The organism is Enterobacter sp. 296B2 (assembly GCF_034106185.1).
Classification (GTDB): domain Bacteria; phylum Pseudomonadota; class Gammaproteobacteria; order Enterobacterales; family Enterobacteriaceae; genus Enterobacter; species Enterobacter cloacae_N.
This window is the reverse complement of the sequence record NZ_JAWNCA010000013.1, coordinates 1-115,343: the sequence shown is the minus strand read 5'-3', so window position 1 is coordinate 115,343 and position 115,343 is coordinate 1. Positions and strand designations below refer to the sequence as shown.

The following is a 115,343-nucleotide window of genomic DNA, read 5'->3' as shown; positions in this document are numbered from 1 at the left end:
ACCAGCGCCAGCAGCTCGTCTGATAATACACGGGCTGGGGCCGGGTTAAGTACGACAGTGGTATGATTTTCATGCGCAATTTTCGCCGCAGCCAGCACGCTTTCAACCGGTGATTCCAGCTGCATCAGCAGGGCTTCCGCTCCAGCGATGATTCCGCGTTGCACTTCAACGCGTTCTGTCGTTAACGCAGCATTAGCCCCCGCATGAATACCGATGACATTCTCACCTTCCGCATTGACGAAAATCAGCGCCACGCCGGTAGATTCCCCTTCGACTACGCTCACTGGCGAAATATCAATGTTGTCGCTCGCCAGCTGTTTGCGTACGCGCTCACCGGTGTCGTCATCCCCCGTACAGGCGATAAATGCGATATTCGCCCCACTTCGTCCGGCGGCGACGGCCTGGTTTGCGCCTTTACCACCAAAGGCCACCTGGTACTGGTTACCCGTGACGGTTTCGCCCGGCGTGGGGAAGGTTTCAAGGTTAAGAATGTGATCGGCATTGATACTGCCAAGGACGACGAGGTTGCCTGCGGTTTTCATGGTTGAGCTGTCCATCTGAGAGCGCCACCGGTGTTACCCGGTGGCGTATGCCACACTTTTCTTTTATTTGGTGTCCCTCAGGCAGCCAGCGACTGCCTGAATCGCCTTTTACTGCTTAATGACCAGCTTCAGGTCAACCGGATATTTGGCCTGAACTTTTTCGCCCTTCAGCACTTTATCGGCAGTTTGCACGCCAGTGGCGCCAATCTGCTCAGGCAGCTGAGCGATGGTCGCAGCCAGTTTGCCATCATTTACTGCTTTTTCACCATCCGGCGTGCCGTCAAATCCGACAACCATCACATCAGATTTACCTGCAGTCTGCAGGGCACGCAGCGCGCCCAGCGCCATTTCGTCGTTCTGGGCGAACACAGCCTGCACATCAGGATGCGCAGTCAGCAGGTTCTGCATGACGTTCAGACCTTTAGTACGGTCGAAGTCTGCCGGCTGGCTAGCCAGCACGTTGAATTTATGTGCTGCTACAGCCTGCTGGAAGCCTTCACCACGCTCGCGGGCAGCGGACGTACCGGCAATGCCCTGCAGTTCGATAACTTTCGCGCCTTCACCGGCTTTCTTCGCAATGTAGTCACCGGCGATTTTACCGCCCAGCACGTTATCAGAAGCAATGTGGCTGACCACGTCGCCTTTCGTCGCCTGACGGTCCAGGGTAATGACCGGGATTTTTGCCTGGTTTGCCATCTTCACGGCGTTACCTACGGCGTCAGAATCGGTTGGGTTGATCAGCAGAATTTTGGTACCACGAACGGTTAAGTCCTGAACGTTAGCCAGCTCTTTCGCCGGGTTGTTCTGAGAATCCAGCACCACCAGGTTGTAGCCCAGCTTGTCCGCTTCTTTCTGCGCGCCGTCCTTCAGGGAGACGAAGAACGGGTTGTTCAGCGTGGAGATAACCAGCGCGATGGTGTCTTTAGCCATGGCGTTAGCACTTACGGTTGCGCTCAGCGCGACAGCGGAAACCAGGGTAGCCAGTTTTTTCATGTTCATATCTAAGATGTCCTGTAGTGTCGTCAGTTACTGTTTTTTGTTGTCTACCAGTACCGCCAGCAAAATCACCACTGCCTTAACGATCATCTGGTAATAGGAGGAAACACCTAACAAATTCAAACCATTATTCAGGAAACCAAGAATCAGTGCGCCGATCAATGTCCCAACAATGCGACCTTTACCGCCCGCAAGACTCGTACCGCCCAAAACCACTGCTGCAATGGCGTCCAGCTCATAACCCGTACCCGCCGTCGGCTGCGCGGAGGAGAGGCGCGCCACTTCGATGATGCCCGCCAGGGAGGCCAGCAGGCCACACAGGGAGTAAACGATAATTTTGACTTTATTAACGCTGATACCGGAAAGGCGCGTTGCCGCTTCGTTACCACCCAGCGCATAGATATAACGGCCCAGACGGGTGTGATGCAGCATGTACCACGCCGCCAGGAAGACGATAGCCATGATCCAGACCGGCGTTGGAATGCCCAGCGGGCGGCCAATACCGAACCAGCCAAACAGATCCGCGTTATCGGTAAAGCCGGTATTGACCGGGCTACCGTTGGTGTAAACCATGGTTACACCGCGCAGCAGCAGCATCATCACCAGCGTAGCGATAAACGCCTGAACGCGGCCCTTTGCCACAATCACGCCGGTTACAGCGCCTATCGCCGCGCCAGCTGCCAGGGCCGCAGCAACAGCCACCAGCGCGTTAACTTCAATACCAACAATCGAAGCGGCGATCGCACCGGTGAGCGCCAGCAGGGAACCGACGGACAGATCGATACCCGAGGTCAAAATCACCAGCGTCATGCCGACCGCCATAATAGCGTTCACCGACGTCTGCTGCAGAATGTTGAACAGGTTATTCACGGTGAAGAAATTCGGGCTCATGGTCGACACAATCGCGATCAGCACCAGCAGGGCAATCAGCGATTTTTGTTCCATCAGCCATGCCTTTGTGAAATAGCGGCGACCAGAAACAGCCTGGGTAGTCATCTTCTTACTCCTGATTCACGCGATTAAGCTTGCCCACAGCGGCAGCCATCAGAACTTCCTGGGTGGCCTGCTCGCGAGTGAATTCACCGCCGAGATGCCCTTCATGCATGACGATAATGCGATCGCTCATGCCTAATACCTCTGGCATCTCGGAAGAGACCAGAATGATGCTCAGACCGTCGGCCTTAAACTGGTTAATCAGCTGATAGATCTCTTTCTTCGCGCCCACGTCCACGCCGCGGGTTGGCTCGTCGAGGATCAATACTTTCGGGCGCGTCATCAGCCCGCGGGCAATCGCCACTTTCTGCTGATTCCCGCCGGACAACAGGCCAATCGCCTGCTCCATCGACGGGGTTTTGACGTTGAAGAGACGGATAAAATCGCTGACCGCCTGCTGCTCGTCTTTATGCTTCAGGCTCCCACCGCTATGGCTGAAATAGCGCAGCGCGGTAAGCGACATGTTCTCTTTTACCGACATCCCCAGCACCAGGCCGTCGCGCTTACGGTCTTCGGATATATAGACGATACCGTTCGCCAGGCCATCCTGCGGAGAGCGAGTGACCACTTCATGACCGTCGAGGGTGACATAACCGCTGGTGCGCGGCAGTGCGCCGTAGAGCACTTTCATCAGCTCGGTACGGCCTGCGCCCATCAGGCCCGCCACGCCCAGGATCTCCCCCTGACGCAGGGTAAAGGTCACGTCGTTCACACCCGGACCGCAGAGGTTGTCCACCTTCAGGCGGATCTCACCTGGCGCTTTGTCCAGACGCGGATACTGATCTTCAAGCTTGCGTCCCACCATCATTTCGATGAGCGTATCTTCGGTCAGCGTCGCCACTTCGCGCTCGGCAATAAACTGCCCGTCGCGGAAGACGGTGACGTCGTCGCAGATTTCGAAGATCTCTTTCATGCGGTGAGAAATATAGACAATCCCACGTCCCTGCGACTTCAGCTCGCGGATAACGCGGAACAGGGATTCGGTTTCGGTATCGGTCAGGGCGTCGGTCGGTTCATCCATAATGATGACCTTCGACTCAAAGCTCAGCACCTTCGCGATTTCCACCATCTGCTGATCGCCGATGGAGAGATCGCCCACCAGGCGGTCGCTTTTAAAGCGCAGGTTCAGCTTCGCCAGGAGTTTATCCGCTTCGGCGTACATGGTTTTCCAGTCGATTTTGCCGAACCTGTTCACAAACTCGCGGCCGAGGAAGATATTCTCTGCAATAGTGAGCTGCGGGATAAGGTTCAGCTCCTGGTGAATAATGCCGATGCCCGCTTCCTGTGAAGATTTCGGGCCGTTAAAGGTGGTCTCTTTGCCCAGCCATAGCAACGAACCGGCATCGCGCTGGTAGATCCCGGTCAGCACTTTCATCATGGTGGATTTGCCGGCGCCGTTTTCCCCCACCAGCGCCATCACGCGCCCGGGGTAGACGTTCAGCGCCGCGCCGGAGAGGGCTTTTACGCCCGGGAACGACTTATCGATCCCTTTAAGTTGCAGTAATGCGTCCATGATGGCCTCAGAAGGTGACGCCAGCACAGAGAATGATATTCGCATACGGGGAACACTCCCCGCTGCGAATCACCGCCTGACTGTCTGCGGTTTGTTGTTTGAACTGCTCGTGCGTTGTGTAACGAATTTCTATGGTGTTTCCCTGGTGTTGTTGCAGTTGCTCAATGTGGCTGAGCAACGTTTCGTGAAGTTGCGGATTATGTTGTTTGATTTCCGCCGCGAGAATGACCGCCTCAACCTGCATCTCCGTCGTCACGACTTCCAGTACCTGCATAAACGAGGGAACACCCTGCGTTAACGCCATATCAATACGGGTTGTGCTGCGCGGAACCGGTAAGCCTGCGTCGCAAACCACCAGCGTATCGGTATGCCCAAGACGGGAAATAACCGATGAGATTTCTGAGTTGAGAACCGTGCCTTTCTTCATTTTCTTGCTCCACTAGCGAAACGTTTCGCTAAAAAGAGTGTAGACGCAAGAGTGTTCAGAAAACCACCATGACGTAACGGAATTGTGATCAACGTCGAAACGTTTCGCTAAGTGAAATGTAGTGGAGGTAAATGCAAAACGGTAACCCCAGGGTTACCGTTTTTTATGTTTGCGCCCTCTTCCTCAAAGGAGAGGGGGTCGTCCATGCAAATATTATTTTGTGGGGATCCCTCAGCCCTGTGGGAGAGGTCGGGCTGAGGGCATCAGGCCGCACAAAGACTTAAATCTCGACCTGCGTTCCCAGCTCAATCACGCGGTTAGGCGGGATCTCAAACTGGTCAGGCGCACGCAGGGCGTTACGCTGCAGGATGAGGTACAGCTTGCCGCGCAGGCGCAGATACCACGGGCGCTTGCCGATAATCAGCGACTCGTGCGACATAAAGAACGACGTTTCCATCATCCGACAGCTCAACCCTTCCAGACCGCAGCGGTGGAACACCTCTTCCACGTTAGGCGTTTCGCGCCAGCCGTAGCTTGCCACCACGCGCCAGAAGGTCGGGGACAGCTGCTCAATCTGAACGCGACGCACGTTGTGAACGTACGGCGCATCTTCTGTACGTAGCGTCAGCAGGATCACGCGCTCGTGCAGAACCTTGTTGTGCTTGAGGTTATGCATTAGCGCGAACGGGATTACATTCAGGGCACGAGACATATAAACCGCGGTGCCCGGCACGCGAACCGGCGGTGATTTCTCCAGCGATGCGATCATCGCCTCAAGAGAATTGCCGTGCTCGTGCATGCGACGCAGCAGACGGAAGCGCTCGCTCTTCCACGTGGTCATGACAATGAACATCACCAGGCCCAGCGTCAGCGGCAGCCAGCCGCCGGAAACAATCTTGTCGAGGTTGGCAGAGAACAGCGGCACGTCGATACACAGGAAGCCCACCAGAATCATTGCTACAAGGAATTTATTCCAGTGCCAGTTTCGGTACGCCACCGTGGTGGAGAGAAGCGACGTCAGCACCATAGTACCTGTGACCGCAATACCGTAGGCCGCGGCCAGGTTACTGGAGTGCTCGAAGCTGACAATCACAATCACAACAGCAAAATAGAGCAGCCAGTTAACGAACGGGATGTAGATCTGGCCCGACTCCATTTCTGAAGTATGGATGATGCGCATTGGCGAGAGATAGCCCAGACGAACGGCCTGACGGGTCAAAGAGAACACCCCGGAAATCACCGCCTGAGAGGCAATAACGGTCGCCAGCGTGGCCAGAATGAGCATCGGCACCAGCGCCCAGTCAGGCGCCAGCAGGAAGAACGGGTTCTTAATCGCTTCCGGGTTCTTAAGCAGCAGCGCGCCCTGACCGAAGTAGTTCAGCACCAGCGAAGGGAGCACCACAATAAACCATGCCACGCGGATCGGCAGTTTTCCGAAGTGCCCCATGTCAGCATACAGCGCTTCCACACCGGTGATGGAGAGCACGACCGCCCCCAGCGCCACGAAGGAAACCACTTTGTATTCCAGGAAGAAATGCACCGCCCAGTAAGGGTTTAGCGCATGCAGCACGTCCGGATTCGCGATAATGCTGCGTAAGCCGAGCGCCGCCAGGATCACGAACCAGGCCAGCATAATCGGCGCAAACAGTTTGCCCACCAGCCCGGTACCGTGTTTCTGGATCATGAACAGCAGCGTCAGGACAATTATGGCCAGCGGAACCACCCATGAATCGAGCTGTGGCGCGATAATTTCCAGCCCCTCTATCGCCGAGAGCACTGAGATAGCCGGTGTTATCACCACTTCCCCATAGAAGAAGCTACCGCCAATCAGGCCGATAATCACCAGCACGGACGTCATTCTGGCCGAGGTATTGCGACCGGCAAGAGACATCAGGGTCAGGATCCCGCCTTCGCCCGCGTTATCTGCACGCATAACGAAGGAGAGATATTTAACGGAAACGACCAGGATCAGCAGCCAGAAGATGAGGGACAGGAAGCCAAACACGGCATCGCGCTCAACACCAAAGCCAAACTGGCCGGACAAACATTCACGAAGCGTATAAAGCGGGCTGGTGCCAATATCACCGTAGACAACCCCGATCGCCGCAAGCGTAATTGCGGGTAATGATTGCTTATTATCAGTGCTCATAGACTAGTCTTTTCGTTTAAATAACAAATGTGTTCCTGTCCCTTGGTCCACAAAAAGCGCACAGTATGCACGATTCATTGCAAAATCGTACCCCTAAATGCAACCGCATTAATGTAGCGCAAAGAAAATTGCGCCGCACTTCAGCCTATTACCAGCCCTGACTGAAACGTCTATACTCGCTTCAATTGGCCGCCACAACGGCGAAAGGATGCAAAACTATTATGGCTCACTCACATTTATTAGCAGAAAGAATTTCCCGCCTCAGCAGCGCGCTGGAGAAAGGCCTTTACGAGCGTAGCCACGCCATTCGCCTTTGCCTGCTGGCGGCGCTGAGCGGTGAAAGCGTGTTTCTGCTGGGTCCGCCGGGCATTGCTAAAAGTTTGATTGCACGCCGCCTGAAGTTCGCTTTTCAGAACGCCCGTGCATTTGAATATTTGATGACGCGCTTCTCCACCCCCGAAGAAGTTTTCGGCCCGCTTTCTATTCAGGCACTGAAGGACGAGGGGCGCTATGAGCGTCTGACGGCGGGCTATCTTCCGGAAGCGGAAATCGTCTTTCTCGATGAGATCTGGAAAGCCGGCCCGGCCATTCTGAACACCCTGCTGACGGCAATTAACGAACGTCGTTTCCGCAACGGGGCCAGTGAAGAGAAAATCCCCATGCGCCTGCTGGTGGCCGCGTCAAACGAACTTCCCGAAGCAGACAGCAGCCTGGAAGCGCTGTATGACCGTATGCTGATCCGCCTGTGGCTGGATAAAGTACAGGATAAATCAAACTTCCGCTCCATGCTGGTGAGCCAGCAGGATGAGAACGAAAACCCGGTGGCTGCGTCACTGCAGGTGACGGACGAGGAGTACCATCAGTGGCAGGAAGAGATCGGCAAAATAAAACTGCCCGATGCCGTTTTTGAGCTGATCTTCATGCTGCGCCAGCAGCTTGATTTACTGCCTTCCGCCCCGTATGTCTCTGACCGTCGCTGGAAAAAAGCGATCCGTCTCCTCCAGGCCAGCGCGCTGTTCAGTGGTCGCGACGCGGTCGCCCCTATCGATCTGATCCTGCTAAAAGACTGCCTCTGGCACGACGCAGAAGGCATGAACCTGATGCAGCAGCAGCTGGACGTTTTGATGACCGGACACGCCTGGGGGCAGCAGGCGATGCTCAACCAACTGGGGGCGATTGCCCAACGGCGCTTACAGCTCCAGCAGCAGCAAAGCGATAAAACCGCGCTTAAAGTGAATCGCCTGGGGGGCATGTTCGCCCGCAAACCGCATTACGAGCTACCCGCCGATCTGACCGGCACGACGCTGACATTGCTGCTCCAGCAGCCGCTCAAGCTGCATGATATGCAGGTAGTGCACATTACGATTGAGCGCGAGCCGCTGGCGCAGTGGCTGGATAAGGGCGGAGAGATCCGCGGTAAGCTCAACGGCATCGGTTTCGCGCAGCCGCTGAATATGGAAGTGGACAGCAGTCAGCACCTGGTGATCCGCGACGTGAGCCTTCAGGGATCGCGTCTTGCGCTTCCCGGCACCGCCTCTGACAGCGTGCCGGAAGAGATCAAACAGCAGCTGGAAGCGCTGGATACCGAATGGCACCAGCAGCACACCCGCTTCAGCGAGCAGCAAAAATGCCTCTTTATTCATAGCGACTGGTTAGGCCGCATTGAAGCCAGCCTGCAGGACGTCAGCGCGCAGATCAAACAGGCACGGCAATGCTAACGCTGGACACGCTCAACGTCATGCTGGCGGTCAGCGAGGAAGGGTTAATTGAGGAGGTGGTGATAACACTTCTGGCGTCCCCACAGCTGGCGGCGTTTTTTGAAAAATTCCCGAAGCTCAAAAAAGCAATGACGGACGATCTCCCGCGCTGGCGCGATAACCTGCGTCAGCGGTTTAAGGAGACGGAAGTCCCGCCAGAACTGACGGAGGAAGTCGCAGCCTATCAGCAGTGCCAGCGGCTATCGACGCCGCAGTTTATCGTCCAGATCCCGCAAACCCTGGCGCTGCTCGATAAAGTCCATTCTCCGTTTGCCAGCCAGGCCAGAACGCTGGTCACGGAAAACGCCACCATTACCCCGGCGCTGCACACGCTATTTTTACAGCGCTGGCGCCTGAGCCTGGTCGTCCAGGCCACCTCGCTGAACCAACAGCTGCTGGATGAAGAGCGCGAGCAGCTGCTCAGTGAAGTCCAGGAACGTATGACCCTGAGCGGTCAGCTCGAAGAGGTGCTGGTAGAAAATGAAAACGCCGCCGGTCGCCTCTGGGACATGAGCGCCGGGCAGCTGCGGCGCGGGGATTATCAGCTGATCGTGAAGTACGGCGACTTTTTAACCCAGCAGCCGGAGCTGATGAAACTCGCGGAACAGCTGGGTCGGTCCAGGGAGGCAAAGTCTGTCCCAAAGAAGGATGCCCCGATGGAAACCTTCCGCACCCTGGTACGCGAACCGGCCACCGTGCCGGAACAGGTCGACGGACTTCAGCAAAGCGACGACATCCTGCGCCTGCTGCCCACGGAGCTAAGCACGCTGGGAATGACCGAACTGGAGTATGAGTTTTACCGTCGGCTGGTGGAAAAACAGCTTCTCACCTATCGACTGCACGGCGAAGCCTGGCGCGAGAAGCTAAGCCAGCGCCCTGTCGTTCATCAGGATTTTGATGAACAGCCGCGCGGGCCGTTTATTGTTTGCGTGGATACGTCCGGCTCAATGGGCGGTTTTAACGAGCAGTGTGCGAAGGCGTTCTGTCTGGCGCTGATGCGCGTGGCGCTCGCCGATCGCCGTCGCTGCTTTATCATGCTCTTCTCCAGCGAAGTCGTGGGCTATGAGCTGACGAACCAGCAGGGCATCGAGCAGGCCATCCGCTTTTTAAGCCAGCGTTTTCGCGGCGGCACCGATCTGGCCAGCTGTTTTCGAAGCATTGTGGAGCGTATGCAGGGCGGCGACTGGTACGACGCTGACGCAGTAGTGATTTCAGATTTTATTGCCCAGCGGCTGCCGGATGATGTGGTAAATAAAGTGAAGGAGCTGCAGCGGGTGCATCAGCACCGTTTTCATGCGGTGGCGATGTCCGCCCATGGAAAGCCCGGCATCATGCGCATCTTCGATCATATCTGGCGCTTTGATACCGGGTTGCGGAGCCGCCTGCTCAGACGCTGGCGACGTTAATTAAAGAAGAGAACCGACGCTTTCACGAACCTGCTGCGGCCAGACTCCACACTGCACCTGACCGATATGGGACAGCTGCAGCAGCAGCATGGTCAGACGGGACTGGCCGATACCGCCACCAATCGTCTGAGGCATTTCGCCGCGCAGCAGCGCCTGGTGCCACTCGAGTTTGAGACGATCTTCATCACCGGTCACCGCCAGCTGGCGCTTCAGCGCGTCAGCATCCACGCGGATCCCCATAGAAGAGAGCTCAAACGCATCTTCCAGAACCGGGTTCCAGACCAGAATATCGCCGTTCAGACCGGCATATTCGCTTTCGGCCACGGTGCTCCAGTCATCATAATCCGGCGCACGAACGTCGTGACGCTTGCCATCAGACAGTTTACCGCCGATGCCAATCAGAAATACCGCGCCCAGCTCTTTGGCGATCGCCCGCTCGCGGCCTTTGGCATCCAGATCCGGAAAACGGCTCAGCAGTTCCTGGCTGTGGACAAAGTGGATCGTTTCCGGCAGGAACGGTGCCAGACCAAACTCTTTGCTCACGGCCGCTTCGGTCGCTTTGATCCCGGCGTAGATCGCCTCAACGGTCGATTTCAGCGTGCCGACGTGGCGTTCACCATCTCCCATTACGCGCTCCCAGTCCCACTGGTCAACGTAGACAGAGTGAATCGGGGAGAGACGGTCTTCATCGGGGCGAAGAGCTTTCATGTGCGTGTAAAGCCCTTCGCCCGCGCTGAAGTCGTGTTGTCCCAGGGTTTGACGCTTCCACTTCGCCAGTGAATGAACCACTTCGAACTGTGCGTCAGGCAATGTTTTCACTTTCACCTGTACCGCTTTTTCGCATCCAGACAGGTTATCCTGCGTCCCGTCACCCACGCGGCTCAGAATTGGCGCCTGAACTTCAATAAGACCAAGCTTCTCTTCCAGCTGGCGGGAAAAATGGGATTTTACGAAACTGATCTGGCGTTGTTTTGCGATGTAAGCGGTTTTCATTATTTATACTCCTGCGTCCTGTTGGTAATGATTAAGCAACAGAACCGGTACTTAATTCAATAACTCATCAACAAAAAGCCGCCTTCACTTTTGATTCGTTAAAATATGACGCTAGAATAGAGGTATTCATTAATCTTCATAAGAAAAAGCTATGGAAAATTATCAGATCGACAATCTGGACCGCGGCATTCTGGAGGCCTTAATGGCCAATGCCCGTACAGCCTACGCCGAACTGGCAAAACAGTTTGGCGTCAGCCCGGGAACCATTCACGTTCGCGTAGAGAAAATGAAGCAGGCAGGGATCATTACCGGCGCGCGCATTGACGTCAGCCCGAAGCAGCTGGGTTACGACGTCTGCTGCTTCATCGGCATTATTCTTAAAAGCGCAAAAGACTACCCCTCCGCGCTGGCGAAGCTTAACGCGCTCGATGAAGTCACCGAGGCGTACTACACCACCGGGCACTACAGCATCTTTATAAAGGTGATGTGCCGATCCATCGATGCTCTCCAGCAGGTACTTATCAACAAGATCCAAACAATCGATGAAATTCAGTCCACCGAGACACTGATCTCCCTGCAAAACCCGATCATGCGTACCATCCGCCCGTGATCGGGCAAATTCATTCCCACATTTTCCACAGGTAGATCCCAGCTCGTTCACAGCGTACAATGATCCCCTCTTTATCTGAGCGAGCGATCAATGGCGGACATTACCCTTATCAGCGGCAGCACCCTTGGCGGTGCGGAATATGTAGCGGAACACCTGGCTGAGAAGCTGGAAGATGCGGGCTTTTCCACGGAAACCCTGCATGGGCCGCTGCTTGAAGATCTCCCGAATGACGGGGTCTGGCTGCTGATCACCTCCACGCACGGCGCGGGCGATCTGCCGGATAACCTGCAACCTTTATATGACGAACTGCTTGAACAGCAGCCCGACCTGTCAAACGTCCGTTTTGGCGCGGTGGGGATCGGCAGTCGTGAATATGACACCTTCTGCGGGGCAATAGAGAAAGTCGAAGCCGCTGTTACCTCTTGTGGGGCAAAACAGCTGGGTGAAACGCTCAAGATCAACATCCTCGATCATGACATTCCGGAGGATCCGGCCGAGATCTGGCTCGCGGAATGGAAAAATTTACTCAAAAACGATTAAAGATCGCGCGAACAGATGTGGATAACTCTGGTTAAAAGCTCGTATTAACCCGTAGTTATCCAAATAACAACCGTGGCTTAGTTTTTAGCCTGTGTATAAACTCGCGATCTGATCCCAGCTTATACGGTCCAGGATCACCGATCATTCACAGCAAACGATCCTTCCTAACTGCATGATCTTATTTGCGGGATCGGACTTATCCACATGGGTCCGCGATCCTAATAAGAGATCACAATAGAACAGATCTCTAAATAAAAAGATCTTCTTTTTAATAGCCCAGGATCCCAATGCTTTCTCGAAAGACTAAAGTTGAGTAGAATCCACGGCCCGGGCTTCAATCCATTTTCATACCGCTTTACGCGAGGCAGACCACCATGTTTTATCAGGATCCTTTTGACGTCATCATCATTGGCGGGGGTCACGCAGGCACTGAGGCCGCAATGGCCGCAGCGCGTATGGGTCAGCAGACCCTGCTTTTGACACACAATATCGACACGCTGGGACAGATGTCCTGTAATCCGGCGATTGGCGGCATTGGGAAAGGACACCTGGTAAAAGAAGTGGATGCACTTGGCGGCCTGATGGCGAAAGCGATCGATCGGGCTGGCATCCAGTTTAGGATACTAAACGCAAGTAAAGGCCCCGCTGTTCGTGCCACCCGTGCACAGGCAGACCGCGTGCTTTACCGTCAGGCCGTACGCACCGCACTGGAGAACCAGCCGAACCTGATGATCTTCCAGCAGGCGGTAGAAGATCTTATCGTTGAAAACGATCGCGTTGTGGGCGCCGTGACCCAGATGGGCCTCAAGTTCCGTGCTAAAGCCGTAGTGCTGACAGTCGGGACATTCCTGGACGGCAAAATTCATATCGGTCTGGATAACTACAGCGGTGGCCGTGCCGGCGATCCGCCGTCTATTCCACTGTCTCGTCGTCTGCGTGAGCTGCCGCTGCGCGTTAGCCGCCTGAAAACCGGTACGCCGCCGCGTATTGATGCGCGGACCATTGATTTCAGCGTGCTGGCGCAACAGCACGGTGATAACCCGATGCCGGTCTTCTCGTTCATGGGCAACGCGGCGCAGCATCCGCAGCAGGTACCGTGCTACATCACGCATACCAACGAGAAAACCCACGACGTGATCCGCAATAACCTCGATCGCAGCCCCATGTACGCTGGCGTGATCGAAGGGATAGGCCCACGCTACTGCCCGTCGATCGAAGACAAAGTGATGCGCTTTGCCGATCGTAACCAGCACCAGATCTTCCTGGAGCCGGAAGGGCTGACCTCAAACGAAATTTACCCGAACGGCATCTCCACCAGCCTGCCGTTCGACGTGCAGATGCAGATTGTTCGCTCAATGCAGGGGATGGAGAATGCGAAAATCGTTCGCCCTGGCTACGCTATTGAGTACGATTTCTTCGACCCGCGTGACCTGAAGCCGACGCTGGAGAGCAAATTCATCCACGGTCTGTTCTTCGCGGGCCAGATTAACGGCACCACCGGCTACGAAGAAGCCGCAGCGCAGGGTTTGCTGGCCGGTCTGAATGCCGCTCGCTTCTCTGCCGAGAAAGAGGGATGGGCGCCGGCGCGTTCTCAGGCCTATCTGGGCGTGCTGGTTGACGATCTCTGCACCCTGGGCACCAAAGAACCGTACCGTATGTTTACCTCTCGCGCGGAATATCGTCTGATGCTGCGCGAGGACAACGCCGACCTGCGTCTGACCGAGATGGGCCGCGAGCTGGGTCTGGTGGATGACGAACGCTGGGCGCGCTTCAACGAGAAGCTGGAGCGCATTGAACAGGAACGCCAGCGCCTGAAAACCACGTGGGTAAATCCGCAGGCGGAAACTGCTGCCGAAGTGAACGCTCACTTAACTGCGCCACTCTCGCGGGAAGCCAGCGGCGAAGATCTGCTGCGTCGTCCGGAAGTGACCTATGAGAATCTGGTGAAACTCACCGCGTTCGCCCCGGGTCTTGAAGACGCGGAAGCCGCTGAACAGGTCGAAATACAGGTGAAGTACGAAGGTTACATCGCGCGTCAGCAGGATGAGATCGAAAAACAGCAGCGCAACGAAAACACGCTGCTTCCGGAAATGCTGGACTACCGTCAGGTGACGGGCCTGTCCAACGAAGTGATCGCTAAGCTGAACGATCACAAACCGGTATCGATTGGCCAGGCTTCACGGATCTCCGGCGTCACGCCTGCCGCGATTTCGATTCTGCTGGTGTGGCTGAAAAAGCAGGGTATGTTGCGCCGCAGCGCGTAATTGCAGTCGTTTTGGCGGGTGGCGCTTTGCTTACCCGCCCAACATCGTTCGTAGGCCCGGTAAGCGTTAGCGCCACCGGGCAAATTGTTTCTAAACAGGTATTCACCGTGCTCAATAAACTCTCTCGTCTGCTGGATCAGGCAGGTATTTCGCTCACCGATCACCAGAAAAACCAGCTGGTGGCGTATGTCGATACGCTGAACAAATGGAATAAAGCGTACAACCTGACGTCTGTTCGCGACCCCAACGAGATGCTGGTACGCCATATTCTCGACAGCATCGTGGTCGCGCCGTATCTGAAAGGTGAGCGTTTTATCGACGTGGGGACGGGGCCTGGTTTACCGGGCGTTCCGCTGTCGATTGTCCGACCTGAGAGCCATTTCACGCTGCTGGACAGCCTGGGCAAGCGCGTGCGCTTTTTACGTCAGGTCCAGCATGAACTTAAGCTGGATAACATCACGCCCGTACAGAGCAGGGTAGAGGAGTTCCCGGCGGAGCCGCCGTTTGACGGTGTTATCAGCCGCGCGTTTGCTTCGCTCAATGACATGGTGAGCTGGTGTAAGCATCTGCCGGCAGTCGATGGCCGTTTTTATGCGCTTAAAGGACAGCTGCCCGGTGATGAAATTGAACAGCTTCCGGACGGTTTTAGCGTTGAAACCATCGAGAAATTAAACGTTCCTCAGCTCGATGGTGAACGTCATCTGGTGATAATTAAGCCAAACAATTTTTAAAAAATTAATAAAAAATGTGGAATTTGTGCTGTTCTGAGCATGTTAAAAAACAGCACAACTACCCGGGATTTATCAGAGAGCGTTTAACCACTTTTTTACTATGGGTTTTCTTGCAGTTAACCTCGCGCTGATTATTCATCGTGAAGATAGTCAACTATGAAAATATCAGCCTGCTAAAAGTGGAAGACTGTAACCAGAACACAATGTTAAATATTTATTAAGAATGTCAATAAAAGGTTTTTATTGTGTACGGGGCTGTTTTGAAAATAGTTGCGATATTTTATCTTTAATTTCAGAAAGATAATTCTGGGCGAATTACGGCTTTGATAAATACAACCTTATCGCAAATGTGTGTTTTGTGATCTCGTGCACGCTTTGTAGTCAACGTTTTCGCGCTGTTTGCAGTTTTGCTCGAAGGTCGATGCTTTCTACGAAAGTTAAAAAATAGCGGTGGGGAAAAATATTTAAACATTTATTCACCTTTTCGCTACTTAATGTTTGAAATCACGGGTACGCACCGTATAATTTGTCCGCTTTTTGATGCTTGACTCTGAGCCTTAAAGGACGTTTTATACGACACGCGGCATACCTCGAAGGGAGCAGGAGTAAAAACGTGATGTCTGTGTCGCTCTTGAGTAGAAACGTTGCTCGTAAGCTTCTGTTCATTCAGTTTCTGGCTGTGATAGCAAGTGGACTGCTGTTTAGCCTCAAAGACCCCTTCTGGGGCATCTCCGCCGTGTGCGGGGGTTTGGCGGTCGTGCTGCCAAACGTGTTGTTTATGATTTTTGCCTGGCGTCATCAGGCGCATACACCCGCCAAAGGCCGCGTGGCCTGGTCCTTCGCCCTCGGCGAAGTGTGTAAGGTGTTGCTGACCTTTGCTCTACTGGTGATGGCGCTGGCGGTTTTGAAAGTGGTATTCATGCCGCTGATAGCAACGTGGGTTTTGGTGCTGGTGGTACAAGTTCTGGCTCCAGCTGTAATCAATAACAAAGGGTAAAAGGCATCATGGCTTCAGAAAATATGACGCCGCAGGATTACATAGGTCACCATCTGAATAACCTTCAGCTGGACCTGCGTACATTCTCGCTGGTGGATCCACATAACCCCCCGGCCACCTTCTGGACGATCAACATCGACTCCATGTTCTTCTCGGTGGTTTTGGGTCTTCTGTTCCTGGCCATGTTCCGCAGCGTTGCTAAAAAAGCGACCAGCGGTGTTCCAGGGAAATTCCAGACGTTCGTTGAGATGATCATCGGCTTCGTCCATGGCAGCGTGAAAGATATGTACCATGGTAAGAGCAAGCTGATTGCTCCGCTGGCCCTGACCGTGTTCGTTTGGGTCTTCCTGATGAACCTGATGGACCTGCTGCCAATTGACCTGCTGCCGTTCATCGGCGAGCACATCTTCGGCCTGCCTGCGCTGCGTGTGGTACCGTCCGCGGACGTGAACATCACCCTGTCGATGGCGCTGGGCGTGTTTATCCTGATTCTTTTCTACAGCATCAAAATGAAAGGCGTAAGCGGCTTTGTGAAAGAGCTTACCTTGCAGCCGTTCAACCACTGGGCGTTTATTCCGGTCAACCTGATCCTGGAAGGCGTTAGCCTGCTGTCCAAACCTGTTTCACTGGGTCTGCGACTGTTCGGCAACATGTATGCGGGTGAGCTGATTTTCATTCTGATCGCGGGTCTTCTGCCGTGGTGGTCACAGTGGATTCTTAATGTGCCGTGGGCCATTTTCCACATCCTGATCATTACGCTGCAAGCCTTTATCTTCATGGTTCTGACGATCGTCTATCTGTCGATGGCGTCTGAAGAGCACTGATTTTTTACCAACACTACTACGTTTTAATTGAAACAAACTGGAGACTGTCATGGAAAACCTGAATATGGATCTGCTGTACATGGCTGCCGCTGTGATGATGGGTCTGGCGGCTATCGGTGCTGCGATCGGTATCGGCATCCTCGGAGGTAAATTCCTGGAAGGCGCAGCGCGTCAACCTGATCTGATTCCTCTGCTGCGTACTCAGTTCTTTATCGTTATGGGTCTGGTGGATGCAATCCCAATGATCGCTGTAGGTCTGGGTCTGTACGTGATGTTTGCTGTCGCGTAGTAGTTGTTTTAAAACCCCAAGCCACAGAAATTTAAGAGGTATTGTGCTGTGAACATGAACGCAACAATCCTCGGCCAGGCCATCGCGTTTATTCTCTTTGTCTGGTTCTGCATGAAGTATGTATGGCCGCCTTTAATGGCTGCCATCGAAAAACGTCAGAAAGAAATTGCTGACGGTCTGGCTTCCGCAGAACGCGCTAAGAAAGATTTGGACCTTGCACAGGCCAACGCGACAGACCAGCTGAAAAAAGCGAAAGCTGAAGCTCAGGTAATCATTGAACAGGCTAACAAACGCCGTTCTCAGATCCTGGACGAAGCCAAAGCTGAAGCAGAACAGGAACGTACTAAGATCGTGACACAGGCTCAGGCTGAAATTGAAGCTGAGCGTAAACGTGCTCGTGAAGAACTGCGTAAGCAGGTTGCGATTCTGGCTGTTGCTGGCGCCGAGAAGATCATCGAACGTTCCGTGGATGAAGCTGCTAACAGCGACATCGTGGACAAACTTGTCGCTGAACTGTAAGGAGGGAGGGGCTGATGTCTGAATTTGTTACGGTAGCTCGCCCCTACGCCAAAGCAGCTTTTGACTTTGCTGTCGAACACCAAAATGTCGATCGCTGGCAGAATATGCTGGCGTTTGCCGCTGAGGTGACGAAAAACGAACAAATGGCCGAGTTGCTTTCCGGTGCGTTAGCACCTGAAACCCTCGCCGCGTCGTTTATCGCCGTGTGCGGAGAGCAACTGGATGCCAACGGCCAGAACCTGATTAAGGTGATGGCAGAAAATGGTCGTCTCCGTGTGCTCCCGGATGTTCTCGAGCAGTTTGAGCACTTACGTGCCCTTAGTGAAGCTACTGCAGAAGTCGAAGTGACTTCCGCGACTGAACTGAGTGACGAACAGCTTGCGAAAATTACCGCCGCGATGGAAAAACGTCTGTCACGCAAAGTTAAGCTGAATTGCAAAATCGATAAGTCTGTAATGGCAGGCGTAATCATCCGCTCGGGTGATATGGTCATTGATGGCAGCGTACGCGGCCGTCTTGAGCGCCTTGCAGACGTCTTGCAGTCTTAAGGGGACTGGAGCATGCAACTGAATTCCACCGAAATCAGCGAACTGATCAAGCAGCGCATTGCTCAGTTCAGTGTTGTGAGTGAAGCTCACAACGAAGGTACTATTGTTTCTGTAAGTGACGGTGTTATCCGCATCCACGGCCTGGCCGATTGTATGCAGGGTGAGATGATTTCCCTGCCGGGTAACCGTTACGCTATCGCACTGAACCTGGAGCGCGACTCCGTAGGTGCAGTTGTGATGGGTCCATACGCTGACCTCGCCGAAGGCATGAAGGTTAAGTGTACTGGCCGTATTCTGGAAGTGCCGGTTGGCCGTGGCCTGCTGGGTCGCGTTGTTAACACCCTGGGTGCGCCAATCGACGGTAAAGGTCCGGTTGAGCACGATGGCTTCTCCCCAATCGAAGTTATCGCACCGGGCGTTATCGACCGTCAGTCCGTTGATCAGCCAGTGCAGACTGGTTATAAGTCCGTTGACGCCATGATCCCAATCGGTCGTGGTCAGCGTGAACTGATCATCGGTGACCGTCAGACCGGTAAAACCGCGATGGCAATCGACGCCATTATCAACCAGCGTGACTCCGGCATCAAATGTGTGTACGTGGCTATCGGCCAGAAAGCGTCCACCATTTCTAACGTGGTTCGTAAACTGGAAGAGCACGGCGCGCTGTCTAACACCATCGTTGTTGTGGCTACCGCTTCTGAATCTGCTGCACTGCAATACCTGGCGCCATACGCTGGTTGCGCAATGGGCGAATACTTCCGTGACCGCGGTGAAGATGCGCTGATCGTATACGATGACCTGTCTAAACAGGCTGTTGCTTATCGTCAGGTTTCCCTGCTGCTCCGTCGTCCACCAGGACGTGAAGCATTCCCGGGCGACGTATTCTACCTCCACTCTCGTCTGCTGGAGCGTGCTTCCCGCGTTAACGCGGAATACGTCGAGAACTTCACCAAAGGTGAAGTGAAGGGTAAAACAGGTTCTCTGACCGCTCTGCCGATCATTGAAACCCAGGCGGGTGACGTTTCTGCGTTCGTTCCGACCAACGTAATCTCCATTACCGATGGTCAGATCTTCCTGGAAACCAACCTGTTTAACTCCGGTATTCGTCCGGCGGTTAACCCGGGTATCTCCGTATCCCGTGTGGGTGGTGCTGCTCAGACCAAGATCATCAAGAAACTGTCCGGTGGTATCCGTACCGCGCTGGCACAGTATCGTGAACTGGCTGCGTTCTCTCAGTTCGCATCCGATCTGGACGAAGCAACCCGTAAACAGCTGAGCCACGGTCAGAAAGTGACCGAGCTGCTGAAGCAGAAACAGTACGCTCCAATGTCTGTTGCTCAGCAGGGCTTGGTACTGTTCGCGGCTGAACGCGGTTACCTCGAAGATGTGGAACTGGCGAAAATCGGTAGCTTCGAAGCCGCTCTGCTGGCTTACGTCGACCGTGATCACGCTCCGCTGATGCAAGAGATCAACCAGACCGGTGGCTATAACGACGAAATCGAAGGCAAGCTGAAAGCTATCCTCGATTCCTTCAAAGCAACCCAATCCTGGTAATCGTCCGGCGGCTTGTCTCAGGGCAAGCCGCCTGGCATTGAGGAGAAGCTCATGGCCGGCGCAAAAGAGATACGTAGTAAGATCGCAAGCGTCCAGAACACGCAAAAGATCACTAAAGCGATGGAGATGGTCGCCGCTTCCAAAATGCGTAAATCGCAGGATCGCATGGCGGCCAGCCGTCCTTATGCAGAGACCATGCGCAAAGTGATTGGTCACCTTGCAAACGGTAATCTGGAATATAAGCACCCTTACCTGGAAGAACGCGACGTTAAGCGCGTGGGCTACCTGGTGGTGTCGACTGACCGTGGTCTGTGTGGCGGCTTGAACATTAACCTGTTCAAAAAACTGCTGGCGGATATGAAAGGCTGGTCTGATAAAGGCGTTCAGTGCGATCTGGCACTGATTGGCTCTAAAGGCGTCTCTTTCTTTAACTCCGTTGGTGGCAACATTGTCGCTCAGGTGACCGGTATGGGTGATAACCCGTCCCTGTCTGAACTGATCGGCCCGGTTAAAGTGATGTTGCAGGCCTACGATGAAGGCCGCCTGGACAGACTGTACGTTGTCAGCAACAAATTCATTAACACCATGTCTCAGGTTCCAACGCTCACTCAGATGCTGCCGTTACCGGCATCAGAAGATGACGAGCTGAAGCAGAAAGCCTGGGATTACCTGTATGAACCCGATCCGAAACCGCTGCTGGATACCCTGCTGCGTCGTTACGTTGAATCTCAGGTTTATCAGGGCGTTGTAGAAAACCTGGCCAGCGAGCAGGCCGCACGAATGGTGGCGATGAAAGCCGCGACCGATAATGGCGGCAGCCTGATTAAAGAGCTGCAGTTGGTTTACAACAAAGCTCGTCAGGCCAGCATTACTCAGGAACTCACCGAGATCGTCTCGGGGGCCGCCGCGGTTTAACCAGGTTTACGAATTACGTAGAGGATTCAAGATGGCTACTGGAAAGATTGTCCAGGTAATCGGCGCCGTGGTGGACGTCGAGTTCCCTCAGGACGCCGTACCACGCGTGTACGACGCGCTTGAGGTACAGAATGGTAACGAGAGCCTGGTGCTGGAAGTTCAGCAGCAGCTCGGCGGCGGTATCGTGCGTACCATCGCGATGGGTTCTTCCGACGGTCTGCGTCGTGGTCTGGAAGTTAAAGACCTTGAGCACCCGATCGAAGTCCCGGTAGGTAAAGCAACACTGGGTCGTATCATGAACGTATTGGGTCAGCCAATCGACATGAAGGGCGACATCGGTGAAGAAGAGCGTTGGGCTATCCACCGCGCGGCACCTTCCTACGAAGAGCTGTCCAGCTCTCAGGAACTGCTGGAAACCGGTATCAAAGTTATCGACCTGATGTGTCCGTTTGCGAAGGGCGGTAAAGTTGGTCTGTTCGGTGGTGCGGGTGTAGGTAAAACCGTAAACATGATGGAGCTGATCCGTAACATCGCGATCGAGCACTCCGGTTACTCCGTGTTTGCGGGTGTAGGTGAACGTACTCGTGAGGGTAACGACTTCTACCACGAAATGACCGACTCCAACGTTCTGGACAAAGTATCCCTGGTTTACGGCCAGATGAACGAGCCACCAGGAAACCGTCTGCGCGTTGCGCTGACTGGCCTGACGATGGCTGAGAAATTCCGTGACGAAGGCCGTGACGTTCTGCTGTTCGTTGATAACATCTATCGTTACACCCTGGCCGGTACGGAAGTATCTGCACTGCTGGGTCGTATGCCTTCAGCGGTAGGCTACCAGCCGACCCTGGCGGAAGAGATGGGTGTTCTTCAGGAACGTATCACCTCTACCAAAACCGGTTCTATCACCTCCGTTCAGGCGGTATACGTACCTGCGGATGACTTGACTGACCCATCTCCAGCAACCACCTTTGCGCACTTAGACGCAACCGTGGTACTGAGCCGTCAGATCGCGTCTCTGGGTATCTACCCGGCCGTTGACCCGCTGGACTCCACCAGCCGTCAGCTGGATCCACTGGTTGTTGGTCAGGAACACTACGACACCGCGCGTGGCGTACAGTCCCTGCTGCAGCGTTACCAGGAACTGAAAGACATCATCGCCATCCTGGGTATGGATGAACTGTCTGAAGAAGACAAACTGGTGGTAGCACGTGCGCGTAAGATCCAGCGCTTCCTGTCCCAGCCGTTCTTCGTTGCGGAAGTATTCACCGGTTCTCCGGGTAAATACGTTTCCCTGAAAGACACCATCCGTGGCTTTAAAGGCATCATGGAAGGCGAATACGATCACCTGCCAGAGCAGGCGTTCTACATGGTTGGTTCCATCGAAGAAGCCGTGGAAAAAGCCAAAAAACTTTAACGCCTTAATCGGAGGGTGATATGGCAATGACTTACCACCTGGACGTCGTCAGCGCAGAGCAACAAATGTTCTCTGGTCTGGTCGAGAAAATCCAGGTAACGGGTAGTGAAGGTGAACTGGGTATTTTCCCGGGTCACGCACCGCTGCTCACCGCCATTAAGCCTGGTATGATCCGCATCGTTAAACAGTTCGGTCACGAAGAGTTTATCTATCTGTCCGGCGGCATTCTTGAAGTGCAGCCTGGCAGTGTGACCGTTCTGGCCGATACCGCTATTCGTGGCCAGGATCTCGACGAAGCGCGAGCCCTGGAATCGAAGCGTAAGGCTGAAGAGCACATTAGCAGCTCTCATGGTGACGTGGATTACGCTCAGGCGTCTGCGGAGCTGGCCAAAGCGATCGCGAAACTGCGCGTTATCGAGTTGACCAAAAAAGCGATGTAACACCGGCTTGAAAAGCACAAAAGCCAGTCTGGATACCAGGCTGGCTTTTTTTTTGATCCTTAATTCATGATGTAAAAGATGTAGAATTTTAGGCATCAAACGTTTTTACTTCTCTCTCAAACTACCGTCAGGATGCGTATGTCAAACAGTGCGATGAGCGTGGTGATCCTTGCCGCAGGCAAAGGTACCCGCATGTATTCCGATCTGCCTAAGGTGCTCCACACGCTGGCAGGAAAGCCAATGGTGAAGCATGTCATTGATGCAGCGAATGAACTGGGCGCCCGTCAGGTCCACCTTGTCTACGGCCACGGTGGCGATCTGCTTAAAAAGACGCTGGGCGATGACAAGCTCAACTGGGTGCTTCAGGCCGAACAGCTGGGCACAGGCCATGCGATGCAGCAGGCCGCCCCTTTCTTTGCGGATGACGAAGACATCCTGATGCTCTACGGCGATGTTCCGCTGATCTCCGTTGAAACGCTGACTCGCCTGCGTGCTGCCAAACCACAGGGCGGCATTGGTTTGTTGACCGTCGTGCTGGACGATCCAAGCGGTTATGGCCGTATCACCCGTGAAAACGGCAACGTCACGGGTATTGTTGAGCATAAAGATGCCAGCGACGAACAGCGTCAGATTCAGGAGATCAACACCGGTATCCTGATTGCCAATGGCGCGGACATGAAGCGCTGGCTATCGCAGCTCAACAACAACAACGCGCAGGGTGAGTACTACATCACCGACATCATTGCGATGGCGTACCAGGAAGGACGTGAGATTGCGGCGGTTCATCCGGCGCGTATTAGCGAAACCGAAGGGGTGAATAACCGTCTTCAGCTTTCCCGCCTGGAGCGCGTGTATCAGTCAGAACAGGCCGAAAAACTGCTGCTGGCGGGCGTGATGCTGCGCGATCCGGCGCGTTTCGATCTGCGCGGCACCGTGTCTCACGGGCGCGACGTTGAGATCGATACTAACGTTATCCTTGAAGGCAACGTTACGCTGGGTAACCGCGTCAAAATTGGCGCCGGCTGCGTGATTAAAAACAGCGTCATCGGTGACGACTGCGAAATCAGCCCGTACAGCGTGGTGGAAGATGCCCGTCTGGATGCCGCCTGTACCATCGGCCCGTTTGCGCGTCTGCGCCCGGGTGCTGAGCTGCTGGAAGGCGCGCACGTGGGCAACTTCGTGGAAATGAAAAAAGCGCGTCTGGGTAAAGGCTCGAAAGCCGGTCATCTGACCTATCTGGGCGATGCGGAAATTGGCGACAACGTGAACATTGGCGCAGGCACCATTACCTGCAACTATGACGGTGCCAACAAGTTTAAAACCATCATCGGTGATGATGTGTTTGTCGGTTCCGATACACAGCTGGTGGCACCGGTTACCGTGGGTAACGGGGTAACGATTGCAGCCGGAACAACCGTTACGCGCGATATCGCCGATAACGAGCTGGTATTAAGCCGTGTGCCGCAGGTACACAAGCAGGGCTGGAAACGCCCGGTGAAGAAGAAGTAACAACAATATACGCCCCTCACCCTGACCCTCTCCCCATAGGGGAGAGGGGAATTGAACGGTGCGGTGTTTTTCTCCCTCGCCCCTTTGGGGAGAGGGCCGGGGTGAGGGGATAACATAATCCTCCCCCCACAGGTAGTACCCATAAAAATAACCCCACTCTCTACAAGGCTCGGGGCGCCCGGAAGGGAAAATACAGGTCAGCGACAACGCAGGCATAATGCCTAAATTCGGAATCTAAAATATGTGTGGAATTGTTGGCGCAGTTGCGCAGCGTGATATTGCTGAAATCCTTCTCGAAGGTTTACGTCGTCTGGAATACCGTGGTTACGACTCTGCCGGTCTGGCTGTCGTGGATGCAGAAGGGCACATGACCCGCCTGCGTCGCCTCGGTAAAGTGCAGATGCTGGCTCAGGCCGCGGAAGAACATCCGCTGCACGGTGGTACCGGTATCGCGCACACCCGTTGGGCGACGCACGGCGAACCGTCTGAAGGTAACGCGCACCCGCATGTGTCTGAACACATTGTGGTGGTGCACAACGGCATTATCGAAAACCACGAACCGCTGCGCGAAGAACTGAAAGCGCGCGGCTATACCTTCGTCTCTGAAACTGACACCGAAGTGATTGCTCACCTGGTGCACTGGGAGCTGGCACAGGGCGGTACGCTGCGTGATGCGGTGCTGCGCGCTATCCCTCAGCTGCGCGGTGCGTACGGTACGGTGATCATGGACTCACGCGATCCATCCACGCTGCTGGCAGCGCGTTCCGGTAGCCCGATGGTTATCGGTCTGGGCATGGGTGAAAACTTTATCGCCTCCGATCAGCTGGCACTCCTGCCGGTCACCCGTCGCTTTATCTTCCTGGAAGAGGGGGATATCGCGGAAGTGACTCGCCGCAGCGTGACCGTCTTCGACACCAAAGGCGAGCAGGTGAAGCGCCAGGAGATCGAATCGAATCTGCAGTACGACGCGGGCGACAAAGGCGCTTACCGTCACTACATGCAGAAAGAGATCTACGAGCAGCCAAACGCCATCAAAAACACCCTGACCGGGCGCATCAGCCACGGTGAAGTTGATCTGAGCGAGCTGGGGGCAAACGCGAACGAACTGCTCGGCAAGGTCGAGCATATTCAGATCGTGGCCTGCGGCACCTCCTACAACTCCGGTATGGTCTCTCGCTACTGGTTTGAATCCCTGGCGGGCGTGCCGTGCGACGTGGAAATCGCGTCTGAGTTCCGCTATCGCAAGTCTGCGGTGCGTCGCAACAGCCTGATGATCACACTTTCTCAGTCCGGCGAAACGGCGGATACGCTGGCGGCGCTGCGTCTGTCTAAAGAACTGGGTTACCTGGGCTCGCTGGCCATCTGTAACGTCCCAGGCTCATCCCTGGTGCGTGAATCCGATCTGGCGCTGATGACGAAAGCGGGCACCGAAATCGGCGTAGCTTCCACCAAAGCGTTTACCACTCAGCTGACCGTTCTGCTGATGCTGGTGGCGAAGCTGGCGCGTCTGAAAGGCGAAGATGCTTCCGTTGAGCATGACATTGTTCACGGCCTGCAGGCGCTGCCGAGCCGTATTGAGCAGATGCTGTCTCAGGACAAACGCATTGAAGCGCTGGCGGAAGATTTCTCTGACAAACATCACGCTCTGTTCCTGGGGCGTGGCGATCAGTATCCAATTGCGCTGGAAGGCGCGCTGAAGCTGAAAGAGATCTCCTACATCCACGCAGAAGCCTACGCGGCAGGCGAGCTGAAACACGGCCCGCTGGCGCTGATTGACGCAGATATGCCGGTCATCGTTGTGGCACCGAACAACGAACTGCTGGAAAAACTGAAGTCTAACATCGAAGAAGTTCGCGCCCGCGGCGGCGTTCTGTACGTCTTCGCCGACAAAGATGCCGGTTTTGTCAGCAACGACAACATGCACATCATTGAGATGCCGCACGTGGAAGAGGTGATTGCACCGATCTTCTACACCGTTCCGCTGCAGCTGCTGGCCTATCACGTGGCGCTGATCAAAGGCACCGACGTTGACCAGCCGCGTAACCTGGCGAAATCCGTTACCGTAGAATAATCCTTCCAGGCTCCACCATCAGGTGGAGCCTTTTTTAATGACAATCTGTCATTTTCAGCTATTTTTTCAGTGTCACATAAAGAAAATATTACTGAAACCCTGCTGTCATGTTTCAACTTAAATCATTGATAAATATATATAGTTTTCTTTTTCTTTAAGTGAAATTTTCATTGTCATAAAACTGTCATAATTCGTACATTTATCTGTCACCTGTTTGTCCTATTTTGCTCATCGTAGCCACTTAAACAATGATTTACGAAATCCTTGCAGGAGACATTATGAAAGTTATGCGTACCACTGTCGCAACTGTTGTCGCCGCGACCTTATCTCTGAGCGCTTTCTCTGCTTTTGCAGCGGCAAGCCTGACTGGCGCTGGTGCAACCTTCCCTGCGCCGGTGTATGCCAAATGGGCGGATACCTACCAGAAGGAAACCGGTAATAAGGTTAACTATCAGGGTATCGGCTCCTCCGGTGGCGTAAAACAAATTACCGCGAATACCGTTGATTTCGGCGCATCAGACGCTCCGCTGTCTGACGAGAAACTGAATCAGGAAGGCCTGTTCCAGTTCCCAACCGTGATCGGTGGTGTTGTGCTGGCCGTTAACATCCCTGGCCTGAAATCAGGCGAGCTGGTGCTGGACGGCAAAACCCTGGGCGATATCTACCTGGGTAAAATTAAAAAATGGGATGACGAAGCGATCGTTAAACTCAACCCAGGCCTGAAGCTGCCTTCGCAGAATATCGCCGTGGTTCGCCGCGCGGATGGTTCCGGTACCTCTTTCGTCTTCACAAGCTACCTGGCGAAAGTGAACGAAGAGTGGAAATCTAAAGTCGGTTCCGGCTCTACCGTTAACTGGCCAACCGGTCTGGGCGGAAAAGGTAACGACGGTATCGCCGCGTTCGTACAGCGTCTGCCTGGCTCTATCGGCTACGTAGAGTACGCCTACGCTAAGCAGAACAACCTGGCTTACACCAAACTGGTTTCTGCTGACGGCAAACCGGTAAGCCCGACCGAAGAGAACTTCGCTAACGCCGCGAAAGGCGCTGACTGGAGCAAATCCTTTGCGCAGGATCTGACTAACCAGAAAGGCGAAGGCGCGTGGCCAATCACCTCCACGACCTTCATCCTGGTTCACAAAGAGCAGAAGAAACCTGAGCAGGGCGCTGAGGTGCTGAAGTTCTTCGACTGGGCATACAAAAACGGCGGCAAGCAGGCTAACGATCTGGATTACGCCAGCCTGCCGGACAGCGTGGTTGAGCAGGTCCGTGCTGCATGGAAAACCAACGTGAAAGACAGCAGCGGTAAAGCGCTGTACTAACAAGATATTTTTGACGAAGATGGCGGGTGGCGCTCACGCTTACCCGCCCTACGGTTCATCCTGTAGGCCCGGTAAGCGCCAGCGCCACCGGGCATATTCGTAAGACGTTTCATAAAGAAGAGTAATTTATGGCTGCAACCAAGCCTGCATTTAACCCTCCGGGTAAAAAAGGTGACATGATTTTCGGCGCGCTGGTCAAACTGGCTGCGCTGATTGTGCTATTGCTGCTGGGCGGCATTATCGTGTCTCTGATTTTCTCCTCCTGGCCGAGCATTCAGAAATTCGGTTTCTCCTTCCTGTGGACCAAAGAGTGGGACGCGCCGAACGACATCTACGGTGCGCTGGTGCCGATTTACGGTACGCTGGTGACCTCGTTCATCGCCCTGCTGATTGCGGTTCCGGTAAGCTTCGGTATTGCGCTGTTCCTGACGGAACTGGCGCCGGGCTGGCTGCGTCGCCCGCTGGGTATTGCCATTGAACTGCTGGCAGCCATCCCAAGTATCGTATACGGCATGTGGGGTCTGTTTATCTTTGCGCCGCTGTTTGCCACGTACTTCCAGGAACCGGTGGGTAATGTTCTCTCAGCCGTTCCGTTTGTGGGAGCCCTGTTCTCTGGCCCGGCATTCGGTATCGGTATTCTGGCGGCAGGGGTGATCCTCGCCATTATGATTATTCCGTACATTGCGGCGGTGATGCGCGATGTTTTCGAACAAACCCCGGTGATGATGAAAGAGTCGGCCTACGGCATCGGCTGTACTACCTGGGAAGTTATCTGGCGCATTGTCCTTCCGTTCACCAAAAATGGGGTGATCGGTGGCGTGATGCTGGGCTTAGGTCGTGCGCTGGGTGAAACCATGGCAGTCACCTTTATCATCGGTAACACCTACCAGCTCGACAGCGCCTCACTCTATATGCCGGGTAACAGCATTACTTCCGCGCTGGCGAACGAGTTTGCCGAAGCGGAATCCGGGCTGCACGTCGCAGCGCTGATGGAACTGGGCCTGATTCTGTTCGTTATCACCTTCATTGTTCTGGCGATTTCCAAGCTGATGATCCTGCGTCTCGCGAAAAATGAGGGGGCACGCTGATGGCAACTCTCGAAATGCAAAGCACCGCTCAGCTTGCGGAATCCCGCCGCAAAATGCAGGCGAAGCGTCGTTTCAAAAACCGCATTGCGCTGACGCTCTCCATGGCAACGATGGCATTCGGCCTGTTCTGGCTGATCTGGATCCTGATGTCCACCATCACCCGTGGTATTGATGGCATGTCTCTGGCGCTGTTCACCGAGATGACGCCGCCGCCAAATACGGCGGGTGGTGGTCTGGCAAACGCCCTGGCGGGCAGTGGCCTGCTGATTCTGTGGGCGACCGTCTTCGGTACGCCGCTGGGCATTATGGCCGGTATCTATCTGGCGGAGTACGGGCGTAAATCCTGGCTGGCAGAGGTGATTCGCTTCATTAACGACATCCTGCTTTCCGCTCCGTCGATTGTCGTGGGCCTGTTTGTTTACACCATCGTGGTTGCGCAAATGGAACACTTCTCCGGCTGGGCAGGCGTGATTGCGCTGGCGCTGCTGCAGGTGCCTATCGTCATTCGTACCACCGAAAACATGCTGAAACTGGTGCCGGACAGCCTGCGTGAAGCGGCTTACGCGCTGGGTACGCCGAAATGGAAAATGATTTCTGCGATTACGCTGAAAGCGTCGGTCTCCGGGATCATGACAGGTATTCTGCTGGCTATCGCCCGTATCGCCGGTGAAACGGCACCGCTGCTGTTTACTGCCCTCTCCAACCAGTTCTGGAGTACGGACATGATGCAGCCGATCGCCAACCTGCCGGTGACGATCTTTAAATTTGCGATGAGTCCATTCGCGGAATGGCAGCAGCTGGCCTGGGCCGGGGTGCTGATCATCACCCTTTGCGTACTGTTGCTGAACATTCTGGCGCGCGTCATTTTCGCGAAGAAGAAACACGGTTAATTTTTTACGGCGCGGCAGATCGCGGCGCCGAATGAGGAAATGAGTCAATGAGTATGGTTGATACTGCCCCGGGTAAGATTCAGGTTCGTGATTTGAACTTCTACTACGGCAAATTCCATGCCCTGAAGAATATCAACCTGGATATTGCGAAGAACCAGGTCACGGCATTCATCGGTCCGTCCGGCTGCGGTAAATCCACGCTGCTGCGTACCTTTAACAAAATGTATTCGCTCTATCCGGAGCAGCGCGCTGAAGGTGAAATTATCCTGGATGGCGAAAACATTCTGACCCAGGCCCAGGATATCGCCCTGCTGCGCGCCAAAGTGGGGATGGTGTTCCAGAAACCAACGCCGTTCCCGATGTCCATCTATGACAACATCGCGTTTGGCGTTCGCCTGTTTGAGAAGCTCTCCCGTGCCGATATGGACGAGCGCGTGCAGTGGGCATTGACCAAGGCCGCATTATGGAACGAAACCAAAGATAAGTTGCACCAGAGCGGGTACTCTCTCTCCGGTGGTCAGCAGCAGCGTCTGTGTATTGCGCGTGGTATCGCCATTCGTCCGGAAGTATTGCTGCTGGATGAGCCGTGCTCGGCGCTGGACCCGATCTCAACCGGTCGTATTGAAGAGCTGATCACCGAGCTGAAGCAGGATTACACCGTGGTTATCGTGACCCATAACATGCAGCAGGCTGCACGTTGTTCCGATCACACGGCGTTTATGTACCTGGGCGAGCTGATTGAGTTCAGCGATACGGATGCGCTGTTCACCCGGCCCGCGAAGAAACAAACCGAAGATTATATTACTGGCCGCTACGGTTGATTTGCCTTAGTGCATGTGGAGAAACCATGGACAACCTCAATCTTAATAAACACATTTCCGGCCAGTTCAACGCAGAGCTGGAAAGCATCCGCACGCAGGTAATGACCATGGGTGGCATGGTCGAGCAGCAGCTTTCTGATGCGATTACGGCGATGCACAACCAGGATAGCGAGCTGGCGAAGCGCGTCATTGAAGGCGACAAAAACGTCAACATGATGGAAGTTGCTATCGACGAGGCCTGCGTGCGCATTATCGCGAAACGTCAGCCGACGGCGAGCGACCTGCGTCTGGTGATGGCGATCATCAAAACCATCGCCGAGCTGGAGCGTATTGGTGACGTGGCGGATAAAATCTGCCGCACCGCGCTGGAGAAATTCTCTCAGCAGCACCAGCCGCTGCTGGTGAGTCTGGAATCGCTCGGTCGTCACACCGTGCAGATGCTGCACGACGTGCTGGATGCATTCGCGCGCATGGATCTGGACGAAGCAGTTCGTATCTACCGTGAAGACAAAAAGGTCGACCAGGAGTATGAGGGCATCGTCCGTCAGCTGATGACCTACATGATGGAAGATTCACGTACGATCCCAAGCGTGCTAACTGCCCTGTTCTGCGCGCGCTCTATCGAGCGTATCGGCGACCGCTGCCAGAACATTTGCGAATACATTTTCTACTTCGTCAAAGGCCAGGACTTCCGCCATGTGGGCGGCGACGAACTGGACAAGCTGCTGGCGGGTAAAGATCCGAAAGAGTGATTTTTCCCCTCACCCTAACCCTCTCCCTGTGGGAGAGGGCCGGGGTGAGGGGAAAACTCAGCGAGTAATATCCCACCCGCGCGCCTTCCACAGTTCCGGCAACTGCGCCAGCTCGGTAAAGGTCGTTACTTTTGGATGATCGATCGGCCTGTTGTGCGGATCGGCACAGAAGTAAAACACCTCCATCCCCGCATCAATCCCCGACTGCGCGCCCGCAGACGAGTCATCCACCAGAATGCAGTTCTTCACGTTGACGTTCATCGCGTTTGCCGCATGGAACATCAGCGCCGGATCTGGCTTCCAGCGCTGGATATCGTAGCCGCTGAACAGCTTTTCCGGGAAATGGTGCAGCATCTCAAGCTTGCCGAGCGAGTGCTGCATTTTGCTGACCGGGCCGTTGGAGACCACACAGATCGGCACCGTCATTGCATCCAGCAGCGCGTTTGCACCGGCAATGACCTCCAGCTCAGAATCGAACAGGCGTGCGACCTCGGCGCGGTACACCGGTTCCAGATCCGCTTTTGCCAGACTGACACCGTGTTCTTTGTTAATGATGTCGATAATCTCATAGAGCTTTACGCCCTTAAAGCGTTTGAACACCTCTTCGAGTTCCAGCGTAATGCCAAATTCCTGGAACATGGTGACGTACGCGCGGGAACAAATGATCTCACTGTCGACCAGCGTACCGTCGCAGTCGAAAAATACCGCTTCAATTCCGGACATGCCTTTCCCTTTTAACAAGTTTAACGTTTTCGTACGGCAGTTCGCCGGGACGCAATCGTTGCCGTATAAGCAAAATCAATGAAAAAAGTATCACGTAACCGCCACTATTGTCGCATTTTGGTATAGGATAGCGACGAATTTTCCCTCCTTGTTCGGAAATTGATGATGAGTCAACAACACACTACCCAGACATCTGGTCAGGGTCTGCTTGAGCGCGTGTTTAAACTGCGCGAGCACGGCACAACGGCACGCACCGAAGTGATCGCAGGTTTCACCACCTTCCTGACGATGGTCTATATCGTTTTTGTGAACCCGCAAATTTTGGGCGTCGCTGGCATGGACACCAGCGCCGTCTTTGTAACCACCTGTCTGATTGCGGCGCTTGGCAGCATCCTGATGGGCGTGTTCGCTAACCTGCCGGTTGCGCTGGCACCGGCAATGGGCCTGAATGCGTTCTTCGCCTTCGTGGTGGTTCAGGCGATGGGTCTGCCGTGGCAGGTTGGCATGGGTGCCATCTTCTGGGGCGCTATTGGCCTGCTGCTGCTGACCATTTTCCGCGTGCGTTACTGGATGATTGCGAACATTCCGGTGAGCCTGCGCGTGGGTATCACCAGCGGTATCGGTCTGTTCATCGGCATGATGGGGCTGAAAAACGCCGGTGTGATCGTGGCGAACCCTGAAACGCTGGTAAGCATTGGCAATCTGACCTCTCATAACGTGCTGCTGGGCGTGCTGGGCTTCTTTATCATCGCGATCCTGGCCTCCCGCAACATTCATGCGGCGGTGCTGGTGTCCATCGTGGTGACCACCCTGCTGGGCTGGATGCTGGGCGACGTTCACTATAACGGTATCGTCTCTGCGCCTCCGAGCGTCTCTACCGTGATTGGCCATGTTGATCTGGCGGGCTCCCTGAACCTGGGCCTGGCGGGTGTGATCTTCTCCTTCATGCTGGTCAACCTGTTTGACTCCTCCGGTACGCTGATTGGCGTGACCGACAAAGCGGGTCTGGCGGACGAGAAAGGCAAATTCCCGCGCATGAAGCAGGCGCTGTATGTGGATAGTATCTCTTCCGTGGCGGGTTCTTTCATTGGCACCTCGTCTGTTACCGCTTACATTGAATCCTCTTCCGGCGTCTCCGTGGGCGGCCGTACCGGCCTGACGGCGGTGGTGGTAGGTATCCTGTTCCTGCTGGTGATTTTCCTCTCTCCGCTGGCGGGTATGGTTCCACCGTATGCGGCAGCCGGCGCACTGATTTACGTGGGTGTGCTGATGACGTCGAGTCTGGCGCGCGTGAAGTGGGAAGATTTAACCGAAGCGGTGCCGGCCTTTATTACCGCCGTGATGATGCCGTTCAGCTTCTCTATCACCGAAGGTATCGCGCTGGGCTTTATCTCTTACTGCGTAATGAAGATCGGTACCGGCCGCTTCCGCGACCTCAGCCCATGCGTGATTGTCGTGGCGCTGCTGTTTGTGCTGAAGATTGTGTTTATCGACGCCAAATAAACAGCAAGCCCTTTTCTTCGAAAAGGGCTTTAGTGTTTGTTCCCTCTCCCACAGGGAGAGGGCCAGGGTGAGGGCATCAAGCCGCAGTGATCTTACGCCTTCACCCGCTTGATATAATCCCCAAACGCCGTGAGCTGTCCAGAGAGATGATCACGTGTGCTCTGATCCACCACTTCACCCGTTTGCGGGTCGACCTTGTTCTGAATCACACCGCCCATAAATTCCGGTTTGTTCATCACCATCGCATCGAGGAACACCAGGATCTGGCGCAGATGGTACTGGCAGCGCGCGCCGCCAATCGCGCCCATTGAGCTGGTCTGGATCAGCACCGGTTTGCCGGACAGCGGCTGCTCCGGTAAACGAGACAGCCAGTCGATGGCGTTCTTCAGGCCACCCGGAACCGAGTAGTTATACTCTGGCGTGACAATGACCACGCCGTCGGCCTGGCGAATTTGCTCTGCCAGCGCCTCAACGCTCTGCGGGAACCCTTCTTCCTGCTGGACATCTGCATCATAAAGCGGGATATCACCAATAGATGGCAGGGCGCTAATTTCCATACCTGCCGGGGACAGCTGCGGCAGCGTGCGGGCAACCATTCCGTTAAATGAACCTTTGCGCAGGCTTCCCAGTAACGTAACTACTTTCAACGTATCAGACATGATTACTCCTGTTTCATCATGATGACCCTGATTGGATCAGCTATGGGTAAATGCTTTTTCTGCCGGTAAACTGGTTAAACGCATCAGGCGTGCGGCGGGCTCGTTGGCGCGCTCGGGCACATCCGGAAGGCTACTCCATCCCTCTTTGCTGTCAAATTCCCAAATTTTTAGCCGTTCGATGGCAGGGCTGACCGCAACAGACCATATCAACACATCTTCTGCATCGCTGAGCGCCTCTACAAGCGTGGCTTTAGCGGCACGCAGGCGTCCGGAGCCCGGCAACAATTGCAACAGGCTGGCATCGTCTGAAGCGCATCCGCAGAGCTTGCGAATGCTCTGGCGCAGGGTGATGAGCTGGGCACGGGCTTCAACAGGATCGTTCTGGTTGCGTACCCACAGCTTTTCATTGCTGGAAAGCGGGTAGTCATCGTGCGGGCTTGCGCCATGAAACCCCCGCGTCGCACGCTGAAGTTCCATATCCAGCCCGCAATCGCCTTCGGTGGTCAGCGCCACGCCAATGATATTCCCCGTATAGGCAATAGAAAAACGGGGGAGTTCCGGGTCGGCAAAGACCGGGCGACCTTCTGGTTGCGTGACGATCTCGGGCAGTTCGCTGGTGCCGTACAGCATAAACAGCAGTTCTGCGAGAAGCGCTCTGGAGGCTAAAAACCGCGTCCTGCGGTGTTCGGGGAGTTTGAGTGCCTCACTGTGACAGGCTGAAGAGAGTCTTGCCGATACGAGACGTCCTTCTGTAAGTATCCCTCTTGCAAAGTGCGTTGCCATTTTTCGCTCCTTGATAATGGTCGTAATCGGTTAAACGGTTACATGATTATCGCTTAACTTGACTCCTGTTTTAATCAGTAAATAGGAGTAAAAGAAGCCTGAGGGCCGAACTTTACATTTTCTTAGGCAAAAATTGGATCGCTGCCACCGTACAACGCCTTGATGGTCTCCCGCAGCCAGAGAATTTTCGGATTATGGCTGTTCCGTTTATGCCAGATTAGCGTGAAGGGAACGGTCAGCTTTTCAGCCTGCGCTTCGTCAATGGGAATAGGAAGCGCGATCAGCTTCCGCTGGTGGAGTTCATTGTAGTGGCGACAGTAGTGGGGAGCCGTGGCGATATAGTTATGGCCGGGCTGTGCCGCCATAAACATCGACTGCTCAAAGCCCGGCAAACACATGGCAATGTTTCTCTCCCGCCCCATCTCTTTTAGCACCTCATCCAGCGCCCAGGTGTCGCTCCGTTCCCAGAAGATACTGATATGGGGATAGCGCAGGAAGGTCTCCAGATTCCACTCCTCCTGCAGAGCGGGATGGTCCTCGCGTAAATAGACGCAAGGGCGGTCGCTAAACAGGATTTCGTAGTCGATAAACCACGGCATCAGCTTCAGCAGTTCACGCGAGCGCGGGTGCGTTTCACGACCGGTGAAGCCAACGTCCACTTCCCCGCGCGTAATGGCGTCCAGTGAGTCGTAATCCCAGTGACGCACCTTCACCGTCGCCTGCGGATAACGCTGATTGACCTGCTCCAGCAGGGTGTTAAAGCGGATGAGCATCAGCGGCGTTTCGGCGGCCAGCACGAACGTTAGCCCGCCTGGCGAATCATGGTGGAATTTGTCGAGGATCTGGTTGCCGATTTGCATCCAGTCGGCCAGATCCTGCTCCAGGCTGACCGTCAGCGGGGTGGGCAGCAGCCCTAACGGCGTTTTGACAAACAGCGGGTCGTCAAACCAGTCGCGCAGCTTGGCCAGCGATTTGCTCACCGCCGATGGCGTCACGTTCATCCGCTTCGCAGCTTTGGTGACGCTGCGCTCCTGCAGCAAAAGCTGCAGGCAAAGCAACAGGTTAAGATCGAGACTGCTGATGGGCTTCTTCATAGTGTGCCGCGGGCCGGATGACCATAAGTAAGGTGATGCAGACCATGCTACAGGCAATCAGAATCCCGATCAGCATATTGAGCGCGTTAAGTCCGATGACTGCCGCCAGCCATATCCACAGAGACGAGCCGCAGACCTGTGCGATCCCCAGCACCGAGCTTGCCACGCCTGCCCGCAGCGAGAACGGGCCGAGCGCCTGGCTCATCGCCACGCCAAAGCCAACCGAGAACCCGGCACAGATGAGGGTAATGCCCACCAGCATCACCGCATGTGAGCTGGTGGTCGCCAGGATCGCGCCTGCGGCGAGGAATAAAACCTGTGAGGTCAGCATCAATGTACGCTGGCTGAAAATATTTAGCGCAAACGGCGTCGAAAACGAAACGGCCATACTAACCATCGCGGTTAATGCCATCACCGTTGAATACTCACCGCGATCGAAACCCATGGTCTCCATCAGCAACACCGGGGAAACGTTTACATACGTCAGGATCACCGCCACGCTTAAGGTCGTCACAGCCAGACGGCTGAGGAAAAAGCGGTTGAGAAGCTTCTCTGCCGGATGAATGGTCGCGGTATGGCTGGAATTCTGCGAGCCCGGGTGGGTCTCTTTCAGCACGGCGATCGACAGGATAAACACCAGCGTGCCCATGGCCGCCATGGTCCAGAACAGGCTCTGCCACGGGAATTTCAGCATGATCAGATAGCCCACGACCGGAGCCAGCACCGGGATGATGCAGGTAATGCCGTTCAGCATCGAAAGCACTTTAGCGCGGCGCTGGGCGCTTAAGGTGTCGCGCAAAATCGCAAACGCCACCACGTAGCAGCCACCGGCACCAATGCCCTGAATGAACCGTCCTGCCAGGAACACGGTGCTGTTCTGCGCCTGTGAGCAGAGAAGAGAGGCCAGGGCAAAGATGATGGCACCGGTAATCGCGACGGGCTGACGGCCTGCCTTATCCGCAATTTTCCCGGCAAAGACCATCGACGACGCCATCCCCGCGAGGTAGGCCGAAAACGCGATGTGCAGCTGCGCTTCGCTGGCACCCAGATCGCGTGCGATGTGCGGTAATCCCACCAGATACATATCAATGCCTGACGGATAAAGAAGAACTAATGCGAAACTACAAAACAGAAAACGCGCCATAACCCCCCCATAGATGCAGGCATGCAGGATAGGGGGTGAAAAGGGATTAGGCGAGTTGCCATTTGGACAATGGTGATTTCCTGAGAGGAAATCACCATTGATTAGCGGGAACTATTTACCAATACAGAAGCTTGAGAAAATCCTTCCCAGCAGATCGTCCGACGTAAACTCCCCGGTGATCTCGCTCAGATTCTGCTGCGCCAGACGCAGCTCTTCCGCCAGCAGCTCGCCCGCCCACGCGCCGATCAGCTGCGCTTTCCCCTGAACAAGGTGGTTCGCCGCCTCTTCCAGCGCCTGCAGGTGACGACGACGCGCCAGGAAGCCGCCTTCCATACTGGTATCAAAGCCCATGCTCTGCTTGAGATGGTTACGCAGGTCGTCCACGCCTTCACCCGTACGCGCCGACAGGCGAATCAGTGAGTGACCATTCACATCGCTGATGCCCAGCGTTTCGCCGGTAACATCTGCTTTGTTACGCACCACGGTGATCGGCAGTTTGGCCGGCAGACGGGCGATAAAGTCCGGCCAGATCTCCGCCGGGTCAACGGCGTCGGTCGTGGTGCCGTCGACCATAAACAGTACGCGGTCGGCCTGCTCGATCTCCTGCCAGGCGCGTTCGATACCGATGCGTTCCACTTCATCGCTGGCATCGCGCAGGCCCGCGGTATCAATGATATGCAGCGGCATCCCGTCGATGTGGATATGCTCGCGCAGCACGTCGCGGGTGGTGCCGGCAATGTCGGTGACGATCGCCGCTTCACGGCCTGCCAGAGCGTTCAGCAGGCTCGATTTCCCGGCGTTAGGGCGACCAGCAATGACCACCTTCATCCCTTCACGCAGCAGGCTGCCCTGGCGCGCTTCGGCACGCACGGCGTCGAGATCGTTCATCACCTGGTTGAGCTGGGCTTCGATTTTACCGTCAGAGAGGAAGTCGATTTCCTCGTCCGGGAAATCGATAGCCGCCTCCACGTAGATCCTGAGGTGAGTAAGTGCTTCCACAAGATGATTTACGCGTGCGGAGAATGCCCCCTGCAGCGAGTTAAGCGCGGAGCGTGCCGCCTGTTCGGAACTGGCATCGATCAGGTCTGCAATCGCTTCTGCTTGCGCCAGGTCGAGCTTGTCGTTGAGGAAAGCACGTTCGGAGAACTCGCCCGGCTTCGCAATGCGCAGGCCTGGCAGGGTCAGAATACGTTTTAACAGCAGGTCGAGGATAACCGGGCCACCGTGGCCCTGCAGCTCCAGCACGTCTTCGCCGGTGAAGGAGTTCGGGCCGGGGAACCACAGCGCAATGCCCTGGTCCAGCGGCGTGCCGTCCGCATCTTTAAACGGCAGGTAATCAGCGTAGCGCGGCTTTGGCAGTTTACCCAGCACCGCTTCGGCCACCTCTCGCGCCTTCAGGCCGGAGATACGCAGAATGCCTACACCACCGCGTCCCGGTGGGGTTGCCTGGGCGACGATAGTGTCGTTATGGCTCATGGTTGTTCTCGTTCAATACAAATAAAAAAGGCGGTCAATCGACCGCCCTTATTTTAGCGTTAACTTACCGAATCAGGACTTTTTCTTTTCGCGGCTATGCAGGCCACGTTTTTCCAAACCACGGTAAATCAGCTGCTGCTGGATGATGGTCACCAGGTTGCTGACGATATAGTACAGCACCAGACCTGACGGGAACCACAGGAAGAACACGGTGAAGATGACCGGCATAAAGGTCATGATCTTCTGCTGCATCGGGTCGGTCACGGTGGTCGGCGACATCTTCTGGATGAAGAACATCGTCACGCCCATCAGGATCGGCAGGATGTAGTACGGGTCCTGTGCGGACAGGTCATGGATCCACAGGGCGAACGGCGCGTGGCGCAGCTCAACGGAACCCATCAGCATGTAGTACAGCGCAAGGAAGATTGGCATCTGAATCAGCAGCGGGAAGCAACCACCCAACGGGTTCACTTTCTCTGCTTTATACAGGGCCATCATTTCCTGGCTCTGACGCTGTTTGTCATCGCCCAGACGCTCACGCATCGCCTGAATCTTCGGCTGCAGCATGCGCATCTTCGCCATGGAGGTGTACTGCGCTTTGGTCAGCGGGTACATGATGCCACGAACGATAAAGGTGATAACGATGATGGAGAAGCCCCAGTTACCCAGGAAGCTGTGGATGAACTTCAGCAGCTTAAACAGCGGCTGAGAGATGAACCACAACCAGCCGTAATCCACGGTCAGATCCAGGTGCGGCGCGACGGCTGCCATTTTTTCCTGGATTTCCGGGCCGACCCACAGGGTGCTTGCCAGCTTACCGGTTTGACCCGGCTGAACCAGAACCGGCTGTGATTTATAGCCGATGGCTGCAATACCGTTGCCCAGGTTCGCGGTGTAGAAGTTATTGGTACCGTCGTTATTTGGGATCCATGCCGTTGCGAAATACTGTTGCAGCATTGCTACCCAACCGCCTTTGGAGCTGACGTTCAGGTTTTCGTTATCGGCAATGGTGTCGAATTTGTATTTCTCGTACTTCGCGTCAGGCGTGGAATACGCCGCGCCACGGAAGGTATGCAGCGCAAAGTTGCTGCTTCCGGTGTCACGGTGAGAAGGCAGATTGATGGACTGCTTCAGCTGACCGAAGGTAGACAGTTCCAGCGGTTTCGCACCGGCGTTCTGTACGCTGTAGCCCACGTTCACCGCATACTCACCGCGTTTCAGAGTGAAGGTTTTGGTGAAGGTGTTGCCTGCCGCGTCGGTGTAGGTCATCGGGATAACGAGTTCGTTCTGGCCGTCAGCCAGCACAAAGGTGTCGTTGTCGACGTTATACAGTGGACGCGCGCCGTTAGCCGGGTTATCCGGGCCATCACGACCGGTCAGGCCGCTCTGCGCCTGATACAGGAACTCCGGTGTGGTTTCCAGTAACTGGAACGGTTCGTTAGACTTCAGCTCTTTCGGGTAGGTCAACAGCAGCGCCTGCTCAACATCACCACCACGGGTGTTGATAGTCAGCTCAAGCACATCGGTCTTAACCGTAATCTGTTTCCCCTGGCCACTGGCCGGTACGCCCTGGTCGGCGGCGCTACCCGCTGCGGTGGTCGTAGTCTGCGTGGTCTGCTGCTGGGGTTGAGGATTTTTATCCTGCTCCCATGCCTGCCAGATCATGAAAGACACGAACAACAAAGCGATGATAAGAAGATTGCGTTGCGAATCCATCGTTAGTGTTCTCTGGTATCAAAAGGTCCTGGGGGGACGGGGTCGTCTCCACCGGGGTGTAAAGGGTGGCATTTTAATACGCGTTTCACCGTCAACCAACTGCCTTTTATCACTCCAAACCTGCGCAATGCCTCAATTCCATAGCTTGAGCATGTTGGTGTGAAACGGCAGTGCGGCCCGAGTAGCGGACTAATCAGGCGTTGATAGACCCGAATGAGGGCTATCAGGACCCGTGAGCCAGGCGACAGTGGCGGCGCCATAATTTTTCCAACGCTTCCGAGAGAGCACGGTTATCGAGGTCGGCAACCCCCTTTTTAGCCACCACCACGAAATCCATAGAAGGCAATTCGTGCTGACGTAAACGGAAGCTTTCACGCGTCAGACGTTTAATCCGGTTGCGTTCATGCGCACGCTTAACGTTTTTCTTAGCGACTGTGAGACCGATGCGGGGATGCCCCAGCGAATTTTGGCGGCCGAGGATGGTGATTTGCGGCGTGCCAGCCCGTTGTGGCTGCTGGAAGACGAAAGTGAAATGAGTGGGAGTTAACAAACGTAACTCCCTGGGAAATGCTAGCTTAACCACTCAGGGGTTAGCTTTATTACTTGGAAACGGTCAGACGAGCGCGGCCTTTAGCACGACGACGTGCCAGAACCTGACGACCATTTTTAGTAGCCATACGAGCACGGAAGCCGTGAGAACGGTTGCGCTTCAGTACAGACGGTTGAAAAGTGCGTTTCATGGCGATTTCTACCTAAACTTGAAAAAATTCATGACTTTTGCGGATGCCCGACCGAGTTTCGAATGACGGACGCCGAAGCCGTGGGTGATTAAAGAGGCCGGATTGTAATAATTGTACACTCCGGAGTCAATTCTCTTTCCTTATTTCCCGCGTATTTCCGCACGATTTCGCGTGGAAAATGAGCAACGGACGACGCAGGAAGATGAGCATCACGCGCCGGGTCGAGGATTATACGGCCTCGCCAACAAAGCGCAAGGATCGTCCCGGATCTTCGTTAGATCATTTAAGCAATAAATTGTCGTTGCTCATTAAATTTTCCAATATGCGGGCTAAATCGCGGGGCACTCGCGCCAGGATCGTTTACACTTACCCGGTTTCGGATCTTCCTGTGGATAAATCGGGAAGAATCTGTGAGAAACAGAAGATCTCTGGCTCAGTTTACGCTATGATCCGCGGTCCCGATCGGGATCCCAGGATCCTGGTCAGGATAAATTGCAGATAGCAATTCGCACGTCCCCCTTTACACAGGGTCATGTCGATGTGCGCCAACAATCATGAATATTCAATAGTTTTCTTTTATTGTTCGAGTGGAGTCCGCCGTGTCACTTTCGCTTTGGCAGCAGTGTCTTGCCCGATTGCAGGATGAGTTACCAGCCACAGAATTCAGTATGTGGATCCGCCCGTTGCAGGCGGAGCTGAGCGATAACACGCTGGCTTTGTATGCGCCAAACCGTTTTGTGCTCGATTGGGTAAGGGACAAATACCTTAATAACATCAATGGTCTGCTGAACGATTTCTGCGGGTCAGATGTCCCACAACTGCGTTTTGAAGTGGGCACAAAGCCGGTCACCCAAACCGTTCGTGAAACCGTAAATGTAGCCGCGCCTGCTCAGGCTGTTCCGGCTCCGGCACCTCGCGTCGCACCCGCTCGTCAGGGCTGGGATAACGTCCCTGCCCCCGCAGAGCCAACCTATCGCTCTAACGTTAACGTGAAACACACGTTCGATAACTTCGTTGAAGGTAAGTCGAACCAGCTGGCGCGCGCGGCGGCCCGTCAGGTTGCGGATAACCCTGGCGGTGCCTACAACCCGCTGTTCCTCTATGGCGGCACGGGTCTCGGTAAAACCCACCTGCTACATGCGGTAGGTAACGGCATTATGGCCCGCAAGCCTAACGCGAAAGTGGTGTATATGCACTCCGAGCGCTTCGTTCAGGACATGGTAAAAGCCCTGCAAAACAATGCGATCGAAGAGTTTAAACGTTACTACCGTTCCGTTGACGCGCTGCTGATCGATGACATCCAGTTCTTTGCCAATAAAGAACGATCGCAGGAAGAATTTTTCCACACCTTCAACGCCCTGCTGGAAGGTAATCAGCAGATCATTTTGACCTCGGATCGTTATCCAAAAGAGATCAACGGCGTTGAAGATCGTCTGAAATCCCGCTTCGGCTGGGGCCTGACCGTGGCGATCGAGCCACCGGAGCTGGAAACCCGCGTTGCGATCCTGATGAAGAAAGCCGATGAGAACGACATTCGCCTGCCGGGTGAAGTGGCGTTCTTCATTGCCAAGCGTCTGCGCTCCAACGTGCGTGAGCTGGAAGGGGCGCTGAACCGCGTTATCGCCAATGCCAACTTTACCGGTCGTGCGATCACCATCGATTTTGTGCGTGAAGCGCTGCGTGATTTGCTGGCATTGCAGGAAAAACTGGTCACTATCGACAATATTCAAAAGACGGTGGCCGAGTACTACAAGATTAAAGTGGCAGATTTACTGTCTAAACGTCGTTCCCGCTCGGTGGCGCGTCCGCGTCAGATGGCGATGGCGCTGGCAAAGGAGTTAACCAACCACAGTCTGCCGGAAATCGGCGATGCGTTTGGTGGCCGTGACCATACGACCGTGCTGCACGCTTGTCGCAAGATTGAGCAGTTACGCGAAGAAAGCCACGACATAAAAGAAGATTTTTCCAATCTAATCAGAACATTATCATCGTGACGCTATGAAATTTACCGTTGAACGTGAACATTTATTAAAACCGCTGCAACAGGTGAGTGGCCCATTAGGCGGCCGCCCAACGCTGCCTATTCTCGGAAACCTGCTGCTTCAGGTCGCGGACGGTACGCTGTCGCTGACCGGTACAGATCTGGAAATGGAAATGATCGCGCGCGTTACGCTGACGCAGCCGCACGACGCGGGCGCGACCACGGTTCCGGCACGTAAATTCTTTGATATCTGCCGCGGGCTGCCGGAAGGCGCTGAAATCGCCGTGCAGCTGGAAGGCGACCGCATGCTGGTGCGCTCTGGCCGCAGCCGTTTCTCACTCTCCACGCTGCCAGCTGCAGACTTCCCGAACCTGGACGACTGGCAGAGTGAAGTGGAATTCACCCTGCCGCAGGCGACGATGAAGCGTCTGATTGAAGCCACGCAGTTCTCCATGGCGCATCAGGACGTTCGTTACTACTTAAACGGCATGCTGTTCGAAACCGAAGGTGAAGAGCTGCGTACCGTGGCTACCGACGGCCACCGTCTGGCGGTCTGTTCTATGCCGATTGGCGACTCACTGCCAAACCATTCGGTGATCGTGCCGCGTAAAGGGGTGATTGAGCTGATGCGTATGCTCGACGGTGGCGACACGCCGCTGCGCGTGCAGATCGGCAGCAACAACATCCGCGCGCACGTGGGCGATTTTGTTTTCACATCGAAGCTGGTTGACGGCCGTTTCCCGGATTATCGCCGCGTGTTGCCGAAAAACCCGGACAAAACGCTGGAAGCGGGCTGCGATAGCCTCAAGCAGGCGTTTGCCCGTGCCGCGATCCTCTCTAACGAGAAATTCCGCGGCGTGCGCCTTTACGTGAGTGAAAACCAGATCAAAATCACCGCTAATAACCCGGAGCAGGAAGAGGCAGAAGAGATTCTGGACGTCACCTACGCCGGGGCTGAGATGGAAATCGGCTTTAACGTCAGCTACGTGCTGGATGTGCTCAATGCACTGAAATGCGAGAACGTGCGCATCCTGCTGACCGACTCCGTTTCGAGCGTACAGATTGAAGATGCCGCATCACAGTCGGCTGCTTATGTTGTCATGCCAATGAGACTGTAATGTCGCTCACCCGTCTGTTGATCCGCGACTTTCGCAATATCGAAAGCGCGGATCTCGCTTTATCCCCCGGCTTTAACTTCCTGGTTGGCGCGAACGGCAGCGGCAAAACCAGCGTGCTGGAAGCCATCTATACGCTCGGCCACGGTCGGGCGTTTCGCAGTTTGCAGATTGGTCGCGTCATTCGCCACGAGCAGGAATCCTTTGTTCTGCACGGACGTTTGCAGGGCGCAGAGCGGGAAACCGCCATCGGCCTGACCAAAGACAAGCAGGGCGACAGCAAGGTGCGCATCGACGGCACCGACGGCCACAAAGTGGCGGAGCTGGCGCTGCTGATGCCGATGCAGCTGATTACGCCGGAGGGGTTTACTTTACTCAACGGCGGCCCCAAATACAGAAGAGCGTTCCTCGACTGGGGATGCTTTCACAACGAAGCCGGTTTCTTTAACGCCTGGAGCAACCTGAAGCGTCTGCTCAAGCAGCGTAACGCCGCGTTGCGCCAGGTTACCCGTTACGCCCAGCTGCGTCCATGGGACATGGAGTTAATCCCTCTCGCGGAACAAATCAGCAACTGGCGTGCCGAATACAGCGCGGGTATCGCCGAAGACATGGCCGACACCTGCAAACAGTTTTTACCCGAGTTCTCTCTCACCTTCTCCTTCCAGCGCGGCTGGGAGAAAGAGACGGATTATGCCGAGGTGTTAGAGAGAAGCTTCGAGCGCGACCGCATGTTGACCTACACCGCGCACGGCCCGCACAAGGCGGATTTTCGCATTCGTGCCGACGGTGCGCCGGTGGAAGATACGCTGTCGCGCGGGCAGCTCAAGCTCCTGATGTGCGCGCTGCGCCTGGCGCAAGGGGAGTTCCTCACCCGCGAGAGCGGGCGGCGCTGCCTGTACCTGATAGATGATTTTGCCTCGGAACTTGACGACGCGCGGCGCGGGCTGCTTGCCAGCCGCTTAAAAGCCACGCAGTCGCAGGTTTTCGTCAGCGCCATAAGCGCTGAACACGTTATGGACATGTCGGACGAAAATTCGAAGATGTTTACCGTGGAAAAGGGTAAAATAACGGATTAACCCAAGTTGAAATGAGCGAGAAACGTTGATGTCGAATTCTTATGACTCCTCCAGTATCAAAGTCCTGAAAGGGCTGGATGCGGTGCGTAAGCGCCCGGGTATGTATATCGGCGACACGGATGACGGCACCGGTCTGCACCACATGGTATTCGAGGTGGTAGATAACGCTATCGACGAAGCGCTCGCGGGTCACTGTAAAGACATCGTGGTCACCATCCATGCGGACAACTCCGTCTCCGTCACCGATGATGGCCGTGGCATCCCAACCGGTATTCACCCGGAAGAGGGCGTATCCGCTGCGGAAGTGATCATGACCGTTCTGCACGCAGGCGGTAAGTTCGACGATAACTCCTATAAAGTTTCCGGCGGTCTGCACGGTGTAGGCGTTTCCGTAGTTAACGCCCTGTCGCAGAAGCTGGAGCTGGTCATCCAGCGCGAAGGCAAAATTCACCGTCAGATTTACCAGCACGGCGTGCCTGAAGCCCCGCTGGCCGTTACCGGCGATACCGACAAAACCGGTACCATGGTGCGTTTCTGGCCGAGCCTCGAAACCTTCACTAACGTCACCGAATTCGAGTACGACATTCTGGCGAAACGCCTGCGTGAACTGTCGTTCCTGAACTCCGGCGTATCGATTCGCCTGCGCGACAAGCGTGACAACAAAGAAGACCACTTCCACTACGAAGGCGGTATCAAGGCGTTCGTTGAGTATCTGAACAAGAACAAAACGCCAATTCACCCGAATATCTTCTACTTCTCCACCGAAAAAGACGGTATCGGCGTGGAAGTGGCGCTGCAGTGGAACGATGGTTTCCAGGAAAACATCTACTGCTTCACCAACAACATTCCACAGCGTGACGGCGGTACTCACCTTGCGGGCTTCCGCGCGGCGATGACCCGTACCCTGAACGCCTACATGGACAAAGAAGGCTACAGCAAAAAAGCGAAAGTCAGCGCCACCGGTGACGACGCCCGTGAAGGCCTGATTGCCGTTGTTTCCGTGAAGGTGCCGGATCCGAAGTTCTCCTCACAGACCAAAGACAAGCTGGTCTCTTCCGAGGTGAAATCAGCGGTTGAGCAGCAGATGAACGAACTGCTGAGCGAGTACCTGCTGGAAAACCCGAACGACGCGAAAATCGTTGTGGGCAAAATTATCGATGCGGCGCGTGCCCGTGAAGCGGCGCGTAAAGCCCGTGAGATGACCCGTCGTAAAGGCGCGCTGGACTTAGCGGGCCTGCCGGGCAAGCTGGCTGACTGTCAGGAACGCGACCCGGCGCTGTCCGAACTGTACCTTGTGGAAGGGGACTCCGCGGGCGGTTCTGCGAAGCAGGGCCGTAACCGTAAAAACCAGGCGATTCTGCCGCTGAAGGGTAAAATCCTCAACGTTGAGAAAGCGCGCTTCGACAAGATGCTCTCTTCCCAGGAAGTGGCGACGCTCATCACCGCGCTGGGCTGCGGCATTGGCCGCGATGAGTACAACCCGGACAAGCTTCGCTATCACAGCATCATCATCATGACCGATGCGGACGTCGACGGCTCGCACATCCGTACGCTGCTGTTGACCTTCTTCTATCGTCAGATGCCTGAAATCGTTGAGCGTGGCCACGTCTACATTGCACAGCCGCCGCTGTACAAGGTGAAAAAAGGCAAGCAGGAACAGTACATCAAAGATGACGATGCGATGGATCAGTACCAAATCGCGATCGCCCTTGACGGTGCAACCCTGCACGCGAACTCCAGCGCTCCGGCACTGGCAGGCGAGCCGCTGGAGCGTCTGGTCTCCGAGTTCAACGCCACGCAGAAAATGATTGGCCGTATGGAGCGCCGTTATCCAAAAGCGCTGCTGAAGGAGCTGGTCTATCAGCCGACCCTGACCGAAGCCGATCTGAGCAACGAGCAGACCGTGACGCGCTGGGTGAACGCTCTGGTGAGCGAGCTGAACGAGAAAGAACAGCACGGTAGCCAGTGGAAGTTCGACGTTCAGCAGAATGCGGCACAGCAGTTTGAGCCTATCGTTCGCGTCCGTACCCACGGCGTCGACACCGACTATCCGCTGGAGCACGAATTTGTGACCGGTCCGGAATACCGTCGTATCTGCACCCTCGGCGAGAAGCTGCGCGGCCTGATCGAAGACGATGCGTTCATCGAACGTGGCGAGCGTCGTCAGCCGGTAGCCAGCTTCGAGCAGGCGCTGGAATGGCTGGTGAAAGAGTCCCGTCGCGGTCTGTCTATCCAGCGTTATAAAGGTCTGGGCGAAATGAACCCGGATCAGCTGTGGGAAACCACCATGGATCCGGAAAGCCGTCGCATGCTGCGCGTCACCGTGAAAGACGCGATTGCTGCGGACCAGCTGTTCACCACTCTGATGGGTGACGCGGTTGAACCGCGTCGTGCCTTCATCGAAGAGAACGCGCTGAAAGCGGCGAATATCGATATCTAATGCCGTTACACTGCGATAAAAGCCGCGCTTCAGCGCGGCTTTTTTATGGGCGCAGGAAGGTCCAGCGACATCACAGCCGGTAAACGGCTCGCCAGCGTATCTACAGCAATTCTAACCCTCAGCGGCAGATGAGGCGTCAGCTGCCAGACGGCATGAACGTTGAAGTGAACATCCGGCGCCTGCTTCAGGAGCGGGACGAGTTTTCCCTGATGAATTTCTTTGATGACCATCCAGCAGGGCAACCAGGCAATGCCGTGCCCGGCCAGCGCAGCGTCGCAAATAGCCTGCAAATCATCCATGTTTAGCGACGAACGGGGAGTAAAGGTGCGAGACGTTCCTTCGTCATCCATCAACTGCCAGGGCAACACTCTGCCCGCGCGCAGATAGTTAATGGCAGTATGCTGGGGTAAATCATCAACGCGTTGTGGCTGGCCTTTCTTCTGCAGGTAATCCGGCGCGGCGCACAGCACCATGCGGTGTTCTCCAAGCTTTCTGGCCACCAGCACGCTGCTGTCCTGCAGCGTGCCGTTACGTACCGCCATATCAAACCCTTCCTCGACCAGATCCACCACGCGGTCGCTGAATGACATTTCCAGTTCAAGCCCGGGGTGTTCCTGCGCCAGCGCGATCAGCAGCGGGGCGACGCACTGACGGCCAAACAGTACCGGCATGGCAACGCGCAGGCGGCCACTGACCTGCTGTTTCCCTGTTTCAAGTAGCGATTCCGCGCCACGGATTTCCTCCAGCGCGCGCAGGCAGCGTTCATAAAAAAGGGCGCCGTTATCGGTCAGCCTCTGGCTGCGGGTGGTGCGGTGAAAAAGACGAACTCCCAACCGCTGTTCGAGGCGAGCGATGCTTTTTCCTACCGCCGAGCGTGACAAATGCAGACGAATGGCGGCCTGCGCAAAACTACCCGCCTCAACGGCGGCCACAAAAACAGGAATATCCTTCAGCGTATCGGACATAGATTGTCTCTATTCTGGCGTCAATAAAGGGAAAACTTATCGCCACTGGAGAATATGAGTCAACGGTAGACTGTCATTACTGAAGCTTATCTGATGGCAGGAGAAAAAATGACAGAAACAATGCAGCGCTGGTCAATGAACGCCCTCGGGCGCGAGAATATTAAACTCGTTCATGAACCGGTTCCCCAGCCAGGCCCGGGTGAAGTGCGCGTTCGGGTAAATGCCGTTGCGCTCAACTACCGCGATAAAATGGTCATTGAAGGCACGATGCCGATCCCGCTTTCCTTCCCGTTTACCCCGGCGTCTGACATGGCGGGCGTGGTGGACAGCGTGGGTGAAGGCGTTACGCGTTTCAAACCCGGCGCTCGCGTTATTTCAACCTTCTTCCCGGAGTGGATCGACGGCAAGCCGCAGGCAGACGCGCGCAACTTGCCCTACAAAACGTCCGGCGGCTATTTCCAGGGAATGCTCGCCGAGTATGTGATTGTGAATGAAAACGCGCTGGTGGCTTCCCCGGAAACCCTGGATGACGCAGAGGCCAGCACGCTACCCTGCGCAGGGCTTACCGCCTGGTTCGCGCTGGTGGAGCGCGGCCAGCTCCGCGCCGGGCAATCGGTGCTGGTACAGGGGACGGGCGGCGTGGCGATTTTCGCCCTGCAAATTGCAAAAGCGCACGGCGCAGAGGTCATTGTCACGTCCGGGAGCGATGAAAAGCTGGCGCTCGCCAAAAAACTGGGTGCCAGCCAGGGCGTCAACCGCCTGAAAAGTGACTGGGCTGAAGAGGCATTGGCGCTGACTCAGGATCGCGGCATCGACCATATTATCGAAACCGTAGGTGGGGAGAACCTGAAGCATTCCCTGCGTGCCGTTGCTGTTCACGGGCGTATCTCCGTCATTGGCGTGCTGGCCGGGACTGACATTTCGCTGCCTGCTGGCGAGCTGCTGCTGAAATCCCCCGTCATTCAGGGGATTGGCGTGGGGCACCGTCGGTCGCTGGAAGATTTTGTCCGCGCTGTTGACGTCACGGGACTGAAGCCGGTGATTGAGCATCGCTACCGTTTTAACGAGCTTGAACAGGCCCTTGAACATCTGGATCGCGGCGCATTCGGTAAAATCGTTCTCACCCGCGAGTAAGTCAGCGTTCCCCGGGATTTGCGTAAAAGGGGTGTTTCTGTTGCGCAATGTAGCTCTATTTTTGTGTGCTTAATCGCGTTAGCATGAGGCAGCACTCATTTATCCCGGGGAACTCATGGCTATCAAACTTATTGCAATCGATATGGACGGCACGCTGCTGCTGCCAGACCACACTATCTCTCCAGCCGTTAAAAATGCGATCGCCGCCGCACGCGCAAAGGGTGTGAATGTGGTTCTGACCACGGGGCGTCCGTATGCGGGCGTTCACAGCTACCTGAAAGAGCTGCACATGAATCAGCCGGGTGATTACTGCATCACTTATAACGGCGCGCTGGTGCAGAAAGCCGCAGATGGCAGTACGGTTGCGCAAACCGCGCTGAACTATGACGACTACCTGTTCCTGGAAAAACTGTCCCGCGAAGTGGGGTCCCACTTCCACGCGCTCGATCGCAATACGCTCTACACCGCCAACCGCGATATCAGCTACTACACGGTACATGAATCCTACGTTGCGACCATTCCGCTCGTGTTCTGCGAAGCCGAGAAAATGGACCCGGCGACCCAGTTCTTGAAAGTAATGATGATCGACGAGCCTGAAATTCTGGATAAAGCCATCGCGCGCATTCCGGCGGAGGTAAAAGAGAAGTACACCGTGCTGAAAAGTGCGCCGTACTTCCTCGAAATCCTCGATAAACGCGTCAATAAAGGCACCGGCGTGAAATCGCTTGCCGATGCGCTGGGTATCAAGCCGGAAGAGATCATGGCGCTGGGCGACCAGGAAAACGACATCGCGATGATTGAGTTTGCAGGCATGGGCGTGGCGATGGATAACGCCATTCCGTCGGTGAAAGAAGTGGCTAATTTCGTCACCAAATCCAACCTGGAAGACGGCGTTGCCTACGCGATCGAGAAGTTTGTGCTGCAGTAACGCTTATTTTCAATCATCAGCCTCGGTTATCAACCGGGGCTTTTTTTTGCGCTGAATTTACCCAATTGTTCTTTTTGTGATCTGGATTGTAGTACAACATTAATTGATTGTACTACATTGTCACCACGGCAAAGACGAACTCTCTCACGTTTGTACTGCAAAAGTGAGGTGAAATTCAGCGGTCGCGGTAAAGTAGTGATGGACATACAGAGCACAAGGACTCTCCATGACACTCAATAAAACCGATCGCATTGTTATCACGCTGGGTACCCAGATTGTGGGCGGTAAATACGTTCCCGGTTCGCCGCTCCCCGCAGAGGCTGAACTGTGCGAGGAGTTTGAAACCTCGCGCAACATCATCCGGGAAGTGTTCCGCTCGCTGATGGCGAAGCGGCTGATTGAAATGAAGCGCTATCGTGGCGCGTTTGTTGCCCCGCGCAACCAGTGGAACTACCTCGATACCGACGTGCTGCAGTGGGTGCTGGAAAACGACTACGACCCGCGGCTTATCGGCGCGATGAGTGAAGTTCGAAACCTGGTGGAGCCGGCAATTGCGCGCTGGGCGGCGGAACGCGCGACCTCCGGTGATTTGGCCCAGATTGAATCGGCTTTAAACGACATGATCGCCAATAACCAGAACCGGGAGGCGTTCAACGAGGCGGACATTCGCTATCACGAAGCGGTGCTGCAGTCGGTGCATAACCCGGTATTACAGCAGCTTAGCGTGGCGATCAGCTCGCTACAGCGAGCGGTATTTGAACGTACCTGGATGGGTGATGAGGCCAACATGCCAAAAACGCTCCAGGAACATAAAGCGCTGTTCGATGCGATACGGCATCAGGACGGCGATGCGGCAGAGCAGGCGGCGCTTACCATGATTGCCAGCTCGACACGAAGGCTGAAGGAAATCACATGACATCTCGCTACATCGCAATTGACTGGGGATCGACCAATCTGCGCGCCTGGCTATACCAGGGCGAGCAGTGCCTGGAGAGCAGGCAATCAGAAGCAGGCGTGACGCGCCTGAACGGTAAATCCCCCGAGGCGGTGTTAGCTGAGGTCACACAAAACTGGCGCGACAGCGCCACGTCGGTGGTAATGGCGGGAATGGTGGGCAGTAACGTAGGCTGGAAAATTGCACCTTATCTGCCGGTTCCCGCCCGTTTCTCCGCTATTGGTGAGCAGTTAACGTCCGTTGGCGACAATATCTGGATTATTCCCGGTTTGAGCGTCTCTCGCGACGATAACCGCAACGTGATGCGCGGCGAAGAGACGCAGCTGCTTGGCGCGCGCGCGCTCTCTCCTTCTTCTGTCTACGTCATGCCCGGCACGCACTGTAAGTGGGTCCAGGCTGACACTGAGCAAATCAACGATTTTCGCACCGTAATGACCGGCGAGCTGCACCATTTGCTGCTCAACCATTCGCTGGTCGGGGCCGGTTTACCTGAGCAGGAATCCTCGTCAGAGGCGTTTGCCGCCGGGCTTGAACGTGGGATCGCCTCCCCTGACGTTTTGCCGCAGCTTTTTGAGGTTCGCGCCTCGCACGTGCTGGGACTTCTCCCGCGCGAGCAGGTCAGCGAGTTTCTCTCCGGCCTGCTGATTGGCGCAGAGGTCGCCAGCATGCGTGAGTTCATCGCGCAGGAGCAGACCATTACGATTGTCGCAGGCGCATCGCTAACGTCGCGCTACGAACAGGCATTTCGCGCCGTTGGGCGTGATGTTTCGACGGTATCCGGCGACACGGCATTTCAGGCAGGAATAAGGAGCATCGCTCATGCAGTGGCAAACTGATCTTCCCCTTATCGCGATTTTGCGCGGCATCACGCCCGATGAGGTGTTAGACCACGTCGGCGCGGTTATCGACGCCGGGTTCGACGCGGTAGAAATCCCGCTCAACTCGCCCGAGTGGGAAAAAAGCATTCCGGCCGTGGTGGAGGCCTTCGGCGATAAGGCGCTGATTGGCGCAGGTACCGTGTTACAGCCTGAGCAGGTCGATCGGCTGGCAAAGATGGGCTGCAGGCTTATCGTCACACCCAATATTCAGCCTGAGGTGATCCGCCGCGCAGTGGGTTACGGCATGACAGTCTGCCCGGGCTGCGCCACCGCCACAGAAGCCTTTACTGCCCTTGATGCGGGCGCGCAGTCGCTCAAAATTTTCCCGTCATCGGCTTTTGGACCGGACTACATCAAGGCGTTGAAAGCGGTATTGCCCGCCAGCGTGCCGGTCTTTGCCGTGGGCGGCGTAACGCCAGAAAACCTGGGCCAGTGGATGAGCGCTGGCTGTGTGGGCGCAGGGCTGGGCAGCGATCTTTATCGTGCCGGACAGTCCGTGGAACGTACCGCACAGCAGGCGGCAGCATTTGTGAAAGCGTATCGAGAGGCAGTGAAATGAAAATAACCAAACTCACCACGTATCGTTTACCCCCGCGCTGGATGTTCCTGAAAATCGAAACCGATGAAGGGGTTGTAGGCTGGGGCGAACCGGTGATTGAAGGGCGCGCGCGCACCGTTGAAGCGGCAGTACACGAGCTGGGCGAATACCTGATTGGTCAGGATCCGGCGCGCATTAACGACCTCTGGCAGGTGATGTACCGCGCGGGCTTCTACCGCGGTGGTCCGATCCTGATGAGCGCCATCGCCGGTATCGACCAGGCGCTGTGGGATATCAAAGGTAAAGTGCTTAACGCGCCGGTCTGGCAGCTTATGGGTGGCCTGGTGCGCGACAAAATCAAAGCCTACAGCTGGGTCGGTGGCGACCGTCCGGCGGAAGTGATCGACGGCATCACGCAGCTGCGCAACATCGGCTTTGACACCTTCAAGCTCAACGGCTGCGAAGAGATGGGCGTTATCGACAATTCGCGTGCGGTAGACCGGGCGGTCAATACCGTGGCGCAAATTCGTGAAGCCTTCGGCAACGAGATTGAGTTTGGCCTGGATTTCCACGGCCGCGTCAGCGCGCCGATGGCCAAAGTGCTGATTAAAGAGCTGGAGCCTTATCGCCCGCTGTTTATCGAAGAGCCGGTGCTGGCCGAGCAGGCGGAGTACTATCCGAAGCTGGCTGAACAGACCCACATTCCTATCGCGGCGGGTGAACGTATGTTCTCGCGCTTCGAGTTTAAACGCGTGCTTGAAGCGGGCGGGATTGCGATCCTGCAGCCTGATCTCTCTCATGCGGGCGGCATCACCGAATGCTACAAAATTGCCGGGATGGCAGAAGCTTACGACGTGGCGCTGGCACCGCACTGCCCGCTCGGCCCAATCGCGCTGGCGGCCTGCCTGCACGTCGACTTCGTCTCCCGCAATGCGGTGTTCCAGGAACAGAGCATGGGGATTCACTATAACAAGGGCGCGGAACTGCTCGATTTTGTGAAAAATAAAGAAGACTTCTGCATGGAAGGCGGTTTCTTTAAACCGCTAACGAAGCCGGGCCTTGGCGTGGAAATTGACGAAGCTAAAGTCATTGAGCTGAGTAAGAATGCGCCGGACTGGCGAAACCCGCTGTGGCGTCATGAGGACGGCAGCGTAGCGGAATGGTAAATGCGCGTCATGCTTCGCGCTGGTGATGCGTTGGCTGCGTTTTCTTACCCCGGTCACATACTTTTGTATGCTCCCGGGGATGCGAAAACTTGCCGCCTTCCCCCAGCACGAATTATTTAGCGCATTCTGTTTACGTTTTTAATTAAAAAAACCAAATACACCCTCTGTAAATTACAGGGTATGGTGAGCGGCTTCGCTATGCCCAAAATCTGGAGACAGATTGCGATGGATATTCCAGTTACCGCTACAAAAACCGGGCGTCGCCGCTACCTGACGCTGATTATGATCTTTATTACCGTGGTCATTTGCTATGTCGACCGCGCCAACCTTGCCGTGGCATCGGCCCATATTCAGGAAGAGTTTGGCATCACCAAAGCGGAAATGGGCTACGTCTTCTCGGCGTTTGCCTGGCTGTATACCTTATGCCAGATCCCCGGCGGCTGGTTTCTTGACCGCGTGGGTTCACGTCTGACCTACTTTATCGCCATATTAGGCTGGTCCGTGGCGACCCTGTTCCAGGGCTTCGCCACCGGGCTGATGTCGCTGATTGGCCTGCGTGCCATCACCGGGGTTTTCGAAGCGCCCGCGTTTCCGACCAACAACCGTATGGTGACCAGCTGGTTCCCGGAACACGAGCGTGCGTCCGCCGTTGGTTTTTACACTTCCGGGCAGTTTGTCGGCCTGGCGTTCCTGACGCCGCTGCTGATCTGGATCCAGGAGCTGCTGAGCTGGCACTGGGTGTTCATCGTCACCGGCGGGATTGGCATTATCTGGTCGCTTATCTGGTTCAAGGTCTACCAGCCGCCGCGTCTGACCAAAAGTATCACCAGGGCCGAGCTGGATTACATCCGCGACGGTGGCGGTCTGGTGGATGGTGATGCGCCGGTGAAAAAAGAGGCGCGCCAGCCGCTGACCAAAGCGGACTGGAAGCTGGTCTTCCACCGTAAGCTGGTTGGCGTTTATCTGGGCCAGTTCGCGGTTACTTCTACGCTGTGGTTCTTCCTGACCTGGTTCCCGAACTACCTGACCCAGGAAAAGGGGATCGCGGCGCTGAAGGCGGGCTTTATGACCACCGTGCCGTTCCTCGCCGCATTTTTCGGCGTGCTGCTCTCCGGCTGGCTGGCCGATAAGCTGGTGAAAAAAGGGTACTCGCTGGGCGTGGCGCGTAAAACGCCGATTATCTGCGGCTTGCTGATCTCAACCTGCATCATGGGTGCCAACTACACCAACGATCCAGTGTGGATTATGGCCCTGATGGCGGTGGCGTTCTTTGGTAACGGTTTCGCCTCTATCACCTGGTCGCTGGTGTCGTCCCTTGCGCCGATGCGGCTGATTGGCCTGACCGGCGGCGTGTTCAACTTTGTCGGCGGACTGGGCGGGATCACCGTACCGCTGGTCATCGGCTACCTGGCGCAGGACTACGGCTTCGGTCCGGCGCTGGTCTACATCTCTGCCGTAGCGCTGATCGGGGCTCTCTCCTACATCCTGCTGGTGGGCGATGTGAAACGAGTAGGCTAATCCCTGCGGATGTTTTACCCTGATGCACTCACCGTGCATCAGGGTATCCTCATGAAACAAATCACCTTCGCCTCCCGCAACCACCAGCTCACCAACATCAATACCTGGACGCCGGACAGCCGGTGGCTGGTCTACGACGTACGTCCGTCAGGCGCGTCCTTCACCGGCGAAACCATTGAGCGGGTCAATGTCGCTACGGGTGAGGTGGAGGTGGTCTATCGCGCCACTGACGGCGCGCATGTTGGCGTGGTGACCGTTCATCCGGCAGAGGATAAATACGTCTTTATCCACGGCCCGAAAAATCCGGATGCAGGCTGGCGCTACGATTTTCATCATCGTCAGGGGGTGATCGCGCATAACGGTCAGGTCAGCAATCTGGACGCGCTGGATATCACTGCCCCTTACACCGCAGGCGCGCTGCGCGGCGGCAGCCACGTGCACGTCTTCAGCCCGAACGGGCAGTTCGTCAGCTTCACCTATAACGACCATGTTTTACATGAGCGCGATCCAAAGCTCGATTTACGCAATGTCGGCGTGGCGGCGCCTTTCGGCCCGGTGAACCCGCAGGGGAACCATCCGCGTGAATATTCTGGCACGTTCTGGAGCGTGCTGGTCAGCCGCACGACGCCCGACCCGCAGCCGGGCAGCGATGAAATCAACCGCGCCTATGAAGAGGGCTGGGTGGGCAACAACAGGCTGGCGTTTATCGGTGATACCCTGTCCGCGCAGGGCGAAAAAGTGCCTGAACTGTTTATTGTTAACCTGCCAGAAGACGAGCAGGGCTGGAAACAAGCGGGCGATGCGCCGCTGCAGGGAACGCCAGACACCCTGCCAGCGCCGCCTGCCGGGGTGATGCAGCGTCGTTTGACCTTTACGCATAAGAGGGTGTATCCAGGCCTGGTGAACGTGCCGCGTCACTGGGTTCGCAGTAATCCGCAGGAGACGCAGATCGCGTTTCTGATGCGGGATGATAACGGCATTGTGCAGCTGTGGCTGATCTCTCCTGAGGGCGGCGAGCCGCGCCAGTTAACCCATACGGAGAGCGGGATTCAGTCTGCGTTTAACTGGCACCCTTCCGGGAACATGCTGGGATTTGTGCTTGAAAACCGGATCGCCTGCTGCGACGCGCAGAGCGGAAAGGTAACGTTTTTGACGTCCGATCACGGCAACCCGCCGTCTGCTGATGCCGTCGTGTTTTCCCCGGACGGGCGCTTTATTGCATGGATGGAAGAGACGGGCGGTTTCCGCCAGCTGTGGCTAACGGAAACCGCTTAGGACTAGCGCGGGGGCATTGCAGCGGGCGGGATGACGGAATTGGTCGCCAGATTTTCCTGCTCGCTTTTCTCAACGCGTGAGCGCACGGAATTGTCCGTGCGGAACATGTCCCACGGCAGCAGCAGCGTATCGGCGACTGCCGTGAAAGGCATATCCAGGATAACCAGGGATTTGGTGCCCCAGTTGGTATCGTCATCGGAGATCATCGCCGCGCTGGCGCGCGTCCCCGGATATGTTCCTTCTTTACCGCCGGTGTGAGACATCACGCTCGAACACCCGCAAAGCAAAACTACCCCGCTGAACGCCGTCAGCTTTATCAGAACATTTTTCATCATCACTCAGTCATCGTTAATGGCACTGCATAGACCTGCAACTCAGGGTTATAGCGAGCCTTATCCGAAATGAATAGCCCGATAACCCCGCACTGTGGCAGCCATCGCAATTTAACCCTTTGTGCTGTTGTCCCAGAGTCTATGCGACAACCAGCAAAGTGCAAAAAAATCTCACAACAATACGCTTGAAAAGCCCGATTCCAGACCCATTTTAAGAATGTGGCCCGATAACGAGCACGCCTGATGGGGGTTCGGGGGCGCAAAGGCCTGTCCATGGTGGAAGGCTATAATTTCTCGCTGATTTCAGGAGTTTTATTTATGCGTAACTTCGATCTTTCTCCGCTATACCGTTCTGCAATTGGTTTTGATCGCCTGTTTAACCATTTAGAAAATAACCAAAGCCAGAGCAACGGCTACCCTCCATACAATGTTGAGCTGGTTGACGAAAACCACTATCGCATCGCCATTGCCGTCGCCGGTTTTGCAGAACACGAACTGGAGATCACCGCGCAGGACAACCTGCTGGTGGTGAAAGGTTCCCATACGGCCGAGCAGAAAGAACGTACCTACCTTTATCAGGGCATCGCCGAGCGCAACTTTGAACGCAAGTTCCAGTTAGCCGAGAACATTCACGTTAAAGGCGCGAACCTGGTCAACGGCCTGCTGTTTATCGAACTGGAACGTGTGATTCCGGAAGAGAAAAAACCGCGCCGTATCGAAATTAACTAATTACGCGGGTCGCGTGAGCGGCCCACCCGGACTTGCTTGCCGTAACGGGAGCATATGCGAATCCATCAGGATTTGCAGGAACAACTGCGCACAAAATTAAACTGTGCCGAACTCGCTTCTCAGAAGGAGATTTAGTATGCGTAACTATGATTTATCCCCCCTGCTGCGTCAGTGGATTGGTTTTGACAAGCTGGCTAACGCCCTGCAAAGCACCACCGAGCAACAGACGTTTCCGCCGTACAACATCGAAAAAAGCGACGATAACCACTATCGCATTACCCTTGCGCTGGCCGGTTTCCGCCAGGACGATCTGGACATCCAGCTTGAAGGCACTCGCCTGACCGTGAAGGGGTCGCCGGAAAAACAAGAGACCGAGACCCGGTGGCTGCATCAGGGGCTGGTTAATCAGCCGTTTAGCCTGAGCTTTACCCTGGCAGACCATATGGAAGTGTCCGGTGCGACGTTTACTAACGGGCTGTTGAATATCGACCTGATCCGTAACGTACCGGAGGCCATCGCGCCGCAGCGTATCGCCATTAGCGAGCGCCCGGCGTTGAATAGTTGATAGTGTGCGGGCTGATGCCCTCACCCCGGCCCTCTCCCACAGGGAGAGGGTGAAAAGATAAAGCCCTGCCCCGGCAGGGCTTTTTTGTGCGCCATCGCCCATACAACCGCCCCCGGCTCTGAGAGAATCCTTAGCATAACTAAGGTTATGCCAAGGAAGTGGATCATGAGTGATATCGCGTTAACCGTAAGCGTGTTGGCCCTGGTCGCTGTTGTTGGCCTGTGGATAGGGAATATCAAAATTCGCGGCGTCGGGTTTGGGATAGGCGGGGTGCTGTTTGGCGGCATTTTTGTCGGACACTTCGCCGACCAGCTCGGGCTGGTTCTCAGCGCCGAAATGCTCCACTTTACTCAGGAGTTCGGCCTGATCCTCTTCGTCTACACCATCGGGATTCAGGTAGGGCCGGGCTTTTTCGCTTCCCTGCGCGTCTCCGGGCTACGGCTCAATCTGTTTGCCCTCGGCATTGTGGTAATGGGTGGGCTGGTCACCGCGATCCTGCACAAAATCTTTGCTATCCCGCTGCCCGTGGTGCTGGGCATTTTCTCCGGGGCGGTCACCAACACGCCGGCGCTCGGTGCCGGGCAGCAAATCCTGCGCGATTTGGGCATTGAGTCCGGCATTGTCGACCAAATGGGGATGAGCTACGCCATGGCCTATCCGTTTGGGATTTGCGGCATTTTGCTCTCTATGTGGCTGGTACGCGTCCTGTTTCGCATTAACGTCGAAACAGAGGCAAAAGATCACGAAACCACGCTTACCAACGGCCATATGCCGATCAAAACCATCAACATTCGCGTCGATAACCCCAATCTGAACAACATGGCGATTCAGGACGTACCGATCCTGAACAGCGCCAATATCATCTGCTCCCGCCTTAAGCGTGACGATATGCTAATGGTGCCTGCGCCTGGCACCGTCATTCAGCAAGGCGATCTGCTGCACCTGGTCGGCCAGCCGGGGGATTTAAATAACGCGCGGCTGGTGATTGGTCAGGAAGTGGATACCTCGCTCTCAACCCGCGGCACCGATATGCGCGTGGAGCGCGTAGTGGTGACTAACGAGCACGTTCTTGGCAAAAAAATTCGCGATCTGCAGGTAAAAGAGCGCTATGACGTGGTGATCTCTCGACTTAACCGTGCAGGTGTCGAACTGGTCGCCAGCCCGGAGGCCAGCCTGCAGTTCGGTGATATCCTCAACCTGGTCGGGCGCCCGTCGTCCATCGACGCCGTGGCGGATATGGTGGGTAACGCCCAGCAGAAACTGCAGCAGGTGCAGATGCTGCCGGTGTTTATCGGTATCGGGCTCGGCGTGCTGCTCGGTTCTATTCCTGTGTACGTGCCGGGCTTCCCGGTGGCGCTCAAGCTGGGCCTGGCGGGCGGGCCGCTGATTATGGCGCTGATCCTCGGGCGTATCGGCTGTATCGGGAAGCTCTACTGGTTTATGCCGCCGAGCGCCAACCTGGCGCTGCGCGAGCTGGGCATCGTGCTGTTCCTGGCGGTAGTCGGGCTAAAATCCGGAGGGGATTTTGTCGATACCCTGGTCAATGGCGAAGGGATGAGCTGGGTCGGCTACGGCATCTTTATCACGGCGATTCCGCTGCTGACGGTGGCAATCCTGGCGCGGATGTTCGCCAGAATGAACTACCTGACGCTTTGCGGCATGCTGGCGGGCTCCATGACCGATCCGCCCGCGCTGGCCTTTGCCAACAACCTGCACGCCACCAGCGGCGCGGCCGCGCTCTCCTATGCCACCGTCTACCCGCTGGTGATGTTTCTGCGCATCATCACCCCGCAGCTACTGGCGGTGCTGTTCTGGGGGATGGGCTAGCAGATCGTCCGGGTGGATGCGCCGCAGATGGTAGTCCACCTGGTAATCACTGGTATTTCGGAACATCACGGAATAATTGAGGAACTCGCCGCTGTCGCTGTAGGAAAGAGAGGTAATGCGCAGCAGCGGCGTCTGTTCCGGCAGGTTCATATAACCGGCCAGCGTTTTATCTGCCAGCACTGGCGTCAGGCTTTCGTAGTTGCCGCTGATGGTGATCCCGCACTCCTTCTCGATGTAATCGAACTTAGACCCCTCAAGGTGCGCCAGCGACAGGTTGCGGAACAGCTTCACCGGCATAAAGCTGTCCTCCAGCATCAGCGGCTTTCCGTCCACGTAGCGTACCCGCCGTGAAAAGTAGATCCGCTCATCCACCTGAATCCGAAGCTGGCTGGCGATGGCGGGCGGGGCGGGCATCACTTCGAACTGTAGCACCTTGCTCTGCACCTCTTTTCCCTGCTGGCGCAGCACCTCCACCAGCCCGGTCAGGTTGGTGGTTTCGTGATGTACGTCTTTGCGTGAGACAAACGTTCCGCTGCCGTGCCGCCGCTCAACCAGCCCCCAGCTCACAAGCAGGTCTAACGCTTTTCGAATGGTCATTCGCGCCACGCCGAACTCCTGCGCCAGCGCTTTTTCTCCGGGCAGCGGGCTGCCGATGTTGTAGTCCGACGAGTTCAGACGCAGCCGCAACCTGTCGGCAATAGATTTGTAGATCACCACCAGACCTCTCTGCCCTTATCAGGGCGTGGATTGCGTCCCGACATGTCCATATTTACCGCAAAAAGTAGACCTCATTGGTCAAAATAAAACCATGAATGCGATCACGAATCGCAGCGGCACGCCATGTTCACGCATCAGTAAGTTCTTATGCTCACCTCAGGCCAGCAAAAAACCATAAAGGCCTCTACCCCTACAGGTTGTTTCATGAGGATTTAAAAATGCTCAGTCAAATACAACGTTTTGGCGGTGCCATGTTTACCCCGGTATTGCTGTTTCCGTTCGCCGGGATCGTGGTGGGAATCGCCATCATGCTTCGCAACCCGCTATTTGTTGGCGAAGCGCTAACGGCCCCCGATCATCTTTTCGCGCAGATTGTTCACATCATTGAAGAGGGCGGCTGGGCGGTGTTTCGCAATATGCCGCTGATTTTTGCCGTCGGCCTGCCGATTGGCCTGGCGAAGCAGGCGCAGGGCCGCGCCTGTCTGGCGGTGCTGATTAGCTTCCTGACCTGGAACTACTTTATTAACGCGATGGGGATGACCTGGGGCCACTTCTTTGGCGTCGACTTCTCCGCCGAACCGACGGCGGGTAGCGGGCTGGCGATGATTGCCGGGATCAAAACGCTCGATACCAGCATCATCGGGGCCATTGTGATTTCAGGCATTGTCACCGCCATCCACAACCGCTACTTCGACAAGCCGCTGCCGGTGTTTCTGGGGATTTTCCAGGGCAGCTCGTTTGTCGTTATTCTCGCGTTCTTCGTCATGATCCCCTGCGCCTGGCTGACGCTGCTGGGCTGGCCGAAAGTGCAGATGGGCATCGAGTCCCTGCAGGCGTTTCTGCGCTCTGCCGGTGCGCTGGGCGTGTGGGTGTATACCTTCCTGGAACGCATTCTGATCCCAACCGGATTGCACCACTTCGTCTACGGTCCGTTCATCTTCGGCCCGGCGGCGGTGGAGGGCGGGATTCAGGTCTACTGGGCGCAGCACCTGCAGGAATTCAGCCAGAGCACCCTGCCGCTGAAAACCCTCTTCCCGGAAGGCGGGTTCGCGCTGCACGGCAACTCAAAAGTGTTTGGCTCGGTCGGGATTGCATTTGCTATCTGGTACACCGCGTCGCCGGAAAACCGCGTCAAGGTGGCGGGCCTGCTGGTTCCTGCCACGCTCACCGCCGTGCTGGTGGGCATTACCGAACCGCTTGAGTTCACCTTCCTGTTTATCTCGCCGCTGCTGTTTGCCGTGCATGCGGTGCTGGCGGCCACCATGGCAACGGTGATGTACACCTTCGGCGTGGTAGGGAACATGGGCGGCGGCCTGCTGGATCAGTTCCTGCCGCAAAACTGGATCCCGATGTTCCATAACCACGCCACGACGGTCTTCACCCAGATCGGCATTGGCGTCTGCTTCACCGGCATCTACTTCGTGGTCTTCAAAACGCTGATCGAACGTCTGAACCTGAAAACGCCGGGCCGGGAAGAGAGCGAAATCAAACTCTACAGCAAGGCCGACTATAAGGCGGCGCGCGGGCAAACCACCGCCCCGGCGGCGGCCAGCCAGCAGGTCGGGCAGGCCGCCGGATTCCTGCAGGCGCTGGGCGGCGCGGCCAACATCGAAAGCATCAATAACTGTGCCACCCGCCTGCGTATCGCGCTGGTGGATATGGCGAAAACCCAAAGCGATGACGTCTTCAAAGCCCTCGGCGCCCACGGCGTGGTGCGACGCGGCAACGGCATTCAGGTGATTGTCGGCCTGCACGTTCCTCAGGTGCGCGACCAGCTGGAATCGCTGATGAAAACTCCTTTAACGAATGAACAAACCACCCTGACAGAGGCTATATCATGAAAAAATTCTCAGTTGTCATTGCAGGCGGCGGCAGCACCTTTACGCCTGGTATCGTCCTGATGCTGTTAGCCAACCGTGACCGCTTCCCGCTGCGCGCGTTGAAGTTCTATGACAACGACGGCGCACGTCAGGAGACCATCGCCGAAGCGTGCAAAATCATCCTCAGGGAGCAGGCCCCGGAGATTGAGTTCAGCTACACCACCGATCCTAAAGCGGCATTTACCGATGTGGATTTCGTGATGGCGCACATCCGCGTGGGCAAATACCCGATGCGCGAAAAAGATGAAAAAATTCCGCTGCGCCACGGCGTGCTGGGTCAGGAAACCTGCGGGCCGGGCGGTATCTCTTATGGCATGCGCTCTATCGGCGGCGTGCTGGAGCTGGTGGATTATATGGAGCAGTACTCCCCGAACGCGTGGATGCTGAACTATTCCAACCCGGCGGCGATTGTCGCGGAAGCCACGCGCCGCCTGCGCCCGAACGCCAAAATTCTCAACATCTGCGATATGCCGATCGGCATTGAAGGGCGCATGGCGCAGATTGTCGGCCTGAAGGACCGCAAAGAGATGCGCGTGCGCTACTACGGCCTGAACCACTTCGGCTGGTGGACGTCGATTGAGGATCTGAACGGCAACGACCTGATGCCGAAACTGCGCGAATACGTGGCGAAAAACGGCTATGTTCCGCCTTCCGAAGATGCACATACCGAAGCGAGCTGGAACGATACTTTCGCCAAAGCCAAAGACGTGCAGGCGCTGGATCCGGACACCATGCCGAACACCTACCTGAAGTATTACCTGTTCCCGGACTACGTGGTTGCGCATTCCAACCCGGAACGCACCCGCGCCAATGAGGTCATGGACCACCGTGAGAAGCACGTGTTCAGTTCCTGCCGGGCGATTATTGAGGCGGGCAAATCCTCCGCAGGTGAGCTGGAAATCGACGAACATGCGTCGTACATCGTCGATCTGGCGACGGCGATTGCCTTTAACACCCAGGAGCGGATGCTGCTGATTGTACCAAACAACGGGGCCATCCATAACTTTGATGCCGATGCGATGGTGGAGATCCCGTGTCTGGTGGGTCATAACGGGCCGGAGCCGCTTACGGTGGGCGATATTCCGCACTTCCAGAAAGGGCTGATGAGCCAGCAGGTGGCGGTGGAAAAACTGGTGGTGGATGCCTGGGAGCAGCGCTCGTACCAGAAGCTCTGGCAGGCGATTACCCTGTCGAAAACCGTGCCGAGCGCCTCCGTCGCGAAAGCGATTCTGGATGACCTTATTGAGGCCAACAAAGAGTACTGGCCAGAGCTGCATTAATCGTCCTGACCGGCATCGCCCGATGCCGGTCTCCTTGTCCTTGTCGATTTACGCTATGCTGAAGCCTGCCTGTAGCACGACAAGGAACCTCCATGAAAATTTCCCGCCTCGGCGAAGCGCCGGACTACCGCTTCTCTCTGGCTAATGAACGCACTTTTTTAGCGTGGATCCGCACCGCACTGGGCTTTCTGGCCGCCGGTGTCGGCCTTGACCAGCTCGCACCCGATTTTGCCACGCCCTTGATTCGTGAAGTGCTGGCGCTGCTGCTGTGCCTGTTCGCGGGCGTGCTGGCGATTTACGGTTACCTTCGCTGGCTTCGCAATGAGAAGGCGATGCGTCTGAAGCAGGATCTGCCCTATACGCGCGGGTTACTCATCATCAGCGTGATTCTGCTGACGGTGGCGGGCGTGGTAATGGTGCTGGTGTTCTATGCCGGATAGCCGCAAAGCGCGGCGCGAAGCGGACCCCGGCCTGCAGCCGGAGCGGACGTCACTCGCCTGGCTGCGCACGCTGCTGGGGTATGGCGCGCTAATTGCCCTGGCGATTAAGCACAACTGGCACCGTACAGGGGTGCCATTCTGGATTTCCATTATTGTGCTGGCGCTGGTGGCCATCATTTTATGGCGCTATACCCGCAGCCGTAACCTGATGGACGTGGCGCAGAACGATTTTGTACAGCCGAAAGCGGTGCGGGATAAGTTCCTGATCGCACTCGCTGTTCTCTCGCTGTCGCTGCTGTTTGCGGTAACCCATATTCAGCAAATTTTGAGCCTGTAAGCCGGGTGGCGGCTTAATTACTTCCCTTTAGCCAGATACTTCGCCATCTCGTCTTCCGGCACCATGCCGCCGCCGGTTGCCCATACCAGGTGGGTAACGCTGGCATCCGAATGAACGCGCACCGGCCCGGCCATCCCCGCCAGCGCCGACGGTTCCAGACGGATCCCTTCCTCCTGCGCCAGCCAGACAAGCATGTCGTACATGCTCCGATCGGAAAGGGTATAGAACCCGTCGAGCAGGCGCTCCATCGCGCGGCCGACGAAGCCGGAGGCGCGCCCAACCGCCAGACCGTCCGCCGCCGTCACGTTATCAATGCCCAGATCCTGCACCGCGATTTCATCGTGCAGACCGGTGTAAACGCCCAGTAGCATGCACGGGGAGTGCGTTGGCTCGGCGAAGAAGCAGTGGACGTTATCGCCAAAGGCCAGCTTCAGGCCAAACGCCACCCCGCCGGGGCCGCCGCCGACGCCGCACGGCAGGTAGACGTACAGCGGGTGATCCGCATCCATCACGCGGCCCTGTTCGGCAAACTGCGCCTTCAGGCGCTCGCCTGCCACCGCATAGCCCAGGAATAATGTGCGGGAGTTTTCATCGTCAATGAAGAAGCAGTTCGGATCGCTTTCCGCCGCTTTTCGTCCTTGCTCTACCGCCACGCCGTAATCCTGCTCATATTCCACGACGATGACGCCGTGACTGCGCAGTTTGGCTTTTTTCCACTCGCGGGCGTCGGCAGACATATGTACCGTCACTTTAAAGCCGATGCGTGCGCTCATTATGCCGATAGACAACCCCAGGTTGCCGGTTGAGCCCACCGCAATGCTGTACTGGCTGAAAAAGGCCTTAAAGCGCGGCTCCAGCAGAATGCTGTAATCGTCTTCGATGGTCAGCAACCCGGCTTCCAGCGCCAGCTTCTCCGCGTGGGCCAGCACTTCATAGATGCCGCCGCGCGCTTTAATCGAGCCGGAAATCGGCAGGTGGCTATCTTTTTTCAGCAGCAGCGTGCCGGGAATGGCCTTGCCAGATTCTTTCTCCAGCCGTTTTTTCATTGCCGGAATAGCAACCAGCTCGGACTCGATAATCCCGCCCGTTACCGCCGTTTCCGGGAAGGCTTTCGCCAGATACGGCGCGAAGCGTTTCAGGCGCGCGTGGGCGTCGTCCACGTCGGCTTTGGTCAGCCCGACGTACGGCAATCCTTCCGTAAGCGTCGTGGTGCGCGGGTTAAGCCAGGTGGTTTCTTTCAGGGCAATCAGATCCTCAACCAGAGGAAACTGTGCGATGAGTGTATTGATGGCTGTTGCGTTCATAATTTTTCTCAACAATTAGTTCGTTCTGACTCTACACCAAATGTGAAAAAGCGTGCTAAATACAGGTAATGCTTTCGATTTATCCAGGGTAAACCGTGCTAAAGCCTCTTATTGCTACCGCGTTACTGATCTCTTCCGGCTGGGCCATTGCCGCCGAGCCGCCGCTGACGGCTGCCCGTTATGCGCAGCAGCTGGGCGTCGGGATGGATGTGGACTGGGCGCGCACCGAGCGCGGCATACGCGAATTCGACCCGCTGGTGGTACGGGATTTTCGTGCAAAAGGCATTACCCACGTGCGCATTCGCGTCGCCGATGAGCCGACGGAAGCGCGGTTGATCCACCTGCGCAAGCTGGTGGAAGCCTGCGAGCAGTATGGCGTGATCCCGATTATCGCTTATCAGGCTGATGAATATAAAAACGACCCCAAAGCCGATAACGAGAAAGAGACGATCAACTGGTGGATTGCCGTGGCGCACTATTTCGGTCAGAGCTACCCGCTGCTGGGTTTTGATCTCATTTATGAGCCAGCCGACAAGCTTAACCACAACCTCGCGTCGTTAAACCGCGTGTATGAAAAAACCATTAAAGCGATCCACGATATAGACCCGCAGCGCATGATTTTCATTGCGCCGCGCCTGCGTGCCGCGCCGGAAGATTTATCCAGCCTGAAGCTGCCTGCGCACAGTCAAAACTACCTGCTGGCGGAATGGCATATTTTCCCGTGGGGGCCGCTGAAAAATAGCGGTAAATACCCGTGGACGTCCGGCACGGCGGCGGAGAAGGCGGCTATCCGTAACCGCATCAGCACCGCACTGCGCTGGCAGCAAAAAACCGGGCACGTCAGCTGGGTCGGAGGCTGGGGCGTGGGGGAGTCAAGCCGTCTTACGCCCACCGCCTCGCAAATGGCCTTCGCCACTTTTATGGCCTGCGAGCTGCAAAAGGCGAAAATCCCGTATGCGCTTAACGCGGATTTCCAGTTTTACGACGGGGAAGAGGGAGCCTGGCGGCCAGCACCAGAGCCGTTATTGCAGGCGATGATTGCGCCCGTCTGTGAAAAGCCCGGCGAGAAGCCGGGCCATCATGCGGTTAAACCGGCTGCTCGTGATGCGGAACACGCGACGCCAGCGGCAGCCAGCACAGTAAAATCAGCAGCCCCATCAGCGTCATCAGCAGGCCCAAACTAGCCTGCCCGGTCTGTGGCATCATAGCCGAGAGCCAGGCCAGCGCGCCGGAACCGATGTTCTGCAAACCGCCCACCAGCGCGCCCGCCGTGCCTGCGAGGAACGGGAACGGCTCCATTGCGCCGCTGGTGGCGAGCGGGAACAGCATTCCCGCGCCGAAGAAGAACAGCGCCGCCGGAATCAGCAGCGTCCAGACCGTCATCACGCCAAACAACCCTGGGATCCACATCATCAGACCCGCCAGCAGACAGCTAATTACGGCCTGCCACATCAGTGTGGAGAAGCGCTTGTTCTGACGCCCGGCAAACCACGCGCCGAAGAACGCCGCCGGGATCGGCAGAATAAACAGAATGCTCACCACCATGCTGCTCAGGCCAAGACCCGCTCCCAGCAGCACGCCGGAGCAGGCTTCAAACACCGCAATGCCCGCCAGGCCGCCGATCAGCATCAGCAGGTAGCAGGTAAACGCACCGTTGCCGAACAGCGTTTTGTAGCTGGCGATAAGCTTGGTGCGCGGCGCGTCTTTTGGGCGGGTTTCCGGCATCCAGCGCGCCATGCTGAAGGTGACAATGATGCACAGTACCAGCAGGAAGGCGTAGCAGGCACGCCAGGACCACATCGTGTCCAGCAGGCCGCCAATCAGCGGGGCCAGCAGCGGGCTGACCAGAATGCCCATGTTTAACAGGCTGTTGGCGTGGCGGAGCTGGGTGCCCTGATACATATCGCGCGGTAAGGTTCGCGCCATCACCCCGCCGACACCCGTCCCAACGCCCTGTAGGGCGCTGGCGGCAATCAGCACGGTCAGGCTGTGCGTGGTAATGGCAATCACCGTCGCCACCATGAAAATGCTCATGCCTACCAGGATCACCGGACGACGCCCGACGCGGTCGGAGAGCGGGCCGTAGAAGAGCTGCGAAACGCCGTAGGTCAGCAGGTACGCTGCCATCACGCTCTGCACCGCACCCTCGCGGACGTTCAGTTCCTTTGCCATGTCGGCGATCGCCGGAATGTAGATCGTTTGCGCCATCTGACCGACGGCCACCAATAACACCAGCATCAACAATAAGTTAACGTTCCGTTGCTTTTTCATGTCGCTGAATACTTTTGCTAAAAGAGGAAAATGAAGAATAAGTGACTACGCATTCCCATAAATGCGCGAGGAATCTACCACAGTAAGATGACAATTTAAGCATTGTCATGGTGAATCAAAAAACCGGTAAAGGCAGGATTTGTAAACAAGAACGGCAACTAATGTTGCCAGTAATTTACGCCAGGCGCAGCAGAATGGCTCCGGCTGCAATGCCCAGCGCCGCCGCGATGCGCAGGCCCGCAACCTTCTCTTTTAAAAGGACAAACGCGATCAGCGCGCCAAAGAGTATAGAGGTTTCACGCAGCGCCGCGACCACCGCCAGCGGTGCCTGTGTCATTGCCCAGAGGGCCAGACCGTAAGAGCCCATAGTGCCAACGCCGCCGAGCAACCCCTTTTTCCAGTGCAGGCGCAGGTAGCCGGACGCCTCGCGCCGACGTGCCACCATCGCCCAGCCGAGCAGGCTGAAGCCGTTCATAAAGAAGGTCCAGAGCGTGTAGCCCAGCGCGGTGTCCGACAGCCGCACGCCGGTACCGTCCACCAGCGTATACCCGGCGATAAAACAGGCGTTCAGCAGCGCCAGCCAGATCCCCCTGCGTGACTGCATGCGGCCATTCATCGCCATCGCCAGAATCGACAGGCAGATTACGCCAATGCCGGACCAGGCAAGCCAGGAGAGATGGTCGCCGAGCACCAGCACGCTAATCAGCGCCACCAGCAGCGGGGCGGTGCCGCGCATCAGCGGGTAGGTCTGGCTCATGTCAGAGACCTGATAGGTCTTCGCTACCAGCACGGTGTAGACCACCTGTAAGGCGCAGGAGACGATCAAGAACGGCCAGCTTTCTGCAGATGGCTGTGTTGAGAAGGGCAATAAAATCAGGGCAATAATCGCAGCTGAGCCGCTAACGCCGATCGCAGAGTAGAGCTTGTCCGTTCCGGCTTTAACGATGGCGTTCCAGCTGGCATGCAGCAGTGCGGCGAAAAGCAAAATGCAGAAAACGGTAATGGTCATGGCGTATCGGGTGGTGAATTGTCACTCAACTGTAACATTCACATCCTGATGCCGCCAGCCGGTTACACCGCACAAAAAAGGCGATGCGTCACCCGCGGTTCGTCCGAGACCAGCGTAAAACCGGCTCGATTGTAAAATCCGTACGCGCTGTCCGGCGCGTGGGTATTCAGGAAATCAAACCAGATGCTGGCATCGGCCATCACCACGGTTAAAAGCTGTTTGCCAATGCCCAGCCCGCGGCACTTCTCGCTGACGTAGAGATGGCGAATGCGCCCGGCACGCGGCTGCTGGCTGAACGGATCGCGGTTGAGGCCACACACGCCCACCAGCCTGCCGTTGAGAAACGCGCCCAGCAGCTTTTCACCCGGCGCGTTAAAACGGTTCTCACCACGCTGCCAGTTCTCTTCCAGCCTGCGCAGCATGTTGAAATTCAGCGCGATACTTTCAGCCTTCAGGGCGATATACCCCGGCTCATCGGGCGTGACAGGCTCAATTAACAGACGCGACATAGCATTCCCTCGTTATTAAAGAGGGGCGGTTGCCCGCCCCTCTCAGGTGCGACTTGAACCTGAATTACCGAACGAATTTCAGGACAGCATCAAGCAGTTGCAGTACTGCAACAATGAGTTTGAGGATAAGTATCACCATATCCACTACGCTCATACGCGTCTCCTTTTGGTTAAAAGGAGCACGATGCTGGCGTACCTTTCCGCCGCCTGTTGCCAGCACCTGGATTGACGTAACACAGTGTGCTCACTTCAGGGGGTTAAGGCACTGACGGCACCACCCGTTTCAGCCAGGACTTCGTTGCGCCGGTAGAACTGCGGCCCCCTCGCTCACTGCGAACACCCTCAGTATAGATAAATACTGTATGCATGAACAGTATTTTTTGGACAAAATCAGGAAGGTGATCCATACTCAAAAACGTCAAAATCCGTGCCGGAATTGCGCGTTCGTCTTCGATCGCGTATACTTTTTGCGTTGACGTAACACAGTGTGTTCTGCGGCAACCAACCGCAAAACCCTGATAAAAACCTCGCTTAGGCGGGGTTTTTTGTTTTCTGTCAGTCTGAATAATTCATATTTTCAATGTAAGACTGTATTGTGGCTCTCTTTTGTTCAAAGGCCATTTCCTCCGCTTTTTGACACTCTGCCAGGGCTGAGGCAGGGTAGTGAACGCAGGGTATTTGCCGGGTTTTATCCTGAAGTACCCCCAGCGGATATCCCGTGCTGGCATCAAGGATAGAAATGCGTTGTTCGACGGGGGCAGATGGCCTCTGCCCGGTATTTCGCAATTCAATAAGAAACTGGACCTCGTGCGTTGAGATGGGATAACCCAGTCCTGCAACATAGCCCAGCATGGAGAGTGGCTTTACCTGTTTACTCGTCGCTTCGCCGAAATAGATCATACGGTAGATAAAATAACTGCCCCAGGGTTCGCGCGAGCCCAACGCGCTGTGCATAAACCAGGCGCGGGAATCGTGAATTTGGTCATCAAAAAGCGCTCTTGTCAGCCCTGAGGGGTCATTGGCATTGCTCTGTTCGCCTTGTGGTGGAAACAGTGTTTCCAGGTGTTGTTTCCCCGCCTCTTTGATCTTTTTAAACTCAACGGGAATATCATCCTGGTTAAAGGCAAAAACAAAGCCTTTGAAGTAATCCAGTACGGCATAGGTGGTGCTTTTTGCCTGAGTACGGGAAACGCCATGATAGTCTTCTTTAAACTCTAATGCTGCCTGTAAAAGCTGTGTTTGCCCGAGTAAAGCGTCAAAGTCTTTTGGGCCTGTCTTAAGCATGACAAACTGACCCCGCGGGTAGTTACCGAGCTGTTTAATTCGCTCTCTTTCTGCATCTTTTTGTAGTTTTTCGCGTTCTCTTTCCCGTTCCGCCCTTTTGCCAGGATCGTTATCCTGATTTTGATTATTGGCTGCGGCGTCGTGATAAAAGCGCTGGCTCCGGAATGTTTCCTGGGCGTAGCGATTGATGCGCCAGGCGGTTATCCAGCCGATCTGGTTTTCAAGCGCTTCGATGATATTGACCCGAGCGCGAACGGGGGAGTAGTGGGTTGCCTGTTCATCGGGAATGCCAGTTTCGGAAAGAGGTAAATCAAGAGTGAGCTGGCGCCAGGCGTTGAAGCGTTGGACTATTGAGGTTTCAACATAAAATTCATCTCTTAAACTGGTAGGCATGATGCGCCATACATCTTTTTTCATTTCATCTGGGAGGGATTGTTCAAGTATTTTTAATGGTGCGCCTGCATTAAAAGCCGCTGAAAACATCTCATTTAATGATATTTGCGACAGTAAAAAACGATCATCATTACCGGTCGCTTTACCCTGTTCCCCTGGCGGATACCCACCTCCAATATCAGAGTGCATGCCAGGATAAACCACCTCTACGGCATACTCAGGATATCGCCCGTCAGCACGACAGATTGAATCGAGTGGGAAGCACAACCGCTGATCGTGAGCCGAAACCAGATGCACGCAGCGCTTAATCAGCGCATTGTCCGGCAATTCCATCGTTCCGTCGGCCCAGCCCATATGACCTTCCGCTACCGGGGCAATATGGGCAATTCCTACGGAAGCAACCGTATCCAGCAAACCCAGAAATTCAATGCTAATCGGAATTTCACCCTGCTTTGTCGCCAGGCAAAAAGGTTGTAAGGCCCCTTCCCGAGAGGGAGAAAGCAGGGTGTTAAGCCAGTTAACAAAGGCCCGGGCGGAGGCTGCTCCGCGAGAGAAACCGTAAACATAGAGTTTGATTCCCAGCAGCTTAGAGGTGCCCGGCGTTGGCTGCGTTAACGCGGTCTCCAGCGTTTTACCTAACCCGTTTAACAGCCGGAAAAGCTCTGTGCAACGGAGGTATTCTCCATGAGCGTTGGATTGAGAATAGCTGGAGTTCATCGCCTGAATGGAGTGCCAGTTTTCATCATCGCTTAGTTTCCCAAGCCCAAGCGTACGTCGCAGGGCGTCTACCAGTCGAAGCAGACCCCAGTTGATGCGCTCCTCGCCGTAAGCCGCGTATTTAAGGCCTGCATCGCTGAAGTCGAGATCTAACACCTCCGGAAAAGGCGTCCCCACGCCGGGAATATAGTATTTGTAATACTGGTTGTGCGCGACGCCGTCCTGATCGACCAGCTCTGCGTTATGCGCGCCGGTTCCCCCGGCATAGCCTTGTCCTATGGTGGCACGGAACAGGCGAGCGATATTGGTCGGATGAGGCGGGGTCGACTCATAGAGGTCATGATTCAGGTTGTTGCCCGTACCGTCAAAGAAAAGGCTGATATGGAGCGTTTTACAGCAGGGAGGCAAGACGCGTCGGTTTGCAGCGGTGCAAAGCTGGTTATGATATTTCGTTTCCAGACTGCTTTGTTCCCTGCAGTTTTGCAAAAAGTGAGATCTGGTATTAGGTAATCTACCTCTTTCCGGAAACTCAGGAGGGTACCAGACATTATCAGGGGTCAATTTGGACATACTGTTGGCTTCTCCATATGCACGGGGTCTTTGACGGGATAATCCGGGCTGCCATAGTCGGCGCAGCTGGTGGTGACCTTCACCTGGTCACAGGGCAGGAAGTGAACGATAATGCCGCAGGTTTTCTGGCCGGTGTAATCGGGGACCGAAACGGTTTGAGTATGTTTTTTATTTAGTGCCTTAATTTTTTGGTACCACTCCTCTTTTTTATCCGAATAAGCCTGAGCTACCTTGTATCCTTCCTCTTCGTTCAATCCCTCAAGATTAGGTCGTACAGGTTGTGGGATCTCCGGTACATCGCTGGCAAATGCGACCCCCGTTTCCCAGTCAACCTGCACTGTCATTCCTGGCGTCCACGGCCCGCTCACGCCAAAGCAGCAGCCTCCACCGCCACCCGAATAAGGGCCGATAATATCGAGACCGGACTGCCCGTTCACGCTGAAGCGGTTGATGGCCCAACTGGTGTGGTTAATGGCTTCAATCGTTCCACCCCTGCCGGGCGGGGCTGGTTCCGTTTTTACGGGCTGGTCGCACCCGGCCAGCAGCAGGGCTGCGGCCAGCAAAATGCGGGTACGCCATGCTGCAATCACTGGGGACATACTGTCGGCTTCTCCATATGCACGGGGTCTTTGACGGGATAATCAGGGCTGCCGTAGTCGGCGCAGCTGGTAGTGACCTTCACCTGGTCACAGGGCAGGAAATGAACGGTAATGCCGCAGGTTTTCTGGCCGGTGTAATCGGGGACCGGAACCGTTCGGGAATGTGTTTTACTGATGGCTTTAATTTTGCCATACCATTCGTGATATTTATCTGAGTAAGCCTGCCATGCCCTATAACGCTCATCCCGGTTCATCCCGGTGGTATCTGGTTCATCAGGCTGTGGGATTTCCGGCACATCGCTGGCAAACGCGACGCCCGTTTCCCAGTCAACCCGCACCGTCATTCCTGGCTTCCACGGCCCGCTCACGCCAAAGCAGCAGCCTCCACCGCCACCCGAATAAGGGCCGATAATGTCGAGGCCGGACTGCCCGTTCACGCTGAAGCGATTGATGGCCCAGCTGGTATGGTTAATGGCTTCAATCGTTCCACCCCTGCCGGGCGGGGCTGGTTCCGTTTTTACGGGCTGGTCGCACCCGGCCAGCAGCAGGGCTGCGGCCAGCAAAATGCGGGTACGCCATGCTGCAATCACTGGGGACATACTGTCGGCTTCTCCATATGCACGGGGTCTTTGACGGGATAATCCGGGCTGCCATAGTCGGCGCAGCTGGTGGTGACCTTCACCTGGTCACAGGGCAGGAAGTGAACGGTAATGCCGCAGGTTTTCTGTCCGGTGTAATCGGGGACCGGAACGGTTTGAGTATGTTTTTTATTTAGTGCCTTGATTTTTTGGTACCACTCCTCTTTTTTATCCGAATAAGCCTGCCATGCCTTGTAACGGTCATCCCGGTTCATCCCGGTGGTATCTGGTTCATCAGGCTGCGGGATCTCCGGCACATCGCTGGCAAACGCGACGCCTGTTTCCCAGTCAACCTGCACCGTCATTCCTGGCGTCCACGGCCCGCTCACGCCAAAGCAGCAGCCCCCACCGCCACCCGAATACGGGCCAATAATATCGAGGCCGGACTGCCCGTTAACGCTGAAGCGGTTGATGGCCCAGCTTGTGTGGTTAATGGCTTCAATGGTTCCGCCCCCGCCGGGCAGGGCAGGTTCTGTTTTCACAGGCTTGTCGCATCCGGCCAGTAAAAGCAAAGCAGCGAAAAGCATTGTGTAAAACTTGTTCATGCTGTCTTCCTTAACACTCGCATGCATCCCTCGGCACGCTTTAGTATCTTTGTAGTTGTAGTTAGGTTAAAAAAATAATAACCACATAAAGTATGTCACTACACGATCGAGCCGTTATTTTCAGATTTTTATAAGGGATTAGTATGTAACTGAACGTAATAGCGTTTATGGAAAATCTGAGAGGTGAAAACGAAGAGTAAACCCAACAAACGAAACGTGATCCCTGACGCATTTTTGCGCAGATGAAAATATTTCCATTGTCACGCCCTAAAACCTGTGTTTGTATAAATTCCATCAATGATTCCAAACACAGGTCCCCAATGACTTCATCCATCTTCACTTCGACCCTACTAAAAACTGCGCAACCAGCCGCAGTGGTCGTCGTGCGTGTGGTGGTGGTCGTCGGCAATGCGCCGTAGGGACTGGATCAACACACGAATCCAAAACCCCGCCGGCGCAAACCGGGCGGGGTTTTTCGTTTAGGACCCTCCCCGGAAGGCTGGCTCAGAAGAAAAGGACTGGAGCATGGCAAGTTCGGGCACAACATCCACCAAGACGCGTTTTACCGGCGCGCAGCTGATCGTTCATCTGCTGGAACGGCAGGGCATCACCACGGTTGCGGGCATCCCTGGCGGCACGGTGCTGCCGCTGTACGATGCGCTAAGCCAAAGCAAGCAGATCCGCCACGTGCTGGCGCGCCACGAACAGGGGGCAGGCTTTATCGCTCAGGGCATGGCGCGTACGCAGGGCAAACCGGCGGTCTGTATGGCCTGCAGCGGCCCGGGCGCAACCAACCTGGTCACCGCCATCGCCGACGCGCGTCTCGACTCCATTCCGCTGATCTGCATTACCGGCCAGGTACCGTCCTCCATGATCGGCACCGATGCGTTCCAGGAAGTGGACACCTACGGCATCTCTATCCCCATCACCAAACATAACTATTTAGTTCGCGATATCACCGAGCTTCCTCAGGTTATCAGCGATGCGTTCCGCATTGCGCAGTCAGGCCGCCCGGGCCCGGTGTGGATAGACATTCCTAAGGATGTCCAGACCGCAGAGATCGAGATCGACGTGCTGCCGGAGCCGGGCGAGCGCGCGGCCGCGCCGGAATTCAGCGCTGAGAGCGTGCGCGATGCCGCCGCCATGATTAACGCCGCCAAACGCCCGGTGCTCTATCTGGGCGGCGGAGCGATTAACGCCGCGGATGAAATCCGCCAGTTTGCGGAAAAAGCCAACCTGCCGACCACCATGACCCTGATGGCGCTGGGCATGCTGCCTAAAGCACATCCATTGTCATTAGGCATGCTGGGCATGCACGGCGCGCGCAGCACCAACTACATCCTGCAAGAGGCTGATTTGCTGATTGTTATGGGCGCACGTTTTGATGACCGGGCGATTGGAAAAACCGAGCAGTTCTGCCCGAACGCCAAAATCATTCACGTGGATATCGACCGCGCCGAGCTGGGTAAAATCAAGCAGCCGCACGTGGCGATTCAGGGCGACGTGGCCGAAGTGCTGGCGCAGCTGATCCCGCAAACCGATGCAGCCGAACGCGCCGACTGGCGTCAGCTGGTGGCCGATCTGCAGCGCGAGTTCCCGGGCGCGATCCCAACCGAAGGCGACCCGCTGAGCCACTACGGGCTGATCAACGCCGTGGCCGCCTGCGTGGACGACAGCGCGATTATCACCACCGACGTCGGCCAGCATCAGATGTGGACCGCCCAGGCGTATCCGCTGAACCGTCCGCGTCAGTGGCTGACATCCGGCGGCCTGGGCACTATGGGCTTTGGCCTGCCCGCCGCCGTGGGCGCGGCGCTGGCGAATCCGGACCGCAAGGTCATCTGCTTCTCCGGCGACGGCAGCCTGATGATGAACATTCAGGAAATGGCGACCGCGGCGGAAAACCAGTTAGACGTGAAAATTATCCTGATGAACAACGAGGCGCTGGGCTTAGTGCACCAGCAGCAGAGCCTGTTCTACAAGCAGGGGGTGTTTGCGGCGACCTATCCGGGGATGATTAACTTTATGCAGATCGCCGCCGGCTTTGGCCTGCACACCTGCGATCTGAACGCGGAAGAAGACGCACACGCGGCGCTGCAGGCGGCGATTGCTCGCCCCGGCCCGGCGTTGATCCACGTGCGTATCGACCCTGAACAAAAAGTGTATCCGATGGTGCCGCCGGGTGCGGCAAATACTGAGATGGTGGGAGAATAAGCCATGCAGAAACAACATGATAACGTCATTCTGGAACTCACCGTCCGCAACCACCCTGGCGTCATGACCCACGTCTGCGGGCTCTTTGCCCGTCGGGCGTTTAACGTGGAAGGCATTCTCTGTCTGCCGATTCAGGGCAGCGAGCACAGCCGCATCTGGCTACTGGTCAACGACGATCAGCGTCTGGAGCAGATGATGGCGCAGATCGACAAGCTGGAAGACGTCACCAAAGTGGCGCGCAACCAGTCCGATCCCACCATGTTTAACAAAATTGCGGTGTTTTTCGAGTAAATCGCTTAAGGTAAGCGTCTTTCGCTCTTGTAGGCCGGATAAGCGCAGCGCCATCCGGCGTTTTCAGACCGCAGGAAGATACATGACCACCATCGCTCTCATCGACGATCACCTTATCGTTCGCTCCGGCTTTGCCCAGCTTCTGAACCTCGAACCAGATTTTCAGGTCGTGGCCGAGTTTGGCTCTGGTCGCGAGGCGCTGGCGGGCCTGCCGGGGCGCGGGGTGCAGGTCTGTATCTGCGACATCTCGATGCCGGATCTCTCCGGGCTGGAGCTGTTAAGCCAGCTGCCGAAAGGAATGGCGACGATCATGCTCTCGGTTCACGACAGCCCGGCGCTGGTCGAGCAGGCGCTCAACGCGGGCGCGCGGGGGTTTCTCTCTAAACGCTGTAGCCCGGACGAGCTTATTGCCGCGGTGCGCACCGTCTCCACCGGCGGCTGCTATTTAACGCCGGATATCGCCGTCAAGCTGGCGGCCGGAAGGCAGGATCCGCTCACCAGACGCGAACGTCAGGTGGCGGAGAAGCTCGCGCAGGGCATGTCGGTCAAAGAGATCGCCGCCGAGCTGGATCTGTCGCCAAAAACCGTGCACGTCCATCGCGCCAACCTGATGGAAAAACTCAACGTCAGCAACGACGTCGAGCTGGCGCGCCGCATGTTCGACAGCTGGCAATGAGTTCCGCTTTTTCTCGGCTGATCGCCGTCGTTGCCAGCTTTTTTATCTTCTCCGCCGCGTGGTTCTGCCTGTGGAGCATCAGCCTGCATCTTGTCGAGCGCCCCGAGCTGGCGGTGCTGCTGTTTCCCTTCGGCCTGCGTCTGGGGCTAATGCTCCAGTGCCCGCGCGGCTACTGGCCGGTTTTGCTGGGCGCAGAGTGGCTGATGCTGGTCTGGCTGGCGCAGGAAGTTGCCCTCGCGCACCTGCCCTTATTGATGACCGGAAGCGTGCTCACGCTTCTCCCGGTCGCGCTCATTTCCCGCTACCGCCACCAGCGCGACTGGCGCACGCTGCTGCGGCAGGGGGCGGCGCTGATTGCCGCCGCGTTGCTACAATCCCTGCCGTGGATTGGCGAGAAGGAGATGCTCAATGCCCTGCTGCTGACCCTCACCGGCGGCCTGACGCTGGCACCAACCTGTCTCGTTATTTGGCACTACCTCACCAGCACCGTCTGGCAGCCGCTCGGCCCGGCGCTGGTTTCTCAACCGGTGAACTGGCGCGCCCGGCACCTTATCTGGTATCTGCTGCTGTTTGTGGTGAGCCTGTGGCTCCAGCTTGGCCTGCCCGCCGAGCTTTCACGCTTCACGCCATTTTGTCTGGCGCTGCCGATTATCGCCCTGGCCTGGCACTACGGCTGGCAGGGGGCGCTGATCGCCACGCTGATGAACGCTATCGCGCTGATTGCCAGCCAGACCTGGCACGATCATCCCGTAGATTTACTGCTTTCCCTGCTGGCCCAGAGCCTGACCGGGCTGCTGCTCGGGGCGGGCATTCAGCGCCTGCGCGAGCTGAACCAGTCCCTGCAAACCGAGCTGGCGCGCAACCGCCGTCTGGCGGAGCGTCTGCTGGAGACGGAAGAGAGCGTGCGGCAGGAGGTGGCCCGCGAGCTGCACGACGATATCGGCCAGACTATCACCGCCATCCGCACGCAGGCGGGCATTGTTCAGCGCCTGGCGGCCGAAAACGCGGGCGTGAAGCAGGGCGGGGCGCATATCGAACAGCTTTCGCTGGGCGTCTATGATTCCGTTCGTCGCCTGTTAGGACGGCTGCGCCCGCGCCAGCTTGACGACCTTACGCTTGAGCAGGCGGTACGTTCCCTGATGCGCGAGATGGAGCTGGAAAGCCGCGGTATTGTCAGCCATCTCGACTGGCGCATTAACGAATCTTCGCTCAGCGAAGGCCAGCGCGTGACGCTGTTCCGCGTCTGTCAGGAGGGGCTGAACAACATCGTCAAGCACGCCAGTGCCAGCGCGGTCACCATCCAGGGCTGGCAGCAGGACGAGCGCCTGATGCTGGTGATTGAAGACGACGGCTGCGGCCTGCCGTCGGGATCGGGCCAGCAGGGCTTTGGCCTGGCGGGCATGCGCGAGCGAGTAAAGGCGCTGGGCGGCACGCTGACCCTCTCCTGCACCCACGGGACGCGCGTCAGCGTCAGTTTGCCGTTAAGGACGTCTCATGTTTAAAACCCCAGCCAGCGCAGCCCCATTAATCAACAAAGCGGAAATCGACGCCCGCTACCGCTACTGGCGTCGCCATATCCTGATTACCATCTGGCTCGGCTACGCGCTGTTCTACTTCACCCGCAAAAGCTTCAACGCCGCCGCGCCGGAAATCCTCGCCAGCGGCGTGATGACGCGCACCGATATCGGCCTGCTGGCGACGCTGTTTTACATCACCTACGGCCTGTCGAAGTTCTTCTCGGGCATCGTCAGCGATCGCTCCAACGCGCGCTACTTTATGGGCGTTGGGCTGATCGCCACCGGCGTGGTGAACATCCTGTTCGGCTTCTCCACCTCGCTGTGGGCCTTCGCCCTGCTGTGGGCGCTGAACGCCTTTTTCCAGGGCTGGGGCGCGCCGGTCTGCGCCCGCCTGCTCACCGCCTGGTACTCGCGCAACGAGCGCGGCGGCTGGTGGGCAATCTGGAACACCGCGCATAACGTCGGCGGGGCGCTGATCCCGATGGTGGTGGGTGCCGCGGCGCTGCACTACGGCTGGCGCGCGGGGATGATGATTGCCGGTGGCCTGGCGATTGTCGCCGGGCTGTTCCTCTGCTGGCGCCTGCGCGACAGGCCGCAAACCGTCGGCCTTCCGCCGGTGGGCGACTGGCGGCACGACGAGATGGAGATCGCCCAGCAGCAGGAGGGCGCGGGGCTGACCCGCAGGGAGATCCTCACCCGATACGTGCTGAAAAACCCGTACATCTGGCTGCTGTCGCTCTGCTACGTACTGGTCTACGTGGTGCGCGCGGCCATCAACGACTGGGGCAATCTGTACATGTCCGAGACGCTCGGCGTGGACCTGGTGACCGCCAACTCCGCGGTGACGATGTTCGAGCTGGGCGGGTTTATCGGCGCGCTGGTGGCGGGCTGGGGCTCGGACAAGCTGTTCAATGGCAACCGTGGTCCGATGAACCTGATTTTCGCCGCCGGGATTTTGCTCTCCGTCGGCTCGCTGTGGCTGATGCCGTTCGCCAGCTACGTGATGCAGGCGGCATGCTTCTTCACCATCGGCTTCTTCGTGTTTGGCCCGCAGATGCTGATCGGCATGGCGGCGGCTGAGTGTTCCCACAAAGAGGCGGCAGGCGCGGCGACGGGCTTTGTCGGGCTGTTTGCCTACCTGGGCGCATCGCTCTCCGGCTGGCCGCTGGCGCGGGTGATCGACGTCTGGCACTGGAGCGGTTTCTTCGCGGTGATCGCCATCGCGGCGGGGATTTCCGCCCTGCTGCTGTTGCCTTTCCTGCACGCGCAGGCCCCGCGCGAAGCCAGCGTGATGTGATGCGCTTCACCTTTTCACCCCGTATGGCGCAAAACTAGGAAATTTTCCCGGTTTTACCTGGACGCTGTCTCAGGCATCTCTCCCGGCTGATTTTTACAATGCTGCAAAAATCAGCTCAGGAGTAAACCAACCATGCTGGCCTTCTTAAATCAGGTGCGCAAGCCGACCCTGGATCTGCCGCTCGACGTGCGGCGCAAGATGTGGTTCAAACCGTTCATGCAGTCCTATCTGGTGGTCTTCATCGGCTACCTGACCATGTACCTGATCCGCAAAAACTTTAACATCGCGCAGAACGACATGATCTCAACCTACGGGCTGAGCATGACGCAGCTGGGGATGATTGGCCTGGGCTTTTCCATCACCTACGGCGTGGGTAAAACCGTTGTGTCCTACTACGCGGACGGCAAAAACACCAAGCAGTTCCTGCCGTTTATGCTGATCCTCTCCGCCATCTGTATGCTCGGCTTCAGCGCCAGCATGGGCGCGGGCTCCGTCAGCCTGTTCCTGATGATCGCCTTCTACGCCCTGAGCGGTTTCTTCCAGAGTACCGGCGGGTCGTGCAGCTACTCCACCATCACCAAATGGACCCCGCGCCGCAAGCGTGGTTCCTACCTCGGCATGTGGAACATCTCCCACAACCTCGGCGGGGCGGGTGCGGCAGGCGTGGCGTTGTTTGGCGCGAACTACCTGTTCGACGGCCACGTGATCGGCATGTTTATCTTCCCGTCGATTATCGCCCTGATTGTCGGCTTTATCGGCCTGCGCTTCGGCAGCGACTCCCCGGAATCCTACGGCCTCGGCAAAGCCGAAGAGCTGTTCGGGGAGGAGATCAGCGAAGAGGACAAAGAGACCGAAGAGAACGAGATGTCCAAATGGCAGATTTTTGTTGAGTACGTGCTGAAAAACAAAGTGATCTGGCTGCTGTGCTTCTCAAACATCTTCCTCTACGTGGTGCGTATCGGTATTGACCAGTGGTCGACGGTGTATGCCTTCCAGGAGCTGAAGCTTTCTAAAGAAGTGGCGATTCAGGGCTTCACCCTGTTTGAAGTGGGCGCGCTGGTCGGCACGCTGCTGTGGGGCTGGCTCTCCGACCTCGCCAACGGCCGTCGCGCGCTGGTGGCCTGCGTCGCGCTGGCACTGATTATCGCCACCCTCGGCGTCTACCAGCACGCCAGCAACCAGTACGTTTACCTGGCGTCCCTGTTCGCGCTCGGCTTCCTGGTGTTTGGCCCGCAGCTGCTGATCGGCGTGGCGGCGGTCGGCTTCGTGCCGAAAAAAGCGATCGGCGCCGCCGATGGAATTAAAGGCACCTTCGCCTACCTGATCGGCGACAGCTTCGCCAAGCTGGGTCTGGGGATGATCGCCGACGGCACACCGATTTTCGGCCTGACCGGCTGGGCGGGCACCTTCGCGGCGCTGGATGCCGCAGCGATCGGCTGTATCGTCCTGATGGCGATGGTAGCGGTGCTGGAAGAACGTAAAATTCGCCGTGAGAATCGTGCGCAGAAGCAGAAATTGAAAGCGGCCTGAGTGTGCAGGTAACTTCTTTGCCCGGCTGACCGCCGGGCTTTTTTATTTACAGGCTCTACCTTTACCCCGCTTTACACACCCGCTCCTCTCCATGCTCTACAGTGTTTTTGCTGCCGCCATTCGTGCAGCCTTAGAACGGAGAACCTGCATGTTGACCCGACGATTGTCCTGCCTGGCGCTGCTGATGGCACTGGCGTCCCCCGCGATGGCCGCGGATAACCCTACCTACGGCGAAAAACTGGAAGGTTTTGACTATGGCTGGCCGGTAAAACACTTTGCCTTTACCTCGCAAAACCAGCCTCTGGAAATGGCCTACCTGGACGTTAAGCCGGAAAACCCTAACGGCCGCACCGTGGTGCTGATGCACGGAAAAAACTTCTGCGCCGGTACCTGGGACGGCACGATCCGCACGCTTTCAGCCAGCGGGTATCGGGTGATTGCCCCTGACCAGATCGGCTTCTGTAAATCCACCAAGCCGGAGCGGTATCAGTACACCTTCCAGCAGCTGGCGGATAACACCCACGCCTTGCTCAAATCGCTCGGCGTCGATCGCGTGACGGTCATCGGCCACTCGACCGGCGGCATGCTGGCGACTCGCTACGCCCTCATGTGGCCGCAGCAGGTGGAGCAGCTGGTGATGGTCAATCCGATAGGCCTGGAAGACTGGAAAGCACGCGGCGTGCCGCATATTACGGTCGACCAGTGGTATCAGCGCGAGCTGAAGGTCAGCGCCGACGGCATTCGACAGTACGAGAAAAATACCTACTACGCCGGGGAGTGGAAGCCGGAATACGAGCGTTGGGTAACCATGCTTGCCGGGCTGAACAACGGGCCGGGCAAAACGCGCGTGGCCTGGAACTCGGCGCTGCTTTACGACATGATCTACACCCAGCCGGTTATCTACGAATTTAGCGACCTGAAGATGCCGGTATTATTGATGATCGGCACGAAGGACAACACTGCCATCGGGAAAGATCTCGCCCCACCGGAAATCCGCAAGACGCTTGGCAACTATGCGGTGCTGGGGAAAGAGACGGCGAAGCGCATTCCGCACGCGACGCTGGTGGAATTTAACGACATGGGCCACGCGCCGCAGATGCAGGACCCCGCACGCTTCCACGAGGCGCTGCTGAAGGAACTTCAGGCTCGCTGACTGGTTTCCAGCAACAGCCCGCGCAGCCACGCCTGCGCGGGATTGCGGTGCGTTCTGCCGTGCCAGGCCATACTTTTGGTAAAGCCGGGTACGGCCACTGGCGTTTCGCACACGAACATCCCCGTCTGGTTTTCCGCTATGCGTGACGGCACGACGGCAATCATATCGCTGAGAGCCAGCACGTCCGGCAGGACCAAAAAGTTGCTCACTGAAAGCCCCACGTGCCGCATGCGGCCAATTTTCTCCAGCGCACCATCGGTAACGCCACGAAAACCGTCGCCTTCGTAAGAGACCAGCACATGCTCCAGAGTGCAGAATCGGTCTAACGCCATAGTCTTTCCCGCATCCGGATGGTCGGCGCGCATCATGCAAACGTACCGTTCATCATAAAGCGCCCGGCTGTGAAGCTCATCGGGCGTGGTATGTGGGGTGATCAGCGCCACGTCAACGCTGCCCTGTTCAAGCTGGCTGACCAGGCGACCAGATTCCACGGGCACCACACGCACGCGAATGCCAGGCGCCTGCACTTTAAGGGCGGCGATAAAGGGTACGACCACCGCGCGCAGGGCGTAGTCGGTCGCGGCGAGGGTGAAGGTGAGCGTTGCGGTGATCGGGTCAAAAGCCACGGGCTGTAACAGCACGTCGATATCAGCAAGTATACGCTTCACCGGAGCGGCTAACGCTTCAGCGCGTGTAGTTGGCACCATCCCATGCGGGGCGCGGATGAAGAGCGGATCGTTGAAGTAATCCCGCAGGCGGTTGAGCATGCCGCTTACGGCGGGCTGGGTCAGGGCAAGACGCGCCGCCGCGCGGGTGACACTGCGTTCATCCAGCAGGGCGTCGAGCGTTTTCAGCAGGTTAAGATCCAGCGTGCGAAGATCCGCTTTCATGACGTTTTTCCACCTCTTTTCCGTACACTATTCTGGTGCCGCCCGCTGTCGACGCGCTGCGTTTCCCGCTATGATGAGCGGCTAGTCAAAGGAGAACACATGGTCTGGATAATGCTGGCAACGCTTGCCGTGGTCTTTGTGGTGGGATTTCGCGTCCTGACCTCAGATTCCCGCCGCGCCATCAAACGTTTAAGCGAGCGTCTGGGCATTACCCCAATGCCTGTTGAGTCGATGATCGATCAGTTCGGTAAAACGCCGGGCAATGAGTTTATCCGCTACCTTGAGCGCCCGGACGAGGCGCATCTGCAAAACGCTGCGCAGGTGCTGCTTATCTGGCAGATCTGCATTGTCGACGGTAGCGAAGAGAACCTGCATACCTGGCACCGCCTGCTGCGTAAAGCTCGCCTGGCCGCGCCGATTACCGATGCACAAATCCGCCTCGCCCTCGGCTTTATGCGCGAGATGGAACCTGACCCGCAGGAGCTTAACGCCTTTCAACTGCGTTATAACCAGCTCTTCCTGCCGGAAGAGGGCGTGTTTTACCTGCACTGATATCACGAACCGTGATGAAGAGTATAAAGCATCGTCATTAGATTTATACCACTCACGGGTGCACCATCACCTCATCCACTAAAACGATGAGGTGAACCATGAAACAATCCGCCATTATCTGGCCGAACGACTACCTGCCAGGCACTACCGATAACTTTGCATCTAACGAAATCATCGTCGCCGGGCTGAGCGCGAAAGAGATCTGGGCGCAGCTCAACGACACCACCCTGTGGCCGTCTTATTACAGCAACGCCGAGGATATCCGTTTCCATGACGGCAGCGGCCCGGCGTTGAGTGCTAACGCTCGCTTTCGCTTTACCACCTTTGGCTTTCCGGTTGAGGCGCAGGTAACGGAGTATGTTCCACCTGTCGACGGTGAAGCCGCGCGTATCGCGTGGCACGGCTGGGTGGAAGGGGATGCGAATTCTCGTCTGGATGTGATCCACGCCTGGCTGTTTGAAGACCTGCCCGGAAACCGAGTGCGGATTCTGACTCAGGAATCGCAGAAAGGCGCACCAGCGCAGGAACTTGCTCGCGCCGTGCCGAACCCGATGATTAACGGGCATCAGGAGTGGATCGTCGGGCTGGCGAATGCGGCGATGCAAGAAAAGTTGTCAAATCGTTAAATTCGTCACACTTTTGATGATAAACTGCGCGACTTTTCCGCACGTTTTTATCTTCAGGTGACGCCATGACAGAACATATTCAGCCCACGACCAGACCGCAGACCAACGAGCTTTCTCGGCCCAACTGGTCGGCGGTTTTCTCCGTGGCGTTCTGCGTCGCCTGCCTGATTACCGTTGAGTTTCTGCCGGTGAGCCTCCTGACGCCGATGGCGCAGGATCTGGGCATTTCCGAAGGCGTGGCGGGGCAGTCCGTTACCGTCACCGCCTTTGTGGCGATGTTTGCCAGCCTGTTTATCACCCAGGTTATTGGCACCATCGACCGCCGCAAGGTGGTCATTCTGTTCAGCGTGCTGCTGACGCTCTCCTGCCTGCTGGTCTCCTTCGCGGAAAGCTTCACCCTGCTGTTGCTCGGTCGCGCCTGCCTGGGGCTGGGGCTCGGCGGCTTCTGGGCGATGTCGGCCTCGCTGACTATGCGCCTGGTGCCCGCGCGCACGGTGCCAAAAGCGCTTTCCGTTATCTTCGGTGCGGTCTCCATCGCGCTGGTGATTGCCGCGCCGCTGGGCAGCTTCCTCGGTGGGATTATCGGCTGGCGTAACGTCTTTAACGCCGCGGCGGTGATGGGCCTGCTCTGTATCATTTGGGTGTGGAAAGCGCTGCCGTCGCTGCCGGGCGAAGCGGCGCACCACAAACAGAACATGTTCAGCCTGCTCAAGCGGCCGGGCGTGCTGGCGGGGATGACCGCGATCTTCATGGCCTTTGCCGGGCAGTTTGCCTTCTTCACCTATATCCGCCCGGTGTACATGACCATGGCGGGTTTTGACGTTGACGGCCTGACGCTGGTGCTGCTGAGCTTCGGTATCGCCAGCTTTGTCGGCACCTCGCTGTCGTCGCAGTTCCTGAAACGCTCCCTGAAGGTGGCGCTGGCGGGCGCGCCGCTGGTGCTGGCGGCGAGCGCCACGGTGCTGGTGCTGTGGGGCAGCGATAAGTGGGTGGCGTCTGCCATCGCGATTATCTGGGGCTTTGCCTTTGCGCTGGTGCCGGTGGGCTGGTCGACGTGGATCACCCGCTCTCTGGCCGATCAGGCGGAAAAAGCCGGGTCGATTCAGGTGGCGGTAATCCAGCTGGCGAACACCTGCGGCGCGGCCATTGGCGGCGTGGCGCTTGACCATCTGGGGCTGACGTCACCGCTGGTGATTTCCGGTACGCTGATGCTGCTGACGGCGCTGCTGGTGGCGGGGAAGGTTAAGGCGAAGTAGTAAATTCCCCCCCTCACCCTAACCCTCTCCCCAAAGGGGAGAGGGGACTGCTCGGTACTGTCTTTTCACCCTCGCCCCTTTGGGGAGAGGGCCGGGTGAGGGGACATCATGCTACGCTGATGTCTGAACCCGTCTTCTCGAATCCATCGAAATCAGCACCACCGACGACACGATCAGCAGCGTGCCCAGCCAGTCCGGCAGGGTGAACGCCACCCCCAGCAACACCACCGACAGCAGCGCGCTGCTCAGCGGCTCGGCGCAGCTCAGAATGCTCGCCTTCGGCCCGCCAATCATCTGCGCGCCTTTCAGGTACAGGCTGAACGTCAGCGCCGTGCCAATCACCACCAGATAGAAAAACGCCAGCAGCAGGCTGCCGTCAATCACGAAAGTGGTGTCGCGCCCGGCGTAGAACGGCGTCAGCATCAATCCGGCAATCAGCATGCTCCAGCCGACAATCGGCAGCGTGCCGTAGCGGGCGATCAGCGTCGACGGATAGGTCGTATAAAACGCGGCGGCAAACGCCGAGGCGATACCGAAGAACAACGCGGCAGGGGAGATGGAGAGCGAGGTCGGGTCGCCATGGGTCACCAGCAGGAAAGTGCCGATCAACGACGTAAAAATCGCTGACAGGACAAATACGCCGGGACGCTTTTTCCGCGCCAGGGCGAACCACGCCACAATGATGGTCGGTGACAGAAACTGCAGCACGGTAGCGGTCGCCGCGTTGGATTTTTCAATCGTCAGCAGGAAGGTAAGCTGCACGGTGAGCGCGCCGACCAGCGAGAAAAACAGCAGGCTGAGGGCGTCCTTGCGGTTTTTGATGACCGAGAAAATCTTGTCGCCGTGAACGAAGGAGAGCGTCAGGAGGATCACGCCGGTAAACAGCAGGCGAACCATGGTCAGGTAAGGCGAAGAAATGTGGCTTTTCTCCATGATGTACTGCGCGCAAACCCCTGAGCTGCCCCATAAAACGGCGGCAATCAGGACGTTCAGCATCCCTTTGCGTGTGGAACCCATGTTCTCCCCTGTTATGTTGTCGTTAATTCGGTCAACAGCATAGCATGGTTGTGTACGGCCTGATGTCCTCACCCCGGCCCTCTCCCACGGGGCTGAGGAATCCCCAGTAATTTTTAAGCAGAAGCAATAATGTTGTTTCAGAACGAGTTAAAGCTTTCAGCGATGCCCTGGTCCGGCTGTAAATCGCCGAAGCGTTTCCGTAAGGCCGGGGCGAGGCGCACGGATGCGCCGAGAGGGCGTGGCCTGCAGGGATGCAGGCTCATGCCCGACCCGATAGCCTGAAGGAATAAGCTGAGGGCACCGCGAAGCGGCGATTTACCGCCGGGAGCCCGGGTCGCCAGGGTGGGGGCGATTGAGCCGCCCTGGCACGTTCACCGGTACAGAAATCACAGAGTAGCAAGGAACATAAAGTGAACGGAATGACCACCAGAGCCGTATGTTCCCCCTCACCCCAGCCCTCTCCCTCAAGGGAGAGGGGGTCGTCCATGCAAACATTATTTTGTGGGGATCCCTCAGCCCACGGGAAGAGGGAGCAAACACTAAAAACGGCAACGTTGCGTTGCCGTTTTGCTTTTACCTTAGAACCACGCCTCCCACATCGCGCCGACGTTGAAGTCGTCGAGCGTTTCGTCTTTGGTATTGTTCACGCGCGCGGTGCGTTCGTTGTCCACTTTGCCGCCGGTCACGTAGAAGCGCAGCATCGGGCGGAACTCCGGCCCCATGGCGATAGACATGTTCTGCGACAGGGTCAGCTTCCAGCCCTTGTTGTCGCCGCCGTTGTCGTAGTCAACGTGCTGCCAGCCCGCTTCCAGCCAGGTGGAGTGAACGTCGTTCCACCAGTGCATCGGGCGCACGATGGCGTTGTAGTTCTTGCGGTTGTCGGTCTTATCGCGGCTGTTGTCGTAGTCGTGGAAGGCGAGGATGTATTCCACCTGCGTCGCCTGGGTGAATTTGTACAGCCCTTCGAAGCTGGCGTAGACCGTGGTCAGATCCTCGGTTTTGTTGAACACGCTGTTGTCCGCGTTATCGGAGTAGCGGGCGATGACCTTGTTCACGCCGCTGTCGTTGGTGTGGCTCAACACCACGCCGCCCTGCCAGGCGTTCAGACGCTCGTCGCTCTCCACCGCTTTCGAGTCAAAGCCGTAGTTGGCGTACAGCTCCATGTCGATCGGACCGAGCTTCATGCCGTGGATTTTCGAGGTTGCGGCGTAGTTGCCTTTATCGCCCGTCCCGGAACCGCCGGTACAGGTGATGCGCGACGGGTTGGCTTCATCTTCCATCACTTCCGGGCTACAGGATTCCACCGCCGCCACGGCAGCCACGTCAAACTGCACGCCGCCGATGTCGAAGTTTTTCACCCCGGCGCCCTGGCCGTCGTGGTTCATCCAGAAGTAATCGTTGATGCCCTGCTGCGGACGCTGGTGGAAGTCACGACCGGCCCAGAAATAGGCGTTCGGGTTGGAGGCCATAATGTTGGTCACCCCCGCGTAGGCTTTTTTCAGGTTAACTTCATCGCCCCAGTGGTCGATCATCACGTTGATGTCCCAGATGGCGCCGTTGTCACCCTTGAAGGCCTTGGAGAGCTGGAATTCCCCGCCGTTACCTTCGTTGCCCAGACGACCAATCGCTGACGCGCCGTTGTAGGAGCCGTCCACCGCCACGTATTTCTGATCGGCGGCCTGGAAGTGCGCGCCGTAGCGGGCGTAGCCGGTAAATTTCACGCCGAACGGGATCGCCATATCCGGGGATTGCGCCGCGCTTTGCGGCTCGGTCACGATGTCCGCTTTTTTCGCGACTGCCGCATCCATTTTGGCCTGACGCTCGGCCAGGGCTTTATCCACCGCTTTCGCCACAATGGCGTCGATTTGCTCCTGGGTAAATTCTTGTGCGAGCACGGAAATTGGGCAAAGCGCGGCGATAACCGCCATGGTTAATGGAAGTTTTTTAATCGTATTCATGGTTATCTCAATATAGTTTAATTTTATTCAGACAATAACCATCCCGCTCCGATCTGACAGAGTATGTCGCTATCATCAGAACAAGTGGATCTCTATTTAGGGTACAGAGGTATTACATTAATTATTTCGCCATAGACTATCTCTGATATAAATGAATAATTTCTTCGGACAGTTCACGCGCTAATAAAGAATTCATTAAATGATCCTGCGCGTGCACCATGATTAACGTCATCGGCTGGCGGCCTTCGCCTGCATCCTGCTCGATCAGTTTGGTCTGCATCTTGTGCGCCTGGCGCGAGTAGCCGTCGGCTTCGCGCAGCAGGCTTTTGGCCTCGTCAAAGTTGCCCTGACGCGCCGCGTGCAGAGCTTCAAAGCACAGACTGCGTGACTGTCCGGCATTGACGATAATTTCCATTACGGCTTCTTCTAGTGCGATCATCATTATTACTCTTTTTCAAAACTATTATTTAAGGCGGTGGCGGCAAACCACTCTCCGCTTTTCTTAATGGTGCGCTGCTGCGTCTGTAAATCGAGCTGGATAAATCCGTAGCGATTTTTATAAGCATTACACCACGACCAGTTATCAATAAACGTCCACATATGGTAACCGAGACAATTGCACCCTTCGCTAATACCCTTATGCAGCCAGGCTAAATGTTCGGAAATAAACTCGATGCGGTATTGATCGTTAATCTGGCCGTTTTCAATAAAGCGCTGTTCGTTTTCGACGCCCATGCCGTTTTCAGAAATAAAGCAGCGAGGGTTGCCGTAATTGTCGCGCAGGTTAACCAGAATATCGTAAATACCCGGCTCGTAGATTTCCCAGCCGCGGTACGGGTTCATCTTGCGGCCCGGCATCTCGTAGCTATCAAAGAACCACTCCGGCATAAACGGCGCCTGCGGGTTCACCGCGCTGTCGCGACACTTTACGCGACGCGGCTGATAGTAGTTCACGCCGAGCAGGTCGATTTTCCCTTCCGCAATCAGAGCGCTGTCTTCCGGCCTGCAGGCAGGCAGCTGATCGTAAGCCTTCAGCAGCGCCACTAGGTCCGCCGGGTATTCGCCGCGCAGCACCGGGTCGAGGAAGCTGCGGTTAAACATCAGGTCCGCGATGTGCGCCGCCTTAACGTCCGCCGGGTTCTGCGAGCGCGGATAGGACGGCGTCAGGTTCAGCACGATGCCAATTTCCCCGGCGTAATGCCCGGCGCGGTAGGCCTGAACCGCCTTCGCATGGGCCAGCACGGTGTGATACGCCACGGTGGCTGCCCGACGAAAATCCACCACGTTCGGGTAGTGGAAGTCGTACAGATAACCGCCTTCCACCGGGACAATCGGCTCGTTGAAGGTAAACCAGTGCAACACGCGATCGCCGAACAGCTCGAAGCAGATCTGCGCATAGCGGGCGTAAGCCTCCACCACGTCGCGGTTTTCCCAGCCGCCAATCTCCTGCATCGCCATCGGCATGTCGAAATGGAACAGGGTCATAAACGGCGTGATGCCCTGTTCATTCAGCTCATCAATGACCTGATTGTAAAAATCGACCGCTTCCGGATTCACTTCACCGATACCGTCGGGGATCAGGCGCGCCCAGCTAATCGAGGTGCGAAAGCTGTTGTGGTTCAGCTGCTTTAACAGCTGAATGTCCGTTTTCCAGTGCTGATAAAACGTGGAGGTCTGCTGCGGCCCCACGCCGTTGTGAAAACGGTTTGGCTCGCGGGCAAACCAGTAATCCCACGTGGTTTCTCCCTCTCTTGCCCCTTCGGTCTGGAGAGCGGAGCTTGCGCTGCCCCACCAGAAGTTATCGGGAAATGCGTATTTCATGTCCTTTCCTCTTTGACTTAATTACTTGCGGCTTCAGCGGTACCGACGGTTGCCTGGGCTTTCTGCTCTTCGTTTTTCATCAGCGTACGCTCATAGGCGCGCAGGAACGGCAGGTACATCAGCGCGGACATCACCATACAGACCAGGCACATGATCACCGGACTGAGCGCCCAGTTTGCCGCCCACGAGGCACCAATCGGCGCGGGGGTGGTCCACGGGGTCAACGACACAACCTGTGCCAGCCAGCCGAGTTTGGTTGCGCCGTACGCCAGGCAGGCGTTGACCAGCGGAACAAACACGAACGGGATAAACAGCATCGGGTTCATGATGATCGGCGCGCCGAACAGAATCGGCTCATTGATGTTAAAGAAGCTCGGCACAATGCCCATTTTGCCGATGGTGCGCAGGTGCGTGGCGCGGCTGCGCAGCAGCAGGAACGCCAGCGGCAGCGTGGAGCCTACGCCGCCAATCAGCAGGTAGTGATCCCAGAAGCCCTGCAGGTAAACGTGCGGCAGCGCTGCGCCAGCGGCCAGTGCCGCCTGGTTTGCAGAGAGGTTTGCCATCCAGAACGGGTTCATGATGCCGGTGACGATCAGCGAGCCGTGGATACCGGCAAACCAGAAGATCTGGCACAGCAGCACGGAGAGCAGAATCGCGGGCAGGGAGTCAGACGCGGACACCAGCGGCTCCAGCAGGTGCATAATTGCCTGCGGGATAATCATTCCGGTCTGCGCTTCTATGAACAAGTTCAGCGGGTGCAGGGTACCAATCACCACCATCACCGGGATCAGGATTTCGAACGAGCGCGCCACGCCGGTTGGCACTTCCTTCGGCAGGCGGATGGTCACGTTGTTCTGCTTCAGCCACGCATAGACGCGGGTGGAGTAGATTGCGGTGATAAGCGCGGTGAAGATGCCCTGGCCGGAGAGATACTGGGTCGAGATTTTGCCGTCGGCATACGGCGCGGCGACCAGCAGGAAGGCCATAAAGGCCAGCAGGCCGGACATCACCGGGTCGAGGTTAAACTGACGCCCCAGGCTCGCCCCAATCCCCACCGAGATGAAGAAGGTCATCACGCCCATGCTGAGGTTAAACGGCAGCATCAGCTGTTCGCGGTAGGTCTGGGAGAAATCCAGCCAGCCGCGGGCGAAGCTGTTGGTGGTATCCGCCGAGAACGGCGGGAAGATGAACACCAGCATAAACGAGCCGATGATCATAAACGGCAGCGCGGCGGTAAAGCCGTCGCGGATGGCAATCACATACTTTTGCTGACCCAGCTTCGCGGCCAGCGGGGTAATTGACTGCTCAATCACCGCGACCATGGATTGATATAACGAACTCATGTGAACACCTTTTAGTGTGCCGCTTTGATGAGCGACAGAGCATAGTCCAGTACTTTATCGCCACGCTGCATGCCGTAGTCCATCATGTCGATGGGCTGCACCGGAATGCCTTTCGTAGCCGCCTTGTCTGAGAGTGTCTGTAACATGTATTTCACTTGCGGTCCGAGAAGTACCACCTGATATTGCGGAAACTGCGTATCAAATTCGGAAACACCGTACGCATCAATCTTTACCGGAACGCCACGTTCTTTCGCGACATCGACCATTTTGCTGACCAACAGGCTGGTGGACATCCCGGCAGAGCAGCACAGCATAATCTTGAACATCGACAACCATCCTCTAAATGTAAAAAGTTATTGCGAGAGTGATTGGACATGATACGGAAACCGGTTTCCATTCATAAAAGACAGAAGTGTGACAATCATCAAGATCCCTTACTTATGAGGCTAATTAACCGGATGTGGGTCACATAATTTGGCTGTATTTGCGTCATTTTGAGTGGAAACGGAAAATCGGTTTCCATGAAAAACGGAAACGGATATACTCCGTTCTGGCTATAATGTGAGCCGTAGCGGTGATGGAATTTGCAGGCGCGAGGTTAGCCTGCCAGGGGAAAGAGATGTCGACAATCAATGATGTATCACGTCTGGCCGGGGTGTCTAAAGCCACGGTATCGCGAGTGTTGAGTGGGTCACGTGGCGTTAAGGAAGCCAGCCGTCAGGCCGTGCTGAAGGCGGTGGATGAGCTGAACTATCGTCCCAACGTGATTGCCCAGTCGCTGCTGAGCCAGTCGACGGGCTGCATTGGGGTGATCTGCGCGCAGGAAAACATTAACCAGACCACCGGGTATCTGTACGCGCTGGAAAAACAGCTCAGCCAGCATCAAAAACACCTGCTGCTGCGCTTCGCGCATAGCAAAGCGGAAGTGATGAACGCTCTTGAAGAACTCTCCTGCGGCCTGTGTGACGACATCCTGGTGATTGGTGCCCGTTTCCCGCTGGACGTGGATATGGAAAACGTCATCCTGGTGGACTGCATGGAGGCTGATAATTCCAACAGCATCCAGTTCGACCACGCTTTTGCCGCCGAAACCGCCTGTAACTACCTGACCAGCCAGGGACGTCGCCAGATTGCCCTGATCCACCCCCACGGCAGCGGGTTTGCCGACCAGGTGCTGCTTGGCTACAAGCATGCGCTGGAGAAAAACTTCCTGCCCTTTAATCGCAACCTCGTCTTTATGGACGCGACCTCCTCGTCCGTTGCGCTGCAGGAGCTGCTTAACAACGCCAGCACCCTGAATTTCAACGCGCTGCTGGTAGCGGACGAGCAGGAAGCTCAGCGGGTGATCCCGCAGCTGCAGGCGTTTAATAAATCGGTGCCGGAAGACATCATGGTCTTCAGTCTTGCCGGATCGCTGCACCTGCCGGGTATTCCGGTGATCCCGGCCATTGAATATTCCATGGACGCGATGGCGGCACGCATCGTGAGCTGGCTGACGGAGAAAACGCAGATGCTCGGGTCCTATGTTCTGCGCGGGGATCTCATCATTCCGGACGTGCGGAAGCGTTAAAAACGTTTTCCAGGCCGGGTAAGCGCAGCGCCACCCGGCGAGAACTCAATAATCCTCCATGCAATCCACCTGACTTACTGCATCCCAGTAGGCGTCCAGATTGTCGCGCTTCACGGCGGTAACGGCATTTTTGATCAGCAGCTGGTTGGCCTCTGAAGACAAAATCATTGCCTGCCAGGCCTTATCGCTCTGCTTTTTCTGCGGCGTACAGGCTTTCTTCACATCTTTCAGAACCTGCTGTTTTATTTGTGCATCCTTTGCCGGATCGTCTTTTTCCTGAGCATGGACAAACGCGGCGAAGAGCAGACAAACCAGCAGACAGACCAGGTGCGCAGCTTTCATCAAAACCCCCTTGAGAAGTCACAGGCTTCCCATGAAATATATCGTTACATTCAGTGTCGCGACGCCAGTCGAAAGTATGAATTTTCTCCAGAGTGTGGGTATGCGATAGTGAAACGGCAGAAAAAATAAGGAGAAAAATATGCACCTGAGCATTACTGATAATGTCACGACGCAGGAGAAAGAGGAGTTACTGACGGGTCTGAGGGCTTTTAACGGGCAGTTTCTCGATCTGACAAATTTTAGCGGCGACGTTGGGGTTTACGTGCGTGACGATAATGGCGCAATGCTGGGCGGGTTAATCGGCGTGCGTAAAGGCGACTGGCTGAATATCGACTATCTCTGGGTGAGCGACACCGTGCGAGGTACCGGCGTGGGTAGCCAGCTCATCAGAACGGCAGAAGAGGAAGCCAGACGCAAAGGCTGCAAGCACGCGCTGGTGGATACCGTCAGCTTCCAGGCGCGCCCGTTTTATGAAAAACAGGGGTACCAGTTGCAGATGTCTTTGCAGGATTATCCTTATCCGGGCATGCAGCGACATTATCTGGCGAAAGCGCTTTAAGTCCGCTGCGGTGATTATGGATTCTGCTATTTATTGCGAGTCGCTTTCCTAATTTGAAGCGTGCTGCTTGTCTTCTTTTCAGGCCCTGGCGCATGCTTTGGCCTGGTTAAATAAAGCATGGAGATGTCAATGGAACGGACAGCAAAACTCTTCAAAAAGGGGCGGAATCAGGCGGTGATGCTGCCTGCTGAATTCGCGTTTGATACGGAGAGCGTCTACATCCGGCGGGATGAGGTGGGGAATGTCGTTTTGGCGGCAAAACCTGTTCAGACAAAGAGTTGGGATAATTTTTTCCGCCTGCTGGCAGTTACAGACGTACCGGATTCGTTTCTGAGCAAAGAGGAGCGCAATCAGAGTGTTACGACAAGAGACCCTCTGGATGGAGCCTGTTCATGAGGCATATGCTGGATACGAATATCGTGAGCCACTTGTTTAAACGACACCCGGAGGTTGTAAGCAGAATGACATGCCTGACTCCGGGGGACGTTTGTATCTCAAGCATTACCGAAGCTGAGTTGCTGTATGGTGCGGATAAGAAGAAAAGCAGTAGATTGAAAGAAACAATCCAGGAGTTTCTCAATACCATCACGATTTGCGACTGGGACAGTGACGCCGCCGCAACGTACGGAGAGCTTCGTGCAGCCATGGAGAAAAAAGGCAAAGTGATGGGCGATCTCGATCAGCTGATCGCTGCGCATGCTATCAGCCGGGGGACAACGATTGTGACAAACGATCGTGCATTCAGAATGGTGCAGGAGCTTGCCGTCGAGGACTGGACGACAACGTCGTGTTCCCTGATGCCGGGTAAGCGCAGCGCCACCCGGCGATACTCGCATATAACTTATCCTTCTTATTGATTCTTTTTCGTTTTTTATTTCACCGCCTCGTTGTCGATATAGTCACTACAACATTCAGCAAAAGGAACTGTCTCATGAAACGTCGATTAGGTGCTCTGGTACTCGCTGGCCTGCTGTTGGCAGGGTGCGATCAAAGTGGCAGCGATGCCAAACACATTAAAGTGGGCGTCATCAACGGCGCGGAACAGGACGTGGCGGAAGTCGCCAAAAAGGTGGCGAAAGAGAAATATGGCCTGGACGTGGAGCTGGTAGGGTTCAGCGGCTCGCTGTTGCCTAACGATGCCACAAATCAGGGAGAGCTGGATGCCAACGTCTTCCAGCACCGCCCGTTCCTTGCAGAAGATAACAAGGCGCATGGCTACAAGCTGGTGGCCGTGGCGAACACCTTCGTTTTCCCGATGGCCGGCTATTCCCGCAAAATCAAATCCGTGTCTGACCTGAAGGACGGGGCGACTATCGCCATTCCAAACGATCCGACCAACCTTGGCCGCGCGCTGCTGCTGCTGCAAAAAGAGAAGCTCATCACCCTGAAGCCGGACACCGGGCTGCTGCCGACGGCGCTGGATATTACCGCCAACCCTAAACAGCTGAAAATTATGGAGCTGGAAGGGGCACAGCTGCCGCGCGTGCTGGACGATCCGAAAGTGGATGTCGCCATCATCAGCACTACCTATATTCAGCAAACCGGGCTGTCGCCGGTGCATGACAGCGTCTTTATTGAAGATAAAAACTCGCCGTACGTGAATATCGTGGTGACGCGCGAAGACAACAAAGACGCGGAGAACGTGAAGGCGTTTATCCAGTCCTATCAGTCACCGGAAGTGGCGAAAGCGGCGGAGACGATCTTTAACGGCGGGGCGGTGCCGGGCTGGTAAAGGAACCGGCAGAAAACGCGGTGATTAAATTGGCCCGATTCCATCGGTAATCGCCCTTTAACCCACAGCGTTACCGGCGACGGCTGGCTATCCTCCTTATCACACCAACCGGAGGATAGCCCATGAACATTACCCACATTCGCAACGCCACCCAGCTGATTACCTACGCCGGAAAACGTCTTTTAATCGACCCGATGCTGGCCCCGAAGGGCGCTTATCCGGGTTTTCCCGGCACGGCGCATGCCGATATCCGTAACCCGACGGTCGAACTCCCCGTTGACGTCAACACGCTGCTGGACGTCGACGCGGTGATCGTCACTCATACACATGATGATCACTGGGATCGCGCCGCAGCAGAGCTGATCGCCAAAGATAAACCGATCTACGTGCAAAACGATCGTGACGCCGCGCTGCTGCGCAGCCAGGGGTTTAGCAACCTGACGGTCATGACCGACGCGACCACCTTTGGCGATATTCAGATTACGAAAACCCACGGCGGCCAGCACGGTACCGACCGCGCTTACGCCGTGCCGGAGCTGGCGGAGCGGCTGGGCGAGGCCTGTGGCGTGGTGCTGCGTCATCCCGAGGAGAAGACGCTCTATCTTGCCGGGGATACCATCTGGCGCGAAGAGGTGGCGGCCGATCTGCAAAAGCACCAGCCGGACGTGGTGGTACTGAACGCCGGCTATGCCCACGTCCTTGGCTTTGGGCCCATTATTATGGGGCAGGAGGACGTGCTCAACGTTCATTTCCTGCTGCCGCAGGCCAACATTGTGGCGAGCCATATGGAGGCGATTAACCACTGCCTGTTGACCCGCAGCGCGCTGCGTGAGTACGTTGAAGCCAACCAGGTGAGCGATGCGGTGAGCATTCCCCAGGATGGCGAAACCGTTATATTCTGAGTGCGTTAACGGGAAAGGAGAGACAGATGTCGCTAATCAACGTCGCGATTGTCGCGGTAGACGGGTTCAGCCCGTTCCACTACTCCGTTCCCTGTATTCTGTTTGGCGATTCGGTCTCCGGCGAAAAGCGCTTTAATGTGACGATCTGCGCCGAAACGCCGGGGTTTCTTACATCAAAAGACGGATTCGCCCTCAATGCCACGCAGGATTACACCGCCATCGGGCTGGCCGATATTGTTGTCGTTCCCTACTGGCAGCACGTCCTTGAACGTCCGCCTCAGACGCTGCTAGACAGCCTGGTACAGGCGAGAGACCGCGGCGCAGAAATCGTCGGGCTATGTCTGGGGTCTTTTGTGCTGGCCTGGGCGGGGATCCTCGACGGTAAACGGGCCGCCACCCACTGGGAATTTGAACTCCAGTTCCAGTCGCTCTTCCCGAACGTCGAGCTGGATATCAATGCCCTCTACGTGGATGACGGCAATATCATCACCTCTGCCGGTACCGCAGCCGCGCTGGACTGCTGCCTGTATATTATTCGCCAGCGCTTTGGCAGCGTGGTCGCCAACCAGATTGCCCGCCGGATGATTGTACCGCCGCACCGCGAGGGCGGGCAGGCGCAGTTCATCGCCCAGCCGGTACCGAAAGATACCCGTGACGCACGTATTAACAGCCTGATCGACTACCTGCAGCAGCACATTACCGAACCGCATAGCCTGGACTCGCTGGCGGAGGTGGTTTCGATGAGCCGCCGCACGCTGACCCGCCATTTTATTAAAGCCACGGGCATGAGCGTTGCCGACTGGCTTACCGCCGAACGCCTGCGGCGCAGCCAGATTTTGCTTGAAGCCGGAAATATGCCCGTTGAGAGCGTGGCGGAGCTGGTGGGATTTAATTCCGCCGTCACCTGGCGGCAGCAGTTTAAGGCGCGCTTTGGGGTGAGCCCTGCTGAGTGGCGGAAAACGTTCCGTCTGCATATTTAATGCATTGCAGCTAACTTAAGATTTAAGGGTTAGTTAAACATTTCTTATTTTTTGTTAAGTGACTTCTTACGCTTCTAAAATAATCTTTTTTAAGATGCCATAACTTAAATTAGATATACTCGCCTTAAGAATGCTCTTATATTGTACAAATTATAATTGCGTCTTAATTTTGTGGCATGGATGAACACGTCTAAAATAAAAAATAAAATAATTTCATTCAGAAATTATGCTATTGCTATGTTCCTGGCTGCGCTATTTTCAGCGAGCGCTAACGCTGCACCGCTGTCTCCAGCTGATCGCGATACTATTCAACAGCAACAGCAGCAGCTTTTACTTCAAAACCAGCAGCAGCGCGAAGAGCTGAAGCGGAGTATTCCCCTCCCCGAACCCGCCAGACCAGGGCCTGTTACCGGCTCCGGGCCCTGTTTCACCATTAACAGCATTACGCTTTCCGGTGCGACCTTAATCTCTCCAAAAAACCAGCATAACCTTGTTGCGCCGTGGCAAGGACAGTGTCTGGATATGGCGAAAATAACGGAGCTTCTGGCCCATATTTCTGACTGGTATATCAGCCGGGGATATATCACCAGCCGCGCCTTTCTTACCGAGCAGGATCTCTCCGGGGGCCAGCTGAATATTGTCGTGCTGGAAGGCCGGCTGGAAGCGATTCGCCTGGAAGGTGAAACGCCGCGGATGCTGAAAATGGCGTTTCCGGGACGGGTGGGGCGCATCCTTAATTTACGCGACATCGAACAGGGCATGGAGCAAATAAACCGTTTGCGCGCCGAGCCGGTTCAGATAGAAATTCTTCCGGGAACCCAGCAAGGATATTCGATTGTTAATCTCACGGCAAAACCGGAATTTCCGTTAAGTGCATCGGTAAGCCTGGATAATAGCGGGCAGAAGAGCACCGGTGAAGAGCAGCTTAATGGCGTGCTCACTGCCAATAATATGCTGGGGCTGGCGGATAAATGGTTCGTCAGCGGCGGGCGCAGCAGCGATTTTGCCAGCGCGTACGATGCGCAGAATTTCCAGACGGGCGTCAGCGTGCCGTTTGGCTACGGCCTGCTGGACTACAGCTATGCCTGGAGCAACTACCGAACCACCATCAATAACCAGGGGTTCAACTGGCTCTCTACGGGCGATACCAAAACCCACCGCGTCAACGCGTCGTGGGTGGTTTTCCGCAACGGGGATGTGAAAACCGGCATCGCGGCAGGCGTGGTTCAGCGTTCAAGCCGCAACTGGCTCAACGACGCGCCGCTTCGGAGCAGCACGCGCAATCTCTCCAGCCTGATCCTGGGGGTTACCCACACACAAAAAATGCTGGGCGGCGTCGCGACCTTCAACCCGACCTGGAGCCACGGCATGCCGTGGTTCAATGCCGAAACCGACGAAGATAAATCCGGCGATATGCCGCGGGCTGAATTCCGCAAATGGAGCCTGAACGCCAGCTTCCAGCGTCCGATAGCCCGTAACGCCTGGTGGCTGACCAGCGCCTACGGCCAGTGGTCTCCTGACCGGCTGTACGGCTCCGAGCGTCTGACGCTCGGCGGCGAAAGCTCCGTGCGCGGTTTTAAAGAGCAGTATCTGTCCGGGGATAACGGCGGCTACTGGCGTAACGAGCTGGGATATTCCCTCTTCACCCTCCCGGTGATTGGCGCGGTGAGCACCACGGTCGCCGTTGACGGCGGCTGGCTGGAGAAAGACAGTCAGGACCGCTTTGCCTCCGGCACGTTATGGGGTGCCTCTGTGGGGCTGAGCAGCGCCGGGCGCTGGTACAGCAGCCAGGTTTCAGTCGGCACGCCGCTGCACTATCCCGACTGGCTCGGCCCGGATCATGTGAGCGTTAACTGGCGCATTGCCTTTATGCTTTAAGAGACTCTACGACTATGGATACCCGTCACCCTCCCGTTCGTTTCTCGCAGCGTCTGATCAGCTGGATTGTCTGCGGCTTAATGGTCTGGCAACCGATGGCACCTGCCGTCGCGGCGGCGCTCACGCCGACCGGGCAGACCACGGTGGATCGGGCGGGGAACGGGGTTCCGGTCATCAATATCGCCACGCCGAACGGGGCGGGTATTTCGCATAACCAGTTCCAGGATTACAACGTCGGCAAAGAGGGACTTATCCTCAATAACGGCACGGATCGTTTAACCCAGACCCAGCTGGGCGGGCTTATCCAGAACAACCCCAACCTGCAGGCCGGGCGGGAAGCGAAAGGCATCATCAACGAAGTCACAGGGGCCAGCCGCTCCCAGCTTCAGGGCTACACGGAAGTCGCCGGCAAGGCGGCAAACGTCATGGTGGCTAACCCGTACGGTATCACCTGTAACGGATGCGGGTTTATCAACACCCCCAACGCCACGCTGACCACGGGTAAACCGCAGTTTGACGCTAACGGTAACCTGCTGGCGCTGGACGTGACGAAAGGGGCCATCACGGTTGAAGGCCAGGGGCTGGACGCCAGCAGGAGCGACGCGCTGTCGATTATTGCGCGCGCAACGGAAGTGAACGCCGCGATTCACGCGAACGACCTGAAGGTGACGGCGGGGGCGAACCGCGTTGGCGAAGATGGAAGCGTTAAGCCGATTGCCGGTGAGGGGGCCGCACCCGTGGTGGCCGTGGATACCGGCGCGCTCGGCGGGATGTATGCCAACCGTATCCGCCTGGTCTCCAGCGAGGCGGGCGTGGGGGTGAACCTCGGCAACCTCACCGCGCGCCAGGGGGATATTCAGCTTGATGCGGGCGGCAAACTGACGGTCTCGAACAGCCTTGCCAGCGGATCGATCGCCGCCAGCGGCGCGGGGGTGGCCCTTAACGGCAGCCATCAGGCCGGTGGCGCGCTGAACGTGGCCAGCTCGCAGGATGTGGAACTCAATAACAGCATGCTCGCCAGCAGCGGCGATATGCGCCTTTCCGGTGAGGGAAAAGTGCAGATGACGGGCGGCGGGACGAACAGCGCGGGCGCGCTGGCGGTCGTGGGCAGGCAGGGGATTGCGCTTTCGGATGCGACGCTGACAGGCCAGACCGACACCATGCTGTCTACCGACGGCAGCCTGACGCAGCGCGCCGGCAGCATCACCAGTAAAGGCGCGCTCAGCGTGGCGGCCGGAAAGGATATCGCGCTGACCAGTACCCGCGTCGGCAGCGATACCCGCACCACGCTGACCAGCGGCGGCACGCTGTTAGCCACGGGCAGTGCGATCTCGGCAGGGGAGAACCTTGCGCTGAGCGGCGGACAGCTGGTGCTGGACGGCCAGAGCCGGGCCGACGCCTCGGGCGATATCCGCCTGACGGGCAGTACCGTCAGTAACCAGGGACTGGTGAATGCGGGGCGCGACATTGTGCTCTCCGGCGACAGGGTGTCAAACGGCGGCCAGCTGGCGGCGAAAGGTCATCTGGATGTGAACGCCGGAGACCTGACGAACGGCGGTACGGCGCAGGGTAACGACGTCACCCTGAAGGGGCAGACGATCATCAATAATGGCACCCTCCAGAGCGTCGGAAAACTGACGTTAAATGCTGATAATCTGGAGCAGCAGGGCACGCTGAGCGCGAAAGGGGATGCGAACGTCATGGCGCAGCAAACCTTGCGTAACGGCGGCAGCCTGCTTGCTGACGGCGCGATGAACGTGACAGCAGGCACCCTTGAACAGAATGGCACCCTGTCCGGCGCGACGGCGCTGACGGCGCAGGCCGATACCCTGACCAGCGGTCAGGCATCCCGTACCACCAGCCAGGGCAACGTCCAGCTTACCGCCAACCGTAGCGCCAACCTGAACGGGCAGACGGACGCGGCGGGGGCATTAACCGTTTCCACCAGCGATCTGATCACCGATCGGGATGCCCGCCTGCAAAGCGGGCAGGCGCTTACCCTTCAGGCGCAGAATGCGACGTTGAACGGCACCCAGGCGGCAAAAGGAGCGCTGTTGGCGACCGCAGGCACGCTGGCGCATGCCGGGAAATCCACCGGTAACACCCTGAATTTTAACGCGACCAACGACCTGACCAGCAGCGGGGAACTTACCGCCGGTACGATCGGCCTCAGCGGACAGAACATCCTCCTGTCCGGCGTCGCAAAAGCGGACCGCATGACCCTGACGGCAGGCGACCGCATCACCACCCGCGGTTCGCTGGTGGCCGATACCCTGTCGCTGGACGGTGCGTCGGTGGAGAACGGCGGCCTGCTGCAGGGAACCAGCCTGCTCAGCCTGAAGACCGGATCGCTCGCGAACCTGACCGGGGGATCGGTCTACAGCGCGCAGGATTTAACGCTGAACATACCCGTGCTGGCTAACAGCGGTCTTATCACCACCGACGGCATGCTGCGCGTCAAAGGCGACACGCTGACAAACCAGGGTGAAATCAACGGCGTCAGTCTGAGCAGCGACTATCTCAACCTGAGCAACAGCGGACGCCTGCTGGCGGACGAGCGGATCACGCTGAACGGCACCACGCTGGTTAACGCGGGCAATATTGCGGCCAGCGACCTGCACGTGACGTCGAACAGCCTGCAAAACCAGGGCACCGTTCAGGGGGAAGATACCCTGACGCTCGGTGTGGCAGACATCAGTAACCGTGGCGCGCTGCGCAGCAGCGGAACGCTGAAGCTCAACGGCGACACGCTTGCTAACAGCGGCGAACTCAGCGCCACCGCGCTGCTGCTTAACCTGACCCGCCAGGCCGCCAACGATGCCGACGGGCGGGTGATTGCCCGGGATGGCCTGACCCTGACTGCCGCCAGCCTGACGAACGGCGGGCTGATGGCAGGTACCGACGCACAGTTCAACAGCGCGGCAGTCACTAACGGCGGCACGTTGCAGGGCACCCATTCCCTGACGGCGACGGGGGTGCAGCTCAGCAACCAGCAGTCGGGCATGCTGCTCTCCGGTGGCGCGCTCGAACTGCACCACACCACCTTAAACAACGCCGGGCTTTTGCAGGGCAAAACGCTAAACCTGGCTACCGGCGAGTGGATCAACACCGGTAACGCGCTGGGGGAAGCGGGCGTGACGGCGGAGGTGACCGGCGCGCTGACCAACAGCGGCAAGGTACTCAGCCAGCAGGCGCTGGACGTTCAGGCCGGCAGCACCGATAACCGGGGCCAACTGCTGGCGAAAGTGCTGACCCTGCGCGGCGATCTGCAGAACAGCGGCCTGCTTCAGGGCAGCAGCACGCTGGCCTGGTCCGGCGATACTTTCGCGAACCAGACCCAGGGGCAGGTGACGGGCGGCGAGACCCTGACCCTGAGCGGAAAAACCCTCAGCAACGCGGGCAGCCTTCAGGGGCGCAGCGCGACGCTTGGCGCAGAGAGCCTGAGTAACCAGGGCAGCGTTCAGGCGCTGGACGCCCTGACGCTTTCCGCCACCGGCAGGCTGGACAACAAAGGGGCTCTGCTCAGCCAGAACCTGTTTACGCTGACGGCGGCGCAGCTGTTTAACGACGGCCAGCTGGCCGGGAAAGCGCTGACGGCGAATGCCGCGCAGCTGAGCAACACCGGCATTCTGCAGGGTAACGACGCGCTGGCGCTGACCACCCGCGCACTGAGTAACAGGAATACCGGACAGCTGGTGAGCGGCAGCAACCTGGATTTACACCTCGACACGCTTGATAACGCCGGTCTGCTGCTGGTGGACGGCGGGTTCACCCTCCGGGGAAGTGACCTGACGAACCAGGGCGATATTCAGGCGCAGAGTCTGGATCTTGGCCTGAGCAACACCCTGACAAATACGGGGAACCTCGTTGCCACTGAAAATGCCATCCTTAACGCAACGATGCTGACCAGCAGCGGCACGGTGGCGGGCAAAACGCTGACCGCAGGCGCAACGGAACTGCGCAACAGCGGCCTGATGCAGGGCAGCAACACCGTTAACGCCACCGCCGATCGCTTTATCAACGAGCTGAACGGCAAATGGCTCTCCGGCGGCGGCTTCACGCTGAAGGGCGGACAGCTGACAAACGCCGGTACGCTGCAGGGCGCGACGCTGGGCATGACGAGCAGCACCCTAACCAACAGCGGCACGGTGAACGGGCTGACGGGACTCAGCGGCACGCTCAGCGGGGCGTTAACAAATACCGGGCTGCTGCAGAGCGGCGGCGCAACCACCTTCACCGCGGACATCCTGGAGAACCCGGGGCGCATCATGGGCGGCACGCTGTCCCTCAACGCTCGCGATCTCAACAACGGCGGGCTGATGCAGGGAACGAACGGCCTGGCGCTCATCGGCACCACGCTGACCACGGGCACGAGTTCGCGCACGCTTTCCGGCGGCATGCTGACGCTGGATGCCGGCCAGTTGACCACCCAGGGCACGTTGCAGGGGAACAGCGCAGACGTCCGCGCCACCGACTGGTCGCACGGCGGGTCACTGCTCAGTCAGGGAACGCTGACGGCAAATGCAGGCGGCACGCTGACCTCAACCGGCTCGCTGATGAGCCAGGGCGGGGCGGACATCACCGCCAGGACGCTGGATAACCGCGGGCAGCTTCTCAGCGAAGGGGATGTGACGCTCGGCGGCAGCACGCTCAAAAACAGCGGCACCGTGCAGGGGAAAAGCCTCACGCTGAGTCAGAGCAGCATCAACAACCAGGGCACCTTAACCGGCCTGCAGAGCCTGACCCTGCAGGGGCAGCAGCGGCTGATGGCGCGCATGGCGATGGCCGCGCCGCAGCAGGAACTCATTAACGGCGCAGGCGGCAAGCTGCTTACTCAGGGCACCCTGACGATGACGTCCGGCGCGGTGACCAACGCCGGAAGCTGGCAGGCACAAAATATCCTGCTCAACGCCCAGTCGCTCACCAACAGCGGCGCGGTGCAGAGCGCAGACGCGCTGCAGATGACGCTGGCCGACACGCTCACTGGCACCGCAGGCAGCAAGATTACCGCGCTGGGCAGCGCGACGCTGCAGGCCGCCACGCTGGCGAACCAGGGGCAATGGGCGGCGAAAAACCTGACGCTGAAAAGCGGCACGCTCAGCAACAGCGGCGCCATCAGCGGCGTGAACGGCCTGACCCTCAGCCAGACCGGCGCGGTGAGCCAGCAGTCATCCGGCACCCTGCTCTCCGGCGGGGCGCTGAACGTCACGGCGGCCAGCGTCACCAGTGACGGCAAAATGCAGGGGAGCACGCTCGGCATCACTACCGGGGCGCTCACCAACGGCGGACGTTTGCAGGGCGATAACGGCGCGACGCTGGCCCTCAGCGGCACGCTGACCAACAACGGCGGGGGCGAAATCGTCAGCCGCGATGGCCTGACGCTGACCACACCCGCGTTGTTTAACTACGGCCTGATCCAGGGCGGCGGCGAGACGCGCGTGACCGCCTCCTCGCAGGCGCGTAATGACGGCAGGCTGCTTTCTGGCGCGCGCCTGACGCTCGGCACGCCACAGTTCACCGGCACCGGCTGGCTGCAGGCCACCGACCTGATCCTCAATGCGGCGAACGCCACTAACGGCGGCACGTGGGTGGCCGACCGCGCCACGCTGACCGGCACCACGCTTGCCAGCCAGGGCACCACCCAGGCGGGCGAGCTGACGGTTAACTACGGCCAGCTGAACAACAGCGGCACGCTGCTCGGCAACGCGCAGCTGAATATTAATGCCGACCAGGTGACCCAGAGCGCGGGCGGCAAGCTGCTGAGCGGCGGCAACCTGTGGCTGCAGAGCCGGGGGCTGGACCTCACCGGCCAGCTGGTCTCCCTGGGCGATTTAACGCTGCAGCTGACGAACGCGTTTACCAGCCGGACCGCCGTGGCGGCAGGCCGAACCCTGACCATCAGCAGCGGCGGCGACATCGATAACCGCAGCGTGCTGCAGGGGCAGGCAGTCAACCTCAATGCGGGCGGGCAGCTCAGTAACAACGGACAAATCACCACCGGCGGCGGTGCCAGTACGCTCTCCGGCAGCAATGTGGCGCTGAACGCCGCGGGCTCGGTGCAGGGCGGGGGCGATATCACCGTGGCCAGCCGGAGCAATATTACCGTCGACGGCTTCACCGGCACGCGCGGCTCGCTGACTCTCAGCGCGCCGGGCGCCATCGTCAACACCGCGCTGCTGTATGCGGCCAATAATCTGGCGCTGTTGGCCGACAGCATCACCAACCAGCGCGGCGACATCATGGCGGGGAACAACCTGTGGATGCAGCGGGATGCAGCGGGGAATGCCAATAGCCAGGTGGTGAATACGTCGGGGAATATTGAGACGCAGGGTGGTGATATTACGATCAAAACAGCATATCTGCGCAATGAAGCAGAGGGGCTGGTCGTTAATCAGCGTGAGCAGCAATATCCGGATGCCATTCCGAAGCAGTCACCTTATTTGCATGGTTCCTATTACGGTAAGCAGAAACCCGATATTGAAATCAGTCTGGAAGAGTGGAAGCACAACGGCACTAACGTGGTGTTTGATGAATATGAAGAATGTCGGGCAGGTGGGGGCAATAACAGCGGGCAGTGTACACGTGGGATTGTATATCGTCTTCTCGGAGAAGATATCAGGCAGTTTATCCTCAGCGAGTCAGTCGTAGAGGCTTCAGCTACAGGAGGTGCGGCTCGTATCACCGCTGGACGTGATATCACTGTTAATGCCGGAACCCTGGATAACCGCGCGAGTAATATTCTGGCGGGGCGTAATATCTCCCTTTCTGGTGGGACATTAAACAATTTCTCAGCCGAAGCCGGTCGACGTATTACCTACGTGCAGGCAGAGTATCATTGCGAGTGGTTTTTCTCAGATTGTGCTGACCCTAAATGGACACCGTTGTCGTCATACGGTGAAGGTAAATGGTACTGGTGGGATGATGACCAGCGAAAATATCGTAGCTGGGTACCCTATAAACTAGGCGAACAAAAAACGGAATATACTGGTGAAAGTAGTACGTATCGCGCCGTCATTCAGGCAGGCGGTAACGTCACCGCGAACTTCACCAGCAATATCAGCAACACCAATACCACCGCCAACGCGGGCGGCGTCAGCAACGTTATCTCCGCGCCGTCCCTGAACACCCTCAGCAACCAGACCATCGGCAGCGGGGTGCAAAAACAGGGGCTGAGCAATACCGGTACCGTGGCGGTAAACTCGCCGCAGTGGAACGATCAGCTCCAGGGTGCGCTGCAGCAGCTTAACGGCGGCGGGGCGCTGGAAAATGGCGGTGCGTCCGGCACGTCTCTCAGCAACATTGCCACCACGCAGAAAGGCAACGCCAATCTCGGCCAGCTGGGCGCGCTGGCGAACGCCGGGGCCACCACCGCCGATCTCAAAACCGCTCAGGGCGGTGCAGTAGGGCATTATCAGGGCCAGCGCGTCGATACCAGCGCTTACCCGCTGCCGTCGGGCAACAACGGCTATTTTGTCTTCTCCGACAACCCGAAAAGCCAGTACCTGATCAACATTAACCCGAAACTGAACGGTCTCGGGCAGCTTGATCCCGCCCTGTTTGCCGACCTGAACGCGATGCTCGGGATCAAACCGACGTCCACTGCGCCGCAGGAGACGCGGCCGGCGTTTACCGACGAGAAGCAGTTTCTCGGCTCGTCTTATATGCTGGGCCGCCTCAACCTGAATCCGGATTACGACTACCGCTTCCTCGGCGATGCGGCGTTCGATACCCGCTATGTCTCCAACGTGGTGCTCAACCAGACCGGTAACCGCTACCTGAACGGCATCGGCTCCGATCTGGATCAGATGCGCTATCTGATGGACAACGCCGCGGCGGCGCAGCAGTCTCTGGGCCTGCAGTTTGGCGTCTCGCTGACTGCGGATCAGATTGCCGCGCTCGACCACAGCCTTCTGTGGTGGGAGAAAGCCACCGTCAACGGCGAAACGGTGATGGTGCCGAAACTCTACCTGTCGCCGAAGGACGTCACCGTCAATAACGGCAGCGTGATCGCGGGCAACAACGTCACCCTGAAGGGCGGCAGCATCACCAACAGCGGCAGCTCGCTGCTGGCGAAAAACAGCCTGACGCTCGACAGCCAGAACAGCATCAGCAACCTCAACAGCGGCCTGATGAAAGCGGGCGGCGACCTGAACCTGAGCGCCATCGGCGACATCAATAACATCAGCTCCACCATCAGCGGTAAAACGGTCGCGCTGGAGAGCCTGGACGGCAGCATCAACAACCTGACCCAGGTTGAGCAGATTGATATCAATGCCAAAGGGAAATACAGCAACATCAGCCTGAAAGACACGCTGCTGGGCAACACGGCGTCCATTACCGCGCAGAGTGGCCTGTCGCTTGAGGCGGGGAAAAACATCACCGTGACCGGGGCGAACCTGGCCTCCGGCGGGGATATGCTGCTGAACGCGTGGGGCGATATTGCCGTCAACGCGAATCAGATCAACGACGCATACAGCTCCAGCCGGGAGAAAACCAACCGCTCGTCCGTCACGTATCAGGGCAGCAACATCACCGCGGGCGGCAACCTGCTGGTGAATGCCGGGCACAACCTTGACGTGACCGCCAGCGACCTGAAGGCGGGCGGCAGCGCGGGGCTGAGCGCGGGCAACGATCTCAACCTGAACGCGGCACAGACCAGCGAAAGCAGCCAGAAAGGGAAAAGCGAATCCCACAGCACCGGGATCGACCGCACCACGATTTCCGCAGGCGATAACCTGGTGCTGAAGGCCGGGCAGGATATCAACGCGCAGGCCGCCGCGCTGGCGGCGGAGAAAAATGTCGGGCTGCAGGCGGGTCGCGACGTGAATCTGGCTGCGGAAGAGACCACGCAGGGCGACAGCTACAGGTCAGGCAAGAAAACCGTTATTAACGAGTCGGTGCGTCAGCAGGGAACCGACATCACGGCGGGTGGGAATGCGACGGTTGTCGCCGGACGGGATGTGACCGCGCAGGCAGCGGATATCTATGCCGCAGGCAATACGGCTGTGGCCGCCGGGCGGGATATCACCCTTACCACGGCGACCGAAAGTGACTATGCATACCGGGAAGAGAAAAAGACGTCCGGCGGGTTCCTGCGTAAAAAAACGACTCACACCATCCATGAAGAAACGCACACACGTGAGAAAGGTACGCAGCTTTCCGGCGATAACGTTGCTCTCCAGGCAGGTAACAACCTGACGGTGCAGGGCTCGTCGGTTGCTGCGGAGCGCGATGTGGCACTGAAGGCTGGAAATGATCTGACCGTGGAGGCAGCAACCAACACCGACACGTTCTACGACATGAAGAAGACGAAGAAATCCGGCGTGTTCTCCAGCGGGTCGGGATTGGGTATCACCATCGGGTCGCAGTCTTCGAAATCCACCCGACAGGGTGCAGAGACGACGCAGAGCGATGCCCGCAGTACGGTGGGGACCTCTGGCGGTAATGTCATCATCAGCGCCGGAAATAACGTCCAGCTCAGTGCAACAGATGTGGTTGCCGGAAGAGCGAAGGATGATGCCTCCCGCAAAACCGGGCATATCGATATTACCGGCGACAGCATCGCCATCCTTCCTGGACGGGATACGACCACTGAGTCCATGAAGCAGGAGGCTAAATCGTCTGGCGTAACGGTCAGTGTGAAAGCGCCATTCGAAGACACGGTGCGTAACGTGCGCGATATCGTGCGCGGTAAGGGCAACAGTGGCAACAGCACCGTTGATAAAGTGAAGGGGCTGGGGGCAGAAGGCGGTGCGCTCGGTCTTGACGGACCAGGGCAGATGATGGCCATTGCCGCAGGCAGCAGCCGGTCTTCCTCTGAGTCGTACTACGAGGGCGAGTTTAACAGTGGCAGTCATCTTGCCGCCGCAGGCAATATCCAGATGACGGCCACCGGTAAACAGGGAGGCAGCAACAGCGGCGATATCCTGATTGCCGGAAGCCAGGCTAACGCTGGTGAAACGGTGATCCTCGATGCGAAACGCGATGTTGATATCACCACCTCCACAGACAGCGAGAAATACAGCAGCAGCGCTAAAAATAGCGGCTGGAATCTTTCGAACGACCTGAGTGCCGGAAGTGCTGTTCGCGCCATCTCGGGTGGGGGTTCCCACGGCAATCAGCTCCTGCCGGGCGGGATGAGCAAGGCGGAGAACAACAGTAGCGGCACCCGGACCACACAAAACGCGTCGGTCATTCAGGGCTCAGATATTTACGTTAACAGTCGTGACGGCAGCGTGAATGTCAGCGGCAGCCGGATGACCGCCACGGATGATCTGTTGCTGTCAGCCACAAATGGAGATATCTCCGTTTCAGCCGGACGCGATACATCACGTAATGAGAGCAGCGGCAGCAGCAAATCGCTGGGAACGCTGGGAGGCGATGGTTACAGCGCCACAGCAGGCTACCGCCATGAAAAAAACAGCAGTCGGGAAGATAGCAGCCTCGAAAACGGATTGCGCAGCCAGCTAAGCAGCAAAAACGGTAACGTTGTCGCACAGGCAGGTAACGATCTCTCCCTGTCAGGTACGGATATCCGTGCCGGTAAATCGGTCTCACTCAGTGGCGAAAATGTACTCATGGGGGTGAGCCGGGATACCCGTGACGGTGAAAACCACAGCAGCAGCGCTCAGTATGGTGTGACGGCATCTGCTGGTGGTTGGGCTGTCGATGCTGCAAAAGCCGCTGAGACGGCTGCCCGCAGCGCAGAAAACGGCGATGACCCTAGGCTGACCGCCATCAGAACAGGCCAGTCGGCGGCAACCGCGGCACAGGGCGCGATGTCGGACTCGTCGCTCATCAAAGCTAAAGTGTCTTTAACGGCGGGGACGTCATCACAGGACAGTCGTTACCATAGTACGGACACGCAGGGCACCACCATTACTGCCGGTGAGAATGTCTCTGTCCGAGCCGGAAATGACATTGCCGGCACGGGGGTGCAGATCGCGGGTAAACACGTGGCGCTGGAAGCGGGTCGGGATATTCTGCTGGCGGCCTCCCAGAACACAACCACCTCTGAGAGCAAAAATAGCGGTAGCCAGTTTAGCGTGGGGGCTGGTGTGAGCCTGATTGGTGCGCAAAACGGCATCTCGGTGGAGCTGGGGGCGTCACAGCATAAGGGTAAGGAAAACAGCCAGTCGCAGCGCAATACCAACAGCGTTGTCCATGCTGATGAACAGCTCACGGTGAACAGCGGACGCGACACCACCCTGAAAGGCGCGGAGCTGGAAGGTAGCCGCGTGGTGGTGAACACTGGACGCGATCTCACCATCAGCAGCGTGCAGGATATGGCCAGTTATGACAGTAAGCAGTCTTCGTCAGGCGCGTCCCTCAGTCTGTGCATACCGCCACTGTGTTATGGTGCCTCTTCCGGTAGCGTCAGTGCATCGGGTGAGAATATCACTCAGAATGGTAAGAGCGTTGCTGAACAGAGCGGGATATTCGCAGGCAAGGGCGGCTTTGCTGTCACCACCGGAAATCATACCCAGCTTGACGGCGCGGTGATTGCATCCACGGCGTCTGCTGATAAAAATAGCCTCGACACCGGTACGCTGGGTTTCAGTAATTTCCACAACGAGAGCCAGACCCGCGGAAACGGCTACACGGTGGCGCTTTCCGGCAGCGCGGGTGGCAGCGGAAACGGTGAAAACCGCAACCTGGCACCTGCTATCGGTACAGGTCAGGGAGAAGAGAGCCACACCGGGACGACCTCATCAGCGGTGAGTGGCGGTAGCATTGTCATTCGCAACCCGGCGGAACAAAAACAGGATATTGCTGACCTGAGCCGTGATACGGCTGACGCCCACCACGGCGTGGACGTGAACGGTGATGTGCAAAAGGTCAGGGATAACCTGGCGGTCCAGAGCGAAGGCGCGGCGCTGGCCACCTCTGCGCTGGATGCTTACGGCAAGTATGCGGAGCAGAAAGCGCGGGAATCCAATGCGGCGCTGGGCGCGAAGCTGGCGTCAGAAGGAAAACTGCAGGGCGATACCCCGCAGGAGCAGGAAGCGTTCCTGAAGACGCAGCCTGGATACCAGAATACCGAATACGGTCCGGGGAGTGACTTCTGGACGAAGGGCAGCGCAGCGGCAGGCTTACTGGCAGGTGCGCTTGGCGGTAACCTGAAGGCAGGCGCGGCAGCGGGGGCGGCCCCTCTGCTGGCGACCCTGGTCAAGGAGCAGAAGGACCCGACAGCCCGTGCCGCGCTGCACGGTATTGTGGCCGCGGCGCTGACGCAGCTGAGTGGCGGGAGCAGTGCGGATGGCCTGAAGGCCGGAGCCATCGGTGCCATTACGGCCTCGGCGATGACCGACCATCTGGTCAGTGCGTTGTATGGAGATAAAAAATCCAGTGACCTGACAGCGGATGAGAAACGGCTGGTCAGTAGCCTCGTGAGTATCGCGGGAGGTCTGGCGGGCGCTGCGGTGACGGATGGCAGTGTCTCCATGGCGGCGATGGCGTCGGAAACGGCGAAGGTGGAGGTTGAGAATAATTCGCTGAGTAAACTCGCCCTTGAAGGATGTGCTATCGCAGCGCCCTGCCGGACGAAAGTTGCTGAGCAGTTGCTGGAAATCGGGGTGAAAGCCGGTATTACTGGCGCTGCGGCGAAAACACTTGCCGACAAACTGACTACTGATGAACTGGATCATCTTGTTACCCTGGAAATGATGGGCAATGATGAGATCACCAGTAAGTATCTCAGTTCGTTGCAGGATAAGTACGGTTCCGGGAGTAATTCGAATCCGAATATTGGCAAGGATCTGACGGATGGTGAGAAGGCAGAGCTGGGTGGCGCGGGATCAGGCACGCCGGGAGGCTGGGAGCCGCAGGATGAGGAGAATGCGCGGAGCACTGAATCTCAACCAAATAAATCCGATGTCAATAATATATCTTCCCTACCTGTCGAAGAACAGATAGGTATATTGAGGGATGCGGCAAAAGGGAACAAAGGTAATTTTGGTTTAGGCCAGGCTACTGCTAAGGACGCTAACGCATTAGGTGAAGCATGGGTAGGGCCAGGGTATAGAGTATCTAGTGATGGTACCGCATGGGTAAGTTCTGATGGGTTGAGAGTTTATCGCCCACCTTCATCTAAACCAAATAGTCCTCATGCCACGACTGGGGTTCAGGCCAATTTTGAACAAAAACTGACGCCAACGGGAAGACCTATTAGCAATGGACATCTGGATATAACTAAATGAATATTGAATTGAAAGGGCTGAGATCGCTGGAACTGGAAGATAGTTTAATAAACTATTGGCCAACCGATCCTGTCAACTTTAGTTGTTGGATCAGAGCAATGATCGGACCCAATGATCAAGACGGTGCTGAAGCTTTTGATATGTTGGTATGTACGCCAATTTGGCTTCAAAACGAGCTAATATCAAATACGGTTTTGTCTGGTAAAGGAATGATCATTGTCGAAGAATATGATTATGATGAGATCCTTTCTTACGTAGAGAAAAAGGTCATTGCCTGCAATGATAGTGATTGGTCAAAAGCAGCCATCAAATTAAGTCGACTCAGTTTCTGGGAATATGAAGATTATCAGCCTTAAGTAGTAGAGATCCCGGCCACCGGACCGGGATCTTCTTTTAGCCGTCAGGCTCACCTAAAATGCCCGTCCCGGCCCCTAATCACCGGCACATCGCCGATATCGTTTAGCACTCCCGCTGCACCACGCTGGGTTTCAGTAATTTCCACAACGAGAGCCAGACCAGCGGCAACAGCTATACGGTGGCGCTTTCCGGCTGCGCGGGTGGCAGAGGAAACGGTGAAAACCGCAACCTGGCACCGGCCATCGGTACAGGCCAGGCAGAAGACATTGCTACCTCCCCCGATACCCAAGGGTTTGCTCAGACCGGAACTGGTGGGGCGTATACAAACGCAGGTAGGCCGGCAAGGTGGGTTGCTTGGGAAGAACGAGATGGTGTCAGAGTTCGTGTGGTATACGAGCCCGCTAGTGGGAAAATTGTAACAGCGTTTCCGGATAGTAATCCGACTCCTCCAACTTTAAAGCCTATTAAAAAATAGTGTGGGTGAAATGGATATTAACGAAGAAATTAGAGAATTTGGTGAAGGATTAAAAAATCGTCTGGATCCTTCATTAGTTGACTTTGCCCTTGGTTATCTTGGGTTTTCAGAGAATGTATTAGCATTCGAAACGCTATGTGATCATATTGCTGATCATGATGTTGTGATCAGTAAAGATGAGTACACGCAAGTGCTTAAAATAGCTAATGATCTTGGTCTGGAAATTGATGGTAGGTATACATATATAAATCCAGAAAAATAACCGCTAAAACGTACAAATGCTCCCAACACCAACGTCAGGAGCATTTTTAAAAAGAGTTAGAAATGTGCAAAGGAAAGATTTCGTGCCGCAAGAAAGCGGATGTAACTAACTGTATGCAGCGATACAGACGCGCTAAGAAGTCAAATGCAAAAGTATTGATAATTTACTGAGCAGGATCTACGTTTCCTGTAAGAATTTAGACGTTAATTTCCGATTAGACAGGCGATTCTACTTTAGATAAATTCTGCTAGTGATCCCAGTTCTAGAGCCGAGAATTGTTTACCAGCCATCAAGGCTATTAAAAATGCCCTTCCCTTAAACC

The 115,343-nt window shown here is 56.7% G+C and carries 100 protein-coding genes, 2 pseudogenes and 1 other annotated feature (1 of these 103 running past the window's edge); of the genes and pseudogenes, 65 read left to right on the top strand and 37 right to left on the bottom strand.

Annotation, left to right across the window (positions count from 1 at the left end; translation table 11 throughout):
• The 6 genes from rbsK to kup form a co-directional block, all read right to left on the bottom strand.
• Window positions 1-542, bottom strand: the 5' portion of a protein-coding gene (gene rbsK, locus URZ40_RS12125) for a ribokinase (RefSeq protein ID WP_320720600.1). It extends 388 nt beyond the left edge of the window; the window shows 542 of its 930 coding nt (coding positions 1-542); its start codon is at window positions 540-542; the stop codon falls past the left edge of the window.
• A gap of 108 nt (window positions 543-650) precedes the next feature.
• Window positions 651-1,541: a ribose ABC transporter substrate-binding protein RbsB gene (gene rbsB, locus URZ40_RS12120; protein WP_013099394.1), complete on the bottom strand. Its 891-nt coding sequence runs from the start codon at window positions 1,539-1,541 to the stop codon at window positions 651-653.
• Between the two features lie 27 nt (window positions 1,542-1,568).
• Window positions 1,569-2,534 carry a ribose ABC transporter permease gene (rbsC, locus tag URZ40_RS12115; RefSeq protein WP_047360514.1) on the bottom strand — a complete coding sequence of 322 codons (966 nt, stop codon included), beginning with the start codon at window positions 2,532-2,534 and terminating at the stop codon, window positions 1,569-1,571.
• A 4-nt stretch (window positions 2,535-2,538) separates the two neighbouring features.
• On the bottom strand, window positions 2,539-4,044 hold the full coding sequence (gene rbsA / locus URZ40_RS12110) for a ribose ABC transporter ATP-binding protein RbsA (protein WP_116343674.1): 1,506 nt from the start codon (window positions 4,042-4,044) through the stop codon (window positions 2,539-2,541).
• A 7-nt stretch (window positions 4,045-4,051) separates the two neighbouring features.
• On the bottom strand, window positions 4,052-4,471 hold the full coding sequence (rbsD, locus tag URZ40_RS12105) for a D-ribose pyranase (protein WP_116343673.1): 420 nt from the start codon (window positions 4,469-4,471) through the stop codon (window positions 4,052-4,054).
• Between the two features lie 280 nt (window positions 4,472-4,751).
• A complete protein-coding gene (kup, locus tag URZ40_RS12100; protein ID WP_116343672.1) occupies window positions 4,752-6,620 on the bottom strand; it encodes a low affinity potassium transporter Kup in 1,869 nt (622 codons plus the stop codon).
• A gap of 221 nt (window positions 6,621-6,841) precedes the next feature.
• Here kup and ravA point away from each other — a divergent pair, with 221 nt between their 5' ends.
• Both ravA and viaA read left to right on the top strand, forming a co-directional pair.
• On the top strand, window positions 6,842-8,338 hold the full coding sequence (gene ravA, locus URZ40_RS12095; RefSeq protein WP_116343671.1) for an ATPase RavA: 1,497 nt from the start codon (window positions 6,842-6,844) through the stop codon (window positions 8,336-8,338).
• A complete protein-coding gene (gene viaA / locus URZ40_RS12090; protein ID WP_116343670.1) occupies window positions 8,332-9,783 on the top strand; it encodes an ATPase RavA stimulator ViaA in 1,452 nt (483 codons plus the stop codon). Before ravA ends, viaA begins: the two co-directional genes overlap by 7 nt.
• Here viaA and asnA read toward each other — a convergent pair whose 3' ends face one another.
• A complete protein-coding gene (gene asnA / locus URZ40_RS12085) occupies window positions 9,784-10,776 on the bottom strand; it encodes an aspartate--ammonia ligase (RefSeq protein ID WP_116343669.1) in 993 nt (330 codons plus the stop codon).
• Between the two features lie 151 nt (window positions 10,777-10,927).
• On the opposite strand from asnA, the gene asnC reads away from it, so the two are divergent.
• From asnC to phoU, 20 genes are all read left to right on the top strand, one after another.
• Window positions 10,928-11,386 carry a transcriptional regulator AsnC gene (asnC, locus tag URZ40_RS12080; RefSeq protein WP_008500198.1) on the top strand — a complete coding sequence of 153 codons (459 nt, stop codon included), beginning with the start codon at window positions 10,928-10,930 and terminating at the stop codon, window positions 11,384-11,386.
• A 90-nt stretch (window positions 11,387-11,476) separates the two neighbouring features.
• Complete coding sequence (mioC, locus tag URZ40_RS12075; protein WP_116343668.1) at window positions 11,477-11,926, top strand: FMN-binding protein MioC; 450 nt, start codon at window positions 11,477-11,479, stop codon at window positions 11,924-11,926.
• A gap of 374 nt (window positions 11,927-12,300) precedes the next feature.
• Window positions 12,301-14,190 carry a tRNA uridine-5-carboxymethylaminomethyl(34) synthesis enzyme MnmG gene (gene mnmG, locus URZ40_RS12070; RefSeq protein WP_032644275.1) on the top strand — a complete coding sequence of 630 codons (1,890 nt, stop codon included), beginning with the start codon at window positions 12,301-12,303 and terminating at the stop codon, window positions 14,188-14,190.
• Window positions 14,191-14,297: 107 nt separating this feature from the next.
• Complete coding sequence (gene rsmG, locus URZ40_RS12065) at window positions 14,298-14,921, top strand: 16S rRNA (guanine(527)-N(7))-methyltransferase RsmG (protein ID WP_316380845.1); 624 nt, start codon at window positions 14,298-14,300, stop codon at window positions 14,919-14,921.
• Window positions 14,922-15,537: 616 nt separating this feature from the next.
• Window positions 15,538-15,918: a F0F1 ATP synthase subunit I gene (gene atpI / locus URZ40_RS12060; protein WP_008500194.1), complete on the top strand. Its 381-nt coding sequence runs from the start codon at window positions 15,538-15,540 to the stop codon at window positions 15,916-15,918.
• An 8-nt stretch (window positions 15,919-15,926) separates the two neighbouring features.
• A complete protein-coding gene (gene atpB / locus URZ40_RS12055; protein ID WP_014881883.1) occupies window positions 15,927-16,742 on the top strand; it encodes a F0F1 ATP synthase subunit A in 816 nt (271 codons plus the stop codon).
• 49 nt (window positions 16,743-16,791) lie between these two features.
• Window positions 16,792-17,031, top strand: a complete 240-nt coding sequence (gene atpE, locus URZ40_RS12050) for a F0F1 ATP synthase subunit C (RefSeq protein WP_000429386.1) — start codon at window positions 16,792-16,794, stop codon at window positions 17,029-17,031.
• 48 nt (window positions 17,032-17,079) lie between these two features.
• The gene (gene atpF / locus URZ40_RS12045; protein ID WP_003862370.1) at window positions 17,080-17,550 is read left to right on the top strand and encodes a F0F1 ATP synthase subunit B; all 471 of its coding nucleotides are present in this window, start codon (window positions 17,080-17,082) and stop codon (window positions 17,548-17,550) included.
• 14 nt (window positions 17,551-17,564) lie between these two features.
• Window positions 17,565-18,098 (top strand): F0F1 ATP synthase subunit delta, encoded by a 534-nt coding sequence (gene atpH / locus URZ40_RS12040; RefSeq protein ID WP_003862369.1) that lies wholly within the window; start codon window positions 17,565-17,567, stop codon window positions 18,096-18,098.
• Between the two features lie 12 nt (window positions 18,099-18,110).
• Window positions 18,111-19,652 (top strand): F0F1 ATP synthase subunit alpha, encoded by a 1,542-nt coding sequence (gene atpA, locus URZ40_RS12035; protein WP_006808751.1) that lies wholly within the window; start codon window positions 18,111-18,113, stop codon window positions 19,650-19,652.
• A 51-nt stretch (window positions 19,653-19,703) separates the two neighbouring features.
• On the top strand, window positions 19,704-20,567 hold the full coding sequence (gene atpG / locus URZ40_RS12030) for a F0F1 ATP synthase subunit gamma (protein ID WP_003862364.1): 864 nt from the start codon (window positions 19,704-19,706) through the stop codon (window positions 20,565-20,567).
• A gap of 31 nt (window positions 20,568-20,598) precedes the next feature.
• On the top strand, window positions 20,599-21,981 hold the full coding sequence (gene atpD / locus URZ40_RS12025; protein ID WP_003862362.1) for a F0F1 ATP synthase subunit beta: 1,383 nt from the start codon (window positions 20,599-20,601) through the stop codon (window positions 21,979-21,981).
• A gap of 20 nt (window positions 21,982-22,001) precedes the next feature.
• A complete protein-coding gene (locus URZ40_RS12020; RefSeq protein ID WP_006177560.1) occupies window positions 22,002-22,421 on the top strand; it encodes a F0F1 ATP synthase subunit epsilon in 420 nt (139 codons plus the stop codon).
• Window positions 22,422-22,559: 138 nt separating this feature from the next.
• Window positions 22,560-23,930, top strand: coding sequence for a bifunctional UDP-N-acetylglucosamine diphosphorylase/glucosamine-1-phosphate N-acetyltransferase GlmU (gene glmU, locus URZ40_RS12015; RefSeq protein WP_316380812.1), 1,371 nt, complete (start codon window positions 22,560-22,562; stop codon window positions 23,928-23,930).
• Between the two features lie 241 nt (window positions 23,931-24,171).
• The gene (gene glmS / locus URZ40_RS12010; RefSeq protein WP_153657026.1) at window positions 24,172-26,001 is read left to right on the top strand and encodes a glutamine--fructose-6-phosphate transaminase (isomerizing); all 1,830 of its coding nucleotides are present in this window, start codon (window positions 24,172-24,174) and stop codon (window positions 25,999-26,001) included.
• A 278-nt stretch (window positions 26,002-26,279) separates the two neighbouring features.
• Entirely contained in the window at window positions 26,280-27,320 is a 1,041-nt protein-coding gene (gene pstS / locus URZ40_RS12005) for a phosphate ABC transporter substrate-binding protein PstS (protein ID WP_316380814.1), read from the top strand.
• A gap of 128 nt (window positions 27,321-27,448) precedes the next feature.
• A complete protein-coding gene (pstC, locus tag URZ40_RS12000) occupies window positions 27,449-28,408 on the top strand; it encodes a phosphate ABC transporter permease PstC (RefSeq protein ID WP_028014924.1) in 960 nt (319 codons plus the stop codon).
• On the top strand, window positions 28,408-29,298 hold the full coding sequence (gene pstA / locus URZ40_RS11995) for a phosphate ABC transporter permease PstA (RefSeq protein ID WP_014881893.1): 891 nt from the start codon (window positions 28,408-28,410) through the stop codon (window positions 29,296-29,298). Before pstC ends, pstA begins: the two co-directional genes overlap by 1 nt.
• A 47-nt stretch (window positions 29,299-29,345) precedes the next feature.
• Complete coding sequence (gene pstB / locus URZ40_RS11990) at window positions 29,346-30,119, top strand: phosphate ABC transporter ATP-binding protein PstB (RefSeq protein WP_010426574.1); 774 nt, start codon at window positions 29,346-29,348, stop codon at window positions 30,117-30,119.
• Between the two features lie 26 nt (window positions 30,120-30,145).
• The gene (phoU, locus tag URZ40_RS11985; protein ID WP_008500182.1) at window positions 30,146-30,871 is read left to right on the top strand and encodes a phosphate signaling complex protein PhoU; all 726 of its coding nucleotides are present in this window, start codon (window positions 30,146-30,148) and stop codon (window positions 30,869-30,871) included.
• 57 nt (window positions 30,872-30,928) lie between these two features.
• On the opposite strand, the gene yieH is transcribed toward phoU, so the two are convergent.
• The gene (gene yieH / locus URZ40_RS11980; RefSeq protein WP_316380816.1) at window positions 30,929-31,594 is read right to left on the bottom strand and encodes a 6-phosphogluconate phosphatase; all 666 of its coding nucleotides are present in this window, start codon (window positions 31,592-31,594) and stop codon (window positions 30,929-30,931) included.
• 165 nt (window positions 31,595-31,759) lie between these two features.
• Between yieH and adeP the strand changes: the two genes are divergently transcribed.
• Window positions 31,760-33,097 (top strand): adenine permease AdeP, encoded by a 1,338-nt coding sequence (gene adeP, locus URZ40_RS11975; protein WP_163330067.1) that lies wholly within the window; start codon window positions 31,760-31,762, stop codon window positions 33,095-33,097.
• Window positions 33,098-33,189: 92 nt separating this feature from the next.
• Here the strand turns inward: adeP and URZ40_RS11970 are convergent, their stop codons facing one another.
• The 9 genes from URZ40_RS11970 to rpmH form a co-directional block, all read right to left on the bottom strand.
• Window positions 33,190-33,756, bottom strand: coding sequence for an NADPH-dependent FMN reductase (locus tag URZ40_RS11970; protein WP_135345652.1), 567 nt, complete (start codon window positions 33,754-33,756; stop codon window positions 33,190-33,192).
• A gap of 36 nt (window positions 33,757-33,792) precedes the next feature.
• Window positions 33,793-34,539: a 4'-phosphopantetheinyl transferase superfamily protein gene (locus tag URZ40_RS11965; RefSeq protein WP_116343661.1), complete on the bottom strand. Its 747-nt coding sequence runs from the start codon at window positions 34,537-34,539 to the stop codon at window positions 33,793-33,795.
• 122 nt (window positions 34,540-34,661) lie between these two features.
• A complete protein-coding gene (gene yidZ / locus URZ40_RS11960; protein WP_116343660.1) occupies window positions 34,662-35,633 on the bottom strand; it encodes an HTH-type transcriptional regulator YidZ in 972 nt (323 codons plus the stop codon).
• Window positions 35,602-36,777 (bottom strand): MFS transporter, encoded by a 1,176-nt coding sequence (locus tag URZ40_RS11955; RefSeq protein ID WP_316380818.1) that lies wholly within the window; start codon window positions 36,775-36,777, stop codon window positions 35,602-35,604. The genes yidZ and URZ40_RS11955 overlap by 32 nt, the downstream gene beginning before the upstream one ends.
• A 111-nt stretch (window positions 36,778-36,888) precedes the next feature.
• Window positions 36,889-38,253 carry a tRNA uridine-5-carboxymethylaminomethyl(34) synthesis GTPase MnmE gene (mnmE, locus tag URZ40_RS11950; protein ID WP_116343658.1) on the bottom strand — a complete coding sequence of 455 codons (1,365 nt, stop codon included), beginning with the start codon at window positions 38,251-38,253 and terminating at the stop codon, window positions 36,889-36,891.
• A gap of 72 nt (window positions 38,254-38,325) precedes the next feature.
• The gene (gene yidC, locus URZ40_RS11945; RefSeq protein WP_320720599.1) at window positions 38,326-39,969 is read right to left on the bottom strand and encodes a membrane protein insertase YidC; all 1,644 of its coding nucleotides are present in this window, start codon (window positions 39,967-39,969) and stop codon (window positions 38,326-38,328) included.
• Window positions 39,970-39,971: 2 nt separating this feature from the next.
• Window positions 39,972-40,229, bottom strand: a complete 258-nt coding sequence (yidD, locus tag URZ40_RS11940) for a membrane protein insertion efficiency factor YidD (RefSeq protein WP_001307474.1) — start codon at window positions 40,227-40,229, stop codon at window positions 39,972-39,974.
• Window positions 40,193-40,552: a ribonuclease P protein component gene (gene rnpA / locus URZ40_RS11935; RefSeq protein ID WP_014072458.1), complete on the bottom strand. Its 360-nt coding sequence runs from the start codon at window positions 40,550-40,552 to the stop codon at window positions 40,193-40,195. The genes yidD and rnpA overlap by 37 nt, the downstream gene beginning before the upstream one ends.
• Before the next feature lie 16 nt (window positions 40,553-40,568).
• Window positions 40,569-40,709, bottom strand: coding sequence for a 50S ribosomal protein L34 (rpmH, locus tag URZ40_RS11930; protein WP_000831330.1), 141 nt, complete (start codon window positions 40,707-40,709; stop codon window positions 40,569-40,571).
• 599 nt (window positions 40,710-41,308) lie between these two features.
• Between rpmH and dnaA the strand changes: the two genes are divergently transcribed.
• Genes dnaA through gyrB form a run of 4 tightly spaced genes read left to right on the top strand, consistent with a single transcriptional unit; the run spans window position 41,309 to window position 47,321 of the window.
• Window positions 41,309-42,703 (top strand): chromosomal replication initiator protein DnaA, encoded by a 1,395-nt coding sequence (gene dnaA, locus URZ40_RS11925; protein ID WP_032644944.1) that lies wholly within the window; start codon window positions 41,309-41,311, stop codon window positions 42,701-42,703.
• Between the two features lie 4 nt (window positions 42,704-42,707).
• Window positions 42,708-43,808 carry a DNA polymerase III subunit beta gene (dnaN, locus tag URZ40_RS11920; protein ID WP_008500170.1) on the top strand — a complete coding sequence of 367 codons (1,101 nt, stop codon included), beginning with the start codon at window positions 42,708-42,710 and terminating at the stop codon, window positions 43,806-43,808.
• Window positions 43,808-44,881 (top strand): DNA replication/repair protein RecF, encoded by a 1,074-nt coding sequence (recF, locus tag URZ40_RS11915; protein WP_163329967.1) that lies wholly within the window; start codon window positions 43,808-43,810, stop codon window positions 44,879-44,881. Before dnaN ends, recF begins: the two co-directional genes overlap by 1 nt.
• Window positions 44,882-44,909: 28 nt before the next feature.
• Complete coding sequence (gene gyrB, locus URZ40_RS11910; protein WP_116343654.1) at window positions 44,910-47,321, top strand: DNA topoisomerase (ATP-hydrolyzing) subunit B; 2,412 nt, start codon at window positions 44,910-44,912, stop codon at window positions 47,319-47,321.
• 29 nt (window positions 47,322-47,350) lie between these two features.
• Here the strand turns inward: gyrB and URZ40_RS11905 are convergent, their stop codons facing one another.
• The gene (locus URZ40_RS11905; protein WP_116343653.1) at window positions 47,351-48,286 is read right to left on the bottom strand and encodes a LysR family transcriptional regulator; all 936 of its coding nucleotides are present in this window, start codon (window positions 48,284-48,286) and stop codon (window positions 47,351-47,353) included.
• Between the two features lie 108 nt (window positions 48,287-48,394).
• On the opposite strand from URZ40_RS11905, the gene URZ40_RS11900 reads away from it, so the two are divergent.
• From URZ40_RS11900 to URZ40_RS11865, 8 genes are all read left to right on the top strand, one after another.
• Window positions 48,395-49,420 (top strand): NAD(P)-dependent alcohol dehydrogenase, encoded by a 1,026-nt coding sequence (locus URZ40_RS11900; RefSeq protein ID WP_320720598.1) that lies wholly within the window; start codon window positions 48,395-48,397, stop codon window positions 49,418-49,420.
• A gap of 115 nt (window positions 49,421-49,535) precedes the next feature.
• Window positions 49,536-50,348 (top strand): sugar-phosphatase, encoded by an 813-nt coding sequence (gene yidA, locus URZ40_RS11895; protein WP_320720597.1) that lies wholly within the window; start codon window positions 49,536-49,538, stop codon window positions 50,346-50,348.
• Window positions 50,349-50,574: 226 nt separating this feature from the next.
• Window positions 50,575-51,264: a D-galactonate utilization transcriptional regulator DgoR gene (gene dgoR, locus URZ40_RS11890; RefSeq protein ID WP_003861109.1), complete on the top strand. Its 690-nt coding sequence runs from the start codon at window positions 50,575-50,577 to the stop codon at window positions 51,262-51,264.
• Entirely contained in the window at window positions 51,261-52,139 is an 879-nt protein-coding gene (locus URZ40_RS11885; RefSeq protein WP_320720596.1) for a 2-dehydro-3-deoxygalactonokinase, read from the top strand. Before dgoR ends, URZ40_RS11885 begins: the two co-directional genes overlap by 4 nt.
• A complete protein-coding gene (locus URZ40_RS11880) occupies window positions 52,123-52,740 on the top strand; it encodes a 2-dehydro-3-deoxy-6-phosphogalactonate aldolase (RefSeq protein ID WP_116343649.1) in 618 nt (205 codons plus the stop codon). Before URZ40_RS11885 ends, URZ40_RS11880 begins: the two co-directional genes overlap by 17 nt.
• Window positions 52,737-53,885, top strand: a complete 1,149-nt coding sequence (gene dgoD, locus URZ40_RS11875; protein ID WP_028014940.1) for a galactonate dehydratase — start codon at window positions 52,737-52,739, stop codon at window positions 53,883-53,885. Before URZ40_RS11880 ends, dgoD begins: the two co-directional genes overlap by 4 nt.
• Window positions 53,886-54,065: 180 nt before the next feature.
• The gene (locus URZ40_RS11870) at window positions 54,066-55,403 is read left to right on the top strand and encodes an MFS transporter (protein WP_116343647.1); all 1,338 of its coding nucleotides are present in this window, start codon (window positions 54,066-54,068) and stop codon (window positions 55,401-55,403) included.
• A gap of 51 nt (window positions 55,404-55,454) precedes the next feature.
• Window positions 55,455-56,678: a DUF3748 domain-containing protein gene (locus URZ40_RS11865; RefSeq protein WP_320720595.1), complete on the top strand. Its 1,224-nt coding sequence runs from the start codon at window positions 55,455-55,457 to the stop codon at window positions 56,676-56,678.
• 2 nt (window positions 56,679-56,680) lie between these two features.
• Here the strand turns inward: URZ40_RS11865 and URZ40_RS11860 are convergent, their stop codons facing one another.
• Complete coding sequence (locus URZ40_RS11860) at window positions 56,681-57,013, bottom strand: YceK/YidQ family lipoprotein (protein ID WP_116343645.1); 333 nt, start codon at window positions 57,011-57,013, stop codon at window positions 56,681-56,683.
• 250 nt (window positions 57,014-57,263) lie between these two features.
• Window positions 57,264-57,335, top strand: a sequence feature (ROSE (Repression Of Heat Shock gene Expression) occurs in the 5'-region of heat shock genes and acts as an RNA thermometer to modulate expression.).
• Here URZ40_RS11860 and ibpA point away from each other — a divergent pair.
• From ibpA to URZ40_RS11845, 3 genes are all read left to right on the top strand, one after another.
• Window positions 57,329-57,739 (top strand): small heat shock chaperone IbpA, encoded by a 411-nt coding sequence (ibpA, locus tag URZ40_RS11855; RefSeq protein WP_116343680.1) that lies wholly within the window; start codon window positions 57,329-57,331, stop codon window positions 57,737-57,739. Its footprint overlaps the feature before it by 7 nt.
• 136 nt (window positions 57,740-57,875) lie before the next feature.
• A complete protein-coding gene (gene ibpB, locus URZ40_RS11850) occupies window positions 57,876-58,304 on the top strand; it encodes a small heat shock chaperone IbpB (RefSeq protein WP_116343644.1) in 429 nt (142 codons plus the stop codon).
• A gap of 165 nt (window positions 58,305-58,469) precedes the next feature.
• Window positions 58,470-60,131, top strand: a complete 1,662-nt coding sequence (locus URZ40_RS11845) for a putative transporter (RefSeq protein WP_320720594.1) — start codon at window positions 58,470-58,472, stop codon at window positions 60,129-60,131.
• Here URZ40_RS11845 and URZ40_RS11840 read toward each other — a convergent pair.
• Complete coding sequence (locus URZ40_RS11840) at window positions 60,099-60,845, bottom strand: GntR family transcriptional regulator (protein ID WP_024907387.1); 747 nt, start codon at window positions 60,843-60,845, stop codon at window positions 60,099-60,101. The two genes, URZ40_RS11845 and URZ40_RS11840, sit on opposite strands and share 33 nt — an antisense overlap.
• A gap of 221 nt (window positions 60,846-61,066) precedes the next feature.
• Here URZ40_RS11840 and URZ40_RS11835 point away from each other — a divergent pair, with 221 nt between their 5' ends.
• From URZ40_RS11835 to URZ40_RS11820, 4 genes are all read left to right on the top strand, one after another.
• Window positions 61,067-62,689, top strand: a complete 1,623-nt coding sequence (locus tag URZ40_RS11835) for an alpha-glucoside-specific PTS transporter subunit IIBC (RefSeq protein ID WP_116343642.1) — start codon at window positions 61,067-61,069, stop codon at window positions 62,687-62,689.
• A complete protein-coding gene (locus URZ40_RS11830; RefSeq protein ID WP_116343641.1) occupies window positions 62,686-64,008 on the top strand; it encodes a 6-phospho-alpha-glucosidase in 1,323 nt (440 codons plus the stop codon). Before URZ40_RS11835 ends, URZ40_RS11830 begins: the two co-directional genes overlap by 4 nt.
• Before the next feature lie 92 nt (window positions 64,009-64,100).
• Window positions 64,101-64,448 (top strand): YidH family protein, encoded by a 348-nt coding sequence (locus URZ40_RS11825; RefSeq protein WP_116343640.1) that lies wholly within the window; start codon window positions 64,101-64,103, stop codon window positions 64,446-64,448.
• Window positions 64,438-64,785 (top strand): DUF202 domain-containing protein, encoded by a 348-nt coding sequence (locus URZ40_RS11820; protein WP_116343639.1) that lies wholly within the window; start codon window positions 64,438-64,440, stop codon window positions 64,783-64,785. The genes URZ40_RS11825 and URZ40_RS11820 overlap by 11 nt, the downstream gene beginning before the upstream one ends.
• A 17-nt stretch (window positions 64,786-64,802) precedes the next feature.
• Here the strand turns inward: URZ40_RS11820 and dsdA are convergent, their stop codons facing one another.
• Window positions 64,803-66,089 (bottom strand): D-serine ammonia-lyase, encoded by a 1,287-nt coding sequence (dsdA, locus tag URZ40_RS11815; RefSeq protein ID WP_320720593.1) that lies wholly within the window; start codon window positions 66,087-66,089, stop codon window positions 64,803-64,805.
• A 95-nt stretch (window positions 66,090-66,184) separates the two neighbouring features.
• On the opposite strand from dsdA, the gene URZ40_RS11810 reads away from it, so the two are divergent.
• Entirely contained in the window at window positions 66,185-67,273 is a 1,089-nt protein-coding gene (locus tag URZ40_RS11810; protein ID WP_163329976.1) for a glycoside hydrolase family 5 protein, read from the top strand.
• On the opposite strand, the gene emrD is transcribed toward URZ40_RS11810, so the two are convergent.
• From emrD to URZ40_RS11770, 8 genes are all read right to left on the bottom strand, one after another.
• The gene (gene emrD, locus URZ40_RS11805; protein ID WP_163329977.1) at window positions 67,176-68,360 is read right to left on the bottom strand and encodes a multidrug efflux MFS transporter EmrD; all 1,185 of its coding nucleotides are present in this window, start codon (window positions 68,358-68,360) and stop codon (window positions 67,176-67,178) included. The two genes, URZ40_RS11810 and emrD, sit on opposite strands and share 98 nt — an antisense overlap.
• A gap of 175 nt (window positions 68,361-68,535) precedes the next feature.
• Complete coding sequence (locus tag URZ40_RS11800; RefSeq protein WP_320720592.1) at window positions 68,536-69,369, bottom strand: EamA family transporter; 834 nt, start codon at window positions 69,367-69,369, stop codon at window positions 68,536-68,538.
• A gap of 62 nt (window positions 69,370-69,431) precedes the next feature.
• A complete protein-coding gene (locus tag URZ40_RS11795; RefSeq protein WP_064673032.1) occupies window positions 69,432-69,878 on the bottom strand; it encodes a GNAT family N-acetyltransferase in 447 nt (148 codons plus the stop codon).
• Window positions 69,879-69,942: 64 nt separating this feature from the next.
• On the bottom strand, window positions 69,943-70,032 hold the full coding sequence (gene tisB / locus URZ40_RS11790) for a type I toxin-antitoxin system toxin TisB (RefSeq protein ID WP_008500146.1): 90 nt from the start codon (window positions 70,030-70,032) through the stop codon (window positions 69,943-69,945).
• A gap of 401 nt (window positions 70,033-70,433) precedes the next feature.
• Complete coding sequence (locus URZ40_RS11785; RefSeq protein ID WP_320720591.1) at window positions 70,434-72,842, bottom strand: DUF2235 domain-containing protein; 2,409 nt, start codon at window positions 72,840-72,842, stop codon at window positions 70,434-70,436.
• Complete coding sequence (locus URZ40_RS11780; protein ID WP_320720590.1) at window positions 72,830-73,441, bottom strand: DUF3304 domain-containing protein; 612 nt, start codon at window positions 73,439-73,441, stop codon at window positions 72,830-72,832. Before URZ40_RS11780 ends, URZ40_RS11785 begins: the two co-directional genes overlap by 13 nt.
• A complete protein-coding gene (locus tag URZ40_RS11775; RefSeq protein ID WP_316380364.1) occupies window positions 73,429-74,040 on the bottom strand; it encodes a DUF3304 domain-containing protein in 612 nt (203 codons plus the stop codon). The genes URZ40_RS11780 and URZ40_RS11775 overlap by 13 nt, the downstream gene beginning before the upstream one ends.
• Window positions 74,028-74,624 (bottom strand): DUF3304 domain-containing protein, encoded by a 597-nt coding sequence (locus URZ40_RS11770; RefSeq protein ID WP_316380365.1) that lies wholly within the window; start codon window positions 74,622-74,624, stop codon window positions 74,028-74,030. Before URZ40_RS11770 ends, URZ40_RS11775 begins: the two co-directional genes overlap by 13 nt.
• A 320-nt stretch (window positions 74,625-74,944) precedes the next feature.
• Between URZ40_RS11770 and ivbL the strand changes: the two genes are divergently transcribed.
• From ivbL to URZ40_RS11730, 8 genes are all read left to right on the top strand, one after another.
• Window positions 74,945-75,043 (top strand): ilvB operon leader peptide IvbL, encoded by a 99-nt coding sequence (gene ivbL, locus URZ40_RS11765; RefSeq protein ID WP_057979964.1) that lies wholly within the window; start codon window positions 74,945-74,947, stop codon window positions 75,041-75,043.
• 106 nt (window positions 75,044-75,149) lie between these two features.
• A complete protein-coding gene (gene ilvB / locus URZ40_RS11760) occupies window positions 75,150-76,838 on the top strand; it encodes an acetolactate synthase large subunit (protein WP_320720589.1) in 1,689 nt (562 codons plus the stop codon).
• Window positions 76,839-76,841: 3 nt separating this feature from the next.
• Window positions 76,842-77,129, top strand: coding sequence for an acetolactate synthase small subunit (gene ilvN / locus URZ40_RS11755; protein WP_010426528.1), 288 nt, complete (start codon window positions 76,842-76,844; stop codon window positions 77,127-77,129).
• Window positions 77,130-77,211: 82 nt separating this feature from the next.
• Complete coding sequence (gene uhpA, locus URZ40_RS11750; RefSeq protein ID WP_116343630.1) at window positions 77,212-77,805, top strand: transcriptional regulator UhpA; 594 nt, start codon at window positions 77,212-77,214, stop codon at window positions 77,803-77,805.
• A complete protein-coding gene (gene uhpB, locus URZ40_RS11745; RefSeq protein ID WP_320720588.1) occupies window positions 77,802-79,307 on the top strand; it encodes a signal transduction histidine-protein kinase/phosphatase UhpB in 1,506 nt (501 codons plus the stop codon). The genes uhpA and uhpB overlap by 4 nt, the downstream gene beginning before the upstream one ends.
• Entirely contained in the window at window positions 79,300-80,619 is a 1,320-nt protein-coding gene (locus URZ40_RS11740; RefSeq protein WP_116343628.1) for an MFS transporter, read from the top strand. Before uhpB ends, URZ40_RS11740 begins: the two co-directional genes overlap by 8 nt.
• A gap of 132 nt (window positions 80,620-80,751) precedes the next feature.
• Window positions 80,752-82,149 carry a hexose-6-phosphate:phosphate antiporter gene (uhpT, locus tag URZ40_RS11735; protein WP_119916752.1) on the top strand — a complete coding sequence of 466 codons (1,398 nt, stop codon included), beginning with the start codon at window positions 80,752-80,754 and terminating at the stop codon, window positions 82,147-82,149.
• 148 nt (window positions 82,150-82,297) lie between these two features.
• Complete coding sequence (locus URZ40_RS11730; protein WP_116343626.1) at window positions 82,298-83,302, top strand: alpha/beta fold hydrolase; 1,005 nt, start codon at window positions 82,298-82,300, stop codon at window positions 83,300-83,302.
• On the opposite strand, the gene URZ40_RS11725 is transcribed toward URZ40_RS11730, so the two are convergent.
• On the bottom strand, window positions 83,290-84,192 hold the full coding sequence (locus URZ40_RS11725) for a LysR family transcriptional regulator (RefSeq protein ID WP_116343625.1): 903 nt from the start codon (window positions 84,190-84,192) through the stop codon (window positions 83,290-83,292). The genes URZ40_RS11730 and URZ40_RS11725 overlap by 13 nt on opposite strands.
• A 99-nt stretch (window positions 84,193-84,291) precedes the next feature.
• On the opposite strand from URZ40_RS11725, the gene URZ40_RS11720 reads away from it, so the two are divergent.
• The 3 genes from URZ40_RS11720 to nepI all read left to right on the top strand — a co-directional run bounded on the left by URZ40_RS11720 (window position 84,292) and on the right by nepI (window position 86,626).
• Window positions 84,292-84,744 carry a DUF1198 domain-containing protein gene (locus tag URZ40_RS11720; RefSeq protein WP_320720587.1) on the top strand — a complete coding sequence of 151 codons (453 nt, stop codon included), beginning with the start codon at window positions 84,292-84,294 and terminating at the stop codon, window positions 84,742-84,744.
• A 98-nt stretch (window positions 84,745-84,842) separates the two neighbouring features.
• Complete coding sequence (locus URZ40_RS11715) at window positions 84,843-85,370, top strand: SRPBCC domain-containing protein (RefSeq protein ID WP_116343624.1); 528 nt, start codon at window positions 84,843-84,845, stop codon at window positions 85,368-85,370.
• A 65-nt stretch (window positions 85,371-85,435) separates the two neighbouring features.
• Window positions 85,436-86,626, top strand: coding sequence for a purine ribonucleoside efflux pump NepI (gene nepI / locus URZ40_RS11710; protein WP_320720586.1), 1,191 nt, complete (start codon window positions 85,436-85,438; stop codon window positions 86,624-86,626).
• 111 nt (window positions 86,627-86,737) lie between these two features.
• On the opposite strand, the gene URZ40_RS11705 is transcribed toward nepI, so the two are convergent.
• The 6 genes from URZ40_RS11705 to URZ40_RS11680 form a co-directional block, all read right to left on the bottom strand.
• Entirely contained in the window at window positions 86,738-87,643 is a 906-nt protein-coding gene (locus tag URZ40_RS11705) for a DMT family transporter (protein WP_320720585.1), read from the bottom strand.
• A gap of 578 nt (window positions 87,644-88,221) precedes the next feature.
• Window positions 88,222-89,601, bottom strand: a complete 1,380-nt coding sequence (locus tag URZ40_RS11700) for a carbohydrate porin (RefSeq protein WP_116342890.1) — start codon at window positions 89,599-89,601, stop codon at window positions 88,222-88,224.
• A 136-nt stretch (window positions 89,602-89,737) separates the two neighbouring features.
• Window positions 89,738-90,040, bottom strand: coding sequence for a PTS lactose/cellobiose transporter subunit IIA (locus URZ40_RS11695; RefSeq protein ID WP_192845932.1), 303 nt, complete (start codon window positions 90,038-90,040; stop codon window positions 89,738-89,740).
• Window positions 90,041-90,045: 5 nt separating this feature from the next.
• Window positions 90,046-91,422 carry a glycoside hydrolase family 1 protein gene (locus URZ40_RS11690; protein WP_163329989.1) on the bottom strand — a complete coding sequence of 459 codons (1,377 nt, stop codon included), beginning with the start codon at window positions 91,420-91,422 and terminating at the stop codon, window positions 90,046-90,048.
• A gap of 17 nt (window positions 91,423-91,439) precedes the next feature.
• Window positions 91,440-92,765: a PTS sugar transporter subunit IIC gene (locus URZ40_RS11685; protein ID WP_116342896.1), complete on the bottom strand. Its 1,326-nt coding sequence runs from the start codon at window positions 92,763-92,765 to the stop codon at window positions 91,440-91,442.
• An 11-nt stretch (window positions 92,766-92,776) separates the two neighbouring features.
• Window positions 92,777-93,091 (bottom strand): PTS sugar transporter subunit IIB, encoded by a 315-nt coding sequence (locus tag URZ40_RS11680; RefSeq protein ID WP_116342898.1) that lies wholly within the window; start codon window positions 93,089-93,091, stop codon window positions 92,777-92,779.
• Between the two features lie 293 nt (window positions 93,092-93,384).
• On the opposite strand from URZ40_RS11680, the gene URZ40_RS11675 reads away from it, so the two are divergent.
• Window positions 93,385-94,335 carry a LacI family DNA-binding transcriptional regulator gene (locus URZ40_RS11675; RefSeq protein ID WP_061096675.1) on the top strand — a complete coding sequence of 317 codons (951 nt, stop codon included), beginning with the start codon at window positions 93,385-93,387 and terminating at the stop codon, window positions 94,333-94,335.
• Window positions 94,336-94,380: 45 nt separating this feature from the next.
• On the opposite strand, the gene URZ40_RS11670 is transcribed toward URZ40_RS11675, so the two are convergent.
• A complete protein-coding gene (locus URZ40_RS11670; RefSeq protein ID WP_166709606.1) occupies window positions 94,381-94,677 on the bottom strand; it encodes a YicS family protein in 297 nt (98 codons plus the stop codon).
• 139 nt (window positions 94,678-94,816) lie between these two features.
• Between URZ40_RS11670 and URZ40_RS11665 the strand changes: the two genes are divergently transcribed.
• The 10 genes and pseudogenes from URZ40_RS11665 to URZ40_RS11620 all read left to right on the top strand — a co-directional run bounded on the left by URZ40_RS11665 (window position 94,817) and on the right by URZ40_RS11620 (window position 115,021).
• Window positions 94,817-95,236 (top strand): GNAT family N-acetyltransferase, encoded by a 420-nt coding sequence (locus URZ40_RS11665; protein ID WP_320720584.1) that lies wholly within the window; start codon window positions 94,817-94,819, stop codon window positions 95,234-95,236.
• Between the two features lie 129 nt (window positions 95,237-95,365).
• Entirely contained in the window at window positions 95,366-95,632 is a 267-nt protein-coding gene (locus URZ40_RS11660; protein ID WP_163329993.1) for an antitoxin, read from the top strand.
• Window positions 95,629-96,015 (top strand): annotated as a pseudogene (locus tag URZ40_RS11655) (type II toxin-antitoxin system VapC family toxin); the annotation flags it as partial. The gene URZ40_RS11660 and the pseudogene URZ40_RS11655, both read left to right, overlap by 4 nt.
• A gap of 152 nt (window positions 96,016-96,167) precedes the next feature.
• A complete protein-coding gene (gene nlpA, locus URZ40_RS11650) occupies window positions 96,168-96,968 on the top strand; it encodes a lipoprotein NlpA (protein ID WP_028014989.1) in 801 nt (266 codons plus the stop codon).
• Window positions 96,969-97,090: 122 nt separating this feature from the next.
• Window positions 97,091-97,870, top strand: a complete 780-nt coding sequence (locus tag URZ40_RS11645) for an MBL fold metallo-hydrolase (RefSeq protein WP_192984158.1) — start codon at window positions 97,091-97,093, stop codon at window positions 97,868-97,870.
• Window positions 97,871-97,896: 26 nt separating this feature from the next.
• Window positions 97,897-98,850: a helix-turn-helix domain-containing protein gene (locus URZ40_RS11640; protein WP_320720583.1), complete on the top strand. Its 954-nt coding sequence runs from the start codon at window positions 97,897-97,899 to the stop codon at window positions 98,848-98,850.
• A gap of 237 nt (window positions 98,851-99,087) precedes the next feature.
• Complete coding sequence (locus URZ40_RS11635) at window positions 99,088-100,728, top strand: ShlB/FhaC/HecB family hemolysin secretion/activation protein (RefSeq protein WP_320720582.1); 1,641 nt, start codon at window positions 99,088-99,090, stop codon at window positions 100,726-100,728.
• A gap of 14 nt (window positions 100,729-100,742) precedes the next feature.
• Window positions 100,743-112,031, top strand: a pseudogene (locus URZ40_RS11630) (hemagglutinin repeat-containing protein); the annotation flags it as partial.
• A 1,892-nt stretch (window positions 112,032-113,923) separates the two neighbouring features.
• Complete coding sequence (locus URZ40_RS11625) at window positions 113,924-114,283, top strand: immunity 8 family protein (protein ID WP_116342911.1); 360 nt, start codon at window positions 113,924-113,926, stop codon at window positions 114,281-114,283.
• Window positions 114,284-114,769: 486 nt separating this feature from the next.
• On the top strand, window positions 114,770-115,021 hold the full coding sequence (locus URZ40_RS11620) for a MafI family immunity protein (RefSeq protein WP_316380381.1): 252 nt from the start codon (window positions 114,770-114,772) through the stop codon (window positions 115,019-115,021).
• Window positions 115,022-115,343 lie beyond the last annotated feature (322 nt).

Bases quoted from the DNA above. Each gene is read 5' to 3' on its own strand.
- atpB (WP_014881883.1), top strand. From the start codon at position 15,927: ATGGCTTCAGAAAATATGACGCCGCAGGATTACATAGGTCACCATCTG.
- adeP (WP_163330067.1), top strand. From the start codon at position 31,760: ATGAGTCAACAACACACTACCCAGACATCTGGTCAGGGTCTGCTTGAG.
- rpmH (WP_000831330.1), bottom strand. From the start codon at position 40,709: ATGAAACGCACTTTTCAACCGTCTGTACTGAAGCGCAACCGTTCTCAC.
- URZ40_RS11685 (WP_116342896.1), bottom strand. From the start codon at position 92,765: ATGAGTTCGTTATATCAATCCATGGTCGCGGTGATTGAGCAGTCAATT.
- URZ40_RS11740 (WP_116343628.1), top strand. From the start codon at position 79,300: ATGTTTAAAACCCCAGCCAGCGCAGCCCCATTAATCAACAAAGCGGAA.
- atpG (WP_003862364.1), top strand. From the start codon at position 19,704: ATGGCCGGCGCAAAAGAGATACGTAGTAAGATCGCAAGCGTCCAGAAC.
- URZ40_RS11835 (WP_116343642.1), top strand. From the start codon at position 61,067: ATGCTCAGTCAAATACAACGTTTTGGCGGTGCCATGTTTACCCCGGTA.
- URZ40_RS11775 (WP_316380364.1), bottom strand. From the start codon at position 74,040: ATGTCCCCAGTGATTGCAGCATGGCGTACCCGCATTTTGCTGGCCGCA.
- URZ40_RS11825 (WP_116343640.1), top strand. From the start codon at position 64,101: ATGAAAATTTCCCGCCTCGGCGAAGCGCCGGACTACCGCTTCTCTCTG.
- URZ40_RS11660 (WP_163329993.1), top strand. From the start codon at position 95,366: ATGGAACGGACAGCAAAACTCTTCAAAAAGGGGCGGAATCAGGCGGTG.
- gyrB (WP_116343654.1), top strand. From the start codon at position 44,910: ATGTCGAATTCTTATGACTCCTCCAGTATCAAAGTCCTGAAAGGGCTG.
- kup (WP_116343672.1), bottom strand. From the start codon at position 6,620: ATGAGCACTGATAATAAGCAATCATTACCCGCAATTACGCTTGCGGCG.
- URZ40_RS11665 (WP_320720584.1), top strand. From the start codon at position 94,817: ATGCACCTGAGCATTACTGATAATGTCACGACGCAGGAGAAAGAGGAG.
- uhpA (WP_116343630.1), top strand. From the start codon at position 77,212: ATGACCACCATCGCTCTCATCGACGATCACCTTATCGTTCGCTCCGGC.
- URZ40_RS11715 (WP_116343624.1), top strand. From the start codon at position 84,843: ATGAAACAATCCGCCATTATCTGGCCGAACGACTACCTGCCAGGCACT.
- URZ40_RS11970 (WP_135345652.1), bottom strand. From the start codon at position 33,756: ATGTCTGATACGTTGAAAGTAGTTACGTTACTGGGAAGCCTGCGCAAA.
- URZ40_RS11830 (WP_116343641.1), top strand. From the start codon at position 62,686: ATGAAAAAATTCTCAGTTGTCATTGCAGGCGGCGGCAGCACCTTTACG.
- asnC (WP_008500198.1), top strand. From the start codon at position 10,928: ATGGAAAATTATCAGATCGACAATCTGGACCGCGGCATTCTGGAGGCC.
- URZ40_RS11670 (WP_166709606.1), bottom strand. From the start codon at position 94,677: ATGAAAGCTGCGCACCTGGTCTGTCTGCTGGTTTGTCTGCTCTTCGCC.
- glmS (WP_153657026.1), top strand. From the start codon at position 24,172: ATGTGTGGAATTGTTGGCGCAGTTGCGCAGCGTGATATTGCTGAAATC.
- mnmG (WP_032644275.1), top strand. From the start codon at position 12,301: ATGTTTTATCAGGATCCTTTTGACGTCATCATCATTGGCGGGGGTCAC.
- yidA (WP_320720597.1), top strand. From the start codon at position 49,536: ATGGCTATCAAACTTATTGCAATCGATATGGACGGCACGCTGCTGCTG.
- pstA (WP_014881893.1), top strand. From the start codon at position 28,408: ATGGCAACTCTCGAAATGCAAAGCACCGCTCAGCTTGCGGAATCCCGC.
- URZ40_RS12020 (WP_006177560.1), top strand. From the start codon at position 22,002: ATGGCAATGACTTACCACCTGGACGTCGTCAGCGCAGAGCAACAAATG.
- asnA (WP_116343669.1), bottom strand. From the start codon at position 10,776: ATGAAAACCGCTTACATCGCAAAACAACGCCAGATCAGTTTCGTAAAA.
- emrD (WP_163329977.1), bottom strand. From the start codon at position 68,360: ATGAAAAAGCAACGGAACGTTAACTTATTGTTGATGCTGGTGTTATTG.
- URZ40_RS11705 (WP_320720585.1), bottom strand. From the start codon at position 87,643: ATGGGTTCCACACGCAAAGGGATGCTGAACGTCCTGATTGCCGCCGTT.
- ilvB (WP_320720589.1), top strand. From the start codon at position 75,150: ATGGCAAGTTCGGGCACAACATCCACCAAGACGCGTTTTACCGGCGCG.
- URZ40_RS11885 (WP_320720596.1), top strand. From the start codon at position 51,261: ATGACATCTCGCTACATCGCAATTGACTGGGGATCGACCAATCTGCGC.
- URZ40_RS11625 (WP_116342911.1), top strand. From the start codon at position 113,924: ATGAATATTGAATTGAAAGGGCTGAGATCGCTGGAACTGGAAGATAGT.
- dgoD (WP_028014940.1), top strand. From the start codon at position 52,737: ATGAAAATAACCAAACTCACCACGTATCGTTTACCCCCGCGCTGGATG.
- yieH (WP_316380816.1), bottom strand. From the start codon at position 31,594: ATGTCCGGAATTGAAGCGGTATTTTTCGACTGCGACGGTACGCTGGTC.
- URZ40_RS11780 (WP_320720590.1), bottom strand. From the start codon at position 73,441: ATGTCCCCAGTGATTGCAGCATGGCGTACCCGCATTTTGCTGGCCGCA.
- atpE (WP_000429386.1), top strand. From the start codon at position 16,792: ATGGAAAACCTGAATATGGATCTGCTGTACATGGCTGCCGCTGTGATG.
- mioC (WP_116343668.1), top strand. From the start codon at position 11,477: ATGGCGGACATTACCCTTATCAGCGGCAGCACCCTTGGCGGTGCGGAA.
- URZ40_RS11880 (WP_116343649.1), top strand. From the start codon at position 52,123: ATGCAGTGGCAAACTGATCTTCCCCTTATCGCGATTTTGCGCGGCATC.
- yidC (WP_320720599.1), bottom strand. From the start codon at position 39,969: ATGGATTCGCAACGCAATCTTCTTATCATCGCTTTGTTGTTCGTGTCT.
- glmU (WP_316380812.1), top strand. From the start codon at position 22,560: ATGTCAAACAGTGCGATGAGCGTGGTGATCCTTGCCGCAGGCAAAGGT.
- URZ40_RS11865 (WP_320720595.1), top strand. From the start codon at position 55,455: ATGAAACAAATCACCTTCGCCTCCCGCAACCACCAGCTCACCAACATC.
- URZ40_RS11695 (WP_192845932.1), bottom strand. From the start codon at position 90,040: ATGATCGCACTAGAAGAAGCCGTAATGGAAATTATCGTCAATGCCGGA.
- URZ40_RS11845 (WP_320720594.1), top strand. From the start codon at position 58,470: ATGAGTGATATCGCGTTAACCGTAAGCGTGTTGGCCCTGGTCGCTGTT.
- ibpA (WP_116343680.1), top strand. From the start codon at position 57,329: ATGCGTAACTTCGATCTTTCTCCGCTATACCGTTCTGCAATTGGTTTT.
- atpI (WP_008500194.1), top strand. From the start codon at position 15,538: ATGTCTGTGTCGCTCTTGAGTAGAAACGTTGCTCGTAAGCTTCTGTTC.
- pstS (WP_316380814.1), top strand. From the start codon at position 26,280: ATGAAAGTTATGCGTACCACTGTCGCAACTGTTGTCGCCGCGACCTTA.
- pstC (WP_028014924.1), top strand. From the start codon at position 27,449: ATGGCTGCAACCAAGCCTGCATTTAACCCTCCGGGTAAAAAAGGTGAC.
- rbsB (WP_013099394.1), bottom strand. From the start codon at position 1,541: ATGAACATGAAAAAACTGGCTACCCTGGTTTCCGCTGTCGCGCTGAGC.
- mnmE (WP_116343658.1), bottom strand. From the start codon at position 38,253: ATGAGCCATAACGACACTATCGTCGCCCAGGCAACCCCACCGGGACGC.
- URZ40_RS11720 (WP_320720587.1), top strand. From the start codon at position 84,292: ATGGTCTGGATAATGCTGGCAACGCTTGCCGTGGTCTTTGTGGTGGGA.
- ilvN (WP_010426528.1), top strand. From the start codon at position 76,842: ATGCAGAAACAACATGATAACGTCATTCTGGAACTCACCGTCCGCAAC.
- atpH (WP_003862369.1), top strand. From the start codon at position 17,565: ATGTCTGAATTTGTTACGGTAGCTCGCCCCTACGCCAAAGCAGCTTTT.
- URZ40_RS11640 (WP_320720583.1), top strand. From the start codon at position 97,897: ATGTCGCTAATCAACGTCGCGATTGTCGCGGTAGACGGGTTCAGCCCG.
- dgoR (WP_003861109.1), top strand. From the start codon at position 50,575: ATGACACTCAATAAAACCGATCGCATTGTTATCACGCTGGGTACCCAG.
- URZ40_RS11905 (WP_116343653.1), bottom strand. From the start codon at position 48,286: ATGTCCGATACGCTGAAGGATATTCCTGTTTTTGTGGCCGCCGTTGAG.
- tisB (WP_008500146.1), bottom strand. From the start codon at position 70,032: ATGAGCGTAGTGGATATGGTGATACTTATCCTCAAACTCATTGTTGCA.
- atpD (WP_003862362.1), top strand. From the start codon at position 20,599: ATGGCTACTGGAAAGATTGTCCAGGTAATCGGCGCCGTGGTGGACGTC.
- dnaN (WP_008500170.1), top strand. From the start codon at position 42,708: ATGAAATTTACCGTTGAACGTGAACATTTATTAAAACCGCTGCAACAG.
- URZ40_RS11700 (WP_116342890.1), bottom strand. From the start codon at position 89,601: ATGAATACGATTAAAAAACTTCCATTAACCATGGCGGTTATCGCCGCG.
- phoU (WP_008500182.1), top strand. From the start codon at position 30,146: ATGGACAACCTCAATCTTAATAAACACATTTCCGGCCAGTTCAACGCA.
- atpA (WP_006808751.1), top strand. From the start codon at position 18,111: ATGCAACTGAATTCCACCGAAATCAGCGAACTGATCAAGCAGCGCATT.
- URZ40_RS11725 (WP_116343625.1), bottom strand. From the start codon at position 84,192: ATGAAAGCGGATCTTCGCACGCTGGATCTTAACCTGCTGAAAACGCTC.
- URZ40_RS11785 (WP_320720591.1), bottom strand. From the start codon at position 72,842: ATGTCCAAATTGACCCCTGATAATGTCTGGTACCCTCCTGAGTTTCCG.
- URZ40_RS11620 (WP_316380381.1), top strand. From the start codon at position 114,770: ATGGATATTAACGAAGAAATTAGAGAATTTGGTGAAGGATTAAAAAAT.
- pstB (WP_010426574.1), top strand. From the start codon at position 29,346: ATGAGTATGGTTGATACTGCCCCGGGTAAGATTCAGGTTCGTGATTTG.
- rbsC (WP_047360514.1), bottom strand. From the start codon at position 2,534: ATGACTACCCAGGCTGTTTCTGGTCGCCGCTATTTCACAAAGGCATGG.
- URZ40_RS11690 (WP_163329989.1), bottom strand. From the start codon at position 91,422: ATGAAATACGCATTTCCCGATAACTTCTGGTGGGGCAGCGCAAGCTCC.
- ivbL (WP_057979964.1), top strand. From the start codon at position 74,945: ATGACTTCATCCATCTTCACTTCGACCCTACTAAAAACTGCGCAACCA.
- URZ40_RS11800 (WP_320720592.1), bottom strand. From the start codon at position 69,369: ATGACCATTACCGTTTTCTGCATTTTGCTTTTCGCCGCACTGCTGCAT.
- URZ40_RS11860 (WP_116343645.1), bottom strand. From the start codon at position 57,013: ATGATGAAAAATGTTCTGATAAAGCTGACGGCGTTCAGCGGGGTAGTT.
- uhpB (WP_320720588.1), top strand. From the start codon at position 77,802: ATGAGTTCCGCTTTTTCTCGGCTGATCGCCGTCGTTGCCAGCTTTTTT.
- URZ40_RS11680 (WP_116342898.1), bottom strand. From the start codon at position 93,091: ATGTTCAAGATTATGCTGTGCTGCTCTGCCGGGATGTCCACCAGCCTG.
- URZ40_RS11955 (WP_316380818.1), bottom strand. From the start codon at position 36,777: ATGGCGCGTTTTCTGTTTTGTAGTTTCGCATTAGTTCTTCTTTATCCG.
- URZ40_RS11965 (WP_116343661.1), bottom strand. From the start codon at position 34,539: ATGGCAACGCACTTTGCAAGAGGGATACTTACAGAAGGACGTCTCGTA.
- yidZ (WP_116343660.1), bottom strand. From the start codon at position 35,633: ATGAAGAAGCCCATCAGCAGTCTCGATCTTAACCTGTTGCTTTGCCTG.
- yidD (WP_001307474.1), bottom strand. From the start codon at position 40,229: ATGGCGCCGCCACTGTCGCCTGGCTCACGGGTCCTGATAGCCCTCATT.
- URZ40_RS11795 (WP_064673032.1), bottom strand. From the start codon at position 69,878: ATGTCGCGTCTGTTAATTGAGCCTGTCACGCCCGATGAGCCGGGGTAT.
- URZ40_RS11770 (WP_316380365.1), bottom strand. From the start codon at position 74,624: ATGAACAAGTTTTACACAATGCTTTTCGCTGCTTTGCTTTTACTGGCC.
- URZ40_RS11645 (WP_192984158.1), top strand. From the start codon at position 97,091: ATGAACATTACCCACATTCGCAACGCCACCCAGCTGATTACCTACGCC.
- nlpA (WP_028014989.1), top strand. From the start codon at position 96,168: ATGAAACGTCGATTAGGTGCTCTGGTACTCGCTGGCCTGCTGTTGGCA.
- recF (WP_163329967.1), top strand. From the start codon at position 43,808: ATGTCGCTCACCCGTCTGTTGATCCGCGACTTTCGCAATATCGAAAGC.
- dsdA (WP_320720593.1), bottom strand. From the start codon at position 66,089: ATGAACGCAACAGCCATCAATACACTCATCGCACAGTTTCCTCTGGTT.
- ravA (WP_116343671.1), top strand. From the start codon at position 6,842: ATGGCTCACTCACATTTATTAGCAGAAAGAATTTCCCGCCTCAGCAGC.
- URZ40_RS11900 (WP_320720598.1), top strand. From the start codon at position 48,395: ATGACAGAAACAATGCAGCGCTGGTCAATGAACGCCCTCGGGCGCGAG.
- rbsD (WP_116343673.1), bottom strand. From the start codon at position 4,471: ATGAAGAAAGGCACGGTTCTCAACTCAGAAATCTCATCGGTTATTTCC.
- uhpT (WP_119916752.1), top strand. From the start codon at position 80,752: ATGCTGGCCTTCTTAAATCAGGTGCGCAAGCCGACCCTGGATCTGCCG.
- viaA (WP_116343670.1), top strand. From the start codon at position 8,332: ATGCTAACGCTGGACACGCTCAACGTCATGCTGGCGGTCAGCGAGGAA.
- nepI (WP_320720586.1), top strand. From the start codon at position 85,436: ATGACAGAACATATTCAGCCCACGACCAGACCGCAGACCAACGAGCTT.
- URZ40_RS11730 (WP_116343626.1), top strand. From the start codon at position 82,298: ATGTTGACCCGACGATTGTCCTGCCTGGCGCTGCTGATGGCACTGGCG.
- rbsA (WP_116343674.1), bottom strand. From the start codon at position 4,044: ATGGACGCATTACTGCAACTTAAAGGGATCGATAAGTCGTTCCCGGGC.
- URZ40_RS11675 (WP_061096675.1), top strand. From the start codon at position 93,385: ATGTCGACAATCAATGATGTATCACGTCTGGCCGGGGTGTCTAAAGCC.
- ibpB (WP_116343644.1), top strand. From the start codon at position 57,876: ATGCGTAACTATGATTTATCCCCCCTGCTGCGTCAGTGGATTGGTTTT.
- URZ40_RS11870 (WP_116343647.1), top strand. From the start codon at position 54,066: ATGGTGAGCGGCTTCGCTATGCCCAAAATCTGGAGACAGATTGCGATG.
- URZ40_RS11635 (WP_320720582.1), top strand. From the start codon at position 99,088: ATGTTCCTGGCTGCGCTATTTTCAGCGAGCGCTAACGCTGCACCGCTG.
- URZ40_RS11820 (WP_116343639.1), top strand. From the start codon at position 64,438: ATGCCGGATAGCCGCAAAGCGCGGCGCGAAGCGGACCCCGGCCTGCAG.